The following is a 115,343-nucleotide window of genomic DNA, read 5'->3' on the forward strand; positions in this document are numbered from 1 at the left end:
GTAACGTCCATCCGTTTTCCGGTATCGTCCAAGACATTTCAGTCCGCCTGCGTGCCGGCGTGAATCGTCCATATGTCGTAAAAAATATTAAACGGTTTATTGACGACGTGCAAATGGGGAAAGACCATTTCTTTACGAAAAAATTTACTTATCAACCGGAAAATCACCAATTGGCTGAAAAAGACCGGGAAGTGTTGGATTTGTTATGGAAAATAAGCAAAAGCGAACCTTCTGCTTATTCCATCTATAGACACGAGCGTGAACTCGACATCCCCGATCTGATGGTTCCGGATCTATTCGAGTTGCTGGAAGGCCGTCACGTCGATATCATTTCGGGGCATGCGTCGGAAACCGTCATGGTCGATGCCTTCCACCCCGACGCACGGCTTGAATTTTTGTTGCAAAAAAGTTCGGACGAAGATGCGGTCGAGCTACATTTAAAGGAAGGAAACCATCTATTTTTCTCTACGGATCATCAGCTTGTGCAAAACGGAGAAAAACTTTGTCGATTGAATCAAGAGCAAGCAACGATTATTCAAAAGCTACTAAGCACCTCGGAGTGGGGCGGGGCATTGACTCGTTTTTCGCCCGAAGACATGGAACCTTTTTGTTCATACGTACTGCCGAAGCTAAAAGAAATCGCGGCGGTTGAAATGGATGAAGCGTTAACGGATGTGATCCGGCAGTATCCGTTGAATGCGAAAATGAAGATTGAGTATAGCGAAGAAGTCCTCAGTGCCCTTGTAACGTTTCAATACGGGGACATGGAGATCAATCCATATGGGGAACAAGGGCACGATGAGGATATAACGGCGATCATTGTGCGCGATGTGGAAACAGAGGCAACGATTGAATCGCTGCTCGATCGAATTCCGTTCACACAATCGGATGGTAAGCTTGTGCTCGATGATGAAGAAGAAATGGCCGCGTTTCTTTTTGAGGAATTGCCACTGCTGCAAGACTATATTGATATTTATACGACGGCGACCGTCAGGCAAATGATCGCTCCCCTCGAGAAAAAACCGAGCGTGTCCCTTTCAACGAACGAGGAAACAAATTGGCTTGATGTTTCTTTTTCCGTGGAGGGCATTCCGTCCGATGAAGTGGAGCAAGTGCTTGAAGCGCTAAAAAAGAATCAGACGTATTATCGCCTTCCGAGCGGAGCTTTTCTTCATCTACAAGGGGAAGAGTTCGGGAACGTAAAAAATGCCGTTGATCATTTCGCACCAGAAAAAGGGACATTGAAAGAAGAAATGAAAGTTCCCCTTTATCAGGCACTTTCCCTGGAGGATGAAAAGGCGCAGTCATTTAAGCTGTCCGCTTCCTTGCGGCAATTAATGAATGATGTCCAAAAGCCGGATTTTGTTGATGCTGATCCTCCGGAAGCGATCAACGCCTCGCTCCGGGAATACCAATTAACCGGCTTTCGTTGGCTAAAAACGTTATCCCATTTCGGGCTCGGCGGAATATTGGCCGATGATATGGGCCTTGGCAAGACGTTGCAAACCATTACGTATTTGCAAGCGTTGACGGATGAAAACCCGAATATGCGGGCGCTTATCATCACACCCGCGAGTTTGAGTTATAATTGGGAAAAAGAATTCCAGCGTTTTGCTCCCGAAATGGATACCGTGGTTATCGCGGGACCGAAAGCGGAAAGACAAAAAAAGTTGGAGCAAAGTTCGGAAGCGCAAGTGCTGATTACATCTTATCCACTCATTCAACGGGAGGCGGATATCTACCAATCCGAACCCTTTGATGCCCTGATCTTGGATGAAGCCCAGGCTATCAAAAATCAAGCGTCGAAGACAGCACAAGCCGTACGCTCGCTACAAAAAGCCAGCGCGTTTGCCCTGACGGGAACGCCGATTGAAAATCGCCTTGACGAACTCTATTCTATTTTTAATACGCTCCTTCCGGGCATTTTAGGATCGAAAAAAGCCTTTAAGGCGATGGAAAACGATGAAATTTCCAAACGCGTGCGCCCCTTTATATTGCGGCGCATGAAAAAGGATGTTCTCACGGAATTGCCTGAAAAGGACGAGCAGGTGCAGTACACGAACCTCACCGATGATCAGAAAAAGCTCTACGTGGCTCAAGTCAATCGATTGGCAAAGGATGTGGATTCGGCCATCGATGGAGATCAATTTCAGGAACAGCGCATGCAAATTCTTGCCGGTTTAACGAAGCTGCGCCAAATTTGTTGCCATCCTCAGCTTGTTTTGCCGGATGAGAGCTATAAATCCGGGAAATTCGAACGGTTATTGGAATACGTGGATGAAGGGCTCGCTTCAGGACGGCGCATGGTCATCTTTTCCCAGTTTACATCGATGCTTTCCATGATCCGGGCGGCTTTTGACGAGCGGGGCTGGTTGTATCATTACTTGGACGGCCAAACGCCTGCAAAGGACCGGCTTGCGCTCACCGAACGTTTTAATGAAGGGGAACACTCCCTCTTTTTAGTGTCGATGAAAGCCGGTGGCACTGGTTTGAATTTAACCGGCGGCGACACCGTTATCCTTTTTGACACGTGGTGGAACCCGGCCGTGGAGCAGCAAGCGGCGGATCGCGTCCACCGCTTTGGGCAAGAGAACAATGTTCAGGTGATTAAATTGATTACATCTGGAACGATTGAAGAAAAGATGCTGGAGATGCAAGAGCAAAAAAAAGCGCTCGTGGAAGAAGTCATCCAACCGGGCGAGCAACAGCTCACGAGCTTACGGCCGGAAGATGTGAAAGAGTTATTGAGCGTGTGAAAGGTAGCCCCTTGCCGGTTTGGCGAGGGGCTTGGCCGTTAGAGACACGAGTGGGGCAGGAGATCGGGTGCATGGAGGGTGAAGACGGGGGAACGTTACACGTTTGGGCGCCGGTGGGGCATGGAGCCCGAAAGTCGGCTATCCCCGCGATTTCGGTCGTCATGAATGGGTTATGGAGCCCGAAAATTAGCGAGTCCCGCAAATTCGGTCGTCATGAGCGGGTTATGGAGTCCGAAATTGAGTTGACACCGCGATTTCAGTCGCCATGAATGGGTCATGGAGCCCGAAACTGATCCACCCCCCACACCCACGGTCGCCATGAACAAGCCGCAAGCAAGAATAATGGTCCGCCGGTCACTCTTCTCGAAACAATTCTTTCTCGCGCCATTTTCCGAACCGATAATACAGGTAAGCAGCCAAACTGCCCAGCATAAAGCTTACGCCCATGCCAAACGCGATGCCTATATCCCCGAATAAACTTGAGAACAAATTCGTCAGGGGATAACGCAATACCCAAAAAGAGATGATATTCAACACGAGCACTTGATACATCGCGCCCGATGCACGCACGATCCCGTTCAAAACAAAATTAATGCCGAGAAACGGATAACATAGCGCGACGATTTGCAAATATCTCGTGCCAAACGCCACAGCTTCCTCGTCCTGGATGAACATTTGGATGCCGTACTCGGCGAAGATGACAATAATCAAGCCGATCCCGATCATTACGGCAAAATTATACATTACTGCATATTTTGTGATCGCGGTTACACGCGACCAATATCCAACGCCGATGTTTTGCCCGGCCATGCTGTTCACCGCTGTTCCGAGCGCCATTGCCGGAAGCATGATCAAGCTATCCAACCGTTGCGCAGCGCTAAAACCGGCGACGACATCTTCTCCGAATGTCGTAACTACACTCATAATCGCAGCCACACCTGCGGAGATGACGGCCATCTGCAGCCCCGAAGGAATGCCAAGGTTCAAAATTAAACCGACTTCTGTTTTTTTAGGCAAAGAGGGAATGGTAAAAGGTGCAAGCCCCCGACGCAGCACAAAAAACAACCCATATAGAAACGCGCTCCCTTGTGAAAGGATTGTCGCGTAAGCCGCGCCTTCAACCCCCATATTAAATCCGGTAATGAAGAGCGGATCCAACACGATGTTTAACAGGACGGCAATAATGACAAACCGTATCGGGGTTTTGCTGTCGCCCATTGCCCGTAACGTCGTCGCGATAAAGTTGTATCCGAAAAGAAAGATCATCCCGAGAAAATTAATCTGCAAATAGGCAGTGGCGGGTGCCATCATGCTTTCCGGCGTGCCAAGCAATCGTAAAAGTTCCTCGGCAAAAAAAGAGCCCGTAAGCCCGAGCGATAATGATAAAATCGAGAGCACAACGACAAAAGCGTTAAGGTAACGGGTGAGCCCTTTTTCGTTTTCTTGCCCTTTTTGTTGGGAAAGAATCGTCAATGACGCGTTATTTAATCCGATCACAAACGACAGCATCGTGAAAATGATCGTACTGGAAACCGCCACCGCGCCTAACGCGGTTTCGCCAAGCAAATTCCCTACCCACAGACTATCGGTAAACTGAAAGGATGTTTGCAAAAGATTCGTAAGCATGATTGGTCCGGAGAACACAATCAGCGGTTTAAGTATTTTTCCTTGGGTAAAATCCTGTTGATTGCTCATACGCGGTATCCTTTCAGCTTTTGCTAAATATTTATTTTATCATAAGGAACGAGTGAAGGCAGAACCGACAAACTTGTGCATGAAATGTCGGGCAAAAAGCGCCATTAATCGGTAACCTTCACATAGGGGAGGTCATTCACATGGATGCTTTGAAAATGATGAACGAAGCAGTCAACTATATTGAAAATCACTTGACGGAGACGGTTGATTTCGATGAAGCAGCGAGAGTCGCTTGCTGTTCCCGGTATCATTTTCAACGGATGTTTTCTTTTCTCGCCGGAGTTACGTTGTCCGAATATATCCGCCGCAGACGATTGACGTTGGCTGCTTTTGAGTTGGAGAATGAGGACACAAAAATCATTAATATCGCGATGAAGTATGGCTATCATTCGCCTGATTCTTTTGCCAGGGCGTTTCAAAGCCAACATGGGGTTACACCAACGGAGGCGAGGCGAAAAGGCACTTCTTTAAAAGCATTCCCGCGGATGACCTTTCAATTATCTGTTAAGGGAGGTACGGAAATGAATTATCGGATTGAAGAAAAAGCGGCTTTTCATGTCGTGGGGAAGAAGAAAAAAGTGAACCTGATCTATCAAGGTGTAAACCCGGAAATTGCCGAGTTTACGCGGAGTATAAGTGATAGAACCTTTAACCAAATAGGATCACTCTCCGACCAGGACCCTACGGGGCTGCTAAGTGTATCCGCTAATTTCACGGAAGATCGATCGAAAAAAGGGCAATTGGATTATTATTTGGCGGCAGCTACCACGAAACAAGCCCCTGAAAACCTGGAGCGGCTCGATATTCCTGCACTTACGTGGGCGGTGTTTACCGTTGAGGGGCCATTCCCGGATGCCCTTCAGGATGTATGGGGACGCATTTTTTCGGAATGGTTTCCTTCATCAGACTATGAACTCACGGATGGCCCGGAAATCCTCTGGAACGAGGAGGACGCGGAGGAAGGGAGCACAGTAAAAAGTGAAATATGGATTCCGGTGGCGAAAAAATAAGGAGAAGACCTTGTTTTCAGGGTTCTCTCTTTTTTTTAAAATGGAAATTTTGTCTGATAAAAATGTTCCCCAGAAGATGGCAGCTGCAACAGGGTTGTAAGCTGTCCTCTTTTCTAATGGCTTTATTTTCGTGTACCATTCCATTATCCTTACTTTAGAAGGAAGGGGAAAGAGATGAAACAAATATATAGCGATATCCTCCAATTTCGCGGTAACCACTATACGTTCGGATACGACCAAGGGGAGAAGCTGAAAAATTCTTTATCCGTCAAAAATCGGGAAAACCAATGGAAGGTTCGTACGCCTAGGTTTAACATAAATATCGGAGAAGCAAAAGAAGCGATTCGTGCATTTGCCCCGGGGGTATGGGATGAATTGCTCGGTCTGCAAGATGCATTGGAATGGCCGCTGGAGCGTGTGCTGCAGGAGTATGGCGGTTATCGGGTGAATAGTTCGCCTTCGGGTTGTTCGGTGCTCGCCGGAAAGAGTTATCTCATCCGTAATTACGATTATCACCCTAAGACCTACGACGGCCGTTTTCTTTTTTTCCAACCTACGGATCAAGGGTATGCAATCGCCGGTCCGAGCCAGCGGATCACCGGGCGGATGGATGGTATCAATGAAAAAGGACTCGTCATGGCTTATAACCTGACGAACCGAAAAAAGCCGGGTGCTGGGTTTATTTGCAGCATGATCGGGCGTTTGCTTTTGGAATCTTGCGCGGACGTAACAGAAGCGGTAGAGATGGCAAAAGAAATTCCTCACCGCCATTCGTTCAGTTATCTCGTTTATGATCCGAAGGGAGAGATGATGGTCGTTGAAGCCTCACCTCGGGGTGTGAATGCGAGGCAGGCAACGGCGTGCACGAATCATTTCGACATCCAAACGGGGGAAAATCGCTTTCATCTTGATGATTCCAAACAGCGGCTGGACACGCTAAATAATGCCAATCTCAATGCCCGCGATGCTTTCCGGTTATTGAATGATACGAACCAGCCCATTTTTTCCGAACGTTATAAAAGCTGGGCGGGAACGATCCATACGTCTGTCTATTTTCCAAAGGAGAGAAAAATTTGGATCACTTTGGGCGGTGACCGCGAACCGGCAGTCTTTGATTTTGCAAGCTGGCTGGAAGGTGAAGACGTAACTCCGGATCGACTCACCGGAGAGGTAGACACGGATTTGCCATTTTTGCATATGGACGAAGGGGCCGATTGGTTTAGGAAAAAGTAAATGAGTGGACAATCTGTTCATTTGTTATAAAATAGGCATGGAAGAAGAAAGAGGTGCCAATGTTGATCGACGTGCAAAACTTAAAAAAATCCTATAAGTCTTTTCAAGCCGTTAATGATAGCAATTTTCATGTGAAGGAAGGAGAGATCTTCGGGTTCCTGGGCCCTAACGGAGCGGGCAAAAGCACGACGATTAACATTTTATCGACGATGCTGCAGCCGACGGGCGGATCTGTGACTATAAACGGTTATGATGTGGTGAAGGATCAAAACCGTGTGCGGGAGAGCATCGGCATTATTTTTCAGCAAAATACATTAGATGAAAAGTTAACCGCCAAAGAAAATTTAAAGCTTCATTGCAAATTTTATGGCGTACCCCGCTCAAAGCGAAAAGCGCGTATTCGTGAGGTTTTGGAAATCGTGGATCTTACCGATAGCCTCAATCTGCTCGTCGAGAAATTTTCCGGCGGTATGCAGCGACGGCTGGAAATCGCCCGCGGATTGCTCCATTATCCGAAAGTGCTATTTCTCGATGAGCCGACCGTTGGATTGGACCCGCAAACACGGGCGCATGTATGGGAATACATATTAAAGCTGAAGGAAAAAGAAAACATTACGATGTTTTTAACGACGCATTACTTGGACGAAGCGGAAATCAGCGACCGAATCGCGATTATGGATCACGGAGACATTATCGCCATCGATACGCCGAAAAGTCTTAAACAACAGCTCGGCGGAGATATTATTGAAATTACGACGACGGATAATGAAACCGCGATGGAAGAGATCGATGCTGCGTTTGAAGTGATTGATTTAACGCTAAAAGATGGCGTCATCCACTGCAAAGTTGAAAACAGCGATGCTTTCGTTTCTGAGTTCATTAAAACGTTGCAAACCCCGCTCACGGGCTTGGATATTCGCAAACCAACATTAAATGATGTTTTTCTCTCCTTCACAGGGCGGGAAATCCGAGATTAACCAGGAGGGAATTGTTCGTGGAAGGCATTATCGCCATTTGGCAAAGAGATATGATTAAGTTTTTTCGAGACCGTCCACGTATGATCGGCTCCTTTTCGATGCCGATTTTATTTTTGATCGTTTTTGGGGTTGGCATGGGCGGTGCCATGGAGTCATTAGTTACAGCTGGAACCGGCGCGGAAGATTTTAATTACGTCGAATTTATTTTTCCCGGCATCGTATCGATGACCCTCCTCATGACCTCTATTTTTTCCTCGCTTTCGGTGATTCAGGACCGTGATTTCGGGTATATGCGCGAGATTCTCGTGTCGCCGGTTTCCAGAGTCAATGTCGCGATCGGGAAAATGTTTGGGTCCGCCTCGGTTGCCTTTGTGCAAGGGGTTATGATGTTGGTGCTCATGCCATTTCTCGGCATGCGCATCGATATTGTGTCTTTTCTACAGTTGTTGCCGGTCATGTTTATGATCGCTTGCGCATTTGCTTCCCTTGGGTTGTTGGTCGCAAGCCTCTTGAACTCGATGCAAGGGTTTCAACTTGTCGTCAATATTTTGGTCATGCCGATGATTTTTATGTCCGGTGCCTTGTTTCCATTGAATAACATGCCGGCGTGGGTGGATTTTCTCGTTACGTTGAACCCGGTCACCTACGGTGTGGATTTAATGAAACATATTATGATTGATGTGGAGAATTTGAGTGCGATGGTGCGGGAAGAAATGGGCTTGAACCTCACATTTTTCGGGCAGCCGGTGACCACCGCCGGAGAAGTGATCTTTTTACTCGGGTTCACCGCCTTATTAATCTTTTTAGCGACACTTACGTTCAGGCGTAAGAATTGATGGGATAGGGTCATCTTTCTAGCCCTTCTCATCATGCTATAATAGACGTATAAAAAACAGAAGATGGTGATCTTATGCATCTATCCGAAGACTATTATAATGATTTGCTTGTGAGGATGGCCCATCATTCCTCAGCCATAGAAAACAATACGATATCTTTGCCTGAATCTGTATCCATTCTTTTGTATGATACCGTACCTGCAAAAAAATCATTAAGAGAAGTTTTTGAAATATTGAACCACAGAAAGGCGTTTGAGATTCTGCTTGATCATGTGAAGCAAACGGAAGATTACGTTTCCATTGTTTGTGAGCTGCACGCAAAACTATTGGATCGCCTACATCACGAAAGAGGTTCATTTAAAAAAGCTGAAAATGCTATTCTCGGCGCAGACTTTCAACCAACACCGCCTTCTCAAGTTTATCTGGCGATGAGACAATGGCATGATAATATTGTCTATCGGGAAAATAATGCTTCTTCAGCTCAAGAGATCATCGATATAGCGGCTTCTTCCCATCTGCAATTTGAGCGCATCCATCCATTTGCAGATGGAAATGGACGCGTGGGGCGAATGTTTATTATTTTTCTTTTGTTGAAGTACGATCTTCCTCCGATAGTCATTGAGAAATCAGATAAGGAACGGTATATTTTTTTATTGGCGAATCAGGATGAAGAGGGACTGGCCTCTTTGTTTTCTGAAAAAATTACTATAGAAAAAGACAAACAGAAAAAGTTTGCAAACAAAGAATGAATCGTTCCTATGCATCAGACAGCTGCTCGGAATTACAAGTAATCCCTCAAACGGAGGTCGAGTCGCTCTGAGAGGAACAAGAGAAGCAAAGTAATCCCTCAAACGGAGGTCGAGTCGCTCTGAGAGGAACAAGAGAAGCAAAGTAATCCCTCAAACGGAGGTCGAGTCGCTCTGAGAGGAACAAGAGAAGCAAAGTAATCCCTCAAACGGAGGTCGAGCTGCTCTGAGAGGAACAAAAGAAGGACAGTAATCCCTCAAACGGAGGTCGGGCTACTCTGAGAGGAACAAAAGAAGGACAGTAATCCCTCAAACGGAGGTCGGGCTACTCTGAGAGGAACAAAAGAAGGACAGTAATCCCTCAAACGGAGGTCGGCTACTCTGAGAGGAACAAAAGAAGGACAGTAATCCCTCAAACAGAGTTCGGGCAGCTCTGAGAGGAACAAAAGAAGGACAGTAATCCCTCAATCAGAGTTCGAGCTGCTCTGAGAGGAACAAAAGAAGGACAGTAATCCCTCAAACGGAGGTCGGGCTACTCTGAGAGGAACAAAAGAAGGACAGTAATCCCTCAAACAGAGTTCGGGCTGCTCTGAGAGGAACAAAAGAAGGACAGTAATCCCTCAAACAGAGTTCGGGCTACTCTGAGAGGAACAAAAAACCTTGGCATGATTAGCCAGAGGCCGTGTATCACAGGAAAGTGTATCATTCATTTTAAAACGTAGCACTAGTACAGCCTGTCGGAAATAAGCGATCACACCGACGACCGGAAGACCGGATTAGGGCTTCAAACTGGGGTTAGTGATCGATTGGATTTAACTTCCACAGCCCGAGTTAAGGCATCAAATGCTAAGTATAAGTAAAACTAAGGCTTCCGCTATAAGGACTTGGCGGAAGCCATTTTTTTCTAAGAAGTAGGATTCCCCGGTCTCCATGAAACGGTTCATGGTGACCGAAAACGAAAGCCAATCGCTCGTTCGGTCGCCATGAGGCAGCCATGATGCCCGAATTCTTTCGATACAAGCCTTTTCGGTCATCATGAAGCGGCTATGACGCCCGAACGCTTTCGATTCAGGCCATTACGGTCGTCATAAAACGGCTATGGCGCCCGAGCACGAGAACCGACCGCTTTTTCGGTCGCCATGACGCGGTAAATTGTCCGTTAGGGAGCCAGAAGCGTTGGCGCCCTAGCTTCTTTCCAACTGTCTCTGTGATTAGTTAATTAAGCCACCTTGCGCTAGTTTCCCGAATTCTATCTGAACTTGTTCATTAGGGTGAGCTACTGCCTGTCCAATATTTCTTTTAGCACCCGGGCATGATTATATGTTTCTTCTTTTGCCGCGAAGATAAGAGTCATGTCTTTCTCGTGGATGTTGGCAAGGGATTTTAACCGCTCCAACGCTTCGTGCTGTTTCTCATTTTCCTGCAGTTCCTCTTTGTAGTCTTCTTTAAACGCCTGGAATTTTTCCGGGTCGTGCCCGAACCATTGCCGTAATTCTTTTGATGGTCCTGCTTCCTTTACCCATTCATCGATGAGGGCTTGTCCCTTCGATAGACCGCGCGGCCAGACGCGATCAATGAGGATGCGGTATCCGTCTGATTTTTCCGCCGCTTGGTAGATGCGTTTTATCGCAATTGGCATATTGTCACCCCCTTCTTATTTTTTGTTTCTTGTAGAATACCCTACATTTGTCGGGATTTACAATCAACACGGGATCTGTAAAAATAAAAATGTAAGCCCTTACAAACATGAAACGAGGAGGATATCGATGACTCAGAAACCGTTTCAAACGACGAGTGCCGCCGGTCTTCGGGAGGATTCGCTACCATTAAAGCTTTTCCAAAAGGCAAAACGTTTTGGGGTTTGGAATCCGTCTGATTTGGATTTTACACAGGATAAGAAAGATTGGGAAACATTTAGCGAGCAGCAAAAGGAAGGGATACTACGGTTAATTTCCCAATTTCAAGCAGGGGAAGAAGCGGTAACGAGGGATTTGCTTCCATTAATCATGACCATTTCCAATGAAGGGCGCCTTGAAGAAGAAATGTTTTTAACGACGTTTTTATTTGAAGAGGCCAAGCACACTGAATTTTTCAGAATAGTACTAAATGAGCTTGGGGTAAAGCGAGATTTGACAGAGTACCATTCGGATACCTACCATAAAATTTTCAATGAAATCCTGCCTACGGCAATGGAACGCCTCGTCCACGATCAATCGCCGGAGGCGGTAGCGGAAGCGGCAACGGTTTATAACATGTTTGTGGAAGGTGTGTTGGCAGAAACCGGCTATTATGGTTTTTATCAATCGTTGCAGAACATTGATGCGATGCCTGCATTATTGGAAGGGGTCGGCAATTTAAAAAGAGATGAATCCCGTCATATTGCTTACGGAACATTTTTGTTGCAACGTATCATTAGCGAACATCCACACATTTATGACTTGGTCATGAAGAAAATGGAGGAATTAACACCACTCGCGATTCGGATCAATCAGGAAGGTTCGGAAGGGAACACCGATGAAGCAAAACAAAATACGATGAACTTCACGCAAAAGCAATTGTCCACACGCATGCAAATTTTGGGCAGATCTCGTGACAAAAGACTTGAAGAGATCTATAAACAGGGAGCAGATGAAGTAGGGATGGAAGAAGCGGATGCCGTTCACTAAGGAAAAAAAGGGGCGCCTTCAATTAGGGGCGCCCTTTATGCTGATTAATATACCTCGTAACTTTCTCCCGTTTGCATGCCCTCGACGCTTTTTTGATACGCGCGTGCCACCTTGCCGCCAGGCACGGGCTCAAAGCCAGCAAATAGATGGCCGATTCTTTCAGCGGATTCTTGCAATAAATTCGGGCTTACACTGTTAATGCGAATGCCCCGGGGCATCTCAATCGCTGCGGACTTTACAAATGAACGAATAGCGCCATTGGCCATGGCCGCAGAAGAACCTTGGGGGATAGGGTCATCCATCATAATGCCGGATGTTAAAGTAAAACTGCCGCCGTCGTTCATATACGGAAGACCAAGCAAAACAAGATTGATTTGGCCCTTTAGTTTACTGTTGATGGCTGTTTCGTTTTTCTCGGGCGTCAGTTCCGGAAGTGGTGCAAAGCCGGCACTTCCGGATGCGTTAATGACGGCATCCACGCTGCCTGTTTGTTCATACATGTTGCGAATACTGGCTTCATCCATAATATCTACCTGAACATCCGCGCCGTTCCTGCCTGCGCGTGTTATTTCGTGATTTTTGCTGAGCGAATCATGCACGTTGCTTCCGATCGTTCCACTTGCACCAACTAATAGTATTTTCATCATTATCATCCTCTCTTCCCGCTAACTATAACCGAAAATGGATCGGTTGAAACCCGCTTTGTTTTAAAATTTTAGTGACGTCTTCGTAAATACTCCCTGATTTCTTCTTCAACCACTTGATCGTTATATAGGTCCGCATAAATGACAGATTCAAATACTAAACCATGAATGAATATAAGTAACGAATTTGCTTGTTCTTTTATATTTAGGCTTTTTTCAAGGGATTTATTTTTATAAAGCATGCGTATGATATCCTCGGCAAAATTAAAATTTACTTCGCGGAATTTATCCTTTTGTTCCTGATAATCAACATTCATCGTTGCCATCATGGAAAATTTAACCCATATATCATTCTCAATTCTTTCTTCTTCCGTAGTAACTTGAACAATCTGTTTGATCATGCGAACGGCATCTTCAAATGTCCCCTTACCCACTTCAACTACTTTTTGCATTCGTTCCTGAAATTTTTCATGGATCACATCCATGGCGAACAAATAGATGTCTTTTTGTTTAGGGAAAAAATGTTGAACAGAACCTAAGGATAAGTTTGCTTCTTTGGCAATTTCTCGCAAAGTCGTTTTTTCGAAACCGAAATAATAAATGATGCGAAACGTTGCTTCTACAATTTCATTTTTTCTTTCAGCATGATCGATTTTTTTAGGCATAAAATATCTCCCTTGATTTATTATAACATGTATATTAAAATTTATTTAAGTCAAATGACTTATAAAAAGAAGGGGGACTTATATGGACGTATTTCTCCAGTATCTTTTTGTTTTTTTTGTAAGCATGATCCCTTTCCTTGAGGTAACGTTAACGGTGCCAACGGGAATTATAGCTTTCAACTTTTCGACGATAACGGTTTTAATCGTTGCTGTTTTTGGTAATGCGGTGAGTGTCCTTATCTTTATATTTTTTGGAGCTGAAATAAAAAAACTTTTTAACACCATATACAATAAACTTCGAATGAAGGATCGTACCCCCTCCGGAATTAATCCGAAAATCAAAAGAACATTCGATCGTTTCGGTGTAATCGGAGTCTGTTTTTTATCATCTATTTTGTTTAGCAGCCAAATCGGTGCTACGACAATGACGACGCTGGGGGGATCAAGAAGCCAAGTGTTTATTTGGACAAATCTGGGGGTCGGCTTTCTTGCAGTAATATTGGCAATATTGTCTGTCATGGCAGAAGAATTGGTTTCCTCATTCGTGAATTTAACATAAAAAAACAACTCGTTGGGGCGAGCTGTTTTCCGTGGGAGTGACTTATTCTTCGCTGTCGGCATCCAACCATTCATCAACCATGTCCCGATTATCATCAATCCACGCTTGTGCCGCATCTCGCGGCTCCATTTCATTTTCGGCGATGTCGAGCATGACCTCGTTCATATCGTCGGTTTCCCAATAGAAGTTGTCGAGAATCTGATAGGCTTCCGGTTCATCCTCTTCCAGCCCTTCCCGGACCATCGTGCGGATTTCTTCCTCTTCTTCATAAATGCCTTCAGGATCCTCGAGGAAACGAATGTCATATGTGTTAAATTTCCAGTGTGGTTCCCATGCCGTTACTACAATCGGTTCTTCATTTTCAATCGCGCTCCCTAATGCTGCAGTCATGGCGGCATCACTTGACGTTTGCAGAGAAATGTCTAAATCATACGCTTCTACGGCTTGCTCGGTTGAATCCACGACCCCTGCACCAGGGTCAATTCCGGTGATTTCATCAAAGTTGTTGGAAGTTACTTCCTCAATACTCGTTACATCCATATAATCAGGAACGGCCAGTCCGGTACGGTTCCCTTCTAAATTTGGGCCTAGATCGACCATTTCATCTCCATAACGTTCATAATCAGTCGCCATATCCGAAGGCAACCAACCGGCGACAAAGCCATCCGCATCCCCTTGGGCGACACTTTGCCACATGATAGCCTGCTCGACTTGATTTAAATTCACATCATAACCTGCCTCTTCCAAAACAAGCGCAATAACATTGTTTGAAGCCACTTCGGATTCCCAGGCAACGTAGGTGAGTTCGATTTCTCCGTTTTCACCTCCGGTTTCGTTTGACTCGTCGTCGGACGCTTCATCGGAATCAGCATCTCCACATGAGGCAAGACTAAATGTGCTAAGCGAAAGGGCCAAAACCCACTTGCCCTGTTTTAATAAATGCATGATATGCCTCCTAGTTAATTTATGATGAATGTTTAATACAAATTAAATACATGATGACTATAACATAATGTAGGGGGATGTCAACGGGGTTTTTTGACAAAAAGGAGTTTCCAGACGACGCCATAAAAGGCGTGAAGGATTAATGTGTATGGCACCTTGGCAGATAACATTTTAACACCCTTTATAATAAACTTCGAAAAAGAAGGACCGTATCCCCGCCGGAATTAATCCGAAAATCAAAAGAACTGTGATAATAATGACTTTGGAGAATCAAAAAGCCAAGTGCTAATTTGGACCAATATGTGGGTGATTTACGCTTGCAGTATTACTGGCCATGTTATCTGTCGTGGCAGAAGAATTAGTTTCCCCATTCGTGAATTTATCGTGAATGGTGGAAAAAACGGAAACAGCCCGAATGATCGGGTTGTTTCCGTATTAATAATCTATTCTTCGCTGCCGGTATCCAACCATTCATCAACTGTGTCTCGATTGTCATCGATCCATGCTTGGGCAGCATCCGCCGGTTCCATATCATTTTCTTCGATGTTGAGCATGACTTCGTTCATATCGTCGGTTTCCCAATAGAAGTTATCGAGAATTTGATAAGCTTCCGGTTCATCTTCTTCAAGCCCTTCCCGTACCATTGTCCGGATTTCTTCTTCTTCATCGTAGACGTCTAACGGATCATCGAGAAAGCGTATGTCATACGTGTTAAATTTCCAGTGCGGCTGCCAACCCGTGACTACAATCGGTTCTTCATTTTCAATAGCTGCCCCCAATTCGGCTGTCATCGCGGCATCGCTCGATGTCATCAGATTAATGTCGAGATCATATGCTTCAATGGCGTCTTCGGTTGCATTCATAATGCCTGCGCCACCATCAATCCCTACGATTTGATCAAAATTGTCGGGAGTCACTTCTTCGATGCTTGTCACATCCATATATTCAGGTACGGCCAAACCGATTCTGTTGCCTTCCAAATTGGGTCCCAATTCGACCATGTCATCGCCATATTCCTCGTATTCATGTTGCATATCTGAAGGCAGCCAAGCGGCGACAAAGGCATCCGCATCTCCCTGGGCAACACTTTGCCACATCGGGCTCATTTCTAACGTCGTTAATTGAACATCATAGCCTGCTTCTTCTAATACATTGCCAATTACATTGGAGGAAGCGATTTCGGATTCCCAGGCTACCAAGACTAGTTCGATTTCTCCTTTATCATTTTCTGCGTCACTTGACTCATCGTCGGGCGCTTCTCCTGAATTATTATCTCCGCATGCAGCAAGAACCAACGCACAAAGTGAAAGAGGTAAAAACCACTTTCCTTTTTTTAAAAAATGAATGATTGTAAAACCTCCTATTGAAATAATATAGAATATTTAATATTAATTAAACAACAATAAGCTAACTATAACACAAATAGACGCTATGTCAACGGATATTCGAAGTTTTCGGCACTCTTGCGATTGAATTTTTCATTGGGTGTCGGTATAATTTAGATTAAATCAATTTTAAATGATTCGAATTTCTGTCGTTGACTTTAACGAGGTGATGTAATGGATGATATACGAAAGGAAAAAAAAGCCGAGTTGGAAGAGGGTAATCGATCCATCGAGGATAGCATTGCCGATACCATGGATATATACGGCTACACGCGTTCCGTTGGGCGGATTTATGCTATATTGTATTTGCATGGCGAGCCGATGACGCTTGATGATTTGCGGCATGAATTGGGCATGAGCAAAGGAAGTATGAGTCTGGGCGTACGCAGGTTGATGGATGATAAGCTCATTCATCGTGTTTTCAGAAAAGGAGAACGGAAGGATTTGTATCAGGCAGAACAGGATTACTTTAAATTCTTCACAAGTGTTTTTTCGCGTCGTTGGCAAAGGGAAGTAAGTGTGAACATGCAGGGCGTCCGTCAGGCTCAGCCACGATATGAAGCATTGATTGACGATCCGGATACGCCCGAGGATATCAGGGAAGATGCCAAACGAAAACTTGAAAAAATTACAGGTTCTCTGCCTTACTATGATTTCCTGGACCTGCTCGTCGCTAAAACAGAATCCGGTGAGTTATTTCGGATGATATTGGATGAAAATAAATAATGAGAAAAAAATCAGCGTCTAGGCGCTGGTTTTTTAATTCCTCATCTTTAAACGGTACTAAATTTGACTTCTTTCGACAACCTGATATAATACAATAATAGTTATCGTTTAATGAAATTTAAACGATTAAAATATTGTAAATTAATTATTGGAGTGAGGTGATGAAGTTCTGGCTGAATTGCAAGTAAATGGCCACCAATATAATATACGGGGTATTTTGTTTGATAAAGATGGGACCCTTCTTGATCTACACTTGCTATGGAGTTCTTGGTTTCATCAGCTTTTGGTAAAGATTAAAAATAAGCAACCAGGGGTTATGTTTAGTGATGGGGAAGTAGCAAAGGATCTAGGGGTGGATATTGAACAGCATCTTATTTTACCTAGAGGTCCCTTGGCAATAGGAACAATGCAGGATAGTGCCATTATTGTTGCTTTACACCTATATCGGCAGAAACTCCCGTGGAATGAAGCAGTTCAAACGGTGCGGAACAGTATGGAGGATGTCAATGCAACGATTGATTGGAATCGATATTTGCAACCGCTTCAAGGATTGATATCTTTTTTGGAAAAAGCGTCTCAAAATGATGTGCAGATGGCGGTCGTTACATCCGACGATACGGATATTGCCGAGGAACACTTACATTTATTGAATATCCATCATTTTTTTCATAGTATCATAGGATCTGACCAAATTGACCGGCCTAAACCTTTTCCTGACATTGGGCATAAGGCATGTCAAAAACTAATGGTTGATCCGGCGCATGTCGCTGTCATTGGGGATACAAACGGCGATATGAATTTGGGTGACAATTTAAATGCAAAGGTTAATATCGGAATCGTTGCCCATGACGATCCAAATGCTTCGCACTTGACCGATGCTGACCATATTATTCATGACTATGGTGAATTATCGATCCATACATGATTCATTTGGAAAATGGTCAAAAAATGGTTATTTTTAACTGAAAAGGAGCGATTGAATCCATGAAACTTAAATTACCTGGTGTGTTACTAGGGGCCGTTTTTGCATTAACTGCATGCGGCGATGATGACAGTGTCTCGATCTATACACATAACGTAGAAGATGAAATGCAACCCATGGTATCGGATATGGAAGAAGAAACCGGTATAAATGCCGATTTTCTTAATTTATCCAGCGAAGAAGGATTTAGCCGGGCTGAATCGGAATTCCCGGATGTTGGAGCAGAGGTACACTGGGGACAGTTGCATAGCTTAGCTCTTCTTGCTCAAGAAGAAGACATGCTAGGTTCTTATCAATCGCCTGAATGGGAAGATGTCCCTGATGAATTTAAGGACCCGGATGGACAATGGTATGGCTGGTCTTATTGGTACAATGAGTTGGCCGTAAATACAGATATCGTGGATGAATTAGGCTTGGACACTCCATCTTCTTGGGAAGACCTCATTGACCCTCAATATGAAGGAGAAATTGTCATGCCGGATCCCAGTGTTTCAGGAACAGGCTTTCTATTCGTATCCACTATTATTCAAATGTTGGGTGAAGAAGAAGCATGGGAGTACTTTGAACAATTGGATGAAAATGTAGGCCAATATGTGGAATCAGCTGACGTCCCGGGACAATTGGCTGCTCAAGGAGAATACGCAGTGGGCATTACCTGGGATCAAGCTGTAACTGAATTTGTCGAAGAAGGATACCCAATTGAAGGAGTCGTCCCAGATGAAGGCGTAGGCTATGACTTGGATGTCATCTTTATTTACGATGGCTATGAAGATGATGAAAATGTCCAGGAAATCATAGATTATGTCGGTTCAGAGGCAGGGATGGAATCTGCTGCAGAGCACCGCTCTATGGTTACAAAACCAGACATTGAAGGGACTGCCGGAGATGAAGAACCGAATATAATTGATTATGACGCGCTTTGGGCAGCGGAAAATCGCCAAGATATTCAAGATGAATGGGACAGTCGTTTTAATAGCTAGGAGGATAATCGTGCGATTTAAATCTACATGGAAACGTTTTTTCTCTGAACCGGGATTTGCAGTGGCAGCCATTATTGTGGCTGCCCTGCTGATTTTCTTCATATTGCTGCCTCTTTCGGCGGTCTTGCTGCGAAGCTTTGGTGTCGGTGCCGAGGGATTTACGATGGAGTATTATCAACAATTCTTTCAACACTCCTCATACTTTCAGGCTTTGTTAAATAGCGTTGGGGTGGGTATTGTTACAACCAGTATTGTTATTTCCATCAGCGTACCCTTTGCTTTATATGTGACGCGAACGAAAAGTACACTATCAAAAGCGTATAGAGGGCTATCTTTACTGCCTCTTGTGGCACCTCCTTTTATCTTTTCATTATCATTAATTATTTTATTCGGTAGGCGGGGAGTTGTAACCAATTATCTTAACGATATGTTTGGTGTGGAATTTAGCATTTATGGATTTTGGGGAGTAGTCGTTGCGCAGGTGCTCGGTTTCTTTCCGGTTGCCTATATGATGATTGAAACCTCTTTGCGTTCCATGAATCCAAGTTTGGAACATGCATCAAGGGATTTAGGAGCGAGTCAGACGCGCACGCTTTTTAAAGTATCTCTTCCCTTGGCCAGTACAAGCATTTTAAAAGCATCATTGATTGTGTTTGTTATGGCGCTTGCCGACTTTTCCAATCCGCTTATTATAGGAGGCGAAACCTCTTTTCTGGCCTCAGATGCATACTTATTGGTGACCGGGCAGCAAAACATGGAGATGGCTGCGGTTCTCGGTGTATTCTTAATCGTGCCCAGTTTAATCGTTTTCTTGTTCCAGACCTATTTTATAAAAGACACCGATACCACATCGATCAGCGGTTCAGCGGGCAATCAAAATGCTTCACTTAATAAAGGTTTGCAAGGCATTACGTTTGGCATTAGTACGTTGATGACATTTTTTATTGTCATTATGTTCATCATGGTAGTCTTGGGAGCCTTTGTGCAAATAATTGGAGTAGATAATACATTTACGTTGGATCATTTTTCGGATCAAAGTGGATGGGGCTTCATTTATACGAGTGTGATCGTTTCACTTTTTGCAGCGTTGTTAGCTGCTGGATTAGGTCTTTTACAAGGGTATTTGACCGTTCGAAAAAATATCCCTGCTAAGAAATTCCTGGAATTTGTGGCTTTATTCGGTTTGGCAGTGCCAGGTACCGTTATGGGGATCGGTTATGTGTTGATCTTTAATGGACCACCATTTTTCCTAACAGGTACAGTGCTTTTGCTTGTGCTAAATATGGCGTTTCGGAAAATTGGGGTTGGTTTGGAATCAGGGATTAGTAAATTGCAGCAAATCGATCCCTCAATGGAGGAAGCATCAGCGGACTTGGGTGCAAAACCAACACGTACCATTCGTAAAATTGTTATGCCATTATTGAGTCCGGCTTTTATGTCCGGTTTTGTGTATACGTTTATGACCGCGATGGTTTCGGTTAGCTCTGTCATTTTCCTCATTTCACCGGGAACAAACTTGGCTTCTGCTTACATTCTAAATTTGGCGAATCAAGCAGCTCTTGGCAGAGCTTCGGCCATGTCCGTCATAATGATTGCCATTGTACTCGTGTGTATGGCAATTCTTAAATGGTTAGAACGACGAAGCAACTCAGGGATTTGAAAAAGAGGGAGGTAATCGCGAGTGGCACAGCAAGATTCAATAATCAGCTTAAATCATGTAAACAAAGCTTTTGATGATGTGCGAGCTGTTCAGGACATTTCGATTGATGTGAATAAAGGGGAATTGGTGACGTTTATCGGTCCGAGCGGTTGTGGGAAAACGACATTGCTACGAACCATCGCCGGTTTTTATAGTCCCACATCCGGGGATATTTACTTGAATGGAACACGGATTAATGATCTTCCACCTGAAAAACGGGAAACCGGTATGGTATTCCAAAATTATGCATTGTTTCCCCATATGACGATTTTTGAAAATGTGGCTTACGGTTTGGATGTGCGAAAAGAAACAAAGGAAACGAAGAAAAACAAAGTGCAGGATGCTTTGGCCCAAGTGCAATTGGAAGGGTACGAAGCGCGCAAACCAAGCGAGTTAAGCGGGGGGCAGCAACAACGTGTAGCGATCGCCCGTTGTCTCGTTTTAAAACCAAAGGTATTGCTGTTGGATGAACCCTTGTCTAATTTGGATGCAAATTTACGTATGATCATGCGGGATGAAATACGCCGGCTTAAGGAAGAATTAGATTTAACCATTATCTTTGTGACACATGATCAGGAAGAAGCGTTAAGTATTTCAGATCGGGTGATGGTACTGAATGAAGGCAACTTGCAACAATTGGATAAGCCGGAAGTCATCTATCAGCGTCCGTCCAATGAATTCGTTGCAAACTTTGTCGGTCATGCCAATTTATTATCGGGCCAAGTGAAGCAAGAAAACAATGATTCCTATTTTGTCGCGAAGGACTTACAATTTGCCGTTGAAAATATGGATGCCAAAAATGGATTAGTTTTAATCCGTCCGGAAATGATCGATATTCATCCAAATGGCTCCATTGAAGGAGTCGTCTTGAATAGGGTCTACCATGGGAACTCCATACGTTACGAAGTGAAAGTGGGCGATACCGTTCTTCTTGCCGACGATTATAATGTTTTCGGAAAGGATCTATATACAAAAGGGCAAACGATTCACCTAGATATTCCCAAACAATTACATTTAATTTCAGCGTGAAACAAAACAAAAGACAGGGCGAATAAAGAGAGCCGCACCTATTAGGGCGGCTCTCTTTATTATTCATCAACGACTGTAATTTCAGTAGATGTAAGGATGTCATGACCTTCATTTTCAAACATATAAATACGGTATTCTCCCGGATCAAGAACATCCGTATCTCCCCAGCTGCCATCCAGGAATAGTGAGCCTTGACGTTCGCCTCCTAGATACTGCCATTGTAAGGAGCTTATATCATCAGGTGATTCGTCAATCGGGTAAATCCCCACCCAATCATATGGAAAACCGGTAGCATCTTCCCATTCTACTTGAATTGGTTCACCATGTTTTTGCTCAGGTTCCACATTTAAGGTTGCTGATTCACTGGACTTCAATACTTCAAAGGAAGAGGTTGCTCTTTCATCATCGCCATCAGCCAGAAATACAGCTTCATATTCTCCGGCAGGAAGTGGCCATTCACTGGAAGAAACAGAATCCTCGTCAAAAGAGATTGTACCTTCCTGTTTGGGCTCTCCAGGTTCTTGATTATTGGAACCGGTATAGTTCCAGAGAAGAGGATTCTCTTCTCGGTCACCGTCTTTCGGATAGATGGCGGCGACTTGATCTTTTTCCGAAGGTTGATCGTCTACATAAAAATTCACATCAATGGTTTCTCCGACCTCATACTCCATTTGTGACAGAGCTACTTCCTCTTCGGGAGCAGGCACTGAAGTGGAAGTAAAGGTTGAGACTACAGCGCGATGGTCGGAAGGCCAATTCTCCAATTCAATATCGGAATAAGGCCCGACTTCGGCTACCACTTCGCTATTCTCTGTGATGGAAGTACCGGCAGCATAGATAAAGTCAATACGATCATGGACTTCATCATCATTAATATCTCCCGGCGGATCTCCCGGTGTCCACGTATAACTCGGAAATTCTAAGGGGCTTTCATTAATTTCACGATAGGAATCCCGGAAACCCAGGTCGTCTAAATGCATAGAAACTGGCCATTCGACCACTGTATTGAAATTTTCTTCTTTTGTTTCCTCGGTCCAATCCAGATGGGAAGGGACATTAAAGTCACCTGTTAGAAATACAGGAACATCATCTTTTTGCAATTCTGTTAATGAGTGAAAACGGGATCTCATTTCCATCATATGGTGTCGTTCATTTCCGATGACTTGTTCAACGGTGAATCCGTCTCTTATGTCATAAGGGCCGTAAGGATCGTGCAATAAATGGACATTGCTTACTGCCACTACTTCCTCAGGCTCAACCTCAACATAAACGTAATCAGGATGGCCTACATCGATGATCGGATAACGGCTAATGATTTCTTGGTTGTGATCTGCGTAGTAACCAAGTTCGTCCGCTAACCGATCCAAGTTTCCTCCTTCTTCTTGGACGCCGACAATATCTGCATCTGCTTCTTCGACAGCACGAACCGTTTCATCAAAAGAAACCTGATCGCCGCCAAGCCAAATGTTAAAGGACATCACGCGTAATTCATGTTGATCTATTTTTTCCCATACGTCCCATTCACCGGAATCATCTGGGTTTTCGCCTTGTGTCCACCACTTGGCTTCATAAATAGTCCCCTCATGTTGAACGCGATCTCCGTCTTCGTATGTGTCTTGTTCTGACCAAACGGGCAGGCTTTCCTCCCCATCGTTTGTACATTCGGAGGCCACTTTCCATACATCCCATTCACCGGAATCATTCGGGTTTTCGCCTTGTGTCCACCACTTGGCTTCATATATTTCCCCGTCATGTAAAACGCGGTCTCCTTCTGTATATGTGCTTTCTTCCGACCACTCATCAGTCTCGCAGTTGGCTTCCTCTGCATTGGCCATTTGATTAAATGGGACAATCACGAAAAGAGCTGCCAAGATTACCTGCATAAATCTTTTCACGTATAATTCCTCCTGTTTGTTTTTTAAATAGTTTTTGAGTTCACCTCACTTTTATTTAAAATTATTTAACCATATTAAACATACCATAAGTTTAATAAAATTAGTATAATATTTTTTAATGATTTTTATATCCAATGTCATTGACAGTTTCATCACTTTATGGTAACTTTGAATTGTTCGAAACGTTTAATAAAAGTTAAACAAATGACTATACCACAATAAGGAGCGTGATCCCTTGCGCTTACAAATGTATATCGACGGTCAATGGGTGGATGCTGTCGACGATGAAACACGTGATATCATCAACCCCTTTAATCAGGAAGTGATCGCGACAGTAGCGGAAGGTGGCGAAAAAGATGCAAAAAAAGCCGTTGCCGCTGCACGCCGTGCATTTGACAACGGGGCATGGGCGACAACACCGGCGAGTGAACGTGGAGCGATCGTTCATGAGATCGGTCGGTTGATTCGTTCGTCTCGTCAAGAACTTGCTGAGCTCGAAACGCTCGATACCGGGAAAACCGTGAGTGAGAGCCTAGATGATATGGATGATATCGCCAATGTTTTCATTTATTTTGCCGGCCTTGCTGATAAAGAGGGCGGTGAAGTGATTGATAGCCCAATTCCTGACTCCGAGAGTAAAGTCGTCCGTGAGCCGGTTGGTGTGTGTGGCCAGATCACCCCGTGGAATTACCCGTTATTGCAAGCAGCGTGGAAATTGGCGCCTGCGCTTGCCGCGGGAAATACGCTCGTGATGAAACCGAGCGAGATCACACCGCTAACGACCGTGAAAGTGTTTGAGCTTTTTGAACAAGCCGGCGTCCCTACAGGCGTGGCAAACCTTGTCCTTGGACCGGGCAATACGGTAGGTGCGCACCTATCCGAAAGCACGGACGTTGATTTGATTTCTTTCACAGGCGGCATGCAGACCGGGAAAAAAATCATGCAGGCGGCAAGCAGCAATGTGAAAAAGCTTGCCCTGGAACTGGGCGGCAAAAACCCCAACATCATCTTCGCGGACGCGGATTTTGATGTGGCAGTCGATCAATCATTAAACGCGGCTTTCTTCCACGCGGGACAAGTGTGTTCGGCCGGTGCGCGCGTGCTCGTTGAAAGCTCCATTCATGACGCATTCGTCGATGCCCTGGTCAACCGGGCGAAGCATATTAAACTCGGCAATGGCTTCTCCGAAGATACGCAATCCGGGCCGCTCATTTCTGCCGAGCACCGCGAGAAGGTAGAAAAATATGTTGCTATCGGCCAAGAGGAGGGCGCAAAACTTGCCCTTGGAGGAAAACGACCGGAAGCCGAAGAACTGCACCAAGGGTTCTTTTATCTGCCGACGATTTTCACCAATTGTACAGCGGATATGCGCATCGTGCAGGAAGAAGTCTTTGGCCCGGTGCTGACGGTAGAAACATTTGAAACAACAGAAGAGGCAGTGGCGAAGGCGAATGACACGATCTATGGACTCGCAGGCGCGGTCTTCACGGCAGACATTGCAAAGGCGGAAAACGTTGTTACCCAACTTCGTATGGGCACCGTTTGGATCAATGATTTCCACCCTTATTTTGCCCAGGCGCCTTGGGGCGGTTACAAGCAATCGGGCATCGGCCGTGAACTGGGACGTCCCGGCCTGGAGGAATATACGGAGACGAAGCACGTCTATCGAAACATCAAACCGGAACCTTTGGGATGGTTTAAATAAGAGGGGGTTTTTAGAGATGAGTCAAACGTATGATTATGTCATCGTTGGTGGTGGCAGCGCGGGTTGTGTTCTCGCTAACCGTCTAAGCGAAGATAAATCGAAAAGTGTACTCGTTCTGGAAGCGGGACGCAGTGACTATCCATGGGATTTGTTTATTCAAATGCCGGCAGCTTTAATGTACCCGTCCGGTAATCCTTTATATGACTGGAAGTACTATACAGATCCTGAGCCTTATATGAATGGACGGAAAGTCTCGCATGCCCGGGGGAGAGTACTCGGAGGGTCGAGTTCAATAAATGGAATGATTTACCAACGCGGAAACCCAATGGACTATGAAAAGTGGGGCGCTGACCCGGGTATGGAAACGTGGGATTTTGCCCATTGTCTACCGTATTTCAAACGGCTGGAAGCAACCTTTGGAGCAAGTTCATCTGATGAGTACCGCGGACGTCATGGTCCGATTAAATTGAAACGGGGTCCTGCAAAGAACCCTTTATTTCAGGCTTTTTTTGATGCAGCTGTAGAGGCCGGTTACTCGAGAACACCTGATGTCAATGGTTTTCGCCAAGAAGGGTTTGGTCCATTCGACAGTCACGTGCATAACGGGCGGCGCGTGTCTGCTTCGAATGCATATTTGCGCCCTGTAATGAAACGCGAAAACCTTACAGTGGAGACGCTTGCTGTCGTTACCAATATTAATTTTGACGCCACTCGAGCTAATGGTGTGACGTGGCAAAGAAATAAGAAACAATTTCATGTTAACGCAGGCGAAGTAATCCTTGCAGGTGGTGCATTCAACACTCCGCAGCTACTTCAATTGTCCGGGATAGGCGACGCTGAACACTTACGCTCCCTTGGCATTGAACCACTCGTTGATTTGCCGGGTGTAGGTGAAAACTTTGAAGATCATCTCGAAGCATATGTTCAACACGCTTCGCCGGAGCCTGTTTCTGAAATGCCTAGTTTAAATAAAGCAAAAATGCCTTGGATTGGCTTGCAATGGCTGCTCGCGCGTACTGGTCCCGCAGCAACCAATCATTTTGAGGGTGGAGGTTTCGTTCGCTCGAATGAAGATGTTGATTATCCGAATCTGATGTTTCATTTCCTTCCGCTAGCGGTTCGATATGATGGAGAAAAAGCGGATACGAAGCATGGATTCCAAGTACACGTTGGACCGATGTACTCCAACTCTCGGGGAAGCCTTAAAATACGTTCTCGCGACCCTTATCAGCATCCGAGTATCGTATTTAACTATTTATCTACCGAAGAGGACAAGCGTGAGTGGGTTGAAGCAATTCGTACTGCACGGAACATTCTTTCCCAGCCGGCGTTAGCGCCCTACAATTCAGGTGAAATTTCCCCCGGGTCATCTGTCCAAACGGATGAGGAAATTCTGGAGTGGGTAAGGAATGACGCTGAAACAGCGCTCCATCCATCCTGCAGTGCAAGAATGGGATCTGATTCAGATCCGATGGCGGTTGTAGACCCGCTGACCATGAAGGTCCATGGCCTGGAAAACCTGAGGGTCGTTGATGCATCCGTTATGCCGTATACGACGAATGGAAATATCCATGCACCGGTTTTGATGTTGGCAGAAAAAGCAGCCGACATCATCCGCGGACAAAAGCCATTGGAACCTGAATATAAGGACTATTATCGTCACGGCGTACATTCGAAAGACGCGGGCACCGTAGAAAAAAATAAGGTGGTGCGTTCATAACGAAACCGTTATGTATTTCGCTAGATGAAGGATCCAGTTTTCACTGGGTCTTTTTTCTTTGCCCCTCAAATTCTCGTTTTTGTGATAAAATACAACAGAGATTTGTGTGAACATTGATGTTTTAAAACTCGACGTTTAGGAAATGAATGGTGATGTAGAGGAATTTTAACGATCAAGCCAAAATCTGTCGATAAAAGAAATGTATAACTTTTGCTTAATGTTAAAGGGGATGTACCACTGATGAATAAAGCAGCAAAATTCATGATCGCCATTTTTGCGGTCATAGCCGTTATCGTGAGCGTTGGATTGCTCTATACCTTTATCGTTGGCAGTGAAGCAGACGTTGATAGCGAGCAAAGCGCCAGCGCTGAGGAAAACACAGCTGCATTTGATTTGCAGGAAGCTGCCGAGAATGCTGAAGACGGAGAAGTCATCTGGAGTGCCGACATAGGTGAACTCCAATTGAATGATTTCAGCCTAAGCGAAAACGGTGCGGGGTTAACTGTGGCTCTGTCGGATCGTTCTTCAGAGGAAGTCGCTGAATGGAATCAGGCACTGGATGGTTTGCCGATCAACTTTGAAGTGGAAGATGAATAAAAATCAACCTCCGTGAGGTTGATTTTTTTAAATCCATAAAGGGATATAAATAAAGACCCCTAAGCCGATGATGACGACTAGAAGTAGGATACTCTTCCACCTGGTTCGATTCCAAAATAACACCGCTACGATGATTGCCTGTAAAAAGATCATACTTGAACCGATGATCATTGTCATCGGCGAAAACACAAATCCGCCGATAATGTTGACGAGTATTCCCACGGGCATAAGTGCAATGATCGCGATTTTCACCGGGCTTTTTTTAATGCCCTGTAAAATGTCCCGTTTTTCAGCTTCATTGAATTTATCGTACTCCAAGAGCGCAAACCACCCGGTAATGATTAAAAGCGCTCCGGTTACGGAGACGGTTCCCATTATTCACCCTCCTCCATCGTAGTATCGCGCGAAGGTTATAACTTCCACTTCTCTTCATAATATACCCATTTTAAAGCAAAATAAATATACGGCTATCTCAAATGATTGGTATAATAATTGGAAAAAATGAACGGTTTTTCGAAAGGAAGGAAGGAAAGAATGGAAGCGTCTCTATGGGCCGAAAAGCCTAACTAGGGATTGTTGAACAACTTGCAGATATCAGCTGAAGCCGGGATGCCGCTTCCATGGTTTCGCTTTGCGCGGACGAACGGTCAAGCCTCCTCGCGCAAAACCGGCGCTGCGGGGTCTTGACGCGTCCGTTTTTCCGCTGGAGTCTCGCCATTGCAGCGTCATCCCTCCGTATGTAGGATAGATTTCCTTGCATCTAGTTTTGACAACATCAACGGAAAATGCTTATGTGCCAATCTTTTTCCGTTATTCAGCAGTCCCTAACTAACAAACGGTGCCGACCGACCATCCGACAGTTAATCCGGAGGCGATGCGTCGCGCGGCTACTTTTCATAAAAGTGTCCCCGGGTATGCTGCTACTCCTCTGTATGAACTGGAGGCATTTGTAGACGATCTCGGGATCGCCGACCTTGCTGTAAAGGATGAAAGTGTAAGGTTCGAACAAGGGTCTTTCAAAGTGTTGGACTCGACTTACGTGTTGGCTGCTTTTTTTGCTGAAAAAGAAGCGATTGACACTTTTGATGCGGCATAATGCAAAACAACCACAGTTGGAACTATGGTCGGTAAATGCTCAACCTCTTTATAGAGGATTGTCGTTATCTAGTCTAAAAAATAGCTCTAAATAATCCTCACCTACTTCTGAATAGGGGCTATTTTTTGGTCCAAAAGAGCGACAACAGGGAAGTCGATCAAACTAAACTATGAGTACTTCTCATTAATATAGAAAGCAGGACATAACAAAGCACCTCCAAAAAAGGACGATGCTTATGCGTCATCTGCAAACTTATAATCAAAAAAACGTTCGTTTTCCAATCGCTCCGCAATTTCAGGATCACCGTCGCGATAGTGCTTTTCCCGTTCGGCAAAGGTCGCCCCGAATTGGGAATGGTGGGCGCGTAATGCTAGGAGCTTTTCCCGCATGTAATCCTTTACGGAGTAGACAACATCCGGATTATCAAGGGTGATGGCAACGGCGTAAAGGGTTGGCCTTGTTTCTTTAGGCATATCGGCAAGTGCCTCTACGACAGCTGCCGCCGTGGCGTTATGATCGGGATGTACCGAATGTTCGGGATAAAAAGAAATGACAAGCGTTGGGTTAAGCTCTGCAACTAGTTCTTCCACCATGCCTTTGAGAACGCCGGGAGCAAGAAATTCAAGAGTTTTGTCCCGATAACCCATCATTCGCAAATCGGTGAGTCCCATCGCGTCTGCCGCTTCTTCCAGTTCTTTTTTTCGTACGTCCGGGAGGGATTCACGTGTGGCAATCGGAGGATTTCCAACGTTCCTTCCCATCTCTCCCAGGGTGAGGCAAGCATAAGTGACCGGCGTTCCGTTGGCAATGTGGGCGGAGATGGTTCCGGAAACGCCGAAAGCTTCATCGTCGGGATGAGGAAAAATAACAAGTACGTGGCGTTCTTTTTTCACCATGATCAGCCCCCTTATTTTCTAAACGGTTGTTCGGAAATTTCAAGTGTAACGGCAATTTTATCTTCGTGATTTAATCCGGCGAGAATGAGTTGACCATCTTCATTGAGCTCGAAATGCGTGAGCCCTTCTCCGTATACCCAACCGATGTCCAGCTCCAAACCGACACGGTAAGGGCCGTCGCCAGTAATTTTTCCGTGCTTGTAGTTAACGCGCGCGTTACGTATATAAGCGCCTGCTGAAAAGAAAGATTGATCAAAATGAGATGCATAGGCGCCATTGGTTGTCTCTAAATGTAAATAAACATCTTGTTTGGCAAAAGAATCAATCAATTCTTGCACACGAGTAGGGGTAATGAGTTCCACGATTAAGCCTCCATGTAGCCTCGAACGGCAGTATTTATCTATTATATAGCTCATGATGCCTCGGATTCAAGAAATGTGATTCAGGAAAAATTGCGATCGCCAGTGACAACATGCTATGCGATATAAAATATTAAAGCTGCTGTTTATAAAATGTGTTACGTCTACTGCCAAAAAATCGATAATCTATGAAAAGCCATCGTTTGATGTTGCCGTAAAAGAAAAAACCCTCGTACCATCATCGGCACAAGGGTTTAGCTCTGGCTGGCAGATACGAAAGTTGGCATTCTTTTGGCATGCTCTTTTATTTAAACCATTCCAAAGGTTCCGGTTTGATGTTTCGGAAGACGTGTTTCGTCTCCGTATACTCTTCCAATCCGGGACGTCCAAGTTCACGGCCGATGCCCGATTGCTTGTAACCGCCCCAGGGCGCCTGGGCAAAATAAGGGTGGAAATCATTGATCCAAACGGTGCCCATACGAAGTTGGGTAACGACGTTTTCCGCCTTTGCAATGTCTGCCGTGAAGATCGCGCCTGCGAGTCCATAGATCGTGTCATTCGCCTTCGCCACTGCCTCTTCTGTTGTTTCAAATGTTTCTACCGTCAGCACCGGGCCAAAGACTTCTTCCTGCACGATGCGCATATCCGCTGTACAATTGGTGAAAATCGTCGGCAGATAAAAGAACCCTTGGTGCAGTTCTTCGGCTTCCGGTCGTTTTCCTCCAAGGGCAAGTTTTGCGCCCTCCTCTTGGCCGATAGCGACATATGTTTCTACTTTCTCACGGTGCTCGGCGGAAATGAGCGGCCCGGATTGCGTCTCTTCGGAGAAACCATTGCCGAGTTTAATATGCTTCGCCCGGTTGACCAGGGCATCGATGAATGCGTCATGAATGGAGCTTTCAACGAGCACACGCGCACCGGCCGAACACACTTGTCCCGCGTGGAAGAAAGCAGCGTTTAATGCTTGATCGACCGCAACATCAAAATCCGCATCCGCGAAGATAATGTTGGGGTTTTTGCCGCCCAGTTCCAGGGCAAGCTTTTTCACATTGCTGCTTGCCGCCTGCATGATTTTTTTCCCGGTCTGCATGCCGCCTGTAAAAGAAATCAAATCAACGTCCGTACTTTCGGATAGGTGCGCACCTGCCGTATTGCCCGGTCCAAGGACAAGGTTTGCCACGCCTGTAGGGACGCCGGCTTGTTCAAAAAGCTCAAACACTTTCACGGTCGTTAGCGGTGTGATCTCGCTCGGTTTCATCACGAGCGTATTTCCCGCGGCAAGCGCAGGCGCCAATTTCCACGCTGCTTGCAATAACGGGTAATTCCACGGGGTGATCTGGCCACACACACCAACCGGCTCACGGACGACTTTACTCTCGGAGTCAGGAATTGGGCTATCAATCACTTCACCGCCCTCTTTATCAGCAAGGCCGGCAAAATAAATGAAAACATTGGCGATATCATCCATATCATCTAGGCTCTCACTCACGGTTTTCCCGGTATCGAGCGTTTCGAGCTCAGCAAGTTCTTGACGAGACGAACGAATCAACCGACCGATCTCATGAACGATCGCTCCACGTTCACTCGCCGGTGTTGTCGCCCATGCCCCGTTGTCAAATGCACGGCGTGCAGCGGCAACGGCTTTTTTTGCATCTTTTTCGCCACCTTCCGCTACTGTCGCGATCACTTCCTGATTAAAGGGGTTGATGATATCACGTGTTTCATCGTCGACAGCATCCACCCATTGACCGTCGATATACATTTGTAAGCGCAAAGGATCACGCTCCTTTTTATCATATTTTCATGTAGATGTTAAAAGTATCACGAAGCCCCCCCTCTTTAACTTAAAACATATGCGTGCTGTGACCAGGCTGAAGTCGGGATTTCGGGTCCATATAGGCTTTAGCATTACTGACGGCAGTTGGAGCTTCACCAAATCCGGTGGCAATCAACTTCACTTTGCCATCGAAGGTGGCAATATCCCCGACCGCATAGATCCCCTTGATGTTCGTTTCCATGCGGGAATTTACAATAATGGAGTTTTTTGTTGTATCGAGTCCCCACGTTTTAATGGGACCGAGGGATGAAATGAACCCATAATTGACAATCACGTTGTCAACGTCAACGATTTTTTGATCGGTACCTTTCACTTCTTGAAGAACGACCTGTTTAATGTTTTCGCCATTGCCCCGAAGTTCACTCACTTCAAATGGGGTGTGCATGTTGACAGGTGCTGATTGTAATTCGGTGATGCTATGCTCGTGGGCGCGAAATTTATCACGTCGATGTGTCAGGGTCACATTCGCGTCATTGGCAAGCATCAGCGTCCAATCAACGGCAGAGTCTCCACCCCCGCAAATAAGGACGTCCTTGTTTTTGAAAGCGCCTAGGTTATCAATAAAATAATGAAGGTTTTTGCCCTCATATTGTTCGGCCTCTTCAATTTTGAGCTTTCGGGGTTGAAAAGCACCAACACCGGCGGCAATGATAATCGTCCGTGAGTAATGGGTGTCTTTGTCTGTTTCAATTCTAAACGTCTCGTCGTTGAGCTTATCGACGGTTTCTACGGATTGATCAAGCACAACGGTTTGTTCAAACATTTGCATTTGCTCAACCAGGTCGTCAACAAGGTCTTGAGCGCGAACGTTTGGGAAACCGGCCACGTCGTATATATCCTTCTCGGGATAAAGGGCAGAAAGTTGACCGCCCAGTTGGGGCATGCTCTCGATGATCTTCACTTTTGCCTGGCGCATCCCTCCGTAGAAAGCGGTGAACAATCCTGCTGGCCCCCCACCAATAACGGTTATATCATAAGTATCCATGTAATCATCATCCACTATTCTACACCTCCAATCATGGTTTTCTGTGCACTGGGATTCTGGAGATCAGAGCATTCTTTTCGATGAAGGCCCATGAATCAGACTACAGTGGCATTTAAGAGGGATCAAAAAATCTATCTTGATCTTTATTCTTCATCCTGCAGGTCCTCAATAGAATCAATATCCATATAATCTGGTACAACAAAACCTTGTTGAGCACCTTCCAAATTCGGACCCAGGTCGACGATCTCATCTTCATATTGTTCATAGTAAGATGATGCACCTACAGGGAGCCAAGCAATCAACATGCCATCACTTTCCCCATCGGCAAGGGCTTGAAATGCCACACCCATATCAACAGACGACAACTCGACATCGTAACCTAATTCTTCAAGAACTTGCGCAACGACATTCGTGGATGCAGTTTCTGTTTCCCAATTGACATAAGCCAACTCGATTGTCTCATTTTCAACTGGTTCGATGCCTTCTAGCCAAGCGTCAACCTCATCCCGATTGTTTTCAATCCACTCCGCAGCTGCGTCGGGAAACTCCACATCGTCTTCTCTAGCATCTAACATAACTTCATTCATGTCTTCGATTTCCCAGTGGAAATTATCTAGTAATTGGTAGGCAGAAGCATGATCATCTTCCAGACCTTCTCTGACCATCGTATGGATATTTTCAGATTCACCCATTGCTTCTTCCGGGTCTTCTAAGAATTCCAAGTCATAGTCATTAAACGCCCAATGTGGTTGCCAAAGTGTAACAACGATGGGTTCTTGACTTTCAATCGCATCTTCTAATTCCGCTATCATGGCAGCTTCTGAACTTGACACGAGATCAACGTCTAAATCATAAGTATCCATTGTTCTCTCAGCCATATCCATCGTACCCGATCCCGGGTCGATGCCAACAATTTCTTCAATGTCGTCTGCTCCATTACTTTCTTCATCTTCTTCGGCAACTGATGAACCTTCGTCTCCGCAAGCTGTAAGTGCAGCTAACATTCCAAAGAATACTAATCCATACACGAAACGATTTTTACACATTAAAAATTCCTCTCTTTTTTTATATAATCATTAAAAATGCGGAATGAATCCGCATTAAAATTCTCTTATTTGTACAAGATGATGTTTCCATCTGCTACGCTCAGTTCTTCTACACTTAATTTATACTCACGTAGTTTTTGACGTTCATTGGCAAGCATGCGGCCACTATCTTTAATGTTGAATTCTCTTCCGTGCCATGGACAACGCAGAATATTTCCTTCGTTTTTGTAATTGTAGGTGCCAATTTCGTCTGTTGGCTCAGGAGCTCCACATAACTTGCCTTTACTCAAGGGCGCTCCTTGATGAGGACAAAGATTGGTGAATGCATGGAAATCGCCATCTGAAGCACGGCAGATCACGACAGATCGTCCATCAAATTCAGCTTCCATCATTTCACCGGGAGCCAGGTCATCCGTGTGAGCGACTACTTTATCCATCTGTTCTCCCTCCTTTATGAAGCTTGGGGTAAAATTGACGCGCATTTTCAGAAAAGAGTTTTCGCTTCAAGTCTTCATCGAGGCGTGGAGGCAGTGCACGTTCCGGAGAATCATAATCCCAGTGGGGATAATCGGTCGAAAAGGAGATAATCTGATCGCTCCCCATTTGCTCAATGATTTGCATGAGCTCCCATTTTTTCAGTTCTTCAAGCGGCTGGGTGGTAAAACATAAATGTTCACGAATTGTATCGCTCGGCATTCGCTTTACCCAAGGGACTTCATGGCGCAAGTCTGTGTATTGTTGGTCCATTTTTCGCATTAAAAACGGGACATACGTAAAGCCGCCTTCAATCATCATGAGCTTTAAGCGGGGGAATTTTTCAAAAACACCCGAAAAAATCATATTCGTAACTTGGTTCATATGGGAGGTAGGGATTAATGTATGCCACTCTATAAAATATCTCGGCCACTTCCCATAATAAATAGGCGGTTCATTATGGTGCATGCCAATCATCAACTGATGTTTTTCCGCTGCTTCATAAATGGGGTGGTAGAAAGGATCGCCCCAAAGAATGTCATCAATAGGGAGGAGGATCTGGACCATTTTTGGGTGATCCCCTACTCTTTCAATTTCTTGGACAGCCGCGGCGGGATCTTGTGCGGCGATATGCACAGAACCATATAGACGTGAATCTTTTTCAAGCCAGTGCTCAATTTGCCAATCATTATAAGCGCTGGCAAGGGCTGTTGCCATTTCATACCATCCATGCATCGATGATGGGGAAGGATCAAGAGCCCCAGTAAGAATTCCATACTCATGCCCGTTGCTATCAAGGAGTTGCTCCTGCATAAATCCAAGATCAGAACCCGCAGGGCGACCATCAGGTAACCGAGCGTCTGCACGGTCAACCCCGGCGACGGCAGGCTGCGTATACGGCATGTGTTTTTCTTGCATCCAGTGGCAATCAGTGATGTAACGACGCCATGGTTGTTCTAAATAAGGAAGAAGTTGTTCATAACTGACACGTTCATGAATGTCGGTGTCTATAAAGCTCATAAGATTTACACGCCCTTTCTGTTGCTAACTTCTAAAACGTATCATGGGGTGTTATGCAGTCACAAATCTACTGAGAGATAGCTAGGTAAGTTTAGCGCAAGCAGTGAAGTTCAGTGAATGCCAGTGAGCTTCAGTGACAGAATTTCATTTTTTGCATCTCATACGTCAATGCCTGCGTTTATTATACTAATATTTGGGTAATATAAAGGGTTGCAACTAGGGCAATAATGATCCATAAAAGAGAAAAGAAATAAATCATAGTATAGGATGAATAAAAGGTTTGTTTCCGGATTTGTTTTTCTTTTTTAAAATAACTGACGGATGCCAAAATGATCGTTAAAACTCCCAAAAAACCAGTAGAAATCCCCAAGATCACAATCAGTAGATTTTCTGATATCCCCATCGATAAATGTAAACTGGTGACTAAAAACCCGATGCCCAAAATAGCAACGGCGGTACGCACCCATGCTAAGTAAGTACGTTCATTGGCCAAATGCTGCTGTGCATACTTTAATTGATTGTCGTCTTTTTTCATATCCATGTTGTATATCCGCTTTCATTTTCGTTTCTCATACGAATCATCCTCTTCCTTTCATCCCCGGCTTATGGCGTTTTATGAAATAGTTAAAGTTTAATAAGTTTTTGTAGAAAAAACACATCCTTTCTTTTTGCTCCTTCAGTAACCTATCATGGAGTGTTATGTAGTCACAAATCTACTGAGAGATAGCTAGACGAGTTTAGCGTAAGCAGTGAAGTTCAGTGAATATCAGTGAGCTTCAGTGGTAAAATTTCAAAGTTCCAACCGCTTGATGAATGGAAACTGCCAAGATAAGGGGTTTTGAGGGGGTTGTATATCTGGGGTACTTCTGATGTTTGGGATGCAGGTTATTCATACACTGACTGAAGCTATAGGACTGTTATTTTTGGTTTGGATTTTCTTAGTAGGGGTTGTGATAGTAAAAGGGAAGTTAAAGTTTATCCGAAACTAATTTGCAAAGCTAACGAACCAACTTATTGAAGAAGGTGACATCATATAACAACTTGATTTTGCAGTTAAAATGAACAACAGCCTGAAAGTTGTAGTATAAAGCACCTTGTGGAGAAAGCATCCAACCTTTTTGAAAAGGGTAGATCGTTGAAAGTGCAACGAAGGTTTTCGCCATAAAAGCTTGACGAAAAGCCAAATTTTCTAATGAATAAATTAAGAATATGTTTGTTTTTCCATCTATTTTGGGAATAGGTTTACTGTGGTCACATTTTACAAGGAGGTATTAAATTGTTTAAAAGAGTCGACAAGTTGCAAATTGACCTTCCGAGACCAGAAAAGCCGGATCCCGAAGCGGCAGGTGTTGTGCAGGAGTTATTGGGCGGTAGGTTCGGTGAAATGTCGACGCTAAACAATTACATGTTTCAGTCGTTTAATTTTAGGAGCAAGAAAAAGCTACGCCCATTTTATGAGTTGATAGCAAATATTACGGCTGAAGAAATCGGTCACGTGGAATTGGTCGCTAACACGATCAACCTTAATCTTGACGGTTCCGTTGGAAATGGCAGCACAAATCCGGATGACACACCGCTCGCTCCGGTAATGGGATATGAAAACAAGTTTAATTTTATTTTAGGCGGGCAAAATGCTATACCGGCTGATTCTGCCGGCAAAGCCTGGACAGGTGACAATGTTTTCTCTAGCGGAAATCTTGTTAACGATTTGTTGCATAACTTCTATTTGGAGTGCGGCGCACGGACGCATAAAATGCGTGTTTACCAAATGAGCGACAATGAAACGGCACGTGAGTTGGCGGGCTATTTGCTCGTACGCGGCGGCGTCCACGCGGTTGCCTATGCAAAAGCACTTGAAGATATCACGGGCGTCAATATGATGAAGATGCTGCCTGTCCCTGATTTGGATAATTCCAAGTTTGACCATGCCAGAAAATATGAAGATAAAGGCATTCACCGCAAGTTGTACCGGTTTAGCGACGATGATTACAAATTGCTCGATCGCATTTGGAATGGTCCGACTCCGGTTGGATCGCCGGGTGAACTTGAAGTCGTTGATGGTTTGCCGGAAGGCGGCGAAATCCCGGATCTTGAGCATATACCGGAAGAATTCGCGCCGGGATTTGACGAAGAACAATTCCGGGAGTTATCGAAACGCCTTCAGTACGAAGCAGGAATGTAATTACAAAATAGCTTAGGAGGAGGGGAGGTTTAAGGTGCCCCTCCTTTTTACTTCTTTATTTTGCGGTCGCCGATTGTAAAGGCGTCTTGCGCATGATCAAGGCAGCTACTCCAAAAAACACGAATGCAACCAAGATTAAGGAGCTGAAATATCGGAGGGCAGGAACGATAGTTCATTGTAATGTCTGAACATATAATGCTTCTGCTCATTTTGATCCTCCTTCATGTTTAATCATTTCGATTAATTTTTCTTTGGAAAGATTGATTTTACGCGCTTCCTGCAGGGCAGGTTGAACATATGCGTCATAAAACGCCTGGTTTCTTTTTTTTAAAAGAATCTCTTTTGCACCTTCGTTCACGAACATGCCAACCCCTCGCTTTTTAAACATAACCCCGTCATCGACGAGTTTATTAATCCCCTTATCTGCCGTGGCAGGGTTGATTTGATAATAGGTGGCGAATTATTGGTGGAAGAGATCTTATCTCCTTCTTGTAAAAAACCTTCAATGATGTCATCTTCAACTTTTTCAATTAGATGTCAAGATGAAGAACGCATGATTTTCATTTTGGGCGAAAAAATAATACCGGAGGAGGCAATAATAATGATGCGAGCGACGAAGCAGATTCCGAAAGAAAAAGGATTGGACCAGACTTTAACATTATTGAATGAAGGGTACCAATACATTTCAAACAGGCGGCGACATCAACAATCCGACATTATACAGACGCGCCTTCTTGGCCAAAAAACGATCCTTATCAGTGGGGAAGAAGCTGCACAGCTTTTTTATGATGAAAGGTATTTTAAGCGAAAAGGAGTGGCACCGAGGCGCATAAAAAAATCATTGTTCGGTGAACATGGCGTGCAAGGGTTGGATGATGCGGAACATAAACATCGGAAACTAATGTTTTTATCGTTAATGACGCCGGAACGTTTGGAAGAAATCAAAAAAATAACGATGGAACAATGGAAAAAGAAAATTCCCGAGTGGAAAAGAAAAGACGGGGTTGTGTTATTCGATGAAGCAGAGGATGTCATGTGCCGAAGTGCTTGTGCGTGGGCAGGTATTCCTCTCCGTAAAGAAGAAGTTGCACAACGGGCGCGGGAATTCGGTGACATGATCGATGCCTTCGGCGGTGTTGGGGAACGAAATCGGCGCGGCAAAAGAGCGAGAGACAGTGCCGAGCAATGGATACAAACGATTGTCAAACAAATTCGCGCAAAAAAACTGAACCCTCCGGAAAATACAGCCGCTTATATTATGTCTTTTCACCGAGATCATAAAGGAAAACGTTTAGATACCCATACGGCTGCCGTTGAAATCATTAATGTGCTCAGACCGATCGTGGCGATTGGCCGGTACGTCGTGTTCGGTGCACTCGCGTTGCATGATCACCCGGAAACATTGCCCGGATTACATGCAGGAGACGACACGTATACGACGATGTTTGTCCAAGAAACCCGCCGCTATTATCCATTTACACCTTTATTGGGAGCGATCGCTCGCAAAGATTTTCATTGGAAAGGGTATCCTTTCAAAAAGGGGACGCTCGTCATGCTTGATGTTCACGGCATTAATCATCGGCCGGATTTATGGGACGCGCCTGATGCATTCAAACCCGAGCGTTTTAAAGATTGGAAAGGGAGCCCGTTTGCATTTGTTCCGCAAGGCGGAGGGGATCATTACATGGGGCATCGCTGTGCCGGCGAATGGATTACGGTGATGCTTATGCAGACGAGCCTGGAATTTTTGACGAACCACATTACGTACACCGTGCCCGATCAAGATTTGAGCTATAGTATGGTACGTATGCCCACGATCCCGAAAAGCAGGTTTGTGATTCGTGATGTGGAAGAAAAAATGAAGCATGGGTAAGGGGCGAAGAGCCCCCACTCATGCTATTTTTTACGAAACGGCCACCAGTTATATGGTCCAAGAATGGTTGCTAAGGCCGGGACGAATAGCGGCAGTAACAATAAAGAGTAAAGGAGCAAACCGATGACGACCATGGTGCTGATTTGCAGAAGGGTGAGCACCCCGGATGCGAGTAAGGATGCGAATGTTCCGCCCAAGATGAGGGCAGCAGCCAGCACGATTCCGCCTATGCGTCGCATCGCTAACATCATGGCTTCTTGTAGGTCCATCGTTTTTCGGGTTTCATGAAACCGGGTGATAAGGAAGATTGAATAATCGACACCGAGAGCCATTAAGATAACAAAGCTAAAGAACGGCACGGCCCACATTAAGCCTTGATAACCGACTAAATCCATAAAAATCCATTCCGTGATCGCGGCCGCGCCAAAGTACGTGGCGGCTAACGAAAAAAGGACATAGAGCGGCATGATGATGGATCGAAAAAGAACGGCTAAAGCAAGGAAAATGCCCGTCAACATAATCGATGCCGTTGTGATAAAGTCGCGATTCGTCAGGTCGTTTAAATCTCGATTTTGCGCGGCGATGCCATCGAGTAAAATATTCGCGTCTTCGAACGGTGTTTCTTTTAACGAGAACGCCGCGACCTCGTCAATTTCATCCACTGTTTCAATAGCTTCAAGCCCGTAAGGATCGTTTTCCATCGTGATGTCAATGAAGGAAATAACACGATCATCCGGCGTCGCGTAGTGTTCCCAGAGTTGGTCGAATGCTTCGTTTTCCATGATGTCGTCTGTAATAAAAATGCCTTCCAATGGATGAGAAGGTTGGTCGGCCATGCTGGATATGAAGTCTTCCATTTGCTCAATCGCCTCAATGACATCAAGCGTGCCTTCATCTACTTCCAACAATCCTTCTTCGATTTCCGTAAATCCGTCGCTGGCGGCTTCAATGCCTTCCATCAGTTCTTGTTGACCTTCCTGGATCTCTGTTAACCCTTCGTTTAACTCCTGTGTTCCTTCCTGCATGTCCTCCAAACCGTCCACAGCTTCTCCAAGCCCCTCGGCTAACTCTTCCATGCCTGCTCCGGCTTCTTCGAGGTCAGCCTGAACATCTTGAATGGCCGTGTTCGGATCCGGAATATCCATGTCAGTTAAAGGCGTTTCAAGGGTAAGCAATTCTTCGGCTTCCGCCAGATCGGTTGAAACGGCTTCCAGCTCTGATTCAATGTTCTGGCGCGTATCTTCCACTTCCGAAACAAAGGCGACAGCGTCATCCATTTGCGCTTCGCCTTCTGTCAAGGCGGCATTAATGGTGTCGATTTGTTCGCTGATGTCAGAGTCCGGCGCTGCCTCGTCTGCCTCTTCACTAAGTTCATCCAATGTTGACTGCCACGCTTGTATATTTTCCCGCAGCCCGGTGTCGATGGCTTCAGGGTCAAACGCGAGGCCGCCGATCATGTCTTGCAGCGTCCCGAGTTGTTCTTGTCGCTCGCTGATGGTCTCCAGTGCTTCTTGCCTGGCGGTTTCGGCTTCTTCCAATTGTTGCTCCAACGATTCGGTGTTCGGGATCGCTTCTTGAAATTCATCCAACTGCGCTTCGTATTCGGCAATTTCCTCGGAAGCAGCCGAGACTTCCTCCTGAGCGGTCACTAGTTCACTTCCGAGGGTTGATAGCCCATCTTGTAATTCTTCGACACCGTCCAATGCCTCATCCGTTCCATTCAGTAATGCTTCCACGCCCTCTTCCGCTTCCGAGAATTGTTCGGCACCGTCTGCCACCCCTTCGAGCAAGTCGTCGTGGCCATCGGAAATCTCATCTAAGCCATCGAGTGTCTCGTTTAAGCTTGATGATAATATGTCCGCCTGTTCCGGGATGGTCATTTCTTCCAAGCGTTCCCCTTCCGGCCGCGTCATTGTACGCACATCGCTTACCCCATCGACTTTTTCCAAGTTAATCGCCATTAATTCCAAGTAAGGGAGCGCGTTCGGTTCTTCCCACGTTCCTTCGGGGGCTTCCACAGCGAGGGTTGTGAAAAAGACATCCCCCTCTCCAAAACGATCGGCGATTAAGTCATAGGCCTGGATGGATTCATAGTCCTCTTGGACTTCCTCGGGCATATTAAACGATATGTCATTGTCGTACATCCATAACAACGGCGCTAAGATAGCAGCAACGAGCAGCATTGTGTAACCCGGTCGGTACACTGAGAAGCCGCCTAGCTTTCTCCACAGCCAATTGTCTTGCCGTTCGGCTCTCGGTTTGCTCGGCCAGAAAATCCGATTCCCCATAAAGCTCATCAAGGGAGGCATCCCTGCCAATATACCGATGAGCAACACGACGATGCCGACTGCAACGCCGACAGCCGATTGAAAGATATTAAAATCGGCAAAACCGATGGTTGCAAAACCGATAAAGCCGGTGATGGCACCGTAAAAAATCGTTTGTGTGGAGAAGCGAAACGTTTGAAGCATCGCTTCATGGGCATTCCCGCTCGCGGGTAACTCCTCTTGGAAACGCCGCATCAATAAAATGCAATAGTCGGTGCCCACGCCAAAAATGATCGCCAAAATGAAAATTTCCGTATAAGTGGAAACCGGGAACCCAAACCAATCGGCAAGAAAAGAAACAATGGATATTGAACCGAGAAAAGATAATCCAAGAAGGATGAGCATCAGTATCGGCGTCAATGGCGAGCGGAAGATACTGAGCAGGACAGTAAAAACTAACGCGATCGTTATCCATTGAGACGCACCCAAATTTTCCTGCGTCGATTTGTCGTAATCCGTTGATATGGCCGCGTCTCCCGTTTGGTAGTGCGCAAGTCCATCCACGGCTGTTAATTGTTGGATGTCGTCTCGGTATGTATCGTATTCCTCGGAGGCCATATCCAATTCAAGGGAAACGAGCAAGAGCGTTTCGTCATCGCTGACTAACTGATCGGCTTGCTGCTCTCCGTCAAGTGGGGAAACGATATCATAAAGGGGCACATCGCCGGGGTCATTTTCAAATGCATTTATCGTTTCTTCGATCTGATCCGCTTGCGCTTGCGACAACCCTTCTTCTTCGTGGTATACAACAATGACCTCTGTGCCGGTAAATGCGCCGTCAGAGGCAACCATATCTTCGTATTGTTGCGTCGGGTATTCACTCGGGATTTCAATTTGCCCTTCCTCACTGACGATTTGATTTAAATCAGGGGAAAGCAAGAGCAATATAAACGTAGCGATGATCCATATGATTGGATAAAATATGATTCTTTTTTTACCGTTGATGGCATTGATCATCGTGAGCACCTCTTTGATCGCGTGAACTAGCTTTGTTTGATTATATAATAGATTCGAAACGATGAAAGTCTCAATTTTTAGATTCCCAAAGATGATTGACTTCTAACATGAAATAAACAGCGGTATAAAAATATGGTAGAATGAAAGCATTAAGGATGAAAATGGAGGAGTATTATCGTTTATGAACTGGAAGTTTTGGGAAAAGGAAAAAGAACATCCGCTTAACGCTGATATGAATCAATTAAAACAACAATCCGAGCAAATGCAAGAACAAATCGCAAATATCGAAAATCAAGTACAGAAACTGACAAGACTACAATACAAAACGGGAAAAAACACGGAAGAACAACTCAACACGCTTTCGGAAACGATGGAAAGAACGAAGCAAGCATCCGGCGAATCCGACAAAGAAATCATTCCGCAACTGATACGGCAAATTGATGACATGGATATGGTGAGCGCTCAGCTAAAGAATGATCCGAATTGGCAAGCACTCATTCAAAAATGGAGCGAGAGGCTATTACATACACTCGCCGATCTCGGGGTTAAAGAAAGTATTCATCATGGAGACATGTTTGATCCGAAACGGACAGAGGCAATCGAGGCTGTTCTCCCTCCCGAACCGCAAGCTCGTCCTTACCAAATTGTGCACATCCACCAACGAGGATTTTATGATAAAGACGGAACGATCATACGAAAAGCACAGGTGACAACTGTAAAGGAGGACGCAGAAAATGGCTAAACAAGGACAAGATCAATCGTTTCGCCCAATCATCGGCATTGATTTAGGGACGACCAATACCGCGGCGGCCTATGTTCAGAAAGGGCATCCGAAAATGATGGAAATGGCTGATGACCAGTACATGATCCCTTCTGTTGTGCTTAAAGAATCCAATGGGAAAATCGTCGTTGGAGATGAAGCCCGCAGTGCACTCGTTGCGATGCCGGCCCGTACGATTGCCTCCATCAAGCGAAATATGGGAGAGGATGTGGATATTTCTCTCGGCAAAGAAATGTACACCCCCGAAGAGATTTCAGCCTTCATATTAAAAGAAATCAAACGCGTGGCAGATGAGCAGCTTGGCGAAGGCGAAAAAGAAGCGGTCATTACCGTTCCCGCCTATTTCACCGACCAACAACGGCAGGCAACAAAAAAAGCGGGAGAATTAGCGGGTTTTGTCGTCGAACGTATCATTAATGAACCGACGGCTGCTGCTCTTGCTTACGGCGCACAGAACTTGGAAGACGACAATAGTGTGCTCGTTTATGATCTCGGTGGAGGTACGTTTGATGTTTCGATTGTGGAGATGATGAGTGGCATTCTTGAAGTGAAAGCCTCGGCAGGTAACCATCAACTGGGCGGGGAGGATTTTGATTGGCTAATCGTTGATTGGTTGGCGGAAAAAGTAAAAAAAGAACACCAGGTCGATCCGCGCGAAGATGTGCGCGCCAAGGCTCGATTGAAAGAAGAAGCGGAAAGGCTCAAAATCGAACTTTCTTCCAAGGAATCAGTAGAGGTTTCTATTCCGGTCGTCACAGTCAAAGCGGACATGCCTGTCGGTTTGGATACGGTGCTGACACGGGCACAATTTGAAGAAATGATTAAGCCACTGCTCGCGGAAACGAAAGAAAAAATGAACCAAGTCTTAAACGATGCCGGAATGAAAGTGGATGCTATTAATGATGCGTTGCTCGTGGGTGGGTCTACGAAGACCCCTTATGTTCAGCAACTTGTCAGAGACTTTTTAGGCCAAGACCCGCGCCGCGCCGTTGATCCTGATGAAGCTGTCGCTCAAGGCGCGGCTGTACAGGCGGGCATAAAAGCCGGTTCTCTCGGGAGCGGACTTATTGTTACCGATGTGGCTCCTTTTTCAATGGGGATCGCCGTGCTGGATGAACGCCGCGGTCGTGAAAAACCGGGTGCCTTTAAAGCGATTATCCCTCGCAATACAACAATCCCCGTGACACGGACCGAACAATTTACAACATCGTTTAACTTCCAAACAACAGTCTCGATTGAAATCTATCAAGGGGAAGAACGATGGGTGCGAGATAACTATTTTCTTAATGACTTCCTGCTCGAGGGGTTGCCGCCGAACGTTGCCGGTGCGGAAGGGGTTGGCGTCACGTTTCGTTACAATTTAAACGGTATTTTGGAAGTCACTGCCAAAAGTATAACGACCGGGAAAGAAATGACGATTACCGTTGAAGACGCGCTGGATCGAAATTCAGACACGGCATTTCAAGACAGCCTTGCCAAGGTGGAATCCGCTTATGGATCTGACGAGGACGTCGATGACATTTTCGATGAGGAAGAAGAGGGAGGAGCATCTTCCGACCTAAGCAAAGAGGCAGGACAGTACAAATCACAGTTGGTAGAGGAATTGGGAAATCGAGAAGGTGACGTTAAAAAAGAGATTGAACAGACGATCGCGGAGTTGGAAACGGCGCTGTCAAAAGAAGATTCGACGTTGTTGCACGATGCAATCGAGCGGGCAATCGATCTTTCCGTTGATTTAGAACTGTAAGGGGGGATGAGTGTGGCTCAAGCGAAACAGGAAAGTTTGTACAAACGGTTGGGAACAAACGCAAACATTAGCCAACGCCGGATTAAAGAGAAATACATTAATGCTGTAAAACAACACCCGCCTGAGACAGACCCTAACCGTTTTGAAGAAATTCGGGAAGCTTATGAGACGCTAAAAGATCCGGTCAAACGCAAGCAATATGATATCTCCCGAAAATACGGCGGGCAAATCGATAAAATGTTCGAAGAGGCGAGAGACCACTTTCAGAGAGGCAATGAGAAAAAGGCGGAGGAAATGTATGAGCAAATCACAGCCATCAATCCGGGTAACTTGCATGCGCAATCGGATTTGATGCGTATTCTAGTTAATCGGGGGGATGTGCAAGCGGCTCGGCAAATCTTTGATCAAGCCCTTAACAATACTCGGCTAGAGAATTATAATCTTTCCCTCGGGAATCTATATTCCCTTTACGCACGTATTTTAATCGACCATGATCATATGGAAACTGCCTTTGATCTTTTCGAAGAAGGCTGGGAAAAGGCTTTGGATCGAACATCACAGAGGGTCATTGCTGAAGGATTATCGATCCTTTGTGTCATTTTGGAAAAATTTGAACGTGCGATAGAGGTGGCTGAGCAAGCATTGCCCCTAGACGGCGAGGAAACGTTTGATGATTGGCCGGTTTATGCGCAATGGTTGCGTGCCATTGGCAACGCCCATCATTGGTCGCTTCTTGGAAAAGCAAAATCACGCTTTCTGAAGTTCATCGATGTTATTGAGGAGAAGGAAGAGAAAGAAGAGCTGCTGAATAGTGTAATGGATGAGTATGACAAAGCCTTTGATCATCAATACTACCGGGTAGCCGAAGTGTTTTTAGCATTGGCGCAAAGAATCGATCCCGCGAATCCGGATATAAAAGAAGATATCAAAGAGATAAAGAAATTGGTTCACCTCGAAAAGCAGATGGATCGTTTGTCCCGTGATGAAAAGATTTATCCGATGGTCATTATTCATGCAGAGAAGCTCTATAGCAATGTTAATGATGATTTAGACGCTGCAATGACACCTTTGCCACCGATCCCCAAGGATTTTGAAGAAGCCGAAGACTGGTATGCGGCAGGGATTCTAAAATTAAAAAAGCAATACCCTGCCGTGTACAATTATTTTAAGTCCAGATGGGACGAGTTATTTGCCGAAACCACCAAGCATTTTAACCGGGAAAGAAAAAGGGCGCTTAAAAAACTGAAGTTGTGAAAAGCAAGGCTTAGGTTATTTTTCTTAAAAACGGAGGAGTACAATGGCTAATACACACGTTTGGCGGGAGGTCTTGGCGGTATTGGAACGAAACCTTTCAAAGCCGGCTTTTCAAACATGGTTGCAGGGTACGACGTTGGAGATCACGAATCATGTGTGGACGATTATGGCAGCGAATGAGTTTGCGGCAGATTGGTTGGAAGACCGTTACGGGAAAGTGATATCCGAGGCAATCCAGGCTGTACACGGAGAGAAGCCAACAATACAATTCAGTTATGATGAACGGAAAGAGGAAGCGCGGGTGGGCGCTGTCGGCACGAACGAGCGACAAGTCACGGAAGGTCGCCTTCAATATATGGAAGAAGAAATGATGGCTATGAGAAAACAAATCCATCGCTTAGAAACAGAGCTAGCTGCTATCAAAAACAGTTAATGGAGAAGGAATAAACGATGAATCTGGGAATTTTGGAACAAATGCCAACCCCAAAAGGTAAGACAGCAGAAGATATCGTCGAAGAGACGCTTTCCTTCGGCCAATACGCGGAGCAACTTGGATACGAACGTTTTTGGTTTGCCGAACATCACGCGACGAAGGGGATGGCATCTAGTTCTCCGGAAATTATGATGGCGGCTTTGGCGAGCCGTACGACGCGTTTGCACGTGGGTAGCGGCGGTATTTTGCTTCCGCAATATAGCGCTTATAAAGTCGCCTCCCAACTCCTGCAATTGCAAGCACTTTTCCCGGGAAGGATTGAAGCGGGCGTGGGACGCTCACCCGGAGGTGGCGAACGGGTTCGATCTGCGCTCGCCGATGGGAAAGAGAATCAGTTAAATGCGTATCCGGAAAAATTGGAAGCTCTCGCTGGATATGTCCGTGGCCAATCGCCACAGGGCGTACGAGCAACACCGAGAACGGAGGCAGCGCCACCAGTTTATTCTCTTGGTCTCGGGGAAAATAGTGCAGAAATCGCCGCCCGTCTCGGTATAGGTTATGTGTACGGGCATTTTATCGATCCCTCGCGCGGAGAAGCAGCCCACGAGGTTTACCGGCAACAATTCACACTTGGCAGCTTGACTGCCCCGCACGCGTTAACCGCTGTTTTCGTCATTTGCGGAGAATCAGACGCACATGCAGAAAAACTAGCCACGAGCCAGGATATGTGGTTGTTGCGAACGGAAAAAGGGTTGGATAGCCGTGTGCCGACCGTAGAAGAGGCGAAAGCGGCTAAAAAAACGGAACGGGATCAACAAAAAATCAGGGAAAATCGCAGGCGTATGATCATTGGCGGTCCGGACACGGTACGGGAACAATTAAGCTATCTTACGGAGCGCTATCACAATGACAAATGGCTGATTCTGACGAATATTCACGACGTCAACGAGAAGCGTCGGTCGTTCGAACGGATCATCTCTCTTTTTTGATCTATGCAAATGACATAGAACCTGATAGACTATTATTCAGAGTTAAATAATTGGTTTTTCTTATAAAGAGAAGCAGAGGGACTGGCCCGCTGACGCTTCAGCAACCCCACGATGGTGGAAGGTGCTAATGCCAGGAAGATAAGAGGATCGCGGCTATAGCCCTCTTTTCTTCGGAAGAGAGGGTTTATTTTTATTAAAGGAGTTTTGGGAAAGATGGCAGAATTGACAGCAAAGCACGCGCCATATCGTGCAGACCATGTAGGGAGCATTCTACGGACTGAGCGTTTGAAGCAAGCGAGGGAAGATCGTGTAGCCGGCGCGATTACGGCTGAACAATTGCGCGAGGTCGAGGATGAAGAAATTTACGCGATTGTGGAAAAACAAAAAGAAGCGGGGCTTACGGCTATTACGGATGGGGAATTCCGCCGCGCCTGGTGGCATCTCGATTTCCTCGAAGGGCTTGACGGGGTGGAAGGATACGAAGCGGAACATGGCTATAAATTTAAAGGTGTGGAAACGAAGCCTTGGCTCGTACGAATCATCGGAGAGCTTGATTTTCCGGAAGATCATCCATTCCTCGAACATTTTCGCTACTTAAAAAGCATCGTCGGCGAAGATCACGTGGCCAAACAAACGATTCCGAGTCCAAGCATGCTTTACGCGGATCATCATTTTGTATCCGGTGTTTATGAGGATCGCGAACGTTTTCGCAAAGATCTCGCGGCCGCATACAAAAAAGCTGTTCATGCTTTTTACGATGCCGGGTGTCGTTACTTGCAATTCGATGATGTTGGTTGGGCGATTCTTATTCCGACCGAAGATGACACGGAAGAGCAAAAACAAGACAAACGAAATAAGCAACAGTGGTATAAAGAGATTATTAATGAGGCGCTTTCGGATCGCCCGGATGATTTAACGGTGACAATGCACATTTGCCGTGGGAATTTCCGTTCCACTTGGTCCATGAGTGGGGCTTATGATCCGGTTGCAAAGACGGTTTTCCAGGAAGTTGAAGTCGATGGTCTTTTTCTGGAATACGATGATGAGCGCTCCGGTTCGTTTGAAGCTTTGCAATATGTAAATCGTGATGACTTAAAAATTGTGCTCGGCATCGTAACATCAAAAACAGGTGAACTTGAAGATAAAGAGGCGTTGAAAAGCCGTATTCGTGAAGCTGAAAAGTATGTACCGCTTGAACAGTTGGCGATCAGTCCCCAATGTGGCTTTGCTTCCACAGAAGAAGGGAATGTTTTATCGGAAGAAGCGCAATGGGCAAAACTGCGCCATATTAAAGAAGTTGCGGACGAGGTTTGGGAAGAGAGCTAAATGGTGGACGAGTAGGGTTGATTTTCTAAAAGAGGATCAGCCTTTTTTCAGACAAATAAAAGAAAACAGCGAGGCTGTCCGATCAGAGGGCTATATCGGACAGTTTCGCTAGATAAAGGTATGGACGTGTCCGGGGAGGAACAAGAGAAGCCAAGTAATCCCTCAACCGGAGGTCGAATTGCTCCGAGAGGAACAAGAGAAGCCAAGTAATCCCTCAGCCGGGTGTCGAGCTGCTCCGAGAGGAACAAGAGAAGCCAAGTAATCCCTCAACCGAATGTCGAGCTGCTCCGAGTGGGACAAGAGAAGCCAAGTAATCCCTCAACCGAATGTCGAGCTGCTCCGAGAGGAACAAGAGAAGCCAAGTAATCCCTCAGCCGGATGTCGAGCTGCTCCGAGTGGGACAAAAAGAATCGTTTTACTGGGAGATGTAAAATCAACGATGTCACTGTGTCATGTCCGGTTTTTTTCTATGCATCGTCGCTTGTTCATAAGCAAAAGCAATCTGAAATAATGTTTCTTCTGAAAACGCCTGTCCCGTAAACGTAATCCCGAAGGGTCGTCCATTTTCATGGTAACCGGCAGGAATGGCGATGGACGGCAGTCCGGCGCGGGCAGCAACATCATAACTACTCGAACTTGGAAAAAGGATAGCATCCAAGTTTTGATTGAATAAAACATTTTCCAGGCTTTGCGGGTCGTCCAAGCCTTCGTCACGGAGTTTCTGAGTGAGATAGCTCACGTTTGATAAACTGTTTTCGACCGACGTTCGAACTCTAAGACGATCATAGCCATATTTATGCAAGTGGGCATGATCCTCATAGGATTGCAAAAACTCGTCAAAGGAACGAAAACCCGTGGAAGGATACGCTCTGGCAAAAAAATTGTTTAGGGAATGTCGGCATTCATAGCTGACAACAGCATCACTATCCCCGCGGTTAATCGCTGGGATCGATACTGGGTCAACCAACGTCACCCCAAGATCTTTTAATGTGACAATCGTTTCTTCATAAAGGGTAAGGTCAATTTGATCGCTCATGCCCGGTTGATAGTCGCGAAAAATACCGATCCGTTTGCCTTGCACACCGTCCTTGCGAAGACCTTCTACATAATTTGGTATCATAAACGGTTGTGTTTTTGTCTCTTCGTCTTGAGGATCCTTGCCCGCGATCGTTTCTAAAAGACGTGCGGCATCCGTCACTGTTTGCGTCATCGGCCCGGCAGTATCTTGTGCATAGGACAAAGGGATGGTTCCCGTGCGGCTGACAAGCCCGATGGTCGGCCTGACCGTCACAAGAGAATTTCGTGTCGCGGGATTTAGCAACGAACCGGATGTATCTGTTCCAATGCTTACGGTTGCAAAATTTGCCGCGACTGCTGCCGCGCTACCCGTGCTCGATCCGCCGACATCAAATTGGGTTCCGTATGGACAGAGGACATATCCGCCCCTTGAACTATAGTTTTCCGGCATGTTAGTGCCGATGCGATGAGCGAGTTCAGTCATATTTGTTTTGCCGAGAATGATCGCGCCGGCATCCCGTAGTTGTTTGACGAGAAACGCATCCTCGTTTGAGCGCCAATTTTCAAGCGTTATTGAACCGGCGGGTGTAGGCAATTTATCGGCGGTTCCGATATTTTCTTTTAAAAGAATCGGGATGCCGTGTAGCGCGCCTTTTCGACCATGTTGTTCCCGATCTTTATCCAGTGCTTTGGCGATCGGAATGGCGTCGGGGTTGATGTCGGAGACAGCATTGATATAAGGGCCATCCTGATCCCAGATTGAAATACGGTTTAAGTAATACAGAATAAGGTTTTTCGCTGTAAGTGTGCCTTCATCATAAGCTTGGTGAATTTCGGCGATGGTCGTTTCTTCATGCCAATAGTCAGCCATTAAGGTAGATTGCATCGATAACCTCCGGATTTTTTGATACATTCATATCTTACCACTATGAAAGCAATGGATACATGCATCTTATTTTTTTATATAATTGCGATGTGTACCAATTGTGGTATACTGATACAAACATTATTTTTTCAATATTTCTTAGAAGGAGAATAGGGGGTAAAAAAAGAAATGAAGAAAAATTTCTGGTTATCCGGGGTTTTGGGTGTTTCTTTACTGGCTGTTGCCGCGTGCGGTACGGATGATACCGAAGAGGACGCTGACGATGGCGATGACACGGATGACGTTGAGGCAGAAGACGAAGACGGTGAAGACGAAGATGAGGAAGCTGCCGAGGATGATGGGGATGAAAATGGCGGAAACGGTTCTGTAGAAGGAGAAACATTTACGGTTGCGACCGACAACAACTTCGTGCCGTTTGCGTTCACTGATTTGGAAACGGATGAATTGACCGGATTTGATATTGAATTGATGAATGCCATTTCAGAAGAAGTAGGATTCGATATTGAGTATGAACCGGTGGATTTTGCAGCCTCGCTTTCAGGTATTCAATCTGGCTCATATGACGCGGCAATTAACGCCATGTCGATTACGGAAGAACGGGAAGAAACCGTTGACTTCTCTGATCCGTATTACTTTGACGCCGGGATTATTTTAGCGGTTGCTGAAGGAAACGATGAGATCCAATCGCTCGAGGATGCTGAGGAACAAGGGGCGACGATCAGTACACGACAAGGGTCCACGAGCCAAGAGTATCTCGAAGATAATATTGATGGCATTGAGATCGAAGCTTTTCCGGAAATCACCGAAGCTTATGAAGCTGTGATCGGAGGTCATGTGGACGCTGTATTGTATGATGAACCGAACGTTCTTTATCATACAGAGGATCTGGCAGAGGGCCAAATGGTGACGGTAGGCGAAACCTTACTGGCAGATGACTATGGCATCGGCATGCCGCAAGATCATGAACTCGTTGATCCGGTGAATGAAGCTTTGGAGACACTGAAAGAAAACGGAACGTACGATGATATTTATGAAGATTACTTTGGGGAACGCCCTGAAGGGACATAAACCCGGGGTGAAAAAGGGCTGCTCATGCAGGTGTCTAGCATGGGCAGCCTTATCCATCTTACGTTTTTCAAAAGGAGTCCGTTATGAATCTATCACCTGAAGCATTTGTTGAAGTTACCCCTTACTTACTTACGGGACTGTGGTACACATTAATCATCACGATTATCGGTGTGTTAATCGGTTGTGTGATCGGCACCATTTTTGGAATTATGCGATTATCAACGAATTGGTTCATCAAAACGGTCGCGTCGATCTATGTGGAAGTTGTAAGAGGCACCCCATTACTTGCGCAGATCTTTTTTATTCATTTTGGGATTCCCGCACTTTTCAATTTTAATTTTGACGCGTTAATTACCGCTTTTGGCGTGATCGCGATTAACTCGGGGGCGTATTTGGCAGAGATTGTCCGAGGCGGTGTACAGTCCGTGGATAAGGGACAATTGGAAGCCGGCCGTTCGCTCGGGTTAAACGCACGGCAAACAATGCGCCACATTATTTGGCCGCAAGCAATAAAAATAATGATACCGCCTTTCGGAAACCAATTTATCATAAGCTTAAAAGATACATCTTTACTGTCGGCCATCGCGGTGACGGAATTAATGTATCAAGGCCAAACGTACGCTAGCATCACGTTCGCCAGTTTTGAAACCTATTTAATGGTTTGCGTATTTTACCTCATGATTACCATTCCGGCATCTTTATTGTTACGTTTCACAGAACGGAGGCTTGACCATTCATGATTAAGGTGAAGGATTTACATAAATCGTTTGGAAAAAACGAGGTGTTGACCGGTATTACAACGGAGATTGATGCTCAGGAAGTGGTTTGTGTCATCGGGCCGTCTGGCTCCGGAAAAAGTACATTTTTGCGCTGTTTAAATCGCCTTGAGGAGATTACTGCAGGAGAAGTGATGATTGACGGGGTGAACATTGCCGATCCGAAAACGGATATTAATGCCGTTCGCCAAGAGGTAGGGATGGTTTTCCAACATTTTAATCTCTTTCCCCATAAAACCGTCCGCGACAATGTGATGTTGGCACCGCGTAAATTAAAAGGGGAGAGCACGCAAGAAGTTCGTGCTCGCTCCTTGAATTTGTTAGAAAAAGTTGGACTTGCCGATAAAGCGAATGCATATCCTTCCAGCCTCTCGGGAGGGCAAAAACAGCGGGTCGCCATAGCCCGTGCGTTAGCAATGAATCCGAAAGTGATGCTTTTCGATGAACCGACGTCCGCCCTTGACCCGGAACTTGTCGGTGATGTGCTCGCCGTTATGAAGGACCTGGCCAATGAAGGAATGACGATGGTTGTCGTCACACATGAAATGGGTTTTGCAAAGGAAGTAGGCGACCGCGTATTCTTTATGGATGAGGGGAAGATGGTTGAGGAAGGCACGCCGACGCAAGTGTTTGATGAAACGACGCATGAACGTACGAGAGAGTTTTTGAGTAAGATTTTATAAGTGAAAAAATGCCCCGGCAAGGTAAAAATAAACGTTGCAAGGGGCATTCGTTCCAATATAAATGTTGCCGTTTATGCTTAACCGCATAAATCCATACTAAGTTATGCTCTTCATCCACCCGATAAATGAGAATAACCTGGTATAACCCTAACCTTGTTTGATACCCTTCCCAACGACCAAAGGGAATAGGTTTGGCTGTCAAATAGGGAAACGATCCAATGAATCTCTGTAGATTTTCATCTTCACATCAGAGGTATATGGGATCATTCCAGCAAGCTCATCAAGGGCTGTATATGTCCATCTGACTCTATACGTGTTGACTCGCGCTCATGTTTCCGAATGGCTTGCTCTAAAATCTCCAAGCCCTCCTCACCAGTGTAAGTTCGACCGGCATTAATATCTTCGTGACTTCCTTCCATTTGGCGAATAACATTGGGATCTTTAGCTAATTCAGAGGGATTAAAACCAGACTGGTCACCATCCTCAATTTTCACTGAAACATTGAATTCACTCTCGATAAGTGCTACAAGATCACTTATCTCAAGTATTTGTTTATCCTCCAATTTTTGATATAATTGGTCTTTTGTCATAAATGACATACCGCTCACCATCCTCAAGTGTAAGTATATCATATTTTATTTCAAGCTAGTAAAGGAGTGACCCCTGAACATGCCGGGATCACTTCTGCTAATGACTGTTTATTCGGCAAACAACCCGCCATAATCAGCAACTTTATCCCGCCAAACCGTGTGATAATGCGGGTTGTCGGGATGGCTTTCCCCTTCCCGGGATGTTAGTTCAATCCATACGCGTGGCCCGTCAATTCTGACATAAGCGCCCGTTTCTTCAACGTCCGGAGAGCCTGACCAGGCAATATGTGTGTTTTGCAGGGCATCTTCTGAAAAATAGGCGTTAAGCAACGCACCCCCGGCTTCGTCAGAGGCATCGTCCACCCAGGCTTTGATTGCCTTTTTAACGAAGGTTTGCTGTTTTTTATCCAGATCAGCATATGGAATTCCTACCGTTTCCGGATAATTCCCGTCTTCTTCGGGACCGACGACGACCTCGTCGAATTTTTCCTCCATTTCAGCGTTCTTTAGCTGTTCGTCATTCAGCGAACCGAGCATCGCTTCCATACTTGTGATCCGGTCATCGATGGGACGATATGTCACATTATCCCACATGGTAAACGCTCGCGGCTCAACTCCCGTAAATTGAGGGGTAGCCCCTGCCTCCTTGCCGTTAAACACAAGATTCTCAGCGAGATGGTGCCCGCTGAACTGCACCATCCATGGCTCGTTATCCGAGGGTGTTCCAAGGAAGGAAATAAAATACATCCCTGATCCTAACGTGTCATCTTTGTATTCCGTGTGTAGAAATGCATCGGCTTTCATGATTTCCGTTAATGTTTGGTATCCTTCTTCACTTAGCGATGCTTTCATTAGTTTTAAAGCGGCTTTTATGCTCTCTTCGGACAAATCCCCGAGCGACATGCCATTGCGATTTTCATAAGTGGCCGGCACATTGCTCCATGTCGTAGCGTTTTCTTCGGTTAATTCATTGCGGACGAGTTCTTGTTGTTTTTCGCTAAGTGTGTCTAGAAAAGTTTCAGCAAGCGAGACTTGATCTTCTTCTTCCGTATTTTCATGAAGGGACTCATTGATCAGTTCAAGAAGGGAAGCTGTTTCTTCCGATTGGGTTTTTGTGATGGATGTTGTTGCTTCAACATCAAGAGGCATGGCAGAAACCATTAAAATCAAGACCATCGTTAATCGTTTTATTTTTTTTCCAAGGTTGTCCATCGTATTCCTCCATCTTTTATGTACGTCCTATTCATAGCTTGCCCAGAATTGGATTTGCTAAAATAAAAATCGGAGACGTTTAATGGATTTGCATGAGGCCACGAGCTCATTGCGCTGTCACAGAATTCTTCCGAGGAAGCGGCGTTCAACGAGGTGTAGCAAAAAACAGGCGCGAATCTGGTGTTGTTTTTATGCCTGAACAGCGCGAAAAACTCGGCGCCAAGGTAAAGTCAAAGTACAACAATTTATGACCCGAACTAGAGAGGGAAAACCGTTCCAAGGGTATCTAATCGCTCAGTTAGCACCCGAACAAAGATGATATATCGTTCCAAGGGTATCTAATCGCTCAGTTAGCACCCGAACAAAGATGATATATCATTCCAAGGGTATCTAATTGCCCGTTGGGACGTGAACGAAAGGTGTGCAGCCTGAAAAAGTACTCCAATCGTGACCGTTGGGACGTCTAACCACGTGCAATAACTAACAAAATGTTCGATGCTCGATTGTTTGAACTTTGGTAGCGACAAAATTTAAAAAGCGTATCCAAATACAGGCGTTAGGAAGAACAGTGAGGAAATTTGGCTCAGGGGACGCAAACCGCTTAGTTAGGAACAGAGGTAAAAATCCAGCTCAAGGGGGGATCTAACCGCTTAGTTAGCACCCGAACAAAAGATGTCCCAGGACATTCGTGAATATATTTTGGACTTTGACGATGCCCTAACTCGGCGCTCCTATTCATTGACAACCCTATGACGATGACTTATAATTATCACAGATATCAAAGGGGAGTAGCAGCTTATTTAAAGCCGTCATGACGGGAAATAATGCCCCGGCTTTAAAGGCAACGATGACGTTGTTTGCGAGACCTTTGCCTACGCGCAGGCAGAGGTCTCTTTTTTATTGCACCTTTGCCGGATATCAATTTTTATACGTTCGGTAAAGGAGAATTTCATTGATCTACATTCTTTTCATTCTCGCAATTATTGTCACGGTCTTTGCTGCCATAAAAATCTCTGCGTATTCAGACGCCATCAGTCGTTTGTCCGGGATGGGGTCGCTGTTAATTGGTACCTTCTTGCTGGCGGGGGCAACATCGCTCCCGGAAGTAACGACTAGTGTCTCGGCGATCTATCTGAATAATCCTGATCTCGCCGTCGGTAACGTCATCGGAAGCAACCTTTTTAATTTGTTAATTCTGGCTGTTTTCGACGTTATTTACAGACAGCGAAAAGTACTGACTAGCATCGATCGGCAACAACGGTACACCGCTCTGTTCGGTTTTATTATGATGGCCATCGTGCCAATTGCACTTTTTTTTACATTAGAGATTCCATTTTTCAACGTAGGTTTGGACACGTTGCTCATTATTGCTCTCTACCTGCTTAGTTTATGGGTGATGCGCCGAAAACCTGCGAAAGAAGAGAAGGTAAGCGGGGGAAGCGGCAAAGAGAGGTATACGTTGAAGGAAGCAGTGATCGGTTTTTTTGCCGCTGCCATTACGATTTTGATCGCGGGCACGCTCCTAACGTATGCTGGGGATCAAATCGCGGTTATCACCGGGTTGGGTTCGAGCTTTGTCGGAAGCTTCTTGATTGCAACGACTACGTCTTTGCCCGAAGCCATGACGGTGTTTATCGCTTTTAAGCTGAACAATTCAAACCTTGCCGCTGCATCGATCATTGGGAGTAACCTTTTTAACTTGCTTATTTTGTGTCTGTGTGATTTCTTATACGAAGGATCGATTTTGCAATCGGCATCCTCGAGTCATACGGCGACGTCTGTACTCTTGACTGTGAACAGCGCAATCTTATGTTACGCCATTTTTTCGCGAAATGGGCGAAACGTTTATTTAGGCCCTTCGATCGCTATTATCTTTTTCTACTTCATAGCAGCGGTATGGATGTTTATTTTGTGATACGATGGGGGACAACGAGCGAAGGAGTGATACGAGACGATGCAAATACCAGAAATCACACTGAATGACGGCATGCGTGTACCGACCGTTGGCTTCGGTACGTATGAATTGTGGGGAAACGAGGGTGTAGCGGCCATCACGAGTGCCATTGATCAAGGCTATCGCCTTATTGATACCGCGTATAATTATGAAAATGAGGGGACAGTCGGGGAGGCGGTCAGACGCACATCCGTTACACGCGAAGAACTGCTTATCACATCGAAGCTTCCCGGCCGATACCATACTTATGATCAGGCAGTGAAGGCGATCCAGGAATCACTTTATCGTGCCAATCTTGATTACTATGATTTATATTTGATTCATTGGCCGAATCCCATGCAAGATCAATATATCGAGGCGTGGAAAGCGTTAATCGATGCAAAAAAATGGGGGCTCATCCGCTCCATCGGCGTATGCAATTTCCTTCCGGAGCATATGGAACGGCTGGAAAAAGAAACGGGCATATTGCCAAGTATCAATCAAGTGGAACTGCATCCTTTTTTCAACCAGGACGAGCAGCGAAAATGGCATGAAGCACACGGCGTTGTTACCGAGTCGTGGAGCCCTTTAATGCGAATGGACGCTATTTTAAGCAACGATACGATTAAAAAAATCGCGGATAAGAACGGAAAAACCGCTTCTCAAGTGGTGTTGCGCTGGCATTATCAACTCGGCGCCGTTGCGATCCCGAAATCCGCATCTCCCAAACGCCAGCAGGAAAACATCACGATTTTTGATTTTGTTCTGGATGATGAGGACATGGTCGCTTTAAACGAATTGACACGTCCGGATGGCCGCAGAAACAACCTGGATCCGGCTGTTTATGAGGAATTCTAAGCTTAGAATACAATCAAAGTAGCTACCAAGAGGATATCTCAAGGGTAGCTACTTCGTCTTTCCAAAGGGGGTACACAAATGGCATTTTGGAAAAAAGCAGATAACCGAAAAAAACACCAGGATCAGGCGCGGGAATATTTAGTTGAGGACGAACAGCTTCTGCATACATATGGCTTGCTGATTGACTTTGTCGCTCTCACCGATCAAAGGGTTATTTTTGTAGAGAAATCATGGGTTTCGAAACGATCGGAAGTCGTCAGCATTCCTTACAGTAAAATTGAGGAAATTGCATTGTTGAAAGACCGGAGGATGTCGATCTCGAATCCCGTTCGCATCAGCACTCGTTCAAAAGATCATCAACTAAATTTGATCAAAGGCAACGATTCAGTCGGATTTTACAGGCAATTATCGAGACAAATAATGAAGGCGGGTGGGTAAAAGAAGATTTTTCATACATTGGTCAAATAATGACACAGTCGTCTGGAAATCAAGGGTGAGACTAAAGAGTTAAGGATGAAAAAACTCCAGAATAACATGGAACTTTTTTAACAATTTTAATTTGACAATTATTTTAAAGCGTGCAATAATAAATTATCTTCTCTTCCTCTCTTAGTCCTCTCTTTGGCCTTTCCCGTTGTCCCGTTGCCACACCTTTTCTCTCAAGATTCCTTTCATGAATACCCATTATCATTGTTGCCCTGCCTGTCAATCCCCTGAATTCTTCCGTATCAATACCATCCCAAAGAAAATCCTAATTGTTTTTAGACCGTATTTTTTCAATTCCAAAAGGAGGAGTTTTTGTGAGTCACGACATTTGCGGATTTAACAAAGCAGGTAATGAGATTTGTCATATTCGTTTTACAATGGGAGATTCAAATGCGTTAATCGTTTATGAATTATTCAATGCATCTGATTATTATGCAGGTGTAAGTGGGAATGGCCACAGCAAGGAAGTGTCATTATCGGAAGCCGAGAAAGCAATGACGGCCCTCAATCAATTACATCGTGATAATGAGCCCCATGACCCGAATAACGAATATTTAGTATATCTACGAAGAGAACTTGATAACTTTTTCATGAGTTGCTTAGACACAGCTCAAAAAGAGGGAAGTGTACGAGTGTCTTTCGCCTAAGTGCATAGCCTGCAGACGAGTGTGGACATCTACAGACCCTCGAAAATCAATTTTCCTTTCTGCTTTCCTTCCACTGAAGATTGCCCCTCTATGTAACTCTGTGAACCCTATGTAAGTTTCCCAAATATAAGCGTAGAAAATAAGGAAGGCAGGCTAAAACCGCCACCTCCTGTGGCAACGCCTGCAGAACCCACCTCGTGTGGGCCCGAGGAGGATCGCCATGAAAGATGATACATTATACGATGCCTTCAGTCACTGGGAAGAACTCAGTTCAACAAAAGAACAACGGGTGGCGTATGAAGAACGGGCGAAACAGATTATGGATGAAGAGGCTGCAAAACGGGAATTCGAACTTCGGAAACAAGACGCGAGAAGGGAAGGTTTAGAAGAAGGCAGGGAAGAAGGTAAGAAAGAAGGAAAACAAGAATCACTAGAAACCGTTGCCCGCAGCCTTTTAGAAGAAGGTTTGGAAATCGAATTTGTAGCTAAAACCACAGGGTTAGATAAAGAAAAAGTGCTTGAAATTCAACGTAACCTAGAAAAAAAGCACAGTTAAAAGAAAGCAAATTTGATTAAAGATCAAAAGCCCCGGTTGTACGGTGTTTTTGGTTTTTTGGTGCTGCGCCCTATAGCTTCACCTTTTTTTCCCCGCCCTAAAGCCTCATTGTTGTTGCATGAAGCCAAGAAGGCTACAATAAAATGAAAGAGATCAGTTGTGCAGTCTACACAGAGGCTGCCTTCATTTTTTATTAAAAGGGGTCTTCATAATGATTGCAACAGACGATAAAGATATCCAAGGATTAAAAGAAGCGGGGCAGGTGATCGCGGGTATTCGTGATGAAATGATCGGTCGGACGAAGCCTGGCGTGAAAACAATCGAGCTTGATGAATTGGCAGGGGAGATGTTTGCGGACAGTGGCGCGGTTTCGGCGCCGATCAGCACGTATGGTTTCCCGGGGAATACATGTATCTGTATCAATGAAGAAGTTGCCCATGGCATCCCCGGTGAGCGTACTATTCAGGAAGGGGACCTCGTCAACATCGATGTGTCCGGCGCTTACAACGATTATTGGGTGGATACCGGCATGTCCTTCGTCGTTGGTGAAGCAACACCATCACAAAGCCGGCTGCTCGAGGCGACAAAGAAAGTTTTTGATGCCGGATTAGCAAAGTTTCAGGCAGGGGGCAAGTTGAACAATGTGGGGCGCGCCGTTCATAAAACAGCAAGGGAAGAAGGGTTCAAAGTCATTAAAAATTTAACCGGGCACGGCGTTGGCCATTCCTTGCGTGACGCTCCCGATCATATTTTTAATTATTTCAATCCATGGGATCGAACGCTTATGGAAAATGGCATGGTGATTGCCTACGAGCCATTCGTCTCCACGAAAGCTGAACAAATTTATGAAAAAGATGACGGCTGGACGCTAACGACACGGGATAAAAGCATGGTTGCCCAGATCGAACATACCATTATCGTCACAAAAGACGAGCCGATCATTGTAACGTGAGGTGAAAAAGTCGATGAAAATTGAAGTTCTCCGGGAAGACATAACGACATTCGATGTAGATGCGATCGTTAACGCTGCCAACAAAACGCTACGTGGCGGAGGTGGCGTGGACGGCGCCATCCATCGCGCCGGCGGAAAAGAGATTCTGGAAGAATGCAAAGAAATAGGCGGTTGCGAGACCGGGGAAGCGGTGATCACCACCGCGGGAAAGATGCCTGCGCGCCACGTTATTCATACTGTAGGGCCGGTGTGGGACGGGAGCGAAAATAACGAAGACGAGCTACTTCAAAACTGTTATAAAAATGCTTTGCAGCTCGCGGTGGAGTATAACCTGAAAACGATCGCGTTTCCTAATATCAGTACCGGCGTTTACGGTTTCCCGAAGGAACGCGCGGCACGGATCGCTGTGGAAACGGTCGGGCAAATGTTAAACGACGACGAATCATCCGTTAAACAAGTATTTTTCATCTGTTTTGACAAGGAAAATTATGATTTGTATACAAATATATTAGAAGGATAACATACAGAAAAACGCACCCGGCAATTTGCTCTGGTGCGTTTTTCACGCTCTACACTAATTCATAGTTACTCACAATCTCCCGTACATGTTTCATCGTTTTATTCGCTGCTTCCTCAGCATTATAATTTCGACGATTATTTAAGACTGTTGCAGGCATCCATTTCCAGATTAATACAGTGCTTTCCTTAATAACCTTGAGATCACTTTCTTTTAAATAACCATCCTGCACGGATTTTTCTAACAGTCATCTCTCTCAATAAGTGATTTATATTTCACATTAAAGGAATATGTGTAGATAATCAAGATTGTGTCCCACTAACTTTCAACTCTTTCCTTACTTCCCTAAATAAGACGAAACATATAAACAACATTATAATGGTAAAAGGCGAGGCGATAACAATTGAGATGGTCCTTACTGCATCAACACCACCGGCTAAAATAAAAACTGTAGCGGCACCGGCGGTAATCACTCCCCAAGTGACTTTAACCAAAGTAGATGGATGGAGGTCACCATTATTACTAAGCATCCCCAACACAAAAGTGGCTGAGTCAGCTGAAGTAATAAGGAAAGTAAAAATCAAAACGATTGCAAGAACGCTAAGCAAAAATCCTAACGGCATGTTTCCAAAGAACACAAACAACGCGGATTCAACATCCGCATTAATATTGCTTGCCAGTCCTGTAAGTCCTAAATTATGAATTAAATGTAAAGCAGAACCTCCAATAACGGAAAACCAAACAAAAGATACCAATGAAGGGATTAATAAAACAGCTGCAACAAATTGTCTAATCGTACGTCCTCTAGATATTCTTGCTATAAATGCGCCGACAAAAGGTGCCCATGTTGTCCACCAAGCCCAATAAAATACCGTCCAGTTTCCAATCCAATTACTGGCTTCATCATTAAAAGCTTCCAGTCTCAAGCTCATGGGCACAATATTCCCAATATAGCTTCCCGTCGTACTGATTAGCATTTCAAAAATTTGTTTCCCTGGACCGACGATAATCACTAAAGCCATTACTAAAAACAATAACAGCATATTAAAGTGCGACAAGTATTTGATGCCGCGGCTTATTCCCGACCAGGAGGAAATAATAAAAAGAGCAGTAGCAATTCCGATGATAATGAGCTGGGTAGTGAATGTATTGGGGGTGCCAAATTGGTAATTCAAGCCACCGGAAATTTGCAATGCACTTAAGCCAAACGTACTGGCAACCCCCACTGCCGTAACAAAAACGGCAAGAATGTCGATCGTTTTTCCTGGGACACTATAAACTTTATCACCCAATACCGGATAAAAAATAGAGCTAATCGTTGTTGGCAAGCCTTTTCGATAACTAAAGTAAGCTAACCCCAGGGCTATTACACCGAAAATTGCCCAAGGGTGTAATCCCCAATGGAAAAAAGTATATTGCAGCGATACATTCGCAGCTTCTGATGTTGATCCTTCACCATAAGGTGGCGTAGTGTAGTGGCCAACAGGTTCTGCAACACTCCAGAACACTAAACCGACGCCCATTCCGGCAGCAAACAACATAGTAATCCAGGAAAAAGTACTATATTCCGGTCTTTCAGTATCCTTCCCTAATCGTATATTCCCGTATTTTGAAAACATCAAGTATATGCAAAGGGAAACAAGGATAGAACCTACCAAAAGATAAAACCAATTAAAGTTCACAACAGCAAAATCTAAGAAAGATGATGCTTGTTCACCTAACCAATCATAAAATAGAACACCTACGACGACAAAAACAATGCTTAACGTCAGAGAAATCTTAAAAACACTATGCGCTTTTAACAAAATATTCTCTCCTCAAGTACTTATTCGCAAACATTTGCAACACATAACCATGATTGTACCGTGATCATGATTATGAATCAACATGTTTTTTCTCTAATCTCGATGTAAATACTTACACCCCGAGGTGAGTCGGCTGCACCAGTCAATAGAATGAAAAAAAGAATGCTCCCGAAAAAGTATCTAACTTTCACGGAAGCATTCCAGAAAACAATGCTATGGCTTTATATGTTTGTCCGAAAGGACACTTTTAATTCTCTTAACGGATCATTCCATGCGGATCAATGACAAACTTTCTGGCTACGCCACTATCAAAATCACTATAACCTTGGGGTGCTTCATCTAAACCAATGACTGTCGCGTTCACTGCTTTCGCAATTTGTGCTTTCCCCGATAGAATTGATTTCATGAGATTGCGGTTGTATTGCATCGCCGGCGTTTGACCGGTGACGAAGGTGTGCGCTTTCGCCCACCCTTGACCGAATCTTACTTTTAAAGATCCGGTTTGTGCATCTTTATCGGCCGCTCCGGGATCCTCCGTCACATACAGGCCCGGAATGCCCAGTTTACCGCCAGCTTGTGTGACATCCATAATGGCATTTAAAACGGCTGCAGGTTGTTCTCCGGCATCAGCGCCATGGCCTGAAGCCTCGAAACCAACCGCATCGACCGAGCAATCGACTTCCGGAATGCCAAGTATTTGTTCAATTTGTTCACCCAACCGGTCATGTTTCGTCAAGTTTACGGTTTCACACCCAAAGCTTCTCGCTTGTTGCAGACGATCCTCATTCAAATCGCCTACGATAACGGCGGATGCTCCCAGTAGTTGAGCCGAGTGTGCAGCAGCCAATCCGACGGGACCGGCGCCCGCAACATAAACGGTTGAGCCCGGTCTTGCCCCGGCTGTATATGCCCCATGAAAACCGGTAGGGAAAATATCCGAAAGCATGGTTAAATCCAAGATTTTTTCCATCGCTTGGTCCTTATCCGGGAACTTCAGAAGTTGAAAATCTGCATAAGGGACCATCACATACTCGGATTGTCCACCTACCCATCCCCCCATATCAACATAGCCATAGGCTGCTCCCGGTCTTTCGGGATTAACGTTGGTACATATATGCGTTTTTTGCTCCTGGCACATGACGCATCGGCCACATGCGATGTTGAACGGAACGGAGACGAGATCGCCTTTGTTGATGAACTCGACATCCCTTCCTACTTCTATCACTTCTCCCGTTATTTCATGGCCGAGAACGAGCCCTTCAGGCGCTGTTGTTCGGCCACGCACCATATGTTGATCACTGCCACATATATTGGTGGTTACAACTTTAAGAATGACTCCGTGTTCACATTTACGACCAACGTTTGCAGCGGGAACGCCCGGCCCATCTTTTAAAACCAGATCAGGGTATTCAATATCTTGCACGGCAACACTGCCGGGTCCGGTATAAACGACACCACGATTTCCTGCCATTGTATTCCTCCTATATAACAGTTTTATAGATTATTAAATGCTTTAACCCCTGCTTCCGCGACTTGTACATCGTGGGGGACAGTACTTCCGCTTACACCAATAGCACCTACAACTTTTCCGTCTAGTTCGAGAGGAATGCCCCCGCCAAATACGACAAGACGTCCTTGGTTTGTTGTGTTTAAACCGTAGAGCTCGGCATGAGGGACTGTTGCCTCTGCTAAATTGCTCGTAGGCATTTTTAAAGCCACTGACGTCCACGCCTTATTTTGAGCGATATCAATACTCGCTAACCACGCGTCATCCATCCGATGTGTAGCAATGAGGTTTCCGCCGTCATCTAAAACAGAAATAACCATTTGAACGCCAACGTTTGAAGCTTCAGCCTCTGCTCCCTCAATGATTTTTTTCGCAATTTCCAAGTTCATTTTACTCATCTTTTTTCATCCTTTCTGTGAAAATAATAATGATATTGGAACCGATTGTTATTACATAAAATCACCTCCATTTAATTTAAGAATATTGTAACACAGAAAAAAATAGGGAATAAAATAAAAACTTTTTTAGTCAAATGAATTATGTGTGTTGATCGCTTAAAGAGTTGGTATATCAATGTCACAAGGGACCATTTAGGAAAATAAAAATTTAAAATATTTATACTTCCAGTGCATCATCCCACATATTGGGATTTCATATTTGATTAACGGGAAAACAGATGCTATTCTTTCTGCAATTAAGAACCAAAAAATAATTCGGGTAGGATGATTTTAGATGTCGCAAGTTTTAGAAAAAACTGCATTAATTTTAAATGCCTTAAAACCTACCGAGCATCAAATCGAGTGGAGTGCTACTGAACTAAGTAAAGATCTTAATATTCCAATACAAACACTGCATCGTTTACTGATCAGTTTGTCAAAACATGGTTTTGTGTATCGAAATGATGAAACGAAAAAATTTAAATTAGGGCTTAACCTAATGGAACTGGGATTGACAATACGTGATAATTTATCCGTTCGCAATCTTGCATTACCTGAAATGAGACACCTGTCAGAACTAACGAACGAAAGTGTCTACCTGACAATACCGGAAGGTCCAGATGGTATTTTCATTGAATGTATGGACTCTCCGCAATTGTTAAAAATTGTCGAGCCCGTTGGGATGCGTAGACCATTACATAAAGGAGGTTCTAAAAAAGTAATTCTCGCTTATTTAAATAAATGGCAACAAGACAAGGTTTTAAATGAACTAAGCGCCAGGTACCAGATTAAAGATATGGGAATTATACGGGATGATTTATTAGAGATAAAAAAGAACGGGTATGCTATTTCCCATAGCGAGACAACAGAAGGGACGACAAGTATAGCGTCGCCTATATTTTCATGGGAGGATGAAGTTTTAGCATCAATAAGTATTGCAGGTCCCGATTCAAGATTCAAAGAAAACCGAATGAGCCAGTTAATTCAACAAACAAAGGCATGTGCGAATCGGGTATCAGAAGAATTAGGTTGGATCAAAGCAAATAATTAAAGAGATTTTAAATTAGTGGTCAACACTATGGAAAAACACTACGCTTTCCATGGGCCCTTAGCTCAGCCTCCTCGTTAGAAAACTTGGCTTTTTTCTGCGGGGTCTTCCCACTGCGCTTCCCCGCAGGAGTCTCCGTGTTTTTCCTTCGCTAGAGCTAGTGTAATTACCATAATGATTCACTGATATCAACGATAGATTTTGGTGAAGAACCCAAATTAGAAAAGGGGAATGTATGATGGATGCAGATGTAGCGGTTATTGGTGTTGGGTCAATGGGTAGTTCAGCATTTTGGCAGCTTGCTTCACTAGGGGCGAACGTATTGGGATTTGAACGCTATGCACCGGGCCATGACAAAGGGGCCGGCCATGGAGAAACCCGTATTTTCCGAACGGCCTATGGGGAAGGAACGGAGTACGTGCCATTCCTTCAAGAATCCAAACAGCTATGGCGGCACCTTGAAACAGAAACAGACACTGATATTTATTCGGAAATAGGAAGAATTAACATTGGGGAAAAAGAGGCTCTCAAGAAAGATATCAGCGGAGCAAAACTTTATCAATTGCCCTATGAATTATTGGATGCGAAAGAAGCTGCGGCACGTTTTCCGCAACATAGATTTGAAGAGAATGATATGATTTATGTCGATCCACAAGCAGGTTTTGTTAGGCCTGAGCTTGCTATACAATCTGCAACGCAACGTGCAATTGAACTAGGCGCCAAGTTGTACTGCGGTGTTTCCGTTACAGCCATTGAGCCTGATGATGCCGGGGTGACTATTTATTGCGGAGAAGAAAGATTTAGGGTCGGTCATGTTGTCGTTTCTGCAGGTGCTTGGGCATCTAAGCTGCTCCCACAATTATCATTGCCAGTTTGGGTAGAGCGGCAAATATTAGTCTGGTACCGTGCGAAAAATCCGGATGTTTTTTCAATGGAAAAATTCCCTATTTTCGGAAGAGAAACAGAGGGGCAAAGGTGGTATGGTTTCCCATCCTTAGATGGGCATCTCGTTAAAGTGGCCTTTCATCATGGCGGGGATGAAGTTGATCCGGATACGATTGATCGGACAACACATAAAGAAGATATAGAACATCTATCAAAATTTATACACAAATATATTCCCGACCTTGATCCCAATGCTGTGAAGGCTAAAGTATGTATGTACACGAATACACCGGATAATCATTTTATTATTGGGTCCGTTTCAGGAATGCCAAATGTAACCATGCTTGGACCAATGGCAGGACATGGATTTAAATTTGCACCAATCATGGGCAAATTAGCAGCTGAAGTGGCTACAGAGTTGACACCTACAATGAATATAGACATGTTTCGACCTGATCGGTTAATACGTGTGTGAACTACCCCGGTCTATTGAAACAGACCAGCTAAAACCAAAGGTGACATCTGTATAAGAAGGTTTCTGCAAGTTGCTTCAAAGCTTCATATTCATATTTTCCATATTAGTCTCCGGTGCTGCTCCTCCCTCGAGCACTCACCTTTAATAAAGATCAATCATCCTAGAAATCATCAATGTGCATGTATTTGGTGCGGGGACAAACATTTCAGGGATGGAAAAGGAACTGTTGCATCTGATGGCCTTCTAAACTATTTCCTCAATTTTAGTTGTTATTTGGGAAAAGAGTTTACATGTTTTGAGGAAATCAACTGTTCATGCTTTAAAACCCATATAAGGATGAATATCCCAATTCAATAATTTTATTGTGTAGCAAAGTAAAGAAAGAATGGGGAGGCGAATTAGTTATGGATGCTTGGGATGTTGTCATCGATCTTGGTTTGATATCTGCACTGTTATTAATATCAACGTATATACGTGCAAAGGTAAAATGGGTTCAAAAACTTTTCTTGCCGGCAAGTATTATAGCTGGAATGTTAGGACTTGCATTCGGACCCAATGGTTTAGGATTGATCCCTTTTTCAGAAATGATTGAAACTTATCCGAGCATACTTATTGCTGTTGTTTTGGGTGCACTTCCATTGACAAACGAAGGATATAAGTGGAAAGAAGTTAAAAACGACGTTGGTAGCCTTTGGGCATACTCCCAGTTTGCAATGATCGCCCAATGGGGGCTGGGAGCGTTATTAGGCTTGATTTTATTAACAACACTTTTTGACGTTCCGAATGCATTTGGATTAATACTAGGAGCTGGCTTTGCAGGAGGACATGGCACAGCAGCTGCATTAGGCAATGCTTTAGATTCGTTAGGGTGGGAAGAGGCAACGTCATTAGCAATGACTTCTGCAACTGTCGGAATAATTAGCGCTATATTAATGGGTCTGTGGTTCATTAAAAGAGCCACAACCAAAGGCGACACAAATTATATTAGCAATTTTAACGATCTGTCACAAGATTTGAGAACCGGATTATTAGCAAAAGAAAATAGAGAATCAATGGGTGAAGACACATTATCCAGTATGTCTATCGACCCTCTTATTTTTCATGTGGCAATTATTGGAGCAATTGCAATGCTAGGTTATTTCCTCAGTTCTTTAGTTGAAAGGATATTTGGAGATGTATTCATTCCGGAGTTTGCTGTAGCGTTTTTAATCGGTCTTTTGGTTAAAATGTTAATTACTAATACTAATATTAATAAATATTTAGACAATAACATATTTAAACGAGTGAGCGGTGGTGCGACAGATTTATTAGTTGCATTTGGTATTGCTTCGATTAGCTTAATAGTTGTAGCGGAATATATTTGGCCGTTACTCATCTTGTTTGTCTTCGGTTTATTGTACTGTTATTTCCTTTTCAGATATTTATCTAAAAAATTTTTTCCACAGTATTGGTTTGAAAGAGGACTTTTCACCTGGGGATGGACAACAGGCGCGGTTCCTATGGCGATAGCTTTGCTTAGAATTGTAGATCCAAAATTAAAGAGCCGTACGTTAGACGATTTTGCACTTGCCTATGTCCCTATAGCTCCAGTGGAAGTTCTTATTGTTACGTTTTCGCCATTACTGATGGTTGCAGGCTTTCACTGGATATACGTATTGATCATGTTAGGTATTGCTCTAACAATTTTACTTGTATCTAGGAGGGTGGGGTGGCGTCAACCGCCGTCTAAAGATAGTCAAGGAAATCCCCGTCACACCCGTCCCGATGAGTGACGAGAACCTATGTAAGAATAATGGAGGGAATTACATTGCCAATTACCAAAACATTAGATTATCTAGAACATGAAAACTATGACTTCCTGTCACCGGAAGTAGTTACTATTTCCAAGAAATGTTTGCTGGACTTCATCGTCGCGTCATTTGCCGGTTATCAGAATAAGGCATCAACCACCATTGCGCTTAATCCGGCGGGTTGGTTAGGTGAGGAAGGATCTTGTACAGTAATAGGAGAGGAACATCAAGTTTCGCCTCTTGCTGCAACATTTGCTAATGTCACGTTGTCAAGTTGTATGGATATCGATGATGGGCACCGGCAACCGGTTGGACATCCCGGTTGTATGGTTATTCCCCCGTGTTGGCATGTCAAGAAATCATGCAAAACTGTTCCCGGAAGCATTTGATATCAGTGATTGTGGTAGGATATGAGATTGGAATTAGATGTGGGATCGTCATGAACGCAAAACATGAACAGCAATTTTACGGTTCCGGGGATGGGCTCATTTTGGTTTTGCGGCAGGAGCAGCAAAAATTAAAGGGTTGTCAGGGGATGCGCTTTTCCATTCATTGACGATTGGAGAAGTTTATGGCCCAACGGCACAATGCGAAAAATCGATTGCAGCCGGTTCGATGACAAAGGAGAGTGTTGGTTGGGGAGCCACCACAGGACTTATGAGTGTACGACTCGCGGAATCTGCCATTCGAAAGTGCGGGAAAGCATCATAATGAGTGATGGTTTGATCCGCCTTCTCCCGCTTTTATACTTTTTCGGGTCAACACCATTGCATCCTTAGTACTTCTAGAGGGGCGATAAACCTATTCCTGTCCCTCAAGCGACAGGAAAAACATACCCTTTGCCATTTTTGAAGACCCCCTGCTCGATGGTAATGAATTTTTGGTTTGTCGAGATGATTGCAGCTTAGATTTTCACATTGAATATGGTAGACCTCCCCATTCTTTTGTTTAGGGAAGGAAAGTTATGATTTGTATAGAGGTATGATAAAAGAGTAGGCATGAAAAACGCACCTAACAATTTAATTATGACTTTTGCTCTGGTGCGTATTCTCGCCTATACGAGTGTATAGTTATTAATAATCTCTCTTACATGTTTCATCGTTGTATTCGCTGCTTCCTCAGCATTATAATTTCGACGATTATTTAAGACTGTTGTAAGCATCCCTTGCCAAATTAATACAGTGCTTTCCTTAATAACCTCAAGGTCGTTTTCTTTTAAATAGCCATCCTGCACGGATTGTTCCAATTCGTTCCTGCTTCTTTTTGATAAATGGTATTCAACAATGAGCGTTCTGATATCTTCCGTCAGATCTCCGAATACTTCATCCTGATAAACGTTATAATAGTACTCTAACAATTCTTCCGGTCTTTCTCCCAGATTAGCTAAAAAAATGGCGTAATACACTTGGGGATTTTTAAAGGAGTGTTTACAGAAACATTCCCAGCTTAATAAATATTTGTGAAGGGAATTTTCTCCTTTCTCCATATAAAAGGGAAGTTCTTCTATATATTTAGTTAAATATCTTAGCGCCGCAAAAAAGATGAGGTGAGAAAGTTCCTGAAAATAATTATATATGGTAGCGCTATTATACCCGACTTTATCAGCTATTTTTCGTATTGTAACACTTTTAATCCCCTCTTGCTCAATGATCTCGATGGTAGCATCTACAAAATATTGCCCCATTCTCTGTGTGTGCATTTCTTTAATAATTTCTTTATTACTCAAAAGTGACCCCTCTCAATTTCCGTGATCTCTTGATACATTCATTTTATACTTTAAAGGAATTTGTACAGTTAATCAAGATTACATACCAAAGTCAATTGAAAGGTCTAATACAAACGAGATAGTTTCCCACAACGGTTTATTTTAAAGTCGAGTGTTTGTTTCTGATTCATTTTTCCTTGAAGCCATCCTTGACTACATTTTCAGGAATGAAATCTATGCTATCTAAAAGTTTTCTCGTTGCTCTTTTTTGATAATTTCCTGATACTTTTCTTTTGGGCAGGAGTCTCTCCAAATTCATCTTTAACACTTCGAACGATTGAGTAACATATAAATAACATAAGGATCGCAAAGGGAGAAGCTACAACAATGGAAATGGTTTGAACGGCCTCGAGACCGCCAGCTAATAGGAAAACAATAGCGGACCCGGCTATCATAATACCCCAGATAACTTTTAACCGGCTTGGGGGAGTCAAGTTGCCACTGTCACTAAACATAGCAAGTACATAGCTTCCTGAATCAGCAGATGTTACAAAAAAGAAAAGAATTAAGGCAAATACTAAAATCGTTAAAAATGACCCAAAAGGAATTAATTCCAAAAATGCAAATAAGGCATAGGTTTCATCAGCCTGAGTGCTTTCAATTAAAGAGTTTGCCCCTTGATTTAGTAAAAGATTTAAAGCTGAACCACCAAATACAGAAAACCATACAAATGAAATAAGTGTGGGAACAATTAAAACGCCCATTATATATTCTTTAATTGAACGCCCTTTTGATATTCTGGCGAAAAAAGCACCGACAAATGGTGCCCAGGTCATCCACCAAGCCCAATAAAACACAGTCCATTCATTTGTCCAATCGCTTCGTTCGTTAAGAAAGGGCTCTGCACCTAAGCTCATTTCAATTATATTATTAAAAAATCTACCGGTAGAACCTACTAATACTTGCAGTATGTTTGAAGGACCTAGACTAAAGACTATAAGCATAGCTAATCCAGCGAGTATCATATTAAGATTCGATAGATATTTAATGCCACGCCCTAAACCTGATAATGCAGATATAAGAAAAAGCAATGTAGCCAATACAATGATGCCGATTTGTATCCACACTGAATTGGGAAGATCCCACACAAAGGATAAACCACCACTAATCTGAAGTGCACTTAATCCTAAAGTACTGGCTAAGCCGATAGAAGTTATAAAGATTGCAAAAATATCAATCGTTTTACCTTCTCCGCTGTAAATTCTCTCTTTTAGTAAAGGGTAAAACAATGAACTGATAGCAGCAGGTAGTCTTTTCCTAAATTGAAAGTAAGCTAATCCAAGCCCCATCACACCAAAGATAGCCCAAGGGAAGAACCAATGGAAAAAAACATATTGCATGGAAAGATTTGCAGCTTCTGCCGACTCAGCTTCTCCGTAGGGAGGGTTTATATAGTGGCTAACTGGTTCTGCCACACTCCAGAAAACTAAACCTACCCCCATTCCTGAAGCAAAAAGCATGGAAAGCCATGAACTTTTGCTAAATTCGGGTGTGTCACTGTCATTTCCTAATTTAATATTCCCATATTTTGAAAACATCATATAGAGACAAAGAAAAAGAAAAATAATACCTGCTAATAAATAAAACCAATTAAAGTATGTAATTAAAATATTAAGAAGACCGTCAGCAGCTACTCTTAACCAGTCTGTAAACAAAATCCCTACAATGATAAAGCAAAAGCTTAAAGCTAAAGAAACTTTTAAAACTAAATTTTTAGTAACCATCATTTTTGAATATACCATCCTTTTTAAAAATTTATTAAATCTTAAAGGGAACTGGCTAATGGGTTTCATATGTTTGTTTGGGCTATCATTAAAAAAAGTGATGAGAGTATCAAAATGTTTATTTTTAGTTTTGTATTCGCTTACATAATCATAATCGCGATTATAATAGTAATCATGATAAAACGCAAGGTGAAATAATTAGTTTTGTTATTAATGTATGTGTTCTACCAAAATGATGATCGCCCCTTAAGTTTTAAACAGATTGTTAGCATAGAAAGCAAAAAATTTAGGAATTATTAGAGGATAATTAAGAGACAAAAAGAGCTCCAACCATCAGCATGAGTTTTCTACTTATCTTAGAAGCGCCATATTCCGCATGCAAAGCCAAGCCCCGAAAAAGTGTTTTGAGAAAGAAAAGCTATGGGTCGGATAACTCGACAGAATGTAAAACAAATTTGTTAATAAAAAAATTCTTTAAAAGGTATTGACTTATTATATTAATCACGATTAGAATGATAATCACAGTTACTAATCACGATTAGTTGATTGCATACAAATGGATTCAAAAAAGGGTGATGTTATAAAAATTAAGAATTCAAGCATATAAAAGCGTTTACATGAAAGTGACAGCAACAATAAATCAAGGAGTGTTTCGTTAAAATGAGCAATTCCAACAAAGAAGTTAACGTTTTATGGTTGTCTCAGGAAGAGTGTATTGAAGGCGGCGCGAAAAATATGGACATGATTTTGGAAAATGTAGAAAAAGTTAATTTATGGCTAGCGGAAGATAAAGTCGTTGAACCGGAGTTATTACATCTGCTATGGGAAGAAGGTAATTACTCAGGTAAGCGAATCGGGGTCCATGCGGCACTTATTCAGTCTGAAGAGATGCAAGTTGCTTCTGTTAAAGGTATTCCAAGTAATCCGATGAATCCGGTTGAAAGGCAGACACCAAGGTCGAATGGCATGATTATTCTATATGATGAAGACACCGGATACCCCTTTGCGGTTATGGATGACACAATTGTAAGCGCTTTGCGCACTGGTGCTTCAAGCGCGCTTGGTGCCAAATATTGCGCTAGGCCTGATTCTGAAATTCTTGGTTTAGTTGGTTGTGGCGTTATCCAGAACGCGCACATCGAAGCGACAAGCCGAGTGATGAAAAATATAAAAACCGTACGATTGTATGATGTTGACAGGGAGCGAGCAGAAAAGTTCGCCGCAAAATGGGAACATTTAGGGTATACATTTGAAATTTGTAATAATGTTGAAGAGGCAGTCGCACAGTCCGATATTGTGTATACAGCAACAAATGTGAATTTAGGAAATGAATATATTCCTAAAGAGTGGATAAAAAAAGGTTCTTTCCATTCTGGTGTTTCCATGTGGGATCACAAAGATGAAGCTATTTTAGAAGGTTTTAATAAACATTGCATGGACTATAAACTTCGTTTAAATGATGATAAATATCCTTTATCAGAATTAACGAAAGCCGGGCGAATGGATCAGAACGATATTACTGAACTAGGGCAAGTGATCAAAGGAAATAAAGTTTGTCGAGAAAATGAGGATGACAGCATCTTTTTTGTAACGTTAGGCCTATGCGCGACAGATACAGCGAATAGCTATCAAATTTACCAAAATGCGAAAGAACGTGGATTGGGTACGGAAGTGAAATTGTGGTCTGAACCTGCCATGTACTGATTATTTTAAGGAGGTGTTTTGCTTGGCAGTTGCTCCGTTCAAAAATGATGCACCAATAGATTGGGAAGCACCCGAAAACAGGACTATTTTAAATAAAAATCTGGAATTTGTTAAATCGAAATTTGGTGAGGAGTATCCTCTAATGATTGGGGGGGAGGAAGTTTTAACTGAAAATAAACGACCTTCTTACAATCCAGCCGTCCATAGTGAAGTTGTAGGTTACGTTAACCAAGCTAGTCAAGATCATATAGAAACAGCGATATCTGCTGCCAGAAGTGCATATGAAAGCTGGGGCCAAACAACTTTTCAAGAACGCTCATTGTATTTATTTAAAGCAGCTGAAATTATGAAACGTCGTAAAGCCGAGCTTGTCGCTTGGCAAATATACGAGGCAGGAAAAAATTTCGCAGAAGCGGATGGGGAAATTAACGAAGCCATTGATTTTCTGGAGATGTATGGGCGTCTAGCCATTGAGCTTGACCAAGGGCAAGATCTTGTATCATTACCAGGCATAGAAAATCGACTTGAATATAAACCACTAGGGGTAGGAGCCGTTATTTCTCCATGGAATTTCCCAATAGCCATTGTGACTGGTATGACAGTATCAGCCATTGTAACTGGCAATACTGTATTACTAAAACCTGCAGCTTTAACACCAGTTATTGCGGCGAAGTTTATGGAAATCATGCATGAAGCCAATATACCCGACGGTGTTATTAATTTTATCCCAGGATCGTCTGGTGAAATTGGCGATTACATGGTAGCCCATCGAGACATTAACTTCATTTCGTTTACTGGATCCAAAGAAGCGGGTTTGCACATCGATGAAATGGCACACAAAAGAATACCTGGCCAACGCTGGATTAAACGTGTCATATCGGAAATGGGCGGTAAGAACGGTGTTGTTGTTGATGAATCAGCTGATCTTGATGCTGCAGCCGATGGCATTGTTACGTCAGCATTTGGTTATCAGGGACAAAAGTGTTCTGCTGGTTCAAGAGCTATCATTCATGAAAACGTTTATGATGAGATGGTTGATAAAATTACCAAGCGAACGCAAGCGCTTCAAGTTGGACCTGGGGACGAAAACAATGCGATTAATCCCGTCATTGATAATAAAGCATTCAAGGAAATTAATGAATATATTGAAATTGGAAAAAACGAAGGTACGTTGGTTTTTGGAGGCGACAGTGATGATGCGGAAGGGTACTATATTACACCAACCATTTTTAAAGACGTGCCACCAGAATCCCGTATTATGAAAGAAGAAATTTTTGGTCCGGTGCTTGCCATCTGTAGAGTAGCAAATGTTGAAGAAGGTGTGGAAGTATATAACAACACCGAGTTTGGATTAACAGGGTCCTTATACACGAATAATCGTGAGCAAATCATGTATGCTCGTCAAAAAATGGACTGCGGCAATTTGTTTTTTAACGGTAAATGCACAGGCGCTTTAGTAGGTGTACAGCCGTTCGGCGGCTATTACATGTCGGGTACAGGTTCAAAAACAGGTTGCAAAGACTATCTATTAAATTTTGTGCAAGCAAAAACGATTGCTGAAAACTTTTGATTTATAAATATATTAAGAAGGGGAGGTTATTAGCATGAAATCAATTGAAGGTGGCTTTCCAAGTTACGCGAAGTTCGAACCAACAGCTCCGGCATGTGATTATTATGATCCCGATCACTTTCAAAAAGAGTTAGATAAAATTTGGTTTAAAACATGGTTACTTGCAGGAAGAGAAGAAGAAATTCCGCATAGTGGCGACTATAAGACGGTCCAAATTGCACATGAAAATTTCATTGTTACCCGCGGATCAGATGGTAAGGTCAATTCTTACTATAATGTATGTCGACATCGTGGTTCCCGTTTGTGTACTGAAGAGTCAGGGCACTTCAACAGAGGAAGGATCATCTGTCCATACCATAGTTGGATGTACAGCGGGGACACTGGTGAATTGACAAAAGCGCCAAATATCTCGGACGAAGATGAAGGTTTTGATAAAAGTGAGCATTCTCTGGTAAGCATAAAAACAGAAACATGGGATGGATTTATTTGGATTAATGCTGATCCAGATGCTCCTTCCTTAGCAGAAAGTTTTAATTTGCCAGAGTCATGGTCGATTTATGAAAACTATCAAATGCACCGACTGAAAATAGGAAAAACAGGAACCTATAATGTAAAAGCAAATTGGAAGATATTAATGGATAATGCAGAAGAATGCTATCATTGCGGTACGATTCATCCGGAATTAAGTCGTGCTACCCCGCCAATGCAGCCTAGACAATGGGTCGATGAAGAGGTGCCAGAAACAAAGGTTATTAAACATGTTGGCTCTATGGGATTAAATTCTGGTTTCGAGCGCGTGAATGTAGATGGGGAAGCTTATCGTCCTGTCTTTCCAGGACTTACAGAAGAAGAAGAACGTAAAATCACCTATATGCACATTTTTCCGCATTCCTATATTTGCATGGCTTCTGACTATGTGTTCATTGCAGCAATATTCCCGGTTAAAGCAGACGAATCAGTGGTGAAGGGATACTGGTTATTTGATCCAGATGTTATGGAAAAGAAAGATTGCTATATCGAAGATGCAGTTGAATTTTGGGATGTAACTTGTCAAGAAGATTGGGCGGCATGTGCACTTGCGCAGGAGGGGAATCAATCACGAGCATATAAAGATGGCGGGACCCTCACACCAATCGATTGGCGGGTAGCTAACTTCAAGAAATATGTTCAATCGGAACTTGAAAAAGAAGATTAAAAAAGATATAGGATATGTACTGTGTAAGTATATATACGGTGCCATATCCTTTTTATCAAATGAACTTCAGTTTTGAATGTAAAAAAAGGGGTGAGATAAATGACGAATCAAACAATGGATTTTGATTTTCAATTGAATGGTAGTAGTGGGTACACTTTTGTGGCATCTAGTGATTCGATCGCTGATGGTGACATGATCGAAGTGACAGTCGGGAAAGAAACTGTGGTTGTGGCACGTTTATATGGTTCTGTATATGCGGTAGACGGTATATGTACACATGCTTATGCCGAGTTGATCGATGGTGAATTGGAGGACCATTGTTTGTATTGCCCCCTTCATTTTGCCAGTTTTGATATCCGAGACGGTTCCGTCACGGAAGGGCCGGCTGATAAACCCTTGCCAGTGTATGACGTGTTAGAACAAGATGGTTTTATATGGATCAAAGGCTAGTGTTGAGCGGGATTATTAGCTAAGAAACAGTGTGGCTACGTTGCCGTAGCCACCATTTACCTTAAAATAGTTATTTGCTCTAAAAATGAGCATATCTGCTTCATGAATTGGTAATATTTTAACACTACAACAGGATGAATGCTTTCTGGTGAATCTTAAAAAAGATACCCTATGTAAGAAGCTGGTTCAAAATATAGATTGAACCACCTCAAGTTCTGATTAGCAAATTATTTTCTTTATTAGTCCTACAATGCCTTCAATGCAAAATTGTTTCCATACAAAATTAAAAACAAATCGGTGTTCATGTTTAGCTCCAGGTGCTGAATGACGTGAGTCACTTCAAACATGCTAGTCGCCAGAAAGCGATTTCAGTCACATGCTTTCCAATACTGATCGCCTAAACCTAAAGCGTCTAGAGCTTTTCTTAAAGGATTGGTCCATTTATAAAGTGCAACCCTTCATCAAAAGAAGTGATGCCAAGAGATTGGAGTGTTCGTATTATGACGACGAGTAAACCTATCGTTATCATTGGAGCGGGTATAGCTGGCGTCCATGCCGCTGAAACGCTCCGTAATGGAGGATATGAAGGTCGAATCCTGCTCATTGACCGTGATACACAGTTACCTTATGATCGTCCTCCATTATCAAAAGAGTTTATGTTAGGGGAAGTATCAGAAGCAAATATACATTTACGAACCCATGACACTTTTAATAATCTTCGTATTGAATTAAAGCTAGGTGTTGAGATTACCTCCATTGATGCTGAAAAACAAATGGCCATTGCATCAGATGGTACGATCATTGAATGGGAAAAACTTCTCTTAACGACAGGCTCTCGTTTAAGGCAATTACCAGTAAAAGGAGCCGAACTTGAGGGCGTTCATTATTTAAAAACACTGTCCGATGCGAATAATCTTCGCCGCAAATTGGGTGATGTTCAGCAGGTTGCCATTGTTGGAGCAGGGTTTATTGGTGCGGAGCTTGCTTCGTCACTCAAAAAACTGGGAAAAGAAGTGACCGTGCTAGAGCGCATGCCGCTCCCATTAGCACACATTCTTGGTGAAGAAATGGGAGAGTATTTTCTTCAGTTACATCAATCTAAAGGAATACAGGCTATTACAGAAGATACGGTAGTTGAATTTGGAGGGACGTCACAAGTTGAGAAGGTCCTGACAGAGAATGGTCGGGTCATTCCGTGTCAAGCTGTTATTGTTGGGATTGGCGTTATACCCAATACAATTTTGTCCGATGACAAACTGGATATGGATCGTGGGTATGTTGTAAACGAATTTGGAGAAACATCGCTAAGAAATGTGTATGCTGCAGGGGATTGCGCGGTGTGGCCATATCAGGGGACCAATATTCATATCGAGCATTGGGACCATGCTATGAATCATGGCAAAAGTGTCGCAAATAATATGCTGGCAGAAGACCCCGCGCCTTATGAAACCATTCCCTATTTTTGGTCCGATCAATATGATCACCGTTTGCAATATTTTGGGCATACAAAGGATTGGGCGACCACTGTGTTACGGGGAAATGTGAAAGATCAACAATTTACGTATTTTTATTTAGATGAAAATGGCGTGATAGAGGCAGCACTACTCGTGAATCAACCGAAAAATGCGCTAGCCGTCCGTCGTTTGATAAAACAACAACAGCCCGTTGATTCTGATTTGCTATCCGATCCGGACGTAAATTTGAAAAAAGTGCATTTACAAGTTAATTAAGACGAGCGAATGCTGATTTTGTTGATTAAAACCTCTTCTCATTTTCGTAATCATGATTATGTTTTGCATCGTCAACAGTAGCAATGGTGAGCTACGTTAAGTAACTATAGGATAATCCGGCATACTTGCTCCCCTTGGTATCACCATGAAAGGAAAATATGACATCTACGTAAAAAGGGTGTTATGGTAAACTAGCGTGCCTTATTAACGAGTTATTGGATAATGCTTATTGATTAAAATTGCAAACAGGTATTTAAAAAAGGAGAATCATAATGAATGCAGTGCCAAAAAAAATGCGTGGTGTCCATTTAACAGGACTGGGGGGCTTTGAAAAACTAGAATATCGCACAGATATTGATGTTCCAACCCCCAAGTCAGGAGAAGTATTGGTGAAAATCGGTGCAGCAGCTGTAAATAATACAGATGTGAACACGCGTATAGGATGGTATTCAAAAAGTGTAAACGCGTCAACCAATACAGGTGGAGACTCTGGGTTTGAAGAAGAGGTTCAAGACGATGGCACATGGCTTGGCCAAGCCATGGAATTACCTAGGATCCAAGGGGCTGATGGTTGTGGCACGATTGTCGCTGTCGGGGATGGTGTCAGTCAAGAAAGACTAGGTGAAAGAGTATTAATACGTACAGTTCAACAAAGAGAATCAAGTGAAGAAGGCATAGAATCTATTACGTTTGGATCAGAATGTGATGGTGCTTTTGCCGAATACGCAACAGTCGTTTCAGAAGAAGCTTTTGCTATTAATTCAAGTTTATCTGATAAAGAACTTGCAACGTTTCCTTGCTCATATGGAACTGCTGAAAACCTTATTCATAAAGTAGGGGTCAAAAAGGATGATGTTGTTTTAGTAACTGGCGCATCAGGTGGCGTCGGTTCTGCACTTGTACAGTTAGTAAAAGTAAGAGGTGGCAAGGTTATTGCTGTTTGTGACAATAATGAAGAAAAAGTAGAAAGAGTTAAGAGCTACGGTGCTGATGAGATTATCTTCAGAGGGGATAGTTTTGTAGAAAAAATTGGAAAGATGAAAGTAGATGTCGTTTTAGATGGGGTGGCTGGAAAACAATGGCCGGAGTTTTTGGAGATATTGAAAAAGGGCGGAAAATACGGCGTTATTGGCGCAATTGCTGGATCCTTAGTAGAGCTCGATGTTCGTAATCTTTATTTGAAAGATTTGAGTCTTTTTGGAGCCACATATCAATCAAAAGAATCATTTTTGAATCTCATTAACTATATCGAAGAAGGAAAAATTAAACCCATCATCGCAAAAGAATTTCCGCTAAAGGATATTGTAGAAGCTCAAAAAACTTTCTTGTCAAAAACACTAGCTGGTAAATTTGTACTTGATGTTACTGCTGAATAGGAACTAGCCTTACTTTCGGAATTTGATGAAGAAAAAAGAAGAAAGGGTGAAAAAATGGCTTTTAAAAGAATGTTTAACGCTATAGAAACTCATTGTGGAGAGCCAATACGGGTGATAACTAGTGGAATACCAACAATTCCGGGAGACTCAGTATATGAACAGACGAATTGGTTAAGAGATAATGATGATCAATTTAAAAAACTGATGTTGAAAGAACCAAGAGGATACCCCCTCTTAATTGTGACCTGGTTGTACCAGCAAAAGACCCTCGAGCAGCAGCAGGCGTTATTATTATGGAACAAACGGAATATCCCATGATGAGTGGGGGAAACATCATATCTGTAGCAACAGCTCTTTTAGAGACTGGGATGATTCCTATGGTGGAACCAGTAACAGAATTTAACCTGGAAGCGCCTGCTGGGTTAATTGGCATTAAGGCGGATTGCAAAGACGGTAAAGTAAAGCAAGTCACGTTTTCAAACGTCCCATCTTTTCCAATTTATATAGATAAAGAAATCGATGTCCCTCATTTAGGAAAAGTTAAAGTAGATGTGGCTTGGGGAGGGATGTTTTATCTTCTCATTGATGTAAGACAGTTCGAAGGTTTAGAGTTAATACCCGAAATGGGAAAAGAAATTGCGAAAGTATCCGCTTTATGTCTGAAAGCCGCGCAAGAGCAGCTCAAAGTGGAGCACCCTGACTATCCCGGTATCGATATGACGGTTACTGAACTTCATGGACCAACGGACAATCCAAATGCCGATTGGAAAAGTGTAAATACACTTTTTACAGGAGACATTGATTTTGATAAACCCGAAACATGGACGGGTGCACTCGATCGATGTGCTTGCGGAACAGGAACGTGTGCTATTATGGCTGTTAAATATGAGAAAGGTGAATTGGAAATAAATGAGTCTTTCCGAAGGGAAGGTTTATTAGGAATTATTTTTACGGGACATGCAATAGAAGAAACTGAGTTTTATGGTTATAAAGCAATCGTGCCTACTGTTGGAGGGCAAGCTTGGATTTCTGGCTTTAGTCAGCATGTGTTAGATGAAACGGATCCATTTCCGAATGGTTATACGGTTGGAGATATTTGGTGAGTAATCTAAATCCTGATTCCGTGATGAAATGATTAAAAGGGCTCCGCATTTTAGATGAGACGCTTAACGATGAAAATTAAACTTTATTCATAGTTTTAGGGTACGCTTAACAAAAGGACATACATTTACACACAGATAAATTGATTATATCATTCTGCTTTTTCAAGCTGTATAAATGGAAAAAATTCCGAATATTATAGTCATTAAATTCATACATGTTTTTTAATTCTTTTGCTTTTTGCTTGCCTCTCATTTTTACAATGGAATAACAGGCGGTAATAAAGCAAAAAGCGGAGGGGGACGTACTATTATGAAAATTCTTTTAATTGGTGCAAATGGACAAATCGGAACACATCTTGTCGATCAGCTGCAGAACAGTGATAAACATACGGTAAAAGCAATGGTCAGAAAGGAAGAGCAGGTAGAGGAGCTGAAGCAATCAGGTGTAGAAGCTGTTTTGGGTGATCTGGAAGGCAGTGTGGACGGGCTTGTTAAAGTGGCTAAAGGCTGTGAAGCAGTTATTTTCACAGCTGGTTCAGGAGGTCACACCGGTCCGGATAAAACCATGATAATTGATTTGGATGGGGCTATTAAATCGATGGAAGCTGCTGAGCAAACTGGTGCAAAGCGCTTTGTAATGGTTAGCGCCATCCACAGAAATAAAAGGAAGTACTGGTCGGATAAACTTGTCCATTATTCAGCAGCAAAGCATTATGCCGATAGATTCCTGCAGGCAAGTAACTTGAACCATACAATTCTTCGTCCGGGTGGTCTGTTAAATGAACCAGGTACAGGCAAAATTAAGGCAGGGAACTACGTGGAGAGAGATACGATACCGCGAGAAGATGTGGCACAGACTGCCATTGCAGCCTTGGATGAAGAAAGCACTTATAAACGTGCATTTGATCTTGTTACAGGTAAGACAGGAATAAGAGAGGCGTTAAAAAACATCTAGATGTATATTTACAACCTTCTGAGAATCTAGCAAATGCCTGAAGCCTGAAAAGTTTTAACCAATCGGTATTCTGCCATAGGTCATGGTAGAGGGTGAAGCGATGAATATCTTTCTATATAAACATCAAAGAAGGATCAAGCACCAGATTTACTAATATTACGCTTCTTGGGCAGCAGGGGTCCAAAAGGCATTGGACTTAGAAACAACCCTTCCGATTACGATGTTGTTTGATCTTAAACGGTTCATTAAAATGGCCATTTTCAAATAGTCTTGGGGGGAATCACGATGCCAATCACCAAAGTATCGGACTATATCGAACATGAAAACTATGACTTCATGTCACCGGAAGTCGTTGCTAATGCCAAAAAATGCTTACTGGATTTTATCGCTGCGTCATTTGCCGGTTATCAGAATAATGCATCAACCATTGCGCTTAATTCGGCGAGTTGGCTAGGAGGGGAAGGATCTTGCACGGTACTAGGAAAGGAAAATAAAGCGTCCCCTTTTGCTGCAACATTTGCTAATGCAACTTTGTCAAGTTGTATGGATATCGATGATGGACACCGACAAGCGGTGGGCCATCCCGGTTGTATGGTTATTCCCCCTGCGTTGGCGTACGGAGAACTCATTCAAAACGGTTCCGGGAAGCATTTAATTACAGCCATTGTCGCAGGCTATGAGGTTGGAATTAGATGTGGGATCGTGATGAACGCAAAACATGAACAGCAATTTTTCGGCTCCGGGGGTTGGGCACATTTTGGTTCTGCGGCAGGGGCAGCAAAAATGAAAGGACTGTCAGGGGAACCGCTTTTCCATTCGTTGACGATTGGTGAAGTTTACGGTCCAACCGCACAATGCGAGAAATCAATTGCCGCGGGTTCGATGACAAAGGAGAGTGTTGGTTGGGGAGCTACTACAGGGCTTATGAGTGTACAACTGGCGGAATCTGGATTTACAGGACCCGATAACATTTTAATGGATTATGATGACGGGGTTAAAGAAGTTTTTCAAACATTAGGAGACATTTATGAAATAAAAAACATTTATTTTAAGCAGTACCCTGCGTGCAAATGGGCGCATTCACCGATTACAGCTGCAAGCCATATTAAGGAAGCATTCAATCCGAATTGGGATGAAGTTGATGAGATAATTATCGAAACATTTAGTAAAGCTGTAACCCTTAGCCATATATTGCCGGAAACATCGGAATCTGCACAATATAGCATTCCATTCACTGTCGCAACAGCTTTACGTTATGGGACAGTCGAACCTTATCACGTATCTGAAGATCATTTAAACAATGAAGATATTCATCATATGGCGAAAAAAATCCGTATAACACAAGTAGATGAACTCGAAAAAGATTTCCCCGAAAAAAGACCGGCGCGGTTAAAAGTTAAAATGAATGACGGGAAAGTATTTGAAAAAGAAGTACACATTGTTAAAGGTGATGCGGAGAATCCTCTTTCTTTGGAAGACCTAATAGTGAAGTTTGAGATGTGTACCAAAGATCATATCGCTGATAATCGCAGGTTAAAAATAATTGACATGGTTCTAAATTTGGAAAAATTAAAGGACATAAAAGAACTGACAAGCTTACTAAAGTGATTAGCGAGTAAGTTTCGTGTTTGTTATAAAAGAATAGCGGTTTGCCCTGCCTTTTTAGTTATTAAATCACTCGAGTTTCGCACCCTGATAAATCAATAAAAAAACACCATGAAAATGGATGAAAAAACGTAAAAAACCCGCATGAACACAGGGCTTTTGGTATAATTAAGGTACCAATCCAAATCATGCCAAAAGGACGTGTTATCATGCGGGGAAAAACCAAAGAGATTGAAAAAGTGATTCAAACTCATAGTTTTTCAATTGATTCAATTATAAGGGATGTTATGAAAACGTTCAACTTTCGTTCCCTTTGTCACAAGGTCGGATTCAAGAAAGAGCAAGGATATCCGGTTGCAGATATCATCACCTTACTATTGGTGTTTCCACTGATGCTTTTGAACAGCGTCAATGCCTTCTACAAAAGTGGATACAAACAGGTCACCAAAATGCAAAAGGATACGATTTATCGCTTGAAAAACCACGCCCGGATGCCTTGGCGCAACCTGCTTCTTCATGTGTCTAAGCAGTTTCAATCTTTGGTTAACCCTGATCAGGACGTGGACGATAAGTCGGCTTTTATCTTTGATGATACGATGGACGAGCGTGTTGGCCGCCGGATTGAAGAGGTTTCTTACGTCCACGACCATGTGACCGGACGCAAGAAATCCAAAGCAACGCTCGGGTTCAAAAATCTCACCATGGGACTCTTTGATGGGAAAAGCTTTAACCCGCTTGATTTCAGTCTTCATTCTGAAAAGAAGCTATACAAGAAACAGCGGAAAGAGCAATATCAAAAGAAGCGTGATCCTCGCTCAAACGGTGCCAAGCGCAAGAAGGAATGCGATGTCGACAAAATCACGAATGCGATACGTATGCTCAAAAGAGCGGTGAAGCACGGTTTCAAAGCCAAGTATGTTCTCGTAGACAGTTGGTTTGCCAGCAAGGACTTTATCCGCACGTGCAGAGGGGTCAAAGATGGAGCGATGCACGTCATTTGTGCTGTCCGCAAGGACTGGAGAAAGTACCGTTACCAAGGGAAAGACATGCATGCGAAGGAACTGCTGAAAACCCTGAAAAGCGAAGGAAAAGAAAAACGTTGCCGCAAACGCAATACGCGTTATTATGAAGTCACCGTCTACTATCCCGGGATCGATGAAACCGTCAAATTGTTTTTTTGCCGCTTTCCGTACCAAAAAGAGTGGCGACTGTATCTCTCTACAGATATCAGCTTATCATTCATTGAAACCATGGACATTTATTCGGTTCGTTGGACGATCGAAGTTTTTTTCAGAGAGACGAAACAGCACCTTCGTCTGGGGAAATGCCAATCCCAAGATTTCGACGCGCAAATCGCCCATGTAACAACCACCTACATCCTGTATGCCTTTTTGTCTTATTTCCGACGAGTCAACGATTACGAAACCTTGGGAGGGTTATTTGAAGAGATGAAAGACGACATGGTGGAGAAAAATATGGCACAACGGTTATGGGAAATGTTTGATGAGCTCCTGGACGTGATTATCGCAGCCACCTCAGAATCAGGAGCGGTCGATATTCATGCCTTTAAGACGTCTGAGGAATACCAATACATCAAAACCCTTTTTGAAGACTCATTTTTGGGCCATCAGCTATTTGACGACGATAATGTCGCTTAAAGAGCGAAAATGGAATTTCGATGAAAACACTGTCATACAAGGGCCTTAGGCAGCAATATACACGCTGAATCCCTTGTTATTTGGGGTGCGAAACTCGAGTAAATCAGTTTATTGTCGGCCATATATTTTATCGGTCAATGCCATCTCACGCTGAATACTCCTCCGAGAGGACGACAAACCTGAAAGTAAAATAAAACTTTGGAGGGCTCCTTAATTCACGAAGCTATATGATTAAGATCAAATTAAGAAAGATACCAGAGGTTGAAAAAAGAATTAATCTAATAAAAAGGCGCTGTTTAAAATTATGTTCGACATATTGGTAAGTGCTTACCTTAAGCTACACAATCCTTCACAATATGTGTATATCCCAATAGAAAGCTGTAGTTTTGTTTGATTATACGGGGGGTGAGCATCTGGCAGAAGGTTTGGAGGAGATAGATGATGTTCGATTCAGGAATTATCTTATCAACTTCATAAAACTTAATCGTTGAAGGGGTGAATGCCTTGATGAAAATCAAGGTTGAGAATTTGACCAAGGTATTTGGGAAAAGGCCGGAACGGGCCATCTCTCTTTTGAAAGAAAACAAGTCGAAAGGAGAAATTCTCGAAGAAACAGGCCTTACCGTCGGTGTAAACAAAGCATCATTTGACGTTCAAGATGGTGAAGTGTTTGTGATTATGGGCTTGTCGGGGAGCGGAAAATCAACGCTCGTGCGTTTGCTCAACCGTTTGATCGAACCGACATCAGGTGCTGTCTACTTAAATGATGACAACTTGGCGGAAATGAACGAAAAAAAATTGCGGACGATTCGCCGCCGGGACATGAGCATGGTGTTTCAGAAATTTGGCCTCTTCCCTTTTCGAACGATTCAAAGCAATGTGGAGTATGGGTTGGAAGTACAGGGATTTGAACGGGAGGAAAGAAGTAAAAAAGCGGGTGATGCCCTGAAGCTCGTTGGCTTGGAAGGGTATGAAAACATGTATCCCGAAGAATTATCGGGCGGGATGCAGCAACGTGTAGGACTTGCCCGCGCCCTGGCCAATGATCCGGAAATTCTTCTTATGGATGAAGCATTTTCGGCGCTCGATCCTTTAATCCGAAAAGACATGCAAGATGAACTGATGGATTTGCAGGAAAACATGAAGAAAACGATTATATTTATCACGCACGATTTGGATGAAGCACTCAGGATTGGAGATCGGATTACGATTATGAAAGACGGAGCCATCGTACAAATCGGAACTCCGGAAGAAATTCTTACGAATCCGGCCGATGAGTACGTTGAGAAATTCGTAGAAGATGTAGACCGTTCAAAAGTATTCACGGCACAAAATGTCATGACGAGACCTGAAACCGTCCAGCCGGAACGGGAAGGCCCGCGCGTCGCTTTGCAGCGCATGCGCAATTCAGGCATCTCAAGCATTTATGCCATTAAACGCGACCGGGAACTGATAGGGATTGTCCACGCGGACGAATTATCCCAACTCGTGGATGAAGGAGTCGATGATTTCAAGGGTGTTATCCACAATGATGTGCTGAGAGTAGAACTTGAAACACCCGTTACCGAAGTGATCGATCTTATTAAAAACAGCAAAGTGCCCGCGGCGGTTGTCCAAGACGGGAAGCTTCGCGGCATTATCGTGAGAAGCTCAGTGCTTGGTGCCCTGGCAGGAGGAGAGGTGAATGTCAATGGATCTGTTTCCGAGCCTTTCTCTAGCTGATTGGATTGAAAGCTTCGTTGATTGGTTAACGAACGCGGATGTGATATTTGATTCAATTGATGCTTTAATCGCTTGGATCCTGAGCGCTTTAACGACGATTATGGACATTGTGCCTATTCCGGTTGTGATTATTGGGATTCCCCTTCTTACCTTTTTCTTTGCCGGCAGGAAGATTGGTTTAAGTCTGTTCGTCTTTTTCGGCTTATTGCTTATCGATAATCTCCAATTTTGGAATGACATGATTCTTATGCTTTCCATCGTGCTGGCAGCGACATTTATTTCCGTTTTGGTCGGGATACCGATTGGCATTTGGATGTCAAAAAGCAGGACGGTTGAAGCAATCATTAAACCGATCCTGGACTTCATGCAGACATTGCCGCAGTTCGTTTATTTGATTCCGGCGGTTGCCTTTTTCGGGATCGGCATGGTGCCGGGGGTTATTGCATCTGTCATCTTTGGAATGCCTCCAACGATACGTTTAACGAATTTAGGCATTCGGGAAGTATCTTCAGAGGTTACTGAAGCCGCGGACGCGTTTGGCTCCACACCGTCGCAAAAACTATATAAAGTGCAACTTCCCATGGCCAAGACAACGATTATGGCCGGGGTCAACCAAACGATAATGTTATCCTTATCAATGGTTGTCATAGCCTCGATGATCGGTGCTGACGGCCTCGGGGATGTTGTCTATACAGCCGTCGGACGAAATGATGTGGGCAGTGGTTTCGAAGCCGGTATCGCGATCGTTGTCGTGGCGATCATTCTTGACCGCTTAACCGCCGGTTTTCAACTCAAAAAGAAAAAATAGAACATTTCTTCCCTGCCGCTGGCAGCGCGCAGGGGGGTTAATTAACATAATAGAAAGGGAGAGGTGTCAGTCGATGATTAAGCACTGGAAACGTCTCGGTATTGCCACCGGACTTTCGCTTACACTCGTTGCCGCCGGTTGCGGTGCAGACAATGAGGATATGACTCAAGCCGATGAAAGTGGAGATGCGGAAGAAGAAAACTACGCGGAAGAAATGGATTACACTATCGTCGGTATTGATCCAGGTGCTGGAATTATGGAAAGAGCGGATCAAGCTTTAGAAGATTATGATCTTGCGGAGTGGAATTTACAAACGAGTTCAGAAGAAGCCATGATAGCGGCATTGGAAGACGCGATTGATAATGAAGAACCGATTGTCGTGACCGGATGGGGTCCTCACTGGAAATTCGTAGACCATGACCTTAAATATCTTGATGACCCGGAGCTTTCATTTGGAGAAGCTCAAGACATTCATACGCTCGCTCGGGAAGAGATGCAGGAGGATTTTCCGGAAGCCTATGAAATACTGGAAACTTTTGAGTGGACAGCTGAGGACTTGGAAGAAATCATGTATGAAATGAACCAAGGGGTGGATGAGATTGAAGCGGCGCAAAATTGGATTGATGAGAACGAAGATGTGGTCGCGAGTTGGACGGAAGGTGTGGACGAAGTCGACGGCGAAATATTCGAAATTGTTCATGGCCCTTGGGGAACGGACCTTGCAGCGGCCTACGTGATGCTCCTTGTACTTGAAGACATGGGGTATGACGTTGAATTGACTAATGTGGAATCGATCCATATGTACACAGCCATAGGAAATGGTGATGTAGACGCCATGCTTACTTCATGGTTGCCGGATTCACACGCAACGTTTTACGAACAAGTGGAAGGTGAAGTTGAAGATTTAGGTCCAAATATAGAAGAGGGGGCTCCTTTAGGGTTAGTTGTGCCGGAATATATGGATATTGATTCTATTGAAGATCTTCAAGAAGAATAGAAAAAATCCCAAGGATGGACATTCTTGGGATTGTCAAGTTTGATTTTAGTAGATAAGAAAGTATAAATTAACTTTCTTACCTGCATAAGTGCAACTAAGGGTTTTGCCATAAAAGCTTGACGAAAAGCCAAGTTTTCTAAGAAAAGAATGTAAATGGGTGATTAGATTCGTCATTGAACTTTTTTGATACTTTTAATCATTCCAACATGCATCCCTTCGTGATACAAGGTGAAATTCAAAATCTCACCGACTGTTGAGAGGGACATAAATGGTTCCGCTGCTTCATCATCCAGTTGCCCGGACAATGCTTGCTTCAATTTTTCCGGCTGCTCTTCAAGACTTTGTTGTATTTCGTCGAGCGTCGGGACTTCACCTTCCCAATCGGCGGGCTTTGTTCCCGGGGCGAACAATTCTAAGTAGCGAGAGGGTGTTTCAATATTTTTACCGCCGTAATTTGAAAGTAGAACGTTTTGAACGGTGTAGGTGTGGCCCAGGTTCCAACGGATCGTGTTATTAAACCCCTCGGGCATTTGATCTGCCTGTTGTTCGGATAAGCCGTCTAATTCATTCAAGGTACTTTGCCTAACCATGTTGATCTGCTGGAAAATTTGTTCTTCGGTCATTTTTGCATCGTCCTTTCTTTTGCATCATAGATAGGGTTCTTTTACTATAGATACCCTTGATGTGATAGATGTTAAACATATATTGGGATCTCCTATTAATAAATGCCGAAACTTGCAAGAATAATTGCCGGAATGACCGACAAAATTGGAATAATAACCGATACTACAGCGATATCCTTGTAAGATTCTTTATGGGACATACCGGTGACGATAAGGATCGTTAAGATCGCCCCGTTATGGGGGAGTGAATCGAGCCCCGCCGAAGACAATGATGCAATTCTGTGAAAAGCTTCCGGATCTATACCAGTGGCTTGTGCCGCCGACATATAAGTGTCACTTAGCGCTTCCATCGCTATGCCCAAGCCCCCGGAGGCTGAACCGGTGGCTCCCGCCAATACGTTGGCGGCAAAGGCTTGAGATACTAACGGATTTCCGGGAACATTTAAAATAATATCGGAAAGTTGAGCAAACCCGGGAACATTTTGCACAACTGTTCCAAACCCAACAGCCGCGCTTGTGTTAATAATAGCCAAGACGGAACCACTGGCTCCTTCATTCATGGCTGTAACGAACCCTCTGTATTTTTGAATGCATAAAAGTAAATTCAATACGATTCCCGATAATAAGGCAACGATAATGTCAAATTGCAAAATATTCAACGTGATGACAACGGTAAAAAGCGGCAGAATGGATATTAAAAAGGGGGGTGGCGTTTTTTTGATTGTATTTTCTTCTTCTTTTTTCTGCGGGGGCTCGGTGTACGTTTCACCTGCCTGTATTATTTTTTTCTCTCGCCATTTTAAATACGTGTAGCCGGTAATGGCCATAAAAGCGCCCGCGGTTAACCCCATGATGGGAGCCGCTGTTGCAGTCGTCCCATAGTAATCCGTGGGGATTAAGTTTTGGATTTGCGGGGTTCCAGGGAGAGCAACCATGGCAAATGTGAGTGTCCCAAACGCAAGCGTCGCTGGCATTAATCGTCGAGGCAGATTCGCTTCTTTAAACATGGCCAACGCAAGGGGATAAACGGCAAATGCGACGACGAATACACTAATGCCGCCGTACGCAAGGACTGCGCACGAGATTGATACGCCGAGAATCGCGCGTTTTGCACCGAGAACGTTGATAATGCCGGTGGCAATTGATTGTGCCATGCCAGTGTATTCCATCAGTTTACCGAAAACCGCGCCCAGCATAAACACCGGGAACCACTCTTTGGCAAAATCAACAAACCCACCCATATATGTGTTCGTATAGGCGTCCAACAAGTCAAGGCCACCGGTGATTGCCACGATACCGGCGCATATCGGGGCGATCCAGATGATGGACCATCCCCGATATGCCAGAATCATTAAAAGAATTAAACCGAGGAGTATGCCAAGCATGAAAAAACCCCTTTTTTCTATGGAATGTAAATCTATGTCGTTTTGGATGAATATTGGTAATGATATGCTTGTTGATATAAATCAATGATTTCGTCTTTTGTCGGGGTTTTGGGATTGTTGGCGGGGCTGCCACTCATGAGGGCGTCGTCCGCCATTTTTGGTAACACGCGTTCAAATTCTTCCTTTTCGATTCCCCAGTCGCCTAAATTGGGAATGTTCAAATGCTCGCAAAGGGCAAGAATATGATCGACGAGGCGATTTGCGCCTTCGCTTTCCGGCACATCTTTTAATTCTGGATAGACGTGACAGGCCAAATCATGTAAGCGTTCTTGACAAGCATCCTTACTATATTCCAACACGACGGGCAACAGCATGGCGTTGGAGATGCCATGGGGCACATGAAAAAGGGCGCCGATCGGTCTCGACATACCATGAACAAGACAGACAGAAGCGTTGGAAAAAGCCATCCCGGCTTGCATTGAAGCAAACATGGTATGGGATCGGGCGGTTCTGTCATCGCCATCGTTATAGGCGTCTTTCAAATTTTCCATGATTAATTGGAAAGAAGAGCGTGCAAGCTGGTCTGTGAATGGATGGGCGCATTTGGATATATACGCTTCCAATGCGTGTGTTAAAGAATCAATGCCGACAGCCGCTGTTGTGTTTTTCGGTGTGGAAAGGGTAAGAAGTGGGTCAACGATCGCGATCTTAGGCATAAACGCTGGTTGTTTGATCATCATTTTAATGCCGTTTTTTTCATTTGTAATGACCGTGGCATCAGTCGCTTCAGAGCCGGTTCCGCCAGTTGTCGGAATGGCAATGAGAGGAAGCGCTTCGTTTTCGGCGATCGTTTTTCCGTTGATGTAATCGCTTACAGATCCACCATTCGTCATGACAACTGCAACAGCCTTTGCCGTGTCGATGCTACTACCGCCGCCGATGCTTACAATCAGGTCGCATGCATGTTCTCTGCAAATAAACAACGCCTCGTCAACATACGTATCGGTAGGCTCCGATTCCACCCCCAAATACGTCACGACATCAACACCCGCTTCTTCCAATAACCGGTGACAAAGAGAGACATTCCCCAATTCGTTCATAACCGGATCGCTGATCAAGAGTGCCCGACTGCCTTCTAGATGGGCAATGTCTCCAACTTGTTTCAAACTGTTTTCCCCATAGACGGCTTGTCGCGGAAAATGCATAGAATGCATGGTGATCACCTTTCTTTCATAAAATTCGTATCCTTTATATATGCAATTTCTGTGCCGTTACGAGTCATGTTGTGTTTAGACACGTATACAACAATAGATTGAAAGGGCATGGACAGTTTTGTTCCACAGTAGTGTCTATACAGTTATACAGTTATCCGTCTAATGTTTTTACATGGCCTGAAATAATTAGAAGGTTGAAGGGCATTTTCGGTTACCGTATACAGAAATCCGGCATGAAGGTGTGTCGTTATTTCTTTATTTATGAAAAGTCACTTTTTCTAATGTGTGGCATGGAGTTTGCATAAGAAAATGATGACATTGTTTATATGAGGAGGTCACCGATGAACGTTCAAGATTTAATTGCACCGGCCCAGTATAATATTGCTGATGCGGTAGAGAAATTCGCAGAAGGCCCTAACCGTACGGCAATTCGTTGGAAGAGTGAAAAGGGAGACACTCGAGAAGTTTCTTATTCGGCGTTGGCCGCAAAAACAAATCAATACGCGCAAGTGTTACGGCGTTCCGGGCTGGAAAAAGGGGACAGAGTTTTAATTATCCTGCCTCGAATTCCTGAGGCCTACATCACTTACCTTGCTTGCCTCAAAGCCGGTTTGGTTGCCATTCCATGCTCCGAAATGCTTCGAAAAAAAGATCTGGAATTTCGAATGGAACACTCTGGAGCGAGAGGGATTGTGGCTTATGATCAGGCAATTGCCGAAGTCAATGCCATCGAGGGCGGTCATGAAGCACTCGAGCGGAGGTTTATCATTGGACAAAAGGTTGATGGCTGGTCCTCGATCGAAGAATTCGCCGAGAAAGAAAACGAACAATACGAGGGTGAAAAAACATCGAGAGATGATATGGCTTTCCTTTCCTATACGTCCGGGACAACGGGAAACCCCAAAGGTGTCGCCCACACGCATGGATGGGGTTATGCCCATGTAGAGACTGCTGCAAAAAAATGGTTGAACGTGAAGGAAGGAGACCTCGTTTGGGCAACGGCCGCCCCCGGATGGCAGAAGTGGGTCTGGAGCCCTTTCTTGTCAACGATCAGCCTTGGAGCGACAGCATTTGTTTATCACGGAGGTTTTAATCCGGACACTTATTTACAGTTATTAGAAAAGGAAAAAATCGAAATATTATGCTGTACGCCCACTGAATATCGTTTGATGGTAAGTGTCGATGATCTTAAAAGCTATGATCTTTCGAATCTGAAGAGCGCGGTTTCTGCAGGCGAACCTCTCAATCGTCCCGTGATTGACGCTTTTCAACGAGCCTTTGATATTAATGTTCGTGATGGGTACGGCCAAACCGAAAACACGTTGCTCGTGAGCATTCAGGAAGGTATGGAAATCAAACCGGGGTCTATGGGTAAACCAACACCGGGCAATCAAGTCGCGGTTATTAATGAAGATGGCGTACCTTGCCATACAGGGGAAGTGGGAGACATCGCCGTTCATAAAGATTCCCCGGCGCTTTTTAAGGCATACTACCGTGACCCGGAACGAACGAAAGCCACATATCGAGGGGATTGGTACCTAACCGGAGACCAAGCCTACCAGGATGAAGATGACTATTTTTGGTTCGTAGGCAGAAGTGACGATATTATCATTAGTTCCGGTTACACGATTGGCCCATTTGAAGTAGAGGATGCTTTAGTCAAACACGATGCAGTAAAAGAATGTGCGGTCGTTGGGGTCCCCGATGAAATCAGGGGCAATATTGTCAAAGCGTATGTTGTGCTCCGGGATTCCGAAAGCATTGGCAATAAGGAAGAACTTGTTAGCGAATTGCAGGACCATACCAAACGGTTGACCGCTCCCTATAAATATCCGAGAAAAATTGAATTTATTGATGAACTGCCCAAAACGACCTCCGGAAAAATCAGGCGCATCTCACTTAGAAATGAAGCAAAAGAGACGACATGATGAATTGTTAAAGTCGCCATGTTGTTTTAGTATAATGGTAGTAAGCGCTTACAATTTTAAAAAGTGAGGGGTCGGTGCAAATGATTTCAAATGATCACGTCAAGCAATGGATGAATCTACAGCCGGTAACATTGTCTAAGGAAGATACGCTCCCGGAAACGCTTGTGCTTTTCTCGGAAATCACAGACAAGGAATTGCCTGTCGTGGAAGATGGTCATTTGCTTGGGGTCGTTACTTTGCAAGATTGTGTGGCGCATTTGGACGAAGGAAAAGTCTCTGCGATTATGAAAACCGATTATAACGCGGTCAGCCATGATTTTTCATTAAATGATAAAAAAACGTCAGAACGGCCGCTCTATGTCCTTCATGAAAAAAACGGCGCCTTGGAAGGCGTGGTCGGGCACGAGGAAATGATTGCTTATTACGAATACGTACGGGAGCAGGAAAAAGATGCCAGGCAAACGATTGAATGGTTGAAACTTGGGTTCGACACGGCATACGAAGGAGTTGCCATCGTTGATGAAAAAGGGATTATACAACTGTTTAACGAAGCATACAGCCGCTATGTCGGAGTGAGCAAAGAAGAAGCACTGGGAAGGCCGGCAGCGGATGTTATCGAAAATTCACGTTTACCGGCCGTGTTAAAAACAGGCGTTCCCGAACGAAGCCAACCACACCGATTACAAGGGCAAGAATTGGTCGTGCATCGGTTGCCGATCTGGAAGGACGGCAGAGTGATCGGCGCGGTCGGAATTTTGGTTTATGAAGGTATTTCCGAGATCCGCCAAGTCCTTCAAAGGATGGAACGATTACAGACAATAGACAAACAATCTGACAAGCAAATGAGCCGAGAACCGACCGCCCAAGGGCCGATACATTTTGATGATATTATCGGTGAAAGCCCCGGGATTTCGAAAATAAAAAGGATCGGAAGGAAGGCCTCTAAAGCAAAAGCAACGGTTTTAATAACGGGGGAATCAGGCGTTGGGAAAGAGCCATTTGCCCGTGCCATTCATGAAGATGGAAACAGAACCAATGGTCCTTTCGTGGCCGTAAACTGTGCGGCGATCCCCGAAAACCTTTTGGAATCGGAATTATTTGGGTATGTGCAAGGGGCGTTTACCGGGACACGCAATAACGGCAAGCCGGGTAAAGTCGAACTGGCAAGTGGAGGAACTTTATTTTTGGATGAAATCGGGGATATGCCCCTTACGACGCAAGCAAAAATTTTACGGGTTCTGCAGGAAAAAGAAGTGGACCGCGTGGGAGGAACCAACCCGATCCCCGTTGATTTTCGCCTTATCGCGGCGACGAATAAAGATTTAAAAAAACAGATGGAAGAAGATAAATTCCGGGAAGATTTATTTTATCGCCTTCACGTGATACCGCTTCATATCCCGCCTTTAAGGGATCGGAAACAGGATATTCCTTTAATTATTGCCGATCGGCTGCCGAAATTAAGTGAGGAAAACGAAACGCAGGAAACGACGATTGAAAAAGAAGTCTTGGAAAGGATGTTTCAATACGATTGGCCGGGGAATGTGCGAGAGTTGTTAAATGTTTTAGAGCAAATGTTCCATTTATGCGAGGATGATCACATTCGACTCGAAGATCTTCCGGATGGTTTCAGTGAACACAATCAAGTGTCTGAATCTTTAAGTGAATGGCAGGAAAGAAAACAAAAGCAGGAAGAAAGATTTGAACGAAAACAGATCGAGAAGGTTTTGGGAGAAGTAGATGGCAATAAATCAAAGGCAGCGAAACGTTTAGGGATCTCTCGTGCGACGTTATATAATAAACTTTCCCGTTTTTCGTGACGGTTTGGAAGTATGGCACAATTATTGCATTTAATTAAGGGCAAGGAAGGTGATTGAGATGTATAAAAAAATTTTAGTTGCTGTGGATGGATCAGTACAGTCCGAACAAGCGTTGGATAAAGCCATTCAATTGGCAAAACTCCACGGTGCTTCTCTGGCAATCGCGCATGTTGTTGATATTCGAAATTTCTACACGCAGGATTATACCCCACAATCATTGTACGATGAAACAGAAAAGAAAGCGAAACAAATGCTACAAGAATATAAAGCAAAAGCCGATGATGAAGGGGTGAAAGATGTAGAAACATTGTTGAGTTCCGGAAATCCGCGCAATCAATTAACCGGAAAACTATTGGCTGAAAATGATGTCGACTTATTAGTAACCGGTTCCACCGGCCGCAATGCCTTTGAACGAATGCTCATTGGCAGTGTGGCAGAAGCCTGTGTGCGACACGCATCTTGTGATGTAGTGACGGTGAGAAGTGCGCTCACATAAGCCAATGATAAAAGCCGATTACAAAAGGAGGTCAGATGATGAGCACACGGTTATCGGGAGTACCTTGGTGGGAAGATCTATTGGATCCCCCTGATATTTTCACACCGGAAGATTTGACCGAGGATGAGGTCATGATCGCGAAAACGACGGAGAAATTCGTGGAACAGCAAATTCTTCCGAATGTGGAAAGCTTAGAACAGCATGACTACCAAATGGAACAAGAGATATTTGCGGCAGCGGGCGAACTTGGGCTTTTAGCCATTGAAATCCCGGAAGCTTATGGGGGACTCGAACTTGGCAAGCACGTCGCCGGGATCGTTGCCGAAAATATCGGGAACGGTGGGGGTTCGTTCAGTGTCGCCTATAACATCCACGCGGGTGTTGGAACTTCTCCTTACGTGAACTATGGAAACGAATCGCAAAAACAAAAATATCTTTCGCGGTTGGGAAGCGGAGCATGGGTCGGTGCCTATGCATTAACAGAGCCATCCGCCGGTTCCGATGCCCTTAAAGGAAAAACGAAAGCGGTATGGAATGAAGTTAAAAATGCTTGGATACTGACAGGCGAAAAGCAATGGATTACGAATGCACACCTCGCCCGGGTTTATGTCGTTTTTGCCAACACGGACGCCGGAATGACCGCGTTTATCGTGGAAAGAGAGATGGACGGACTATCCGTCGGTCCCGAAGAGCAGAAGATGGGCATTAAGGGGACATCGACGGCTACGCTTATCCTCGATGAGGTGTCGGTCACGCAAGAAAATGTGCTCGGAGAGATTGGCAAAGGGCACAAAATTGCCATGAACACCCTCAATTTGGCGCGCTTGAAATTAGCTTTTGCGAACCTCGGCACAGCTAAACGGGCTTTAGAACTGAGTGTTAAATATGGTAAAGAACGAAAACAATTTCAGCAACAGCTCGTTGATTTTCCAATGATCAAGGAAAAAATCGCGACTATGAACACCGCGATCTTCGGTGTTGAAAGCTTGGTATATCAAACATCTGCACGCATTGACAATGCGTTGGAGAAAAACAGCGAGCAAGATGCGCAGGCAATCGTCGGCCAATTTATCGCCGAATGCGCCACCGGCAAAATTCAAGGTTCGGAAGTGCTTGCAGCGGTTGCCGATGAAGCGGTTCAAATCCATGGCGGTTACGGATTTATGCAAGAATATGAAGTGGAGCGAATTTACCGTGATGCCAGGATTAGCCGCATTTTTGAAGGGACAAATGAGATTAATCGACTGGCGGTGGCGAAGGCTTTATTTTCCCAATTTCGGCATCAACCGTCTGAAAAACAAATCGAACACGACCGGAATGCCATGTTTATTTTGGAAGCGGAGCGGCATTTTGCTGATCTATTGAAAGCGGGCGTATCGAAAAATCAGGAATTCTCGCGTTTGGTTGCCGATATTTACAAGGAAATTAGTGTCATGCGCGCCGCATATTTACGCACTGAAAAAGCAGGGAGCGGAGCTGCTCTCAAGCAGTTGATGACAGACGTCATTTGTGAAGAAGGATATGAAAAAGTGGAGAGGGATCTTATTCGGCTTTGGAGTGCGGTTGCCGAAGGAGCCGAAGGACAAGAAATGATCGACCGCATACGCGCACGGACCCATGTGCCAGCAGTTGAAAATGTGCTGAAGAAAAAACGGGACATTAGCGAGTATGTCATTAACGCCGAAAAATATCAGACGTAACTGGAGGAAGTGTTATGAAAAAGATCGGTTTTATCGGACTTGGTAATATGGGAATGCCGATGTCGGAAAACCTGTTGGATGCCGGCTACGATGTATATGGGGTTGACGTGAACCATGAAGCAGAGGCGCGTTTTGAAAAAGCGGGTGGCCAAATCGGACGCTCGATGGATGATTTGGCAAAATCCTGTGATGCAATTATTACGAGTTTGCCTTCGGTGGCAGCCTATGAATCTGTGTATCTCGGGGAAGGCGGATTAATTCGAAATAGCCATAAGAACATTCTGCTTCTGGATACGAGTACCGTTGCTCCGGAAAGCAATAAAAAAGTAGCCGAGGTAGCGAATGAAGAGGCAATACGATTTTTACAGACGCCGGTGAGCGGGGGTGTCGTTGGGGCTGTGAATCGGACATTGACGTTCATGGCAGGCGGCCCCAAGGAAATTTTTGACGAAGCTTCTGTGCTCATGCATGAGCTTGGCGAGGATATTTTTCACATCGACGAACGAATCGAAAGCGGGACACTGACTAAACTGATCAACAATTTGTTCATCGGTTTTTATACTGCAGGTGTCAGTGAAGCGCTCGCCCTTGCCAAAAAACAAAACATGGATCTTGATTCACTTTTTGACGTGTTAAGTGTTAGCTACGGCCAAAGCCGCATCTATGAACGGAACTATAAAACATTTATCGCCAACGAGGCTTACGACCCCGGTTTTACATTGAATCTATTGCGTAAAGATTTAAATTTTGTAAAAGAAACAATGACGCGGGAAGATCTGCACTTGCCAGTGACAGATGTGCTATTGCAAGTGTATGAAGAAGCGGAAGAGGCAGGTCTTGGAGCAAAAGATATGGCTGTTCTCTATGAGCATGTTGGCAAACAAGATATCTCATTTGAGGCGAAAAAGGAGCGGATAAAATGATCACGGATGAAAAAGTTATGCGCAATTCGATCAACGGTGAATGGGTCGATTCGGAAGGTGGCGTCACCGAGTCGGTTCCAAACCCGGCGACTGGGGAAGCAATCGCCACGGTACCGATCTCAACAGCAGCAGATGTTGACCGTGCGGCGGAAGCAGCGAAAGAAGCCTATGAAAGCTGGTCATTGGTGCCGGTGCCTGACCGTGCGCGCTATATGTTCAAGTATCTACAGCTTCTAAACGAAAACCGGGAAGAACTGGGCGAGATCATCACGCTAGAAAATGGAAAAACGTTAAAAGATGCCCACGGCGAGGTGCAAAGAGGCATTGAAGTCGTGGAACTCGCTACATCAGCACCCAATTTGATGATGGGGGATGCGCTTCCGCAAATCGCGCGTGGCATTGACGGGTCCGTTTGGCGCTACCCTCTCGGTGTCGTCGCGGGCATTACACCGTTTAATTTTCCAATGATGGTGCCTCTGTGGATGTTCCCGTTAGCAATCGCTTGCGGCAATACGTTTGTTTTAAAAACATCGGAGCGAACACCGATTTTAGCGGAACGACTCGTGGAATTGTTTTATGAAGCAGGGTTTCCGAAAGGCGTGTTAAACCTCGTTCACGGCGCAAAAGATGTTGTGAACCGTGTGTTGACCCAACCGGATATCGAGGCGATTTCGTTCGTTGGTTCCGAACCGGTTGCCAAACACGTCTATGAAACCGGCACCGCCCATGGCAAGCGTGTGCAAGCATTGGCCGGAGCGAAAAATCACGCGGTCGTTATGCCGGGCTGTCACATGGAAAAAACGATCGAAGGGGTTATCGGCTCAGCGTTTGGCAGTAGCGGTCAACGCTGCATGGCTTGTTCGGTCGTGGCCGTTGTCGATGACATTGCCGATGAATTTATGGAGAAGCTCACCGCCGCGACAAAAGATTTGAAAGTCGGGGACGGAAGATATGAAGAAAACTTCGTCGGTCCGGTCATTCGGGAGACGCATAAAGAGCGGGTCCTCGGGTATATTGACCAAGGCGTACAGGAAGGCGCAGATCTCGTCGTTGATGGGCGCGATAAAGGAGCGGAAAAAGAACAAGGCTATTACGTCGGTGCCACGATTTTTGACAATGTGAATACCGACATGACAATCTGGCAAGATGAAATATTCGCGCCGGTGCTTAGCGTTGTGCGCGTCCGTGATCTTGATGAGGCAATCGCGGTCACGAACAGCTCGCGGTTTGCAAACGGAGCGGTCATTTATACGTCAAACGGAAAAGAGGCGCAAACGTTTCGCGATCGCATCGATGCCGGCTTGATCGGCGTCAACGTCAACGTACCCGCGCCGATGGCATTCTTTGCCTTTGCCGGTAACAAAGCATCGTTCTATGGGGACTTGGGCACAAACGGGAAAGACGGCGTGCAATTTTATACGAGGAAGAAAGTCGTGACAGAGCGGTGGTATTAACACAATTTAAATTGGCGGAGAGTCCCTAGAGGCTTTCCCGCCAATAAGAATAATGATGCGCTTTCAAAAATACCGGTAATATTTTAGGAAAATTGCTAAAAATTAGTGATTAGGAAATACTAATTTCTTATGAATGCTCAAGGCATGGTCAATCAATTCTTTTGGAGGTGGATGTGTTGAAAGCATATAAAAAAGAAGTGAAATTCACAATTTGGATGGTGCTAGCTTTTGTTGTTTTTGGAAATGGTTTTGGAATAATGTTCTCGATGTTTCCCTTTGAAGGGGTTACGTTATTTGGTTTTCCGATAAGGTACATTATCCCAATTCTTTTCGGATGGTTTGGTGTTTACTTTTTAACCATTTTGGCAGGTCGGATGGGGAATCGATTGGATGCAAAAATTGAAGAAGAAATAGAAGGTACAGAACAACGAAAGGAAGTGGGTTAAATGGAGGAAACCTATCAATTATCAAATCCAGTATTGGGGATAGTCGTTGTATTGGTAACATTTGTTTTATTTTATGTGGTAAGTTATGTTTCTAATCGAAAACAAACTACTGTAGGAGATTTATACATTGCCGGTGGGAAAGTAGGCGCATTTACAAATGGTTTGGCTATGTCGTCCAGTTATATGAGTCTTGCTACCTTTTTAGGCATTACAGCCCTTATTCTTGAACTGCAAATGCCGTTAATTATTTTGTGGATTCAGCTAATCGTTGCCATCCCACTAATTACGATTATTTACGGTACGAGCCTACGAAGGATGGGGGTGACTTCTCCAACGCACTTTATTCGTGAACGGTATGGTGTTAAAGCTTGTATTATAGCTGCTGTGTTTATGATTATTGTCTCTATTATGTATGCGCTTGGACAAATGATCGGTGTTGCGGCTGCTTTTGAAACGCTTTTAGGTGTTCCATATATTGCAGGACTTTTTGTAGGCGGGCTTATTATTGTCGGATATATAACCATTGGAGGGATGTCAGGAGCGACAACGAATGCAGCTATTCAAATGGTAATTATTGCGCTCATGTTTATCATCCCTCTTGGAGCGATTATGAAAGCGTTAGGGGGATCCGGTTGGTTTTTTCCGCCTCTATTATACTCAGATATGGTCCCAGCTATGTTAGAAGCGTTCCCAAGTTTTTTTGACTATGAATTTCCAACAAAGTGGTTTATTGCGCTTATTCCGGCAATTACAATTGGGGCTTTGGGACTTCCTCATTTAGCTATGAGGGTTTATACTTCATCTAGTTTAAGAAGTGCGAGGTCGGCAATGGTTTGGTACGCTTTTGTTACCGGTTTAGTGTTTTCAGCTACGTACGCAATGGGATTTGTTGGCGTTTATGCTACTGAAACGCAAGGGTTATTTATTGAAGCCGGAGATGCTGATAGGTTGACGATGATCCTAAACATTGTGTATAACCCTGAATGGGTTGCGGCCTTAGTTATTGCCGGAGCTATTGCTGCAGGTGTCTCAACATTGAGCGGAAATCTTTTGTCAATTGGAGCTTTATTATCGCAAGATATTATAGCAACGCTTAAACCGGAATTGACGGAGAAAGCTAAAGTCCGTATGGGTTATTTAGCCATATTTTTAGGAGGAGTCGCTAGTATTCTCCTAGGTATAAATCCACCGGAATTCCTTACGATCAGTATATTCTGGGCTTTTGGCTTAGCCGGAGTAACCATTGCTCCACTCATAATAATGGGAGTATGGTGGAAGGAAACGAATCGCTATGGTGCAATAGCAGCTTCATCTATCGGCGGTATTGTTTACATTCTTCTATCGCCGTTCGTTGCTCCAAGTCTGGTTCTTACCGACCATGGTGTTACAAATGAGATGGGGATATCCGGTGCGATGTTTGCAGTTCCCTTAAGTTTTATTATTCTGATCGTTGTTTCCTATGTGACTAATCGCATGCCAAGTCTTGCGGATAAATTGACGACGAAAGAAGATCATGAATTAATCGAACGTATACATGGGTGGAAGGATGTACAAGCTTATCGCTATAACAGTAAACTTGGCCCAGTGATTGCGTTAGTGCTTAGTTTTGCTGTTGGTATATGGGCGCTTTTCCCTTGGGGTATGTAGAAAATTATAAGATTGGGGGGTTAAGAATTTTGATTGGAAAAATGATAGTATTGGAGCGCGATGCATATCAAACGTTCATGGAGAGTCAAAAAGCATCGAAATACAGTCGAGCAACATTAGTTATGGTGGGTGTTATGTATGGTGTGATGGCTGTTATGGTTAATCTCCAATTTCTATCCGGTTTCAATTCCCTATTTTTGGGGCTTGTCATTGCACCACTTTTATTAATAGCACTGGGCTTATTAACGGCGGTTGTTACTAAATTTGGTTTGACCCTACTTCTTTGGGCCGGTGCACGTGCATTTGGTGGACCCGGGCGAATGAAGGAGGTAAATCAAATTGTTTCAATCTCTCTTCTTCCAGGACTTTTAAGTGCCCCAATCCTTATGGAAGTCGATGTACCGAATTTAGGATTAATTTTGGTAATCATAGGACTTTTCTTTGGGATCGGTTGGATGTATCTCATTTGTGTCAGAATAATAGAAACGACGCAACAATTCTCAAAGACCAAAGCTTATCTTTCAGTATTAGCTTCTTTTGTATTTTTTACGAGTGTGTATTATCTCGTTTTACCAGTCCCGACTTTATAATAGCGAAATGAATAGTTAGTAGAAGGTAAGAGCCCCCTAAGTGAAATTCTTAGCAAACAACATGAGGCTCATTTTTTTGGAGGGCAGATTAGTATGAAATATGAGCAAATGGAGATAAATAACATTTATAAAACCGCAACTTATACGGTGACAAAAGAGGAAATATACAACTTTGCTTTAAAATTTGATCCCCAATATATGCATACTGATGATGAGAAAGCAAACAAAAGTATTTTCGGAGGGGTAATCGCTTCAGGACTTCACACCTTGAGTATCAGTTGGAAACTATGGGTTGATATGAATTTGATTGGGGAAGATATCATTGGTGGAGTTAGGATGGACCATGAGTTTTTAAAGCCTGTGTACCCGGGAGATATATTAACCGTAGAGGCACGTATTATCGACAAGCAAGATCATAATTACAAGAAAGATAGAGGCTATATTTCAATTTTATTAAACACTTATAATCAAGATAAAAAAATAGTTATGAATTTAAATTTTCTTGGGTTGATAAAAAGGGGTTATTAACAAGGGGATATTGTGCTAAAAATTCGAAGTAAGGATCTTAGCCTCGCTTCGAATTTTTTCTTATGCACGATCGTTATACGTATTCCGAATATCCAACTCTCCCCACGTCGCCGACCAATTTTTTTTCACGACCCTTTCCTTGTACACAGCAAGCCGTTCTTCCGTTTCTCTGAAAAAGGGTGTGGGCCGCACCGTCCCTTGAAGCACATCCTCCACTCCGCATGGAGCCGTAAGCGTCACACGCCCATCAACTCCTAGCCTTACGCCGAGGGTGGTTGCCGTTTCCGGGAATTTTGAGATCGCGTCAACGGATGAAGTGTAAGGTGGACCGCCGTTCACAAGGTGCATTCTTGCCTGGTTTTTCACGGACCAAGGAACGAGAGGAAGCACATTTTTTAGTTGCTCCTCTCGCTTCTTTTCTTCGCTTTCATCGATGTTCCCGGCATCAAAATAGATGACATCCACGTCCGGCAAAGGTGTTCGCTTATGAAAATCGTGCAATGTATCCCAGATTTTCGCTCTCACAAAACCGGAGCAGATCCAGCCATCAGGCAACTGCAAATCCTTTACCGCCTGCAAAACTTCCATCATCCATCGGTCGCGTTCAATCACATCAATAATGTCCGCTTCGCTATGAAGCTTCAAAGAACTGCTCTACCTTCGCATCTGACACATCTGCCAAGCGTTTGTACGTGTAGTCTGGGCTTTGGCTCTTTTTGAAAATAACCGCTTCGACACCTTTGTAGAAATCGTCGTGCTTCAAAAAGTTTACGGCAATAACGAGGTCCATCTCTAACGTTTCGGCGAGTGATTTGTTTTCACTGTCGATCATGTGTTTCAATGTTACTTTTTCGGAAACCGGTGATTTTGACAGCAATGTTTCTCGTGTTTCTGCAGCGAATGCCCCGTCCCCGTTCTCCAATTTTTCCACGATCGCCTCAATCGAACCCGCGTTAAAATAACGATCGATCGCTTCTTGCATGGAAGCAAGGGGCGCTTCTTCTTCCGGCGTGCTGTTTTGTTCGGCGAGAATGTCATCGAGTTTGCCTGTTGGATCTGTTTTGTTCACCCAATCGATTTCATGCAACTTATCAAGTAAGTCCGTCAATTCCGAGACGTAATGCTCGGCCGCCCCTATATAGAGCACGTCCGCGGCTTTTATGGTTGCCGATGTCAAGGCAAGATAACGACCGGTATAGCCGGGGGCTTGGTTTAAAAGATGAACCGCACCCACATCCGGAAAGAAGCCGATGTTCATTTCCGGCATCGCCCATTTCGTACGGGCGGTAACAACCCGGTGGCTTGCTCCTTGCGTGAGACCGACACCGCCGCCCATAACGACGCCATCAAGGCAGGCGACGATCGGTTTCGGGTACTCCTTCACCATTAGGTCCACACGATATTCTTCCTTGAAAAATTCCCTTGCTTTCTCGAAGGATTCTCCGCCGTTTTGGGCTTCCGATAACGTTTTGATGTCACCGCCGGCGCAGAAACCTTTTTCCCCGGCACCATCCATCACGATCACTTGGACGGAATGATCGTTGCGCCAAGCTTCCAACTGCTCCCCGATCGCTACAATCATGTCTAGGCTTAATGAATTCAGTGCTTTTGGCCGATTTAATGTGATCGTTGCCAATCCTTTTCGGTTTGTTGAAAATGTAACTTCGTTTGTCATTTTTACCTCCTAGGAATGCCTAAAATCAGGGGTTCGTTTGTCGATAAACGCCCGGACGCCTTCTTTACCGTCATCGCTGCAAAAGAGTTCGCCAAAGAATTGCCGCTCAAGTTCCAAACCATCTTCTGTTGAACCATCCACACCATTCATAATCGCAGTTACCGCGCGCTCGATGCTCGTCATGCTTTTGCCTTCAATTAGTTGCTCTGCAAAAACGTGGGCGTCTGCACGGACGGATTCGCCCGGAACGACACGTTGGACGAGGCCGAGATCAGCGGCTTCATTTGCTTTCATGTTTTTGCTCGTCAAAATAAATTCCATGGCCCGCGCCGAGCCTAGATATCGGCGCAAGCGTTGCGTGCCGCCGAAAGATGGGATTAAACCGAGTTTGAGTTCCGGTAGCCCCAGGACAGCGTCTTCAGCCGCGAATCGGTAGTGGCAAGCCATCGCTACTTCAAGGCCGCCGCCTAAAGCCGCTCCATTAATCGCGGCAACCACCGGTTTTTTTGACTTCTCAATCTCCTCGCAAAGGTCTTGGCCCGCCTTGGATATGGCTTCGGCTTTCGATGCATCGTCAAACGCGTCCACAAATTTTTTAATGTCGGCACCGGCGACGAAAAAACGTCCGGCACCTGTCAAAAGGATCGCCCGAGTGTCTGGATCATTGGACAATGTTTTAAAGACACCCCGCAACTCGTTAATGGAGTCCGGAGACAGTGTATTTGCCGGGGGATGATCGATTTCTACCGTCGTGACAAAAGATTCCGTGGATACGTTTACATAATTGTAGCTCGTCATAAAAAATACCTCCTTGTCTAGCATAAATGCAAGAATTATGCCAAATAAAAATAGAGCGCTTCCATCTCTATTATACATGATTTGGAATTCTATTGGATAGGTATGATATTATGGTTTCATAGAGAAGAAGCAAAAGAGGAGGTTTTTCGATGAGTAAAACGGTCGGGTTTATCGGTATTGGCGTGATGGGGAAAAGCATGGGGAAACATATTTTGGATGCGGGCTATCCGTTGCTCGTCTACACGCGAACGAAAGCGAAAGCGGACGATCTCGTCGCCAGCGGTGCCACCTGGAAAGATTCCGTGCAGGAACTTGCGTCCGAGGCCGACATTGTCATTACGATGATCGGGTATCCGCAAGATGTGGAGGATGTTTATTTTTCAGAAAACGGATTGCTCGCACATATGAAAAAAGGCGCCACGTTGATCGATATGACAACGTCCAAACCGTCTTTGGCAAAAAAAATCGCGGCATCGGCAAAAGAGCAAGAGGGTGCGGCTTTGGACGCCCCTGTTTCCGGCGGTGACGTGGGCGCGCGCAACGGCAAACTTGTGATCATGGTTGGTGGCGACGAAGACGCTTACGATCAGTCCCTACCCTTATTTCAAGTGATGGGGGAAAATGTTCAACACATGGGACCCGCCGGGAGCGGCCAACATACGAAAATGTGTAATCAAATTGCCGTGGCGGCTAGCATGATAGGCGCGGCAGAGGCGATGGGTTATGCAAAACATGCCGGCCTCGACCAGGAAAAAGTATTGAAGAGCATTTCAACGGGTGCCGGCGGCAGCTGGACACTGCAAAATTTGGCACCACGCATGTTGCAAGAAGACTTCGCCCCCGGCTTTTATGTGAAACATTTTATCAAGGATATGGAGATCGCGATCGAAGAGTCCGAACAAATGAAAGAAGGGTTGCCCGGCGTCGAATTGGTGAAAGCTTTGTATGATAAACTCGCTGAGCAAGGGGAAGAAAATAGCGGGACGCAATCGATTTATAAACTATGGGAATAAGGGAAGCTTAGATGAAACATTTAAAAGACAAAAAAGTGATCGGAATGTTCATTCTCTCGATCATTCTGGCGAGTGTGGCCGCTATTTTTGCCGTATACGGAAGCATGCATTGGGTCGTGACATTAGTTGCTTCGCAGGCCGTATTGGTCATGGCGTTTCGCCGTATTATTTTGAAAGCCGATTAATGGGTATTTTTCGGAAAAGGAGTTTTAAAACATGCAATCGATCTCAGGGAAAACAGCACTCATCACCGGAGCGGGGCGTGGCATCGGACGTGCACTTGCCCACGCGTTCGCCCGCGAAGGCGTTCACGTGGCACTCATGGGTAGAACACGTGCGAACGTGGAAAATGTGGCAAAAGAGTTGGAGACATATGATGTTAAAGTGTTGAGCGTCCAAGCGGATGTTTCCGATGTCGGTATGGTGAAAGACGTTGTTCAAAGTGTGAAAGACACGCTCGGGAAGATCGATATCTTGATTAATAATGCCGGTATCGGGAGGTATGGCCGTTTTCTCGACCTCAGCGAAGATGATTGGCGGAGCGTCTGGGATGTGAATGTCATGGGCGTCTATCATGTCACTCAAGCCGTGCTGCCGGAAATGATCGAGCGTCAGGCCGGGGAAATCATCAATATTTCTTCGACATCAGGGCTCCGCGGCACCGAGGGTTCCAGTGCCTACAGCGCTTCGAAGTTCGCTGTGCTTGGGATGACAGAGTCATTAATGAGAGAAATGCGAAGAGAGAATATTCGTGTCCAAGCGATCAGCCCAAGTAAAGTGATCACCGATTTTGCGTCCGAACACAACTTAAGCGACGGAACGGAAGACGCCGAACACTTTATGCAAGCAGAAGACTTGGCGGATGTCGTCATCTCGCAATTGAAACTGCACCCGCGCATGTTCGTGAAAAATGCCGAGTTGTGGGCGACGAATCCGAAGTAATAGGAGTGTGAAAAAGAATGGCGAATATAAAAAAGGGCGAGAATAAATTTTTTGTCGGAGATAAAGAAGAGGACCCTTTGGCTGAAATCACTTTTGAATCGGAAGGGTCCACGAAATTAGTTGTTGACCATACGTACGTATCAGAGGAACTTCGCGGGGAAGGTGTCGCCCAAGCTTTAGTAGAACGGATGGTTTCTTTTGCCCGTGAGGAAAAGAAAGAAATTATCCCTCAATGTTCCTATACAAAAAAACAAATGGATAAACATCCGGAATATCAGGATGTGCTTTCGACGCAAGAATGAAGATTTGGTCAGTCTAGTGGCGTGTTGCAGAAGTTATTTCTAAAAACACCTTTTTATCTTCGAAATCTAGACGGTCACCGAAAACAGGACGATAGACGCTTTCTATCGATCTAAAATTTAGACGGTCACCGAAAACAGAGCGATAGACGCTTTCTATCGCTCTGAAATCTAGGCGGTCACTGAAAACAGAACGATGGAAGCTTTCTATCGATCTAAAATCTAGACGGTCACCGAAAACAGAACGATAGATGCCTTCTATCGATCCAAAATCTGGGCAACCGCCAAAAACAGAACGATAGACGCCGTGAAGAGAACGTCCGGGAATCCCCGCTATGACACCTCTAGAAGGGAGATTATCTCAATTAGAGGTGTCATGAGTGAGTCATGGAACCTCTCGAAGGTTAAATAATCCAATCAGGGGTGTCATGAACGGGTTATGGCACCTCTAAAAGCAAAAATATCCTAATCCGAGGTGTCATGAGTGAGTCATGTGGAACAACCGAAAGGTAAAATCACCAAGTGTGAGGAAATTCAGCCATAATGATTAGTGCGTCCTCATCTTTTTGATGTTTCCCTTGGATATGACCGGGTAATTCGACCATCCTGTACTAGTTATCAGCAACCTCAAACGAAAACGACTGCTCTCCGGCGAATGCCCCTTGGTCAAATCGCCGCTCCACAAAGGTTACCTTTCCCTGGTTGTCGATGAGAAGCACGGTAGAGGCACGTGTCCCGTAATTGCCCGTATGAATAAATAATGGTGATAGCTGTCTTTCAAAGTTGAGATCAACGCCGGTTGACGGCAACGCTTCATCCGGTGCTTGTTCTGTATGGGAAAGTATCCGGAATAGCGCTTCTGTTTTGATTTCACTGTGTTGAGTTGTATAGGCGCTTAGTGCCTGTTTTCCTTTTACGACTTTGGGCCAAGGTGTATTTAAAGAATCATTGCTCAGCCCGTGGATGCCGGGGTTGACCTCATTCAATTCATCGTGAACATTATTATAGTGGTACATCTCGTCAAGGGTGCCGGCAATCACGTTATAACCGGTGTAATCGTCACGATGTTCCTGCAAAGCCTCCACAAACGCCAATGGGTCCCAATCCTCCGTTAAAAACTGTTTTATGATTGTTCCCCGGGAAGCTTTGCCTGGGGCGATTTGTTGCGGATCACGAAAATTCGTTAATGCCACGAATTTCCCTTGTTTTGTGATGCCGAGCCATGTTCCTTTTTGCAATAGATCGCGTCCCGCCAACAGGTCCGGCGCGTCTTCCCAGAAATGGGCCGGCGCCGTAGGCCGTTCGTAAAATTCATCGCGATTTGCGGCAATGATGAGTGGGTACTTTTCATGGGCTTTCCATGTGAAATTAATCAGGCACATCGCGTTCATCTCTCCTTCCTGCGCAGCTCAAAAACGCCCCATCTCTTTTCTAAACATGATAAAATATAAAAGTTAGTACAAAAGAGTTTAGGACGGATAGAGATGCTTTGGGAGTTATTGTTCATTGTCTTGATTGTTTTGGTCGGTGCCTTCGTGCAGGGCGCGAGCGGTTTTGGCCTCGGTTTAGTCGTCATGGGCTTTCTGCCCTTTATGCTAAGCGTTCAGGAAAGCACATTGCTCGTCTTATCGTTTTTGGCGGCAACAGCGTTGACGATTCTTATAAAAAATTACCGGTCGGTGCAACTAAAAGGATTAATCATGTTTGTTGTTGCATCTTTTGCAGGCCGAATTCTCTCTTTTTTTGTGCTGACGACATATGGTGACATGGACATTTTAAAAACGTGGCTCGGTGTTTTTCTCATCACCCTTGTCGTTTACTTGTATTTTAACAATAAAAGAAACGTAAGCCTAAAAAAAATAAATAAACTGGTGCCGATAAGCCTTGGTGTTCTCAATGGTTTTTTCGGGGGACTGTTCGCAGTTGGGGGAACATTTCTCGTCGTCTATTGTTTATACTTGTATAAAGAAGATAAGCATCGGTATACGGCGAATGTGCAAATCGTTACATTAATGACAAGTTCATTTTCGTTGCTTTTGCATGGCGTGAATGGGGATTTTGATCTGTCGTTCCTGCTTTATTTTGCCGTTGGTGTCGTGAGTGTCATCGTTGGAGCAGTATTGGGGCTACGGTGGTTTGAAAAATTGCCGGCGTCCATGATCCGTACCATCGCGATGCTTCTGGTGCTCCTCGCGGGCCTAAATTTAATCCTGTTTTCGTGAAGAAAGCGCCTCGTCCCTGAAAAGAAGCGAGGCGCTATTCTTTACATACTTGTTTTTCCTTTTTCATAGGCTCGTATTTCATTGAATCGTTTCGTTTCTTTTACGACAACGCCTGATAATAGCAAGAGCCCGATAAGGTTAGGAATCGCCATTAAAGCATTAAAGGTATCCCCGAGATTCCAGACGGTATCGAGCGATAACGTTGCCCCGGGAAAAATGGCCAAAACGAAGATGATGCGATACACCATTGTAAAATTGGTGCCGGCAAGATAGGTGAGACACTTCTCACCGAAATAAGCCCAGCCAAGAATCGTTGAGTAGATAAAAAACAGTAACGTGACCGCGACAATTAAGCTGCCGAATGCCGGAAGCAATTCATCAAAGGATTGCGCGGTGAGGGCGGCGCCTTCAATATCAATCATGTACATGTCCGCCATGACGAGGGCTAGACCGGTTACGGTACACACGATAATGGTGTCAATGAATACTTGTGTCATGGAAATCAAGGCCTGGCGGGCAGGGACATCGGTGCGGGCAGCGGCAGCGGCGATGCCTCCGGTACCTAAACCTGCCTCGTTGGAAAAGAGTCCGCGGGCAACCCCCATTTGAATGACCGTGCCAATCGCGCCGCCTGCAACTGCCTGTCCTGTAAAGGCATCGGTAAAGATTAAGGCGAAGGCGCCACCGACAGCGTCCACATTGTAAACAACCAGAAAAACACCGGCCACGACGTAAATAATAATCATAAACGGAACGATAAAACTGACCACGCGTCCAATGCTCTTAATGCCACCGAGGATGACCAAGCCAATAAGAATCATAAACACGATGCCGGTGACCCATACCGGAACATTAAAAACATCATTGGCTACGTCAGCGGCCGCGTTTGCTTGAATCATGTTTCCAATGCCGAAAATAGCCGCAAAGACAGCGAAAAATGCGAACAGAACAGCGAGCCATTTTTGGCCCAGTCCTTTTTCAATGTAATACATGGGGCCGCCGGACATTTCCCCCCGGGCATTTTCTTGCCGATATTTGACCCCGAGGATCGCTTCGGAATATTTCGTGGCCATCCCGACAAGGGCGGTCATCCACATCCAAAAGACGGCGCCCGGTCCGCCGGCGACGACGGCGGTAGCAACCCCGACAACGTTTCCTGTTCCGACGGTGGCAGCCGTAGAAGTCATCAGTGCCTGAAAATGGGAGATGTCTCCTTCGGAATCTTTATCCTGTTTAGAAAACGTAAGTTTAAACGCATAAGGCAACATCCGAAAAGAATAGAAGGCTAAACGAAAGGTTAAGTATAAACCTGTACCTACGAGCAAAATAATTAATGGCAAGCCCCAGACAAAATCACTTATTTCACCGGTTATGTATTCGAACGATTCGAGCATGCAAATCCCCCTTTTGTTTTTGATCTTTATTAATCTTAAAATAATTTCATCCAAATGTGAATAGTTTATGGTAGAATTTCAAACGACTCATTTGTCGTTTTTTCAATAATTTTGTATAGTTGGAGTACGATAAGAAAACTTGGCTTTTCGCCAAGCTTTTATGGCGAAAAGCCTTAGCCGAACTTATGTAGGTAAGAAAGTTGATTTATACTTTCTTACCTATCAAGCGAATGAGTCCTTTATCCAATAGGAGTTGAAACTGTGTTTACAGGTATTGCGATCGCGCTTCTTTTGTGTGCATCTGCTTTTTTTTCCGGTAGTGAGACGGCATTAACAGCCGCTAATCGAACGAAAGCGCAAACAAGAGCGGAAAACAACGACCGGAAATCGGAGAAGTTACTGAAAACGTTGTCAAAACCGGATCATTTTATCACCGGAATACTGATCAGCAATAATGTGGTTAATATTATCCTGCCGACGCTTGTGACGATGGTAGCGATTGACTTAGGCTTTAACGTCGGGGTTGCAACGGCGATACTAACGATTACATTAATCGTTTTTTCGGAAGTGCTTCCGAAGTCAATTGCCGCTACATATCCGGATCGGATCGCTTACACGGTGCTCCCCGTGATTCGATTTGTTTTATGGCTATTGACGCCGTTTATTTACCTTCTGTCAAAAATCACTAGGTACGTGATTAAAGCATTATCGAAAGACGAAGACGTAACCTCCTCGATCTCGAAAGAAGAACTGCGGACGATGGTGGATATTGCCCAAACGGAGGGGGCATTTGCCCAAGGCGAGAGCCATCGCATTAAAGGTGTGCTGGACTTTTATAACTTGAACGTCCGCGATGCCATGAAAACGCCACGCGTCGAAATTGTCGGCATTCCCCAGGACGCATCCTATGAACATGCACGTGATATGATTCTTGCCAATCGATTTACGCGCTACCCGATTTATCGTGATGATATGGATTCCATTATCGGTGTCTTTCATTCCAAAGGGCTCATTTATTGGTCCGTTGACTTTGATCAGGAATTAACACAACTCTCGGACATGTCCCCGATGTTTGTCCATGAATTTCAACCCATCGAGCAAGTATTCCGGCAGATGTCGAAAGAACAAAAGCACTTGGCAATTGTTCTTGATGAATACGGGGGCACGGTTGGCCTGCTCAGTCATGAAGATATCATTGAGACAATGATCGGGCAGGAAATCGAGGATGAGACGGATCTGGGGAACGATCGCTTAATTGAACGGTTAACGGACACGACGATCATTTGTAATGGCAAACTTACGTTGCGGCGATTGAATACAGTGTTTCATACGGCTATTCCGGAAAAAGAAGATGTCCTCGCGGCTTTTATTTTAGATGAATTGGAATATATCCCCATGGAGGGAGACACCTTCGAATATGAAAATCTGCACTTTACGATTTTAACGGTTGAAGACGCGACGTTAAAACGGATTGAAATTGAAAAAATGACAGCAGAAGACACATAAATAAAGGATGCGGCTGCGATACGGCGGTCGCTTTTTTCTTTCGGCAGGTAAGAAAGTATAAATCAGCTTTCTTACCTGCATAAGTTCGGCTAAGGCTTTTCGCCATAAAAGCTTGGCGAAAAACCAAGTTTTCTAATCATGAGCGGGCAGCGTTGATGCATATACTAGACGAGCCCTCTACGATGGAAGGTGTGCGAAGATGAGACAACGTTCTCTCCGGATTTTTTCCTGGTCAATGTTTGCCATCTACATGGCAATGCTTTTATACATTACCGCGTTCGCCTGGAACTATGGAGCCTCGCTGGGACCTGACGGGCCAGGCGGGCGAAACTATAACCCCGTCCCCTTTCGAAGTATATATCGGATTGGCGTGTTTAGCCCTGACATTTGGGATCCACTGAAAATATTAATCGGCAATGTTCTTCTTTTCGTGCCGCTCGGTATATTTCTACCGCTATTGTTTCGGCGTTTGCGAAGCATTGGGAGAGTAACGCTCGTCGGAATGTTGATTTCCCTTTTCATTGAGTTATACCAATTTACCTTCACAATGCGCGTGAGTGACATCGATGATCTTGTATTGAACACAGCCGGTGTGTTTCTCGGGGCCGCGATGTATGTGTCCGCACGAAAAGTGGCTCGCCGCATCGTGATCATTTTGCCGATGGGCGCTTCGCTTTCACGACGTAACGGTTCCATAAGCGGAAACAGCCGTAAACGATAAGCATAAAACTGCCGTAAAACAGACCGACATAAAATAAATCGGCAGGGTTGCGTACGATCGTACTTCCGACGGTGGCAAACAAAATCATCGAAGGAATCTTACCGACTGAAGACGCGACCGTGTATGCCCAAAAACCGACACGGCTGAGCGCCGAGTAGATGTTGACGATGATCGAAGGAACGATCGGGATGAGTCGTGTTAAAAAGATCGTCATAAAGGCATTACGCTCAAAAAGCATCGTCACTTTGGAAATTGCCTCGTACTTGCCGATTATTTTTAATCCCCAATCTTGGTAGCCGAAGCGCACGAAAACAAACATAATGATGGATGCCATGGCAGATCCGAACCAGGTAATAAAGCTTCCAAGGAACGAACCGTAAATCGCCCCGAGGATTCCGCCAATGATCGGGTAAGGAATGACCGGGAATAACGACATGAGCGTGGCGAGGGCGGCCGTGAGAACGATTGATTCCGTGCCGTGTTCATCGATCCAAACCGCG

104 protein-coding genes, 1 pseudogene and 1 riboswitch (2 of these 106 only partly in view) are annotated in these 115,343 nt (G+C 44.4%); of the genes and pseudogenes, 70 read left to right on the forward strand and 35 right to left on the reverse strand.

Features of this window, described 5'->3' with window-relative positions; translation table 11 throughout:
* Positions 1–2,756, forward strand: the 3' portion of a protein-coding gene (locus HUG15_RS04430; protein ID WP_200127365.1) for a DEAD/DEAH box helicase. The gene continues 442 nt to the left of window position 1, outside the view; only the last 2,756 of its 3,198 coding nucleotides appear in the window; the start codon falls outside the window, past its left edge; the stop codon is at positions 2,754–2,756.
* Between the two features lie 71 nt (positions 2,757–2,827).
* Complete coding sequence (locus HUG15_RS04435) at positions 2,828–3,025, forward strand: hypothetical protein (RefSeq protein WP_200127367.1); 198 nt, start codon at positions 2,828–2,830, stop codon at positions 3,023–3,025.
* A gap of 85 nt (positions 3,026–3,110) precedes the next feature.
* Here the strand turns inward: HUG15_RS04435 and HUG15_RS04440 are convergent, their stop codons facing one another.
* Positions 3,111–4,451 (reverse strand): MATE family efflux transporter, encoded by a 1,341-nt coding sequence (locus HUG15_RS04440; protein WP_200127369.1) that lies wholly within the window; start codon positions 4,449–4,451, stop codon positions 3,111–3,113.
* A 140-nt stretch (positions 4,452–4,591) separates the two neighbouring features.
* Here HUG15_RS04440 and HUG15_RS04445 point away from each other — a divergent pair, with 140 nt between their 5' ends.
* The 5 genes from HUG15_RS04445 (at position 4,592) to HUG15_RS04465 (ending at position 9,256) form a co-directional block, all read left to right on the forward strand.
* Positions 4,592–5,461, forward strand: coding sequence for an AraC family transcriptional regulator (locus HUG15_RS04445; RefSeq protein ID WP_200127371.1), 870 nt, complete (start codon positions 4,592–4,594; stop codon positions 5,459–5,461).
* Positions 5,462–5,635: 174 nt separating this feature from the next.
* Positions 5,636–6,694, forward strand: coding sequence for a C45 family autoproteolytic acyltransferase/hydrolase (locus tag HUG15_RS04450; RefSeq protein ID WP_200127373.1), 1,059 nt, complete (start codon positions 5,636–5,638; stop codon positions 6,692–6,694).
* Between the two features lie 59 nt (positions 6,695–6,753).
* Positions 6,754–7,671, forward strand: coding sequence for an ATP-binding cassette domain-containing protein (locus HUG15_RS04455; protein WP_425504028.1), 918 nt, complete (start codon positions 6,754–6,756; stop codon positions 7,669–7,671).
* A 17-nt stretch (positions 7,672–7,688) separates the two neighbouring features.
* On the forward strand, positions 7,689–8,507 hold the full coding sequence (locus HUG15_RS04460; RefSeq protein WP_200127377.1) for an ABC transporter permease: 819 nt from the start codon (positions 7,689–7,691) through the stop codon (positions 8,505–8,507).
* Positions 8,508–8,581: 74 nt separating this feature from the next.
* Positions 8,582–9,256: a Fic family protein gene (locus HUG15_RS04465; protein WP_200127384.1), complete on the forward strand. Its 675-nt coding sequence runs from the start codon at positions 8,582–8,584 to the stop codon at positions 9,254–9,256.
* 1,273 nt (positions 9,257–10,529) lie between these two features.
* On the opposite strand, the gene HUG15_RS04475 is transcribed toward HUG15_RS04465, so the two are convergent.
* Complete coding sequence (locus tag HUG15_RS04475) at positions 10,530–10,892, reverse strand: DUF488 domain-containing protein (RefSeq protein WP_200127387.1); 363 nt, start codon at positions 10,890–10,892, stop codon at positions 10,530–10,532.
* 127 nt (positions 10,893–11,019) lie between these two features.
* Between HUG15_RS04475 and HUG15_RS04480 the strand changes: the two genes are divergently transcribed.
* Positions 11,020–11,919 (forward strand): R2-like ligand-binding oxidase, encoded by a 900-nt coding sequence (locus tag HUG15_RS04480; RefSeq protein WP_246516488.1) that lies wholly within the window; start codon positions 11,020–11,022, stop codon positions 11,917–11,919.
* Between the two features lie 44 nt (positions 11,920–11,963).
* Here HUG15_RS04480 and HUG15_RS04485 read toward each other — a convergent pair whose 3' ends face one another.
* Positions 11,964–12,563 carry a short chain dehydrogenase gene (locus tag HUG15_RS04485; protein WP_200128832.1) on the reverse strand — a complete coding sequence of 200 codons (600 nt, stop codon included), beginning with the start codon at positions 12,561–12,563 and terminating at the stop codon, positions 11,964–11,966.
* Between the two features lie 71 nt (positions 12,564–12,634).
* Positions 12,635–13,228 carry a TetR/AcrR family transcriptional regulator gene (locus HUG15_RS04490; RefSeq protein ID WP_200127391.1) on the reverse strand — a complete coding sequence of 198 codons (594 nt, stop codon included), beginning with the start codon at positions 13,226–13,228 and terminating at the stop codon, positions 12,635–12,637.
* A gap of 82 nt (positions 13,229–13,310) precedes the next feature.
* Here HUG15_RS04490 and HUG15_RS04495 point away from each other — a divergent pair, with 82 nt between their 5' ends.
* Positions 13,311–13,787 carry a small multi-drug export protein gene (locus HUG15_RS04495; protein WP_200127393.1) on the forward strand — a complete coding sequence of 159 codons (477 nt, stop codon included), beginning with the start codon at positions 13,311–13,313 and terminating at the stop codon, positions 13,785–13,787.
* A gap of 42 nt (positions 13,788–13,829) precedes the next feature.
* Here HUG15_RS04495 and HUG15_RS04500 read toward each other — a convergent pair whose 3' ends face one another.
* Together HUG15_RS04500 and HUG15_RS04505 are read right to left on the reverse strand one after the other, a co-directional pair.
* The gene (locus HUG15_RS04500) at positions 13,830–14,732 is read right to left on the reverse strand and encodes a glycine betaine ABC transporter substrate-binding protein (RefSeq protein WP_200127395.1); all 903 of its coding nucleotides are present in this window, start codon (positions 14,730–14,732) and stop codon (positions 13,830–13,832) included.
* Between the two features lie 443 nt (positions 14,733–15,175).
* Complete coding sequence (locus HUG15_RS04505) at positions 15,176–15,931, reverse strand: glycine betaine ABC transporter substrate-binding protein (protein ID WP_246516489.1); 756 nt, start codon at positions 15,929–15,931, stop codon at positions 15,176–15,178.
* A 360-nt stretch (positions 15,932–16,291) separates the two neighbouring features.
* Here HUG15_RS04505 and HUG15_RS04510 point away from each other — a divergent pair, with 360 nt between their 5' ends.
* The 5 genes from HUG15_RS04510 (at position 16,292) to HUG15_RS04530 (ending at position 21,533) form a co-directional block, all read left to right on the forward strand.
* On the forward strand, positions 16,292–16,843 hold the full coding sequence (locus tag HUG15_RS04510) for a GbsR/MarR family transcriptional regulator (RefSeq protein WP_200127397.1): 552 nt from the start codon (positions 16,292–16,294) through the stop codon (positions 16,841–16,843).
* 217 nt (positions 16,844–17,060) lie between these two features.
* Positions 17,061–17,768: an HAD family hydrolase gene (locus HUG15_RS04515; RefSeq protein ID WP_211202345.1), complete on the forward strand. Its 708-nt coding sequence runs from the start codon at positions 17,061–17,063 to the stop codon at positions 17,766–17,768.
* Positions 17,769–17,827: 59 nt separating this feature from the next.
* Positions 17,828–18,805, forward strand: a complete 978-nt coding sequence (locus tag HUG15_RS04520; protein WP_246516490.1) for an extracellular solute-binding protein — start codon at positions 17,828–17,830, stop codon at positions 18,803–18,805.
* Positions 18,806–18,815: 10 nt separating this feature from the next.
* Complete coding sequence (locus HUG15_RS04525) at positions 18,816–20,465, forward strand: ABC transporter permease (RefSeq protein ID WP_246516491.1); 1,650 nt, start codon at positions 18,816–18,818, stop codon at positions 20,463–20,465.
* Between the two features lie 21 nt (positions 20,466–20,486).
* Positions 20,487–21,533 (forward strand): ABC transporter ATP-binding protein, encoded by a 1,047-nt coding sequence (locus HUG15_RS04530; protein ID WP_200127401.1) that lies wholly within the window; start codon positions 20,487–20,489, stop codon positions 21,531–21,533.
* Positions 21,534–21,592: 59 nt separating this feature from the next.
* Here HUG15_RS04530 and HUG15_RS04535 read toward each other — a convergent pair whose 3' ends face one another.
* Positions 21,593–23,428: a carbohydrate-binding protein gene (locus tag HUG15_RS04535; RefSeq protein WP_200127403.1), complete on the reverse strand. Its 1,836-nt coding sequence runs from the start codon at positions 23,426–23,428 to the stop codon at positions 21,593–21,595.
* Between the two features lie 235 nt (positions 23,429–23,663).
* On the opposite strand from HUG15_RS04535, the gene betB (HUG15_RS04540) reads away from it, so the two are divergent.
* The 3 genes from betB (HUG15_RS04540) (at position 23,664) to HUG15_RS04550 (ending at position 27,450) form a co-directional block, all read left to right on the forward strand.
* Complete coding sequence (betB, locus tag HUG15_RS04540) at positions 23,664–25,133, forward strand: betaine-aldehyde dehydrogenase (RefSeq protein ID WP_200127405.1); 1,470 nt, start codon at positions 23,664–23,666, stop codon at positions 25,131–25,133.
* 16 nt (positions 25,134–25,149) lie between these two features.
* Entirely contained in the window at positions 25,150–26,853 is a 1,704-nt protein-coding gene (gene betA / locus HUG15_RS04545; RefSeq protein ID WP_200127407.1) for a choline dehydrogenase, read from the forward strand.
* A 240-nt stretch (positions 26,854–27,093) separates the two neighbouring features.
* Positions 27,094–27,450, forward strand: coding sequence for a hypothetical protein (locus HUG15_RS04550; RefSeq protein WP_200127409.1), 357 nt, complete (start codon positions 27,094–27,096; stop codon positions 27,448–27,450).
* A 27-nt stretch (positions 27,451–27,477) separates the two neighbouring features.
* Here the strand turns inward: HUG15_RS04550 and HUG15_RS04555 are convergent, their stop codons facing one another.
* Entirely contained in the window at positions 27,478–27,825 is a 348-nt protein-coding gene (locus HUG15_RS04555) for a hypothetical protein (protein WP_200127411.1), read from the reverse strand.
* 499 nt (positions 27,826–28,324) lie between these two features.
* Between HUG15_RS04555 and HUG15_RS04560 the strand changes: the two genes are divergently transcribed.
* The gene (locus HUG15_RS04560) at positions 28,325–28,546 is read left to right on the forward strand and encodes a hypothetical protein (RefSeq protein ID WP_211202346.1); all 222 of its coding nucleotides are present in this window, start codon (positions 28,325–28,327) and stop codon (positions 28,544–28,546) included.
* A gap of 233 nt (positions 28,547–28,779) precedes the next feature.
* Here the strand turns inward: HUG15_RS04560 and bshB2 are convergent, their stop codons facing one another.
* The 8 genes from bshB2 to HUG15_RS04600 form a co-directional block, all read right to left on the reverse strand.
* Entirely contained in the window at positions 28,780–29,442 is a 663-nt protein-coding gene (bshB2, locus tag HUG15_RS04565) for a bacillithiol biosynthesis deacetylase BshB2 (RefSeq protein ID WP_200127415.1), read from the reverse strand.
* Positions 29,443–29,453: 11 nt separating this feature from the next.
* Entirely contained in the window at positions 29,454–29,804 is a 351-nt protein-coding gene (locus tag HUG15_RS04570) for a YojF family protein (protein ID WP_246516492.1), read from the reverse strand.
* 301 nt (positions 29,805–30,105) lie between these two features.
* The gene (gene betB, locus HUG15_RS04575; protein WP_200127419.1) at positions 30,106–31,575 is read right to left on the reverse strand and encodes a betaine-aldehyde dehydrogenase; all 1,470 of its coding nucleotides are present in this window, start codon (positions 31,573–31,575) and stop codon (positions 30,106–30,108) included.
* A 70-nt stretch (positions 31,576–31,645) separates the two neighbouring features.
* Entirely contained in the window at positions 31,646–32,623 is a 978-nt protein-coding gene (locus tag HUG15_RS04580) for an NAD(P)/FAD-dependent oxidoreductase (RefSeq protein ID WP_200128836.1), read from the reverse strand.
* Between the two features lie 143 nt (positions 32,624–32,766).
* Positions 32,767–33,669 (reverse strand): glycine betaine ABC transporter substrate-binding protein, encoded by a 903-nt coding sequence (locus HUG15_RS04585; protein ID WP_200127421.1) that lies wholly within the window; start codon positions 33,667–33,669, stop codon positions 32,767–32,769.
* 65 nt (positions 33,670–33,734) lie between these two features.
* Entirely contained in the window at positions 33,735–34,106 is a 372-nt protein-coding gene (locus tag HUG15_RS04590) for a Rieske (2Fe-2S) protein (protein ID WP_246516493.1), read from the reverse strand.
* Positions 34,099–35,163: an amidohydrolase family protein gene (locus tag HUG15_RS04595; RefSeq protein ID WP_200127425.1), complete on the reverse strand. Its 1,065-nt coding sequence runs from the start codon at positions 35,161–35,163 to the stop codon at positions 34,099–34,101. Before HUG15_RS04595 ends, HUG15_RS04590 begins: the two co-directional genes overlap by 8 nt.
* Positions 35,164–35,344: 181 nt before the next feature.
* A complete protein-coding gene (locus tag HUG15_RS04600; RefSeq protein WP_200127427.1) occupies positions 35,345–35,704 on the reverse strand; it encodes a YidH family protein in 360 nt (119 codons plus the stop codon).
* 735 nt (positions 35,705–36,439) lie between these two features.
* Here HUG15_RS04600 and HUG15_RS04605 point away from each other — a divergent pair.
* Complete coding sequence (locus tag HUG15_RS04605; protein WP_200127429.1) at positions 36,440–37,345, forward strand: manganese catalase family protein; 906 nt, start codon at positions 36,440–36,442, stop codon at positions 37,343–37,345.
* A 205-nt stretch (positions 37,346–37,550) separates the two neighbouring features.
* Here the strand turns inward: HUG15_RS04605 and HUG15_RS23460 are convergent, their stop codons facing one another.
* Positions 37,551–37,709, reverse strand: a complete 159-nt coding sequence (locus tag HUG15_RS23460) for a hypothetical protein (protein ID WP_343073145.1) — start codon at positions 37,707–37,709, stop codon at positions 37,551–37,553.
* 237 nt (positions 37,710–37,946) lie between these two features.
* On the opposite strand from HUG15_RS23460, the gene cypC reads away from it, so the two are divergent.
* Entirely contained in the window at positions 37,947–39,218 is a 1,272-nt protein-coding gene (cypC, locus tag HUG15_RS04615; protein WP_343073146.1) for a CYP152 family fatty-acid peroxygenase CypC, read from the forward strand.
* Between the two features lie 23 nt (positions 39,219–39,241).
* Here the strand turns inward: cypC and HUG15_RS04620 are convergent, their stop codons facing one another.
* Entirely contained in the window at positions 39,242–42,502 is a 3,261-nt protein-coding gene (locus HUG15_RS04620; protein WP_200127431.1) for an MMPL family transporter, read from the reverse strand.
* A 181-nt stretch (positions 42,503–42,683) separates the two neighbouring features.
* Between HUG15_RS04620 and grpE the strand changes: the two genes are divergently transcribed.
* The 6 genes from grpE (at position 42,684) to HUG15_RS04650 (ending at position 49,032) form a co-directional block, all read left to right on the forward strand.
* Complete coding sequence (grpE, locus tag HUG15_RS04625) at positions 42,684–43,244, forward strand: nucleotide exchange factor GrpE (protein ID WP_200127433.1); 561 nt, start codon at positions 42,684–42,686, stop codon at positions 43,242–43,244.
* On the forward strand, positions 43,237–45,030 hold the full coding sequence (locus HUG15_RS04630; protein ID WP_200127435.1) for an Hsp70 family protein: 1,794 nt from the start codon (positions 43,237–43,239) through the stop codon (positions 45,028–45,030). Before grpE ends, HUG15_RS04630 begins: the two co-directional genes overlap by 8 nt.
* 12 nt (positions 45,031–45,042) lie before the next feature.
* Positions 45,043–46,284 (forward strand): DnaJ domain-containing protein, encoded by a 1,242-nt coding sequence (locus tag HUG15_RS04635; protein WP_200127437.1) that lies wholly within the window; start codon positions 45,043–45,045, stop codon positions 46,282–46,284.
* A 43-nt stretch (positions 46,285–46,327) separates the two neighbouring features.
* The gene (locus HUG15_RS04640; RefSeq protein ID WP_200127439.1) at positions 46,328–46,717 is read left to right on the forward strand and encodes a DnaA N-terminal domain-containing protein; all 390 of its coding nucleotides are present in this window, start codon (positions 46,328–46,330) and stop codon (positions 46,715–46,717) included.
* A 17-nt stretch (positions 46,718–46,734) separates the two neighbouring features.
* A complete protein-coding gene (locus HUG15_RS04645; protein ID WP_200127441.1) occupies positions 46,735–47,706 on the forward strand; it encodes an LLM class flavin-dependent oxidoreductase in 972 nt (323 codons plus the stop codon).
* Positions 47,707–47,763: 57 nt separating this feature from the next.
* Positions 47,764–47,851: riboswitch (SAM riboswitch) on the forward strand.
* Between the two features lie 68 nt (positions 47,852–47,919).
* On the forward strand, positions 47,920–49,032 hold the full coding sequence (locus HUG15_RS04650) for a 5-methyltetrahydropteroyltriglutamate--homocysteine S-methyltransferase (protein ID WP_200127443.1): 1,113 nt from the start codon (positions 47,920–47,922) through the stop codon (positions 49,030–49,032).
* A 442-nt stretch (positions 49,033–49,474) separates the two neighbouring features.
* On the opposite strand, the gene HUG15_RS04655 is transcribed toward HUG15_RS04650, so the two are convergent.
* The gene (locus tag HUG15_RS04655; RefSeq protein ID WP_200127446.1) at positions 49,475–50,935 is read right to left on the reverse strand and encodes an amidase family protein; all 1,461 of its coding nucleotides are present in this window, start codon (positions 50,933–50,935) and stop codon (positions 49,475–49,477) included.
* A 168-nt stretch (positions 50,936–51,103) separates the two neighbouring features.
* On the opposite strand from HUG15_RS04655, the gene HUG15_RS04660 reads away from it, so the two are divergent.
* From HUG15_RS04660 to HUG15_RS04670, 3 genes are all read left to right on the forward strand, one after another.
* The gene (locus HUG15_RS04660; protein WP_200127448.1) at positions 51,104–52,003 is read left to right on the forward strand and encodes a transporter substrate-binding domain-containing protein; all 900 of its coding nucleotides are present in this window, start codon (positions 51,104–51,106) and stop codon (positions 52,001–52,003) included.
* An 83-nt stretch (positions 52,004–52,086) separates the two neighbouring features.
* Positions 52,087–52,743 carry an amino acid ABC transporter permease gene (locus HUG15_RS04665; protein ID WP_200127450.1) on the forward strand — a complete coding sequence of 219 codons (657 nt, stop codon included), beginning with the start codon at positions 52,087–52,089 and terminating at the stop codon, positions 52,741–52,743.
* Entirely contained in the window at positions 52,740–53,462 is a 723-nt protein-coding gene (locus HUG15_RS04670) for an amino acid ABC transporter ATP-binding protein (protein WP_200127452.1), read from the forward strand. The genes HUG15_RS04665 and HUG15_RS04670 overlap by 4 nt, the downstream gene beginning before the upstream one ends.
* A gap of 263 nt (positions 53,463–53,725) precedes the next feature.
* Here the strand turns inward: HUG15_RS04670 and HUG15_RS04675 are convergent, their stop codons facing one another.
* Together HUG15_RS04675 and HUG15_RS04680 are read right to left on the reverse strand one after the other, a co-directional pair.
* Positions 53,726–54,061: a hypothetical protein gene (locus HUG15_RS04675; RefSeq protein ID WP_200127454.1), complete on the reverse strand. Its 336-nt coding sequence runs from the start codon at positions 54,059–54,061 to the stop codon at positions 53,726–53,728.
* Between the two features lie 99 nt (positions 54,062–54,160).
* Entirely contained in the window at positions 54,161–55,264 is a 1,104-nt protein-coding gene (locus tag HUG15_RS04680; protein ID WP_200127456.1) for a DUF3500 domain-containing protein, read from the reverse strand.
* A gap of 952 nt (positions 55,265–56,216) precedes the next feature.
* On the opposite strand from HUG15_RS04680, the gene HUG15_RS04685 reads away from it, so the two are divergent.
* From HUG15_RS04685 to HUG15_RS04715, 7 genes are all read left to right on the forward strand, one after another.
* Positions 56,217–57,179, forward strand: a complete 963-nt coding sequence (locus HUG15_RS04685) for a sodium:calcium antiporter (RefSeq protein ID WP_200127458.1) — start codon at positions 56,217–56,219, stop codon at positions 57,177–57,179.
* 39 nt (positions 57,180–57,218) lie between these two features.
* Positions 57,219–58,055, forward strand: coding sequence for an aldo/keto reductase (locus HUG15_RS04690; protein ID WP_200127459.1), 837 nt, complete (start codon positions 57,219–57,221; stop codon positions 58,053–58,055).
* 78 nt (positions 58,056–58,133) lie between these two features.
* Positions 58,134–58,493, forward strand: coding sequence for a PH domain-containing protein (locus tag HUG15_RS04695; protein ID WP_200127460.1), 360 nt, complete (start codon positions 58,134–58,136; stop codon positions 58,491–58,493).
* Positions 58,494–58,855: 362 nt separating this feature from the next.
* Positions 58,856–59,188 (forward strand): hypothetical protein, encoded by a 333-nt coding sequence (locus tag HUG15_RS04700; protein WP_200127461.1) that lies wholly within the window; start codon positions 58,856–58,858, stop codon positions 59,186–59,188.
* A 220-nt stretch (positions 59,189–59,408) separates the two neighbouring features.
* Complete coding sequence (locus tag HUG15_RS04705) at positions 59,409–59,744, forward strand: hypothetical protein (RefSeq protein ID WP_200127462.1); 336 nt, start codon at positions 59,409–59,411, stop codon at positions 59,742–59,744.
* A 211-nt stretch (positions 59,745–59,955) separates the two neighbouring features.
* Entirely contained in the window at positions 59,956–60,696 is a 741-nt protein-coding gene (gene map / locus HUG15_RS04710) for a type I methionyl aminopeptidase (protein ID WP_200127463.1), read from the forward strand.
* A gap of 13 nt (positions 60,697–60,709) precedes the next feature.
* Entirely contained in the window at positions 60,710–61,216 is a 507-nt protein-coding gene (locus HUG15_RS04715; protein WP_200127464.1) for an O-acetyl-ADP-ribose deacetylase, read from the forward strand.
* 299 nt (positions 61,217–61,515) lie between these two features.
* Here the strand turns inward: HUG15_RS04715 and HUG15_RS04720 are convergent, their stop codons facing one another.
* The 3 genes from HUG15_RS04720 to HUG15_RS04730 form a co-directional block, all read right to left on the reverse strand.
* Positions 61,516–63,018 carry a BCCT family transporter gene (locus HUG15_RS04720; protein ID WP_246516494.1) on the reverse strand — a complete coding sequence of 501 codons (1,503 nt, stop codon included), beginning with the start codon at positions 63,016–63,018 and terminating at the stop codon, positions 61,516–61,518.
* 256 nt (positions 63,019–63,274) lie between these two features.
* Complete coding sequence (gene fdhA / locus HUG15_RS04725) at positions 63,275–64,489, reverse strand: formaldehyde dehydrogenase, glutathione-independent (RefSeq protein ID WP_200127465.1); 1,215 nt, start codon at positions 64,487–64,489, stop codon at positions 63,275–63,277.
* A 23-nt stretch (positions 64,490–64,512) separates the two neighbouring features.
* Positions 64,513–64,923 (reverse strand): GlcG/HbpS family heme-binding protein, encoded by a 411-nt coding sequence (locus tag HUG15_RS04730; protein WP_200127466.1) that lies wholly within the window; start codon positions 64,921–64,923, stop codon positions 64,513–64,515.
* A 334-nt stretch (positions 64,924–65,257) separates the two neighbouring features.
* Between HUG15_RS04730 and HUG15_RS04735 the strand changes: the two genes are divergently transcribed.
* From HUG15_RS04735 to HUG15_RS04750, 4 genes are all read left to right on the forward strand, one after another.
* Positions 65,258–66,013: an IclR family transcriptional regulator gene (locus tag HUG15_RS04735; RefSeq protein ID WP_200127467.1), complete on the forward strand. Its 756-nt coding sequence runs from the start codon at positions 65,258–65,260 to the stop codon at positions 66,011–66,013.
* Between the two features lie 235 nt (positions 66,014–66,248).
* Positions 66,249–67,370 (forward strand): N-methyl-L-tryptophan oxidase, encoded by a 1,122-nt coding sequence (gene solA / locus HUG15_RS04740; protein ID WP_200127468.1) that lies wholly within the window; start codon positions 66,249–66,251, stop codon positions 67,368–67,370.
* A 404-nt stretch (positions 67,371–67,774) separates the two neighbouring features.
* Entirely contained in the window at positions 67,775–69,142 is a 1,368-nt protein-coding gene (locus HUG15_RS04745) for a sodium/glutamate symporter (protein WP_200127469.1), read from the forward strand.
* 35 nt (positions 69,143–69,177) lie between these two features.
* The gene (locus HUG15_RS04750; protein WP_200127470.1) at positions 69,178–69,549 is read left to right on the forward strand and encodes an MmgE/PrpD family protein; all 372 of its coding nucleotides are present in this window, start codon (positions 69,178–69,180) and stop codon (positions 69,547–69,549) included.
* A 665-nt stretch (positions 69,550–70,214) separates the two neighbouring features.
* Here HUG15_RS04750 and HUG15_RS04760 read toward each other — a convergent pair.
* Together HUG15_RS04760 and HUG15_RS04765 are read right to left on the reverse strand one after the other, a co-directional pair.
* Positions 70,215–70,886 carry a TetR/AcrR family transcriptional regulator gene (locus HUG15_RS04760; RefSeq protein WP_246516495.1) on the reverse strand — a complete coding sequence of 224 codons (672 nt, stop codon included), beginning with the start codon at positions 70,884–70,886 and terminating at the stop codon, positions 70,215–70,217.
* Between the two features lie 218 nt (positions 70,887–71,104).
* Positions 71,105–72,652, reverse strand: coding sequence for a BCCT family transporter (locus HUG15_RS04765; protein WP_200127474.1), 1,548 nt, complete (start codon positions 72,650–72,652; stop codon positions 71,105–71,107).
* A 657-nt stretch (positions 72,653–73,309) separates the two neighbouring features.
* Here HUG15_RS04765 and HUG15_RS04770 point away from each other — a divergent pair.
* The 13 genes and pseudogenes from HUG15_RS04770 (at position 73,310) to HUG15_RS04835 (ending at position 89,522) form a co-directional block, all read left to right on the forward strand.
* Positions 73,310–74,353: an ornithine cyclodeaminase family protein gene (locus HUG15_RS04770; RefSeq protein WP_200127476.1), complete on the forward strand. Its 1,044-nt coding sequence runs from the start codon at positions 73,310–73,312 to the stop codon at positions 74,351–74,353.
* Positions 74,354–74,375: 22 nt separating this feature from the next.
* Positions 74,376–75,923 (forward strand): L-glutamate gamma-semialdehyde dehydrogenase, encoded by a 1,548-nt coding sequence (gene pruA, locus HUG15_RS04775; RefSeq protein ID WP_200127478.1) that lies wholly within the window; start codon positions 74,376–74,378, stop codon positions 75,921–75,923.
* Positions 75,924–75,957: 34 nt separating this feature from the next.
* The gene (locus HUG15_RS04780) at positions 75,958–77,118 is read left to right on the forward strand and encodes an aromatic ring-hydroxylating oxygenase subunit alpha (RefSeq protein WP_200127480.1); all 1,161 of its coding nucleotides are present in this window, start codon (positions 75,958–75,960) and stop codon (positions 77,116–77,118) included.
* 99 nt (positions 77,119–77,217) lie between these two features.
* Positions 77,218–77,568 (forward strand): Rieske (2Fe-2S) protein, encoded by a 351-nt coding sequence (locus HUG15_RS04785; protein WP_246516497.1) that lies wholly within the window; start codon positions 77,218–77,220, stop codon positions 77,566–77,568.
* A 500-nt stretch (positions 77,569–78,068) separates the two neighbouring features.
* On the forward strand, positions 78,069–79,298 hold the full coding sequence (locus tag HUG15_RS04790) for an NAD(P)/FAD-dependent oxidoreductase (RefSeq protein WP_200127482.1): 1,230 nt from the start codon (positions 78,069–78,071) through the stop codon (positions 79,296–79,298).
* A 272-nt stretch (positions 79,299–79,570) separates the two neighbouring features.
* A complete protein-coding gene (locus HUG15_RS04795) occupies positions 79,571–80,674 on the forward strand; it encodes an alcohol dehydrogenase family protein (protein WP_200127484.1) in 1,104 nt (367 codons plus the stop codon).
* Between the two features lie 69 nt (positions 80,675–80,743).
* Positions 80,744–81,777 (forward strand): annotated as a pseudogene (locus tag HUG15_RS04805) (proline racemase family protein).
* 310 nt (positions 81,778–82,087) lie between these two features.
* Positions 82,088–82,732 (forward strand): SDR family oxidoreductase, encoded by a 645-nt coding sequence (locus HUG15_RS04810; protein WP_200127488.1) that lies wholly within the window; start codon positions 82,088–82,090, stop codon positions 82,730–82,732.
* Between the two features lie 285 nt (positions 82,733–83,017).
* Positions 83,018–84,340, forward strand: a complete 1,323-nt coding sequence (locus HUG15_RS04815; RefSeq protein WP_200127490.1) for an MmgE/PrpD family protein — start codon at positions 83,018–83,020, stop codon at positions 84,338–84,340.
* A 206-nt stretch (positions 84,341–84,546) separates the two neighbouring features.
* Positions 84,547–85,995, forward strand: a complete 1,449-nt coding sequence (locus tag HUG15_RS04820) for an IS4 family transposase (protein ID WP_200127492.1) — start codon at positions 84,547–84,549, stop codon at positions 85,993–85,995.
* Positions 85,996–86,499: 504 nt separating this feature from the next.
* Positions 86,500–87,717 carry a quaternary amine ABC transporter ATP-binding protein gene (locus HUG15_RS04825; protein ID WP_246516498.1) on the forward strand — a complete coding sequence of 406 codons (1,218 nt, stop codon included), beginning with the start codon at positions 86,500–86,502 and terminating at the stop codon, positions 87,715–87,717.
* Entirely contained in the window at positions 87,686–88,525 is an 840-nt protein-coding gene (locus HUG15_RS04830) for an ABC transporter permease (RefSeq protein ID WP_200128843.1), read from the forward strand. The genes HUG15_RS04825 and HUG15_RS04830 overlap by 32 nt, the downstream gene beginning before the upstream one ends.
* 73 nt (positions 88,526–88,598) lie before the next feature.
* Positions 88,599–89,522 (forward strand): glycine betaine ABC transporter substrate-binding protein, encoded by a 924-nt coding sequence (locus HUG15_RS04835; protein ID WP_200127494.1) that lies wholly within the window; start codon positions 88,599–88,601, stop codon positions 89,520–89,522.
* Positions 89,523–89,692: 170 nt separating this feature from the next.
* Here HUG15_RS04835 and HUG15_RS04840 read toward each other — a convergent pair whose 3' ends face one another.
* The 3 genes from HUG15_RS04840 to HUG15_RS04850 all read right to left on the reverse strand — a co-directional run bounded on the left by HUG15_RS04840 (position 89,693) and on the right by HUG15_RS04850 (position 92,744).
* Positions 89,693–90,145, reverse strand: a complete 453-nt coding sequence (locus HUG15_RS04840; RefSeq protein WP_200127495.1) for a DinB family protein — start codon at positions 90,143–90,145, stop codon at positions 89,693–89,695.
* A 95-nt stretch (positions 90,146–90,240) separates the two neighbouring features.
* Positions 90,241–91,530, reverse strand: a complete 1,290-nt coding sequence (locus HUG15_RS04845; RefSeq protein ID WP_200127496.1) for a GntP family permease — start codon at positions 91,528–91,530, stop codon at positions 90,241–90,243.
* Positions 91,531–91,562: 32 nt separating this feature from the next.
* On the reverse strand, positions 91,563–92,744 hold the full coding sequence (locus HUG15_RS04850) for an iron-containing alcohol dehydrogenase (RefSeq protein ID WP_200127497.1): 1,182 nt from the start codon (positions 92,742–92,744) through the stop codon (positions 91,563–91,565).
* A 341-nt stretch (positions 92,745–93,085) separates the two neighbouring features.
* Here HUG15_RS04850 and mbcS point away from each other — a divergent pair, with 341 nt between their 5' ends.
* The 10 genes from mbcS (at position 93,086) to HUG15_RS04900 (ending at position 104,273) form a co-directional block, all read left to right on the forward strand.
* A complete protein-coding gene (mbcS, locus tag HUG15_RS04855; protein WP_200127498.1) occupies positions 93,086–94,672 on the forward strand; it encodes an acyl-CoA synthetase MbcS in 1,587 nt (528 codons plus the stop codon).
* A gap of 80 nt (positions 94,673–94,752) precedes the next feature.
* The gene (locus HUG15_RS04860) at positions 94,753–96,489 is read left to right on the forward strand and encodes a sigma 54-interacting transcriptional regulator (RefSeq protein WP_200127499.1); all 1,737 of its coding nucleotides are present in this window, start codon (positions 94,753–94,755) and stop codon (positions 96,487–96,489) included.
* Positions 96,490–96,547: 58 nt separating this feature from the next.
* On the forward strand, positions 96,548–96,985 hold the full coding sequence (locus HUG15_RS04865) for a universal stress protein (protein WP_200127501.1): 438 nt from the start codon (positions 96,548–96,550) through the stop codon (positions 96,983–96,985).
* A 35-nt stretch (positions 96,986–97,020) separates the two neighbouring features.
* Positions 97,021–98,685 (forward strand): acyl-CoA dehydrogenase family protein, encoded by a 1,665-nt coding sequence (locus HUG15_RS04870; RefSeq protein ID WP_425504029.1) that lies wholly within the window; start codon positions 97,021–97,023, stop codon positions 98,683–98,685.
* Between the two features lie 14 nt (positions 98,686–98,699).
* Positions 98,700–99,608 (forward strand): NAD(P)-dependent oxidoreductase, encoded by a 909-nt coding sequence (locus HUG15_RS04875; RefSeq protein WP_200127505.1) that lies wholly within the window; start codon positions 98,700–98,702, stop codon positions 99,606–99,608.
* Positions 99,605–101,062, forward strand: a complete 1,458-nt coding sequence (locus HUG15_RS04880) for a CoA-acylating methylmalonate-semialdehyde dehydrogenase (protein ID WP_200127507.1) — start codon at positions 99,605–99,607, stop codon at positions 101,060–101,062. Before HUG15_RS04875 ends, HUG15_RS04880 begins: the two co-directional genes overlap by 4 nt.
* Positions 101,063–101,235: 173 nt before the next feature.
* Entirely contained in the window at positions 101,236–101,508 is a 273-nt protein-coding gene (locus HUG15_RS04885; RefSeq protein WP_246516499.1) for a hypothetical protein, read from the forward strand.
* The gene (locus HUG15_RS04890) at positions 101,509–103,155 is read left to right on the forward strand and encodes a sodium:solute symporter family transporter (RefSeq protein ID WP_200127511.1); all 1,647 of its coding nucleotides are present in this window, start codon (positions 101,509–101,511) and stop codon (positions 103,153–103,155) included.
* Positions 103,156–103,184: 29 nt separating this feature from the next.
* Positions 103,185–103,745, forward strand: a complete 561-nt coding sequence (locus tag HUG15_RS04895; RefSeq protein WP_200127513.1) for a YIP1 family protein — start codon at positions 103,185–103,187, stop codon at positions 103,743–103,745.
* 93 nt (positions 103,746–103,838) lie between these two features.
* On the forward strand, positions 103,839–104,273 hold the full coding sequence (locus tag HUG15_RS04900; RefSeq protein ID WP_200127515.1) for a MaoC/PaaZ C-terminal domain-containing protein: 435 nt from the start codon (positions 103,839–103,841) through the stop codon (positions 104,271–104,273).
* Between the two features lie 60 nt (positions 104,274–104,333).
* Here the strand turns inward: HUG15_RS04900 and HUG15_RS04905 are convergent, their stop codons facing one another.
* From HUG15_RS04905 to HUG15_RS04915, 3 genes are read right to left on the reverse strand one after another with little or no spacing between them, the layout of a single operon-like run.
* Complete coding sequence (locus HUG15_RS04905) at positions 104,334–104,918, reverse strand: nucleotidyltransferase family protein (protein WP_200127517.1); 585 nt, start codon at positions 104,916–104,918, stop codon at positions 104,334–104,336.
* Positions 104,905–105,948: an enoyl-CoA hydratase/isomerase family protein gene (locus HUG15_RS04910; RefSeq protein ID WP_200127519.1), complete on the reverse strand. Its 1,044-nt coding sequence runs from the start codon at positions 105,946–105,948 to the stop codon at positions 104,905–104,907. The genes HUG15_RS04905 and HUG15_RS04910 overlap by 14 nt, the downstream gene beginning before the upstream one ends.
* 9 nt (positions 105,949–105,957) lie before the next feature.
* Positions 105,958–106,746: an enoyl-CoA hydratase-related protein gene (locus HUG15_RS04915; RefSeq protein ID WP_200127520.1), complete on the reverse strand. Its 789-nt coding sequence runs from the start codon at positions 106,744–106,746 to the stop codon at positions 105,958–105,960.
* A gap of 149 nt (positions 106,747–106,895) precedes the next feature.
* Between HUG15_RS04915 and HUG15_RS04920 the strand changes: the two genes are divergently transcribed.
* Genes HUG15_RS04920 through HUG15_RS04935 form a run of 4 tightly spaced genes read left to right on the forward strand, consistent with a single transcriptional unit; the run spans position 106,896 to position 109,003 of the window.
* Positions 106,896–107,759, forward strand: a complete 864-nt coding sequence (locus tag HUG15_RS04920) for an NAD(P)-dependent oxidoreductase (RefSeq protein WP_200127521.1) — start codon at positions 106,896–106,898, stop codon at positions 107,757–107,759.
* Positions 107,760–107,770: 11 nt separating this feature from the next.
* Positions 107,771–107,944 (forward strand): hypothetical protein, encoded by a 174-nt coding sequence (locus HUG15_RS04925; RefSeq protein ID WP_200127522.1) that lies wholly within the window; start codon positions 107,771–107,773, stop codon positions 107,942–107,944.
* Between the two features lie 31 nt (positions 107,945–107,975).
* Positions 107,976–108,701, forward strand: coding sequence for a 3-ketoacyl-ACP reductase (locus HUG15_RS04930; protein ID WP_200127523.1), 726 nt, complete (start codon positions 107,976–107,978; stop codon positions 108,699–108,701).
* Between the two features lie 17 nt (positions 108,702–108,718).
* Positions 108,719–109,003 (forward strand): GNAT family N-acetyltransferase, encoded by a 285-nt coding sequence (locus tag HUG15_RS04935; RefSeq protein ID WP_200127524.1) that lies wholly within the window; start codon positions 108,719–108,721, stop codon positions 109,001–109,003.
* Between the two features lie 608 nt (positions 109,004–109,611).
* Here HUG15_RS04935 and HUG15_RS04940 read toward each other — a convergent pair.
* Positions 109,612–110,382: an NRDE family protein gene (locus HUG15_RS04940; protein ID WP_200128844.1), complete on the reverse strand. Its 771-nt coding sequence runs from the start codon at positions 110,380–110,382 to the stop codon at positions 109,612–109,614.
* Between the two features lie 102 nt (positions 110,383–110,484).
* On the opposite strand from HUG15_RS04940, the gene HUG15_RS04945 reads away from it, so the two are divergent.
* Positions 110,485–111,222 (forward strand): sulfite exporter TauE/SafE family protein, encoded by a 738-nt coding sequence (locus HUG15_RS04945; protein WP_200127525.1) that lies wholly within the window; start codon positions 110,485–110,487, stop codon positions 111,220–111,222.
* A gap of 41 nt (positions 111,223–111,263) precedes the next feature.
* On the opposite strand, the gene HUG15_RS04950 is transcribed toward HUG15_RS04945, so the two are convergent.
* Positions 111,264–112,616, reverse strand: coding sequence for an alanine/glycine:cation symporter family protein (locus HUG15_RS04950; RefSeq protein ID WP_200127527.1), 1,353 nt, complete (start codon positions 112,614–112,616; stop codon positions 111,264–111,266).
* 261 nt (positions 112,617–112,877) lie between these two features.
* Here HUG15_RS04950 and HUG15_RS04955 point away from each other — a divergent pair, with 261 nt between their 5' ends.
* Positions 112,878–114,122, forward strand: coding sequence for a hemolysin family protein (locus HUG15_RS04955; protein WP_246516500.1), 1,245 nt, complete (start codon positions 112,878–112,880; stop codon positions 114,120–114,122).
* Positions 114,123–114,321: 199 nt separating this feature from the next.
* Positions 114,322–114,843 carry a VanZ family protein gene (locus HUG15_RS04960; RefSeq protein WP_200127529.1) on the forward strand — a complete coding sequence of 174 codons (522 nt, stop codon included), beginning with the start codon at positions 114,322–114,324 and terminating at the stop codon, positions 114,841–114,843.
* Here HUG15_RS04960 and HUG15_RS04965 read toward each other — a convergent pair.
* A protein-coding gene (locus HUG15_RS04965) for a TVP38/TMEM64 family protein (protein ID WP_200127531.1) crosses the window boundary here: on the reverse strand, positions 114,773–115,343 show its 3' portion. Its footprint extends 74 nt past the window's final position; only the last 571 of its 645 coding nucleotides appear in the window; its start codon lies beyond the right edge, outside the window; its stop codon occupies positions 114,773–114,775. The two genes, HUG15_RS04960 and HUG15_RS04965, sit on opposite strands and share 71 nt — an antisense overlap.

It is taken from the genome of Salicibibacter cibarius (genome assembly GCF_016495725.1).
GTDB classification, from domain to species: domain Bacteria; phylum Bacillota; class Bacilli; order Bacillales; family Marinococcaceae; genus Salicibibacter; species Salicibibacter cibarius.

Coding starts and splice junctions, on each gene's coding strand:
- HUG15_RS04435 (WP_200127367.1), top strand. CDS start 2,828: ATGGAGGGTGAAGACGGGGGAACGTTACACGTTTGGGCGCCGGTGGGG.
- HUG15_RS04440 (WP_200127369.1), bottom strand. CDS start 4,451: ATGAGCAATCAACAGGATTTTACCCAAGGAAAAATACTTAAACCGCTG.
- HUG15_RS04445 (WP_200127371.1), top strand. CDS start 4,592: ATGGATGCTTTGAAAATGATGAACGAAGCAGTCAACTATATTGAAAAT.
- HUG15_RS04450 (WP_200127373.1), top strand. CDS start 5,636: ATGAAACAAATATATAGCGATATCCTCCAATTTCGCGGTAACCACTAT.
- HUG15_RS04455 (WP_425504028.1), top strand. CDS start 6,754: ATGTTGATCGACGTGCAAAACTTAAAAAAATCCTATAAGTCTTTTCAA.
- HUG15_RS04465 (WP_200127384.1), top strand. CDS start 8,582: ATGCATCTATCCGAAGACTATTATAATGATTTGCTTGTGAGGATGGCC.
- HUG15_RS04475 (WP_200127387.1), bottom strand. CDS start 10,892: ATGCCAATTGCGATAAAACGCATCTACCAAGCGGCGGAAAAATCAGAC.
- HUG15_RS04480 (WP_246516488.1), top strand. CDS start 11,020: ATGACTCAGAAACCGTTTCAAACGACGAGTGCCGCCGGTCTTCGGGAG.
- HUG15_RS04485 (WP_200128832.1), bottom strand. CDS start 12,563: ATGAAAATACTATTAGTTGGTGCAAGTGGAACGATCGGAAGCAACGTG.
- HUG15_RS04490 (WP_200127391.1), bottom strand. CDS start 13,228: ATGCCTAAAAAAATCGATCATGCTGAAAGAAAAAATGAAATTGTAGAA.
- HUG15_RS04495 (WP_200127393.1), top strand. CDS start 13,311: ATGGACGTATTTCTCCAGTATCTTTTTGTTTTTTTTGTAAGCATGATC.
- HUG15_RS04500 (WP_200127395.1), bottom strand. CDS start 14,732: ATGCATTTATTAAAACAGGGCAAGTGGGTTTTGGCCCTTTCGCTTAGC.
- HUG15_RS04510 (WP_200127397.1), top strand. CDS start 16,292: ATGGATGATATACGAAAGGAAAAAAAAGCCGAGTTGGAAGAGGGTAAT.
- HUG15_RS04520 (WP_246516490.1), top strand. CDS start 17,828: ATGAAACTTAAATTACCTGGTGTGTTACTAGGGGCCGTTTTTGCATTA.
- betA (WP_200127407.1), top strand. CDS start 25,150: ATGAGTCAAACGTATGATTATGTCATCGTTGGTGGTGGCAGCGCGGGT.
- HUG15_RS04550 (WP_200127409.1), top strand. CDS start 27,094: ATGAATAAAGCAGCAAAATTCATGATCGCCATTTTTGCGGTCATAGCC.
- HUG15_RS04555 (WP_200127411.1), bottom strand. CDS start 27,825: ATGGGAACCGTCTCCGTAACCGGAGCGCTTTTAATCATTACCGGGTGG.
- HUG15_RS04560 (WP_211202346.1), top strand. CDS start 28,325: ATGCGTCGCGCGGCTACTTTTCATAAAAGTGTCCCCGGGTATGCTGCT.
- bshB2 (WP_200127415.1), bottom strand. CDS start 29,442: ATGGTGAAAAAAGAACGCCACGTACTTGTTATTTTTCCTCATCCCGAC.
- HUG15_RS04580 (WP_200128836.1), bottom strand. CDS start 32,623: ATGGATACTTATGATATAACCGTTATTGGTGGGGGGCCAGCAGGATTG.
- HUG15_RS04585 (WP_200127421.1), bottom strand. CDS start 33,669: ATGTGTAAAAATCGTTTCGTGTATGGATTAGTATTCTTTGGAATGTTA.
- HUG15_RS04590 (WP_246516493.1), bottom strand. CDS start 34,106: ATGGATAAAGTAGTCGCTCACACGGATGACCTGGCTCCCGGTGAAATG.
- HUG15_RS04595 (WP_200127425.1), bottom strand. CDS start 35,163: ATGAGCTTTATAGACACCGACATTCATGAACGTGTCAGTTATGAACAA.
- HUG15_RS04600 (WP_200127427.1), bottom strand. CDS start 35,704: ATGGATATGAAAAAAGACGACAATCAATTAAAGTATGCACAGCAGCAT.
- HUG15_RS23460 (WP_343073145.1), bottom strand. CDS start 37,709: ATGTTCGTGAACGAAGGTGCAAAAGAGATTCTTTTAAAAAAAAGAAAC.
- cypC (WP_343073146.1), top strand. CDS start 37,947: ATGATGCGAGCGACGAAGCAGATTCCGAAAGAAAAAGGATTGGACCAG.
- HUG15_RS04620 (WP_200127431.1), bottom strand. CDS start 42,502: ATGATCAATGCCATCAACGGTAAAAAAAGAATCATATTTTATCCAATC.
- grpE (WP_200127433.1), top strand. CDS start 42,684: ATGAACTGGAAGTTTTGGGAAAAGGAAAAAGAACATCCGCTTAACGCT.
- HUG15_RS04630 (WP_200127435.1), top strand. CDS start 43,237: ATGGCTAAACAAGGACAAGATCAATCGTTTCGCCCAATCATCGGCATT.
- HUG15_RS04640 (WP_200127439.1), top strand. CDS start 46,328: ATGGCTAATACACACGTTTGGCGGGAGGTCTTGGCGGTATTGGAACGA.
- HUG15_RS04645 (WP_200127441.1), top strand. CDS start 46,735: ATGAATCTGGGAATTTTGGAACAAATGCCAACCCCAAAAGGTAAGACA.
- HUG15_RS04650 (WP_200127443.1), top strand. CDS start 47,920: ATGGCAGAATTGACAGCAAAGCACGCGCCATATCGTGCAGACCATGTA.
- HUG15_RS04655 (WP_200127446.1), bottom strand. CDS start 50,935: ATGCAATCTACCTTAATGGCTGACTATTGGCATGAAGAAACGACCATC.
- HUG15_RS04660 (WP_200127448.1), top strand. CDS start 51,104: ATGAAGAAAAATTTCTGGTTATCCGGGGTTTTGGGTGTTTCTTTACTG.
- HUG15_RS04665 (WP_200127450.1), top strand. CDS start 52,087: ATGAATCTATCACCTGAAGCATTTGTTGAAGTTACCCCTTACTTACTT.
- HUG15_RS04670 (WP_200127452.1), top strand. CDS start 52,740: ATGATTAAGGTGAAGGATTTACATAAATCGTTTGGAAAAAACGAGGTG.
- HUG15_RS04675 (WP_200127454.1), bottom strand. CDS start 54,061: ATGTCATTTATGACAAAAGACCAATTATATCAAAAATTGGAGGATAAA.
- HUG15_RS04680 (WP_200127456.1), bottom strand. CDS start 55,264: ATGGACAACCTTGGAAAAAAAATAAAACGATTAACGATGGTCTTGATT.
- HUG15_RS04690 (WP_200127459.1), top strand. CDS start 57,219: ATGCAAATACCAGAAATCACACTGAATGACGGCATGCGTGTACCGACC.
- HUG15_RS04695 (WP_200127460.1), top strand. CDS start 58,134: ATGGCATTTTGGAAAAAAGCAGATAACCGAAAAAAACACCAGGATCAG.
- HUG15_RS04705 (WP_200127462.1), top strand. CDS start 59,409: ATGAAAGATGATACATTATACGATGCCTTCAGTCACTGGGAAGAACTC.
- map (WP_200127463.1), top strand. CDS start 59,956: ATGATTGCAACAGACGATAAAGATATCCAAGGATTAAAAGAAGCGGGG.
- HUG15_RS04715 (WP_200127464.1), top strand. CDS start 60,710: ATGAAAATTGAAGTTCTCCGGGAAGACATAACGACATTCGATGTAGAT.
- fdhA (WP_200127465.1), bottom strand. CDS start 64,489: ATGGCAGGAAATCGTGGTGTCGTTTATACCGGACCCGGCAGTGTTGCC.
- HUG15_RS04730 (WP_200127466.1), bottom strand. CDS start 64,923: ATGAGTAAAATGAACTTGGAAATTGCGAAAAAAATCATTGAGGGAGCA.
- HUG15_RS04735 (WP_200127467.1), top strand. CDS start 65,258: ATGTCGCAAGTTTTAGAAAAAACTGCATTAATTTTAAATGCCTTAAAA.
- solA (WP_200127468.1), top strand. CDS start 66,249: ATGGATGCAGATGTAGCGGTTATTGGTGTTGGGTCAATGGGTAGTTCA.
- HUG15_RS04745 (WP_200127469.1), top strand. CDS start 67,775: ATGGATGCTTGGGATGTTGTCATCGATCTTGGTTTGATATCTGCACTG.
- HUG15_RS04765 (WP_200127474.1), bottom strand. CDS start 72,652: ATGATGGTTACTAAAAATTTAGTTTTAAAAGTTTCTTTAGCTTTAAGC.
- HUG15_RS04770 (WP_200127476.1), top strand. CDS start 73,310: ATGAGCAATTCCAACAAAGAAGTTAACGTTTTATGGTTGTCTCAGGAA.
- HUG15_RS04780 (WP_200127480.1), top strand. CDS start 75,958: ATGAAATCAATTGAAGGTGGCTTTCCAAGTTACGCGAAGTTCGAACCA.
- HUG15_RS04785 (WP_246516497.1), top strand. CDS start 77,218: ATGACGAATCAAACAATGGATTTTGATTTTCAATTGAATGGTAGTAGT.
- HUG15_RS04790 (WP_200127482.1), top strand. CDS start 78,069: ATGACGACGAGTAAACCTATCGTTATCATTGGAGCGGGTATAGCTGGC.
- HUG15_RS04795 (WP_200127484.1), top strand. CDS start 79,571: ATGAATGCAGTGCCAAAAAAAATGCGTGGTGTCCATTTAACAGGACTG.
- HUG15_RS04810 (WP_200127488.1), top strand. CDS start 82,088: ATGAAAATTCTTTTAATTGGTGCAAATGGACAAATCGGAACACATCTT.
- HUG15_RS04815 (WP_200127490.1), top strand. CDS start 83,018: ATGCCAATCACCAAAGTATCGGACTATATCGAACATGAAAACTATGAC.
- HUG15_RS04820 (WP_200127492.1), top strand. CDS start 84,547: ATGCGGGGAAAAACCAAAGAGATTGAAAAAGTGATTCAAACTCATAGT.
- HUG15_RS04830 (WP_200128843.1), top strand. CDS start 87,686: ATGGATCTGTTTCCGAGCCTTTCTCTAGCTGATTGGATTGAAAGCTTC.
- HUG15_RS04835 (WP_200127494.1), top strand. CDS start 88,599: ATGATTAAGCACTGGAAACGTCTCGGTATTGCCACCGGACTTTCGCTT.
- HUG15_RS04840 (WP_200127495.1), bottom strand. CDS start 90,145: ATGACCGAAGAACAAATTTTCCAGCAGATCAACATGGTTAGGCAAAGT.
- HUG15_RS04845 (WP_200127496.1), bottom strand. CDS start 91,530: ATGCTTGGCATACTCCTCGGTTTAATTCTTTTAATGATTCTGGCATAT.
- HUG15_RS04850 (WP_200127497.1), bottom strand. CDS start 92,744: ATGCATTCTATGCATTTTCCGCGACAAGCCGTCTATGGGGAAAACAGT.
- mbcS (WP_200127498.1), top strand. CDS start 93,086: ATGAACGTTCAAGATTTAATTGCACCGGCCCAGTATAATATTGCTGAT.
- HUG15_RS04860 (WP_200127499.1), top strand. CDS start 94,753: ATGATTTCAAATGATCACGTCAAGCAATGGATGAATCTACAGCCGGTA.
- HUG15_RS04865 (WP_200127501.1), top strand. CDS start 96,548: ATGTATAAAAAAATTTTAGTTGCTGTGGATGGATCAGTACAGTCCGAA.
- HUG15_RS04870 (WP_425504029.1), top strand. CDS start 97,021: ATGATGAGCACACGGTTATCGGGAGTACCTTGGTGGGAAGATCTATTG.
- HUG15_RS04875 (WP_200127505.1), top strand. CDS start 98,700: ATGAAAAAGATCGGTTTTATCGGACTTGGTAATATGGGAATGCCGATG.
- HUG15_RS04880 (WP_200127507.1), top strand. CDS start 99,605: ATGATCACGGATGAAAAAGTTATGCGCAATTCGATCAACGGTGAATGG.
- HUG15_RS04890 (WP_200127511.1), top strand. CDS start 101,509: ATGGAGGAAACCTATCAATTATCAAATCCAGTATTGGGGATAGTCGTT.
- HUG15_RS04900 (WP_200127515.1), top strand. CDS start 103,839: ATGAAATATGAGCAAATGGAGATAAATAACATTTATAAAACCGCAACT.
- HUG15_RS04910 (WP_200127519.1), bottom strand. CDS start 105,948: ATGACAAACGAAGTTACATTTTCAACAAACCGAAAAGGATTGGCAACG.
- HUG15_RS04915 (WP_200127520.1), bottom strand. CDS start 106,746: ATGACGAGCTACAATTATGTAAACGTATCCACGGAATCTTTTGTCACG.
- HUG15_RS04920 (WP_200127521.1), top strand. CDS start 106,896: ATGAGTAAAACGGTCGGGTTTATCGGTATTGGCGTGATGGGGAAAAGC.
- HUG15_RS04925 (WP_200127522.1), top strand. CDS start 107,771: ATGAAACATTTAAAAGACAAAAAAGTGATCGGAATGTTCATTCTCTCG.
- HUG15_RS04930 (WP_200127523.1), top strand. CDS start 107,976: ATGCAATCGATCTCAGGGAAAACAGCACTCATCACCGGAGCGGGGCGT.
- HUG15_RS04935 (WP_200127524.1), top strand. CDS start 108,719: ATGGCGAATATAAAAAAGGGCGAGAATAAATTTTTTGTCGGAGATAAA.
- HUG15_RS04940 (WP_200128844.1), bottom strand. CDS start 110,382: ATGTGCCTGATTAATTTCACATGGAAAGCCCATGAAAAGTACCCACTC.
- HUG15_RS04945 (WP_200127525.1), top strand. CDS start 110,485: ATGCTTTGGGAGTTATTGTTCATTGTCTTGATTGTTTTGGTCGGTGCC.
- HUG15_RS04950 (WP_200127527.1), bottom strand. CDS start 112,616: ATGCTCGAATCGTTCGAATACATAACCGGTGAAATAAGTGATTTTGTC.
- HUG15_RS04960 (WP_200127529.1), top strand. CDS start 114,322: ATGAGACAACGTTCTCTCCGGATTTTTTCCTGGTCAATGTTTGCCATC.